The 115343-nt window shown below is 41.7% G+C and carries 87 protein-coding genes (2 of these 87 cut by a window edge); 35 read left to right on the plus strand and 52 right to left on the minus strand.

The features are described from left to right. The 3 genes from DBT_RS00265 to DBT_RS00275 form a co-directional block, all read right to left on the minus strand. Positions 1–584, minus strand: partial view of a LysM peptidoglycan-binding domain-containing protein gene (locus DBT_RS00265; protein WP_067615286.1) — the beginning only. Its footprint begins 1084 nt before the window's first position; 584 of the gene's 1668 nt are visible here — the first part of the coding sequence; the start codon lies at positions 582–584; the stop codon falls past the left edge of the window. 27 nt (positions 585–611) lie between these two features. After that, positions 612–875 (minus strand): hypothetical protein, encoded by a 264-nt coding sequence (locus DBT_RS00270; RefSeq protein ID WP_067615288.1) that lies wholly within the window; start codon positions 873–875, stop codon positions 612–614. A gap of 131 nt (positions 876–1006) precedes the next feature. Further along, positions 1007–1855 carry an HDOD domain-containing protein gene (locus DBT_RS00275; RefSeq protein WP_067615290.1) on the minus strand — a complete coding sequence of 283 codons (849 nt, stop codon included), beginning with the start codon at positions 1853–1855 and terminating at the stop codon, positions 1007–1009. A 328-nt stretch (positions 1856–2183) separates the two neighbouring features. On the opposite strand from DBT_RS00275, the gene DBT_RS00280 reads away from it, so the two are divergent. From DBT_RS00280 to DBT_RS00290, 3 genes are read left to right on the plus strand one after another with little or no spacing between them, the layout of a single operon-like run. Further along, positions 2184–2798 (plus strand): GTP-binding protein, encoded by a 615-nt coding sequence (locus DBT_RS00280; protein ID WP_067615292.1) that lies wholly within the window; start codon positions 2184–2186, stop codon positions 2796–2798. A 13-nt stretch (positions 2799–2811) separates the two neighbouring features. Further along, a complete protein-coding gene (locus tag DBT_RS00285) occupies positions 2812–4335 on the plus strand; it encodes a hypothetical protein (protein ID WP_067615293.1) in 1524 nt (507 codons plus the stop codon). Continuing rightward, a complete protein-coding gene (locus tag DBT_RS00290; protein ID WP_067615295.1) occupies positions 4328–6652 on the plus strand; it encodes a GspE/PulE family protein in 2325 nt (774 codons plus the stop codon). Before DBT_RS00285 ends, DBT_RS00290 begins: the two co-directional genes overlap by 8 nt. Here the strand turns inward: DBT_RS00290 and DBT_RS00295 are convergent. Further along, complete coding sequence (locus DBT_RS00295; protein ID WP_067615298.1) at positions 6645–7295, minus strand: polysaccharide deacetylase family protein; 651 nt, start codon at positions 7293–7295, stop codon at positions 6645–6647. The two genes, DBT_RS00290 and DBT_RS00295, sit on opposite strands and share 8 nt — an antisense overlap. Further along, on the minus strand, positions 7292–8263 hold the full coding sequence (locus DBT_RS00300) for a polyprenyl synthetase family protein (protein ID WP_067615300.1): 972 nt from the start codon (positions 8261–8263) through the stop codon (positions 7292–7294). The genes DBT_RS00295 and DBT_RS00300 overlap by 4 nt, the downstream gene beginning before the upstream one ends. Between DBT_RS00300 and mutS the strand changes: the two genes are divergently transcribed. From mutS to DBT_RS00325, 5 genes are all read left to right on the plus strand, one after another. Next, entirely contained in the window at positions 8262–10976 is a 2715-nt protein-coding gene (gene mutS, locus DBT_RS00305; protein ID WP_083186512.1) for a DNA mismatch repair protein MutS, read from the plus strand. The genes DBT_RS00300 and mutS overlap by 2 nt on opposite strands. Further along, on the plus strand, positions 10973–12769 hold the full coding sequence (locus DBT_RS00310; protein WP_083186513.1) for an N-acetylmuramoyl-L-alanine amidase: 1797 nt from the start codon (positions 10973–10975) through the stop codon (positions 12767–12769). Before mutS ends, DBT_RS00310 begins: the two co-directional genes overlap by 4 nt. Positions 12770–12870: 101 nt before the next feature. Next, the gene (locus tag DBT_RS00315; RefSeq protein WP_067615304.1) at positions 12871–14292 is read left to right on the plus strand and encodes a mannose-1-phosphate guanylyltransferase/mannose-6-phosphate isomerase; all 1422 of its coding nucleotides are present in this window, start codon (positions 12871–12873) and stop codon (positions 14290–14292) included. Further along, a complete protein-coding gene (locus DBT_RS00320; protein ID WP_244155267.1) occupies positions 14279–15469 on the plus strand; it encodes a class I SAM-dependent rRNA methyltransferase in 1191 nt (396 codons plus the stop codon). Before DBT_RS00315 ends, DBT_RS00320 begins: the two co-directional genes overlap by 14 nt. A gap of 3 nt (positions 15470–15472) precedes the next feature. Next, positions 15473–16735 (plus strand): nucleoside recognition domain-containing protein, encoded by a 1263-nt coding sequence (locus tag DBT_RS00325; RefSeq protein WP_067615307.1) that lies wholly within the window; start codon positions 15473–15475, stop codon positions 16733–16735. Positions 16736–16800: 65 nt separating this feature from the next. Here DBT_RS00325 and moaA read toward each other — a convergent pair whose 3' ends face one another. The 22 genes from moaA to rpoZ form a co-directional block, all read right to left on the minus strand. Further along, entirely contained in the window at positions 16801–17784 is a 984-nt protein-coding gene (gene moaA, locus DBT_RS00330) for a GTP 3',8-cyclase MoaA (protein ID WP_067615309.1), read from the minus strand. Next, on the minus strand, positions 17781–19064 hold the full coding sequence (murA, locus tag DBT_RS00335; protein WP_067615311.1) for a UDP-N-acetylglucosamine 1-carboxyvinyltransferase: 1284 nt from the start codon (positions 19062–19064) through the stop codon (positions 17781–17783). Before murA ends, moaA begins: the two co-directional genes overlap by 4 nt. A gap of 826 nt (positions 19065–19890) precedes the next feature. Next, positions 19891–22464, minus strand: coding sequence for a protein translocase subunit SecDF (locus tag DBT_RS00340; RefSeq protein ID WP_067615313.1), 2574 nt, complete (start codon positions 22462–22464; stop codon positions 19891–19893). 132 nt (positions 22465–22596) lie between these two features. Continuing rightward, positions 22597–23820, minus strand: coding sequence for an MFS transporter (locus DBT_RS00345; protein WP_067615315.1), 1224 nt, complete (start codon positions 23818–23820; stop codon positions 22597–22599). A gap of 61 nt (positions 23821–23881) precedes the next feature. After that, positions 23882–25579 (minus strand): IPT/TIG domain-containing protein, encoded by a 1698-nt coding sequence (locus DBT_RS00350; protein ID WP_161939871.1) that lies wholly within the window; start codon positions 25577–25579, stop codon positions 23882–23884. 11 nt (positions 25580–25590) lie between these two features. Then, on the minus strand, positions 25591–26967 hold the full coding sequence (locus DBT_RS00355) for an IPT/TIG domain-containing protein (RefSeq protein ID WP_067615319.1): 1377 nt from the start codon (positions 26965–26967) through the stop codon (positions 25591–25593). Then, positions 26964–30293, minus strand: coding sequence for a cohesin domain-containing protein (locus DBT_RS00360; protein ID WP_161939872.1), 3330 nt, complete (start codon positions 30291–30293; stop codon positions 26964–26966). Before DBT_RS00360 ends, DBT_RS00355 begins: the two co-directional genes overlap by 4 nt. A 30-nt stretch (positions 30294–30323) precedes the next feature. Further along, positions 30324–33752 carry a cohesin domain-containing protein gene (locus DBT_RS00365; RefSeq protein ID WP_067615323.1) on the minus strand — a complete coding sequence of 1143 codons (3429 nt, stop codon included), beginning with the start codon at positions 33750–33752 and terminating at the stop codon, positions 30324–30326. 23 nt (positions 33753–33775) lie between these two features. Then, a complete protein-coding gene (locus tag DBT_RS00370; protein WP_067615325.1) occupies positions 33776–34531 on the minus strand; it encodes a hypothetical protein in 756 nt (251 codons plus the stop codon). A gap of 43 nt (positions 34532–34574) precedes the next feature. Further along, positions 34575–38849: a carboxypeptidase regulatory-like domain-containing protein gene (locus DBT_RS00375; RefSeq protein ID WP_067615327.1), complete on the minus strand. Its 4275-nt coding sequence runs from the start codon at positions 38847–38849 to the stop codon at positions 34575–34577. A gap of 19 nt (positions 38850–38868) precedes the next feature. Next, positions 38869–40368, minus strand: a complete 1500-nt coding sequence (locus tag DBT_RS00380) for a flagellar hook protein FlgE (protein WP_067615329.1) — start codon at positions 40366–40368, stop codon at positions 38869–38871. A 2-nt stretch (positions 40369–40370) separates the two neighbouring features. Then, positions 40371–41060, minus strand: a complete 690-nt coding sequence (locus DBT_RS00385; RefSeq protein WP_067615331.1) for a flagellar hook assembly protein FlgD — start codon at positions 41058–41060, stop codon at positions 40371–40373. Between the two features lie 15 nt (positions 41061–41075). Further along, a complete protein-coding gene (locus tag DBT_RS00390) occupies positions 41076–43016 on the minus strand; it encodes a flagellar hook-length control protein FliK (protein WP_067615333.1) in 1941 nt (646 codons plus the stop codon). Positions 43017–43197: 181 nt separating this feature from the next. After that, positions 43198–44151, minus strand: a complete 954-nt coding sequence (locus DBT_RS00395) for a GGDEF domain-containing response regulator (RefSeq protein WP_244155268.1) — start codon at positions 44149–44151, stop codon at positions 43198–43200. 104 nt (positions 44152–44255) lie between these two features. Continuing rightward, on the minus strand, positions 44256–44615 hold the full coding sequence (locus DBT_RS00400; protein ID WP_067615335.1) for a response regulator: 360 nt from the start codon (positions 44613–44615) through the stop codon (positions 44256–44258). 200 nt (positions 44616–44815) lie between these two features. After that, on the minus strand, positions 44816–45835 hold the full coding sequence (gene galT, locus DBT_RS00405) for a galactose-1-phosphate uridylyltransferase (RefSeq protein WP_067615337.1): 1020 nt from the start codon (positions 45833–45835) through the stop codon (positions 44816–44818). Positions 45836–45845: 10 nt separating this feature from the next. After that, complete coding sequence (locus DBT_RS00410) at positions 45846–47243, minus strand: glycoside hydrolase family 57 protein (protein ID WP_067615339.1); 1398 nt, start codon at positions 47241–47243, stop codon at positions 45846–45848. A gap of 5 nt (positions 47244–47248) precedes the next feature. Beyond that, a complete protein-coding gene (locus tag DBT_RS12585) occupies positions 47249–48007 on the minus strand; it encodes a hypothetical protein (protein WP_067615341.1) in 759 nt (252 codons plus the stop codon). 1 nt (position 48008) lies between these two features. Beyond that, positions 48009–48371 carry an RNA polymerase-binding protein DksA gene (dksA, locus tag DBT_RS00420; RefSeq protein ID WP_067615343.1) on the minus strand — a complete coding sequence of 121 codons (363 nt, stop codon included), beginning with the start codon at positions 48369–48371 and terminating at the stop codon, positions 48009–48011. Positions 48372–48386: 15 nt separating this feature from the next. After that, on the minus strand, positions 48387–48869 hold the full coding sequence (gene moaC, locus DBT_RS00425; protein ID WP_067615345.1) for a cyclic pyranopterin monophosphate synthase MoaC: 483 nt from the start codon (positions 48867–48869) through the stop codon (positions 48387–48389). A gap of 15 nt (positions 48870–48884) precedes the next feature. Next, on the minus strand, positions 48885–50018 hold the full coding sequence (gene dnaJ / locus DBT_RS00430; protein ID WP_067615347.1) for a molecular chaperone DnaJ: 1134 nt from the start codon (positions 50016–50018) through the stop codon (positions 48885–48887). A 3-nt stretch (positions 50019–50021) separates the two neighbouring features. Then, positions 50022–50288: a DNA-directed RNA polymerase subunit omega gene (gene rpoZ / locus DBT_RS00435; RefSeq protein WP_067615349.1), complete on the minus strand. Its 267-nt coding sequence runs from the start codon at positions 50286–50288 to the stop codon at positions 50022–50024. Positions 50289–50616: 328 nt separating this feature from the next. On the opposite strand from rpoZ, the gene DBT_RS00445 reads away from it, so the two are divergent. The 3 genes from DBT_RS00445 to DBT_RS00455 all read left to right on the plus strand — a co-directional run bounded on the left by DBT_RS00445 (position 50617) and on the right by DBT_RS00455 (position 55215). Further along, entirely contained in the window at positions 50617–51585 is a 969-nt protein-coding gene (locus DBT_RS00445) for a GDP-mannose 4,6-dehydratase (RefSeq protein WP_067615353.1), read from the plus strand. Positions 51586–51752: 167 nt separating this feature from the next. Next, positions 51753–53651, plus strand: a complete 1899-nt coding sequence (locus DBT_RS00450) for a hypothetical protein (protein ID WP_067615355.1) — start codon at positions 51753–51755, stop codon at positions 53649–53651. A gap of 169 nt (positions 53652–53820) precedes the next feature. After that, positions 53821–55215, plus strand: coding sequence for an aminopeptidase (locus tag DBT_RS00455; RefSeq protein WP_067615357.1), 1395 nt, complete (start codon positions 53821–53823; stop codon positions 55213–55215). A 299-nt stretch (positions 55216–55514) separates the two neighbouring features. Here the strand turns inward: DBT_RS00455 and DBT_RS00460 are convergent, their stop codons facing one another. From DBT_RS00460 to DBT_RS00490, 7 genes are all read right to left on the minus strand, one after another. Next, on the minus strand, positions 55515–56657 hold the full coding sequence (locus DBT_RS00460; protein WP_067615359.1) for a serine hydrolase domain-containing protein: 1143 nt from the start codon (positions 56655–56657) through the stop codon (positions 55515–55517). A gap of 19 nt (positions 56658–56676) precedes the next feature. Then, positions 56677–57075, minus strand: a complete 399-nt coding sequence (locus DBT_RS00465; protein ID WP_067615361.1) for a single-stranded DNA-binding protein — start codon at positions 57073–57075, stop codon at positions 56677–56679. A 255-nt stretch (positions 57076–57330) separates the two neighbouring features. Further along, positions 57331–58335 (minus strand): KpsF/GutQ family sugar-phosphate isomerase, encoded by a 1005-nt coding sequence (locus DBT_RS00470; protein WP_279614724.1) that lies wholly within the window; start codon positions 58333–58335, stop codon positions 57331–57333. Between the two features lie 18 nt (positions 58336–58353). Further along, positions 58354–59742 carry an amidophosphoribosyltransferase gene (gene purF / locus DBT_RS00475; protein ID WP_067615365.1) on the minus strand — a complete coding sequence of 463 codons (1389 nt, stop codon included), beginning with the start codon at positions 59740–59742 and terminating at the stop codon, positions 58354–58356. A gap of 11 nt (positions 59743–59753) precedes the next feature. Continuing rightward, positions 59754–62993, minus strand: a complete 3240-nt coding sequence (gene carB, locus DBT_RS00480; protein WP_067615367.1) for a carbamoyl-phosphate synthase large subunit — start codon at positions 62991–62993, stop codon at positions 59754–59756. 3 nt (positions 62994–62996) lie between these two features. Next, positions 62997–64133 (minus strand): glutamine-hydrolyzing carbamoyl-phosphate synthase small subunit, encoded by a 1137-nt coding sequence (gene carA, locus DBT_RS00485; RefSeq protein ID WP_067615369.1) that lies wholly within the window; start codon positions 64131–64133, stop codon positions 62997–62999. A gap of 5 nt (positions 64134–64138) precedes the next feature. After that, a complete protein-coding gene (locus DBT_RS00490; RefSeq protein ID WP_067615371.1) occupies positions 64139–66859 on the minus strand; it encodes a valine--tRNA ligase in 2721 nt (906 codons plus the stop codon). Positions 66860–67384: 525 nt separating this feature from the next. Here DBT_RS00490 and serS point away from each other — a divergent pair. After that, positions 67385–68668 (plus strand): serine--tRNA ligase, encoded by a 1284-nt coding sequence (serS, locus tag DBT_RS00500; RefSeq protein ID WP_067615375.1) that lies wholly within the window; start codon positions 67385–67387, stop codon positions 68666–68668. Positions 68669–68857: 189 nt separating this feature from the next. On the opposite strand, the gene DBT_RS00505 is transcribed toward serS, so the two are convergent. Beyond that, on the minus strand, positions 68858–69499 hold the full coding sequence (locus tag DBT_RS00505) for an HAD family hydrolase (RefSeq protein WP_067615377.1): 642 nt from the start codon (positions 69497–69499) through the stop codon (positions 68858–68860). After that, positions 69496–70656, minus strand: coding sequence for a class I SAM-dependent methyltransferase (locus DBT_RS00510; RefSeq protein WP_083186514.1), 1161 nt, complete (start codon positions 70654–70656; stop codon positions 69496–69498). Before DBT_RS00510 ends, DBT_RS00505 begins: the two co-directional genes overlap by 4 nt. 209 nt (positions 70657–70865) lie before the next feature. On the opposite strand from DBT_RS00510, the gene dnaN reads away from it, so the two are divergent. Further along, positions 70866–71987 (plus strand): DNA polymerase III subunit beta, encoded by a 1122-nt coding sequence (dnaN, locus tag DBT_RS00515; RefSeq protein WP_067615379.1) that lies wholly within the window; start codon positions 70866–70868, stop codon positions 71985–71987. Positions 71988–72157: 170 nt separating this feature from the next. Next, positions 72158–74560 carry a DNA topoisomerase (ATP-hydrolyzing) subunit B gene (gene gyrB / locus DBT_RS00520; RefSeq protein ID WP_067615381.1) on the plus strand — a complete coding sequence of 801 codons (2403 nt, stop codon included), beginning with the start codon at positions 72158–72160 and terminating at the stop codon, positions 74558–74560. Between the two features lie 178 nt (positions 74561–74738). Here the strand turns inward: gyrB and DBT_RS00525 are convergent, their stop codons facing one another. Genes DBT_RS00525 through DBT_RS00535 form a run of 3 tightly spaced genes read right to left on the minus strand, consistent with a single transcriptional unit; the run spans position 74739 to position 79033 of the window. Continuing rightward, complete coding sequence (locus DBT_RS00525) at positions 74739–75518, minus strand: biotin--[acetyl-CoA-carboxylase] ligase (protein WP_067615383.1); 780 nt, start codon at positions 75516–75518, stop codon at positions 74739–74741. A 6-nt stretch (positions 75519–75524) separates the two neighbouring features. Then, positions 75525–77561: a biotin/lipoyl-containing protein gene (locus tag DBT_RS00530; protein WP_067615385.1), complete on the minus strand. Its 2037-nt coding sequence runs from the start codon at positions 77559–77561 to the stop codon at positions 75525–75527. Positions 77562–77563: 2 nt separating this feature from the next. Beyond that, positions 77564–79033 carry an acetyl-CoA carboxylase biotin carboxylase subunit gene (locus tag DBT_RS00535; protein ID WP_067615386.1) on the minus strand — a complete coding sequence of 490 codons (1470 nt, stop codon included), beginning with the start codon at positions 79031–79033 and terminating at the stop codon, positions 77564–77566. 224 nt (positions 79034–79257) lie between these two features. Between DBT_RS00535 and DBT_RS12805 the strand changes: the two genes are divergently transcribed. Then, positions 79258–79461 (plus strand): DUF6485 family protein, encoded by a 204-nt coding sequence (locus DBT_RS12805; protein ID WP_083186515.1) that lies wholly within the window; start codon positions 79258–79260, stop codon positions 79459–79461. Here DBT_RS12805 and rimO read toward each other — a convergent pair. Genes rimO through DBT_RS00570 form a run of 7 tightly spaced genes read right to left on the minus strand, consistent with a single transcriptional unit; the run spans position 79403 to position 84572 of the window. Beyond that, complete coding sequence (gene rimO / locus DBT_RS00540; protein WP_067615390.1) at positions 79403–80758, minus strand: 30S ribosomal protein S12 methylthiotransferase RimO; 1356 nt, start codon at positions 80756–80758, stop codon at positions 79403–79405. The genes DBT_RS12805 and rimO overlap by 59 nt on opposite strands. Further along, complete coding sequence (panD, locus tag DBT_RS00545; RefSeq protein ID WP_067615392.1) at positions 80759–81133, minus strand: aspartate 1-decarboxylase; 375 nt, start codon at positions 81131–81133, stop codon at positions 80759–80761. It lies immediately after the preceding gene. A 10-nt stretch (positions 81134–81143) separates the two neighbouring features. Continuing rightward, entirely contained in the window at positions 81144–81983 is an 840-nt protein-coding gene (gene panC / locus DBT_RS00550) for a pantoate--beta-alanine ligase (RefSeq protein WP_067615857.1), read from the minus strand. Between the two features lie 4 nt (positions 81984–81987). Further along, positions 81988–82914: a vitamin K epoxide reductase family protein gene (locus DBT_RS00555; RefSeq protein WP_067615394.1), complete on the minus strand. Its 927-nt coding sequence runs from the start codon at positions 82912–82914 to the stop codon at positions 81988–81990. 44 nt (positions 82915–82958) lie between these two features. Then, a complete protein-coding gene (locus DBT_RS00560; RefSeq protein ID WP_161939873.1) occupies positions 82959–83684 on the minus strand; it encodes a prepilin-type N-terminal cleavage/methylation domain-containing protein in 726 nt (241 codons plus the stop codon). A gap of 11 nt (positions 83685–83695) precedes the next feature. Continuing rightward, a complete protein-coding gene (locus DBT_RS00565) occupies positions 83696–84109 on the minus strand; it encodes a type II secretion system protein (RefSeq protein ID WP_161939874.1) in 414 nt (137 codons plus the stop codon). A gap of 19 nt (positions 84110–84128) precedes the next feature. Further along, the gene (locus tag DBT_RS00570; RefSeq protein ID WP_161939875.1) at positions 84129–84572 is read right to left on the minus strand and encodes a prepilin-type N-terminal cleavage/methylation domain-containing protein; all 444 of its coding nucleotides are present in this window, start codon (positions 84570–84572) and stop codon (positions 84129–84131) included. Positions 84573–84942: 370 nt separating this feature from the next. On the opposite strand from DBT_RS00570, the gene ade reads away from it, so the two are divergent. Beyond that, positions 84943–86676, plus strand: coding sequence for an adenine deaminase (gene ade, locus DBT_RS00580; protein WP_067615404.1), 1734 nt, complete (start codon positions 84943–84945; stop codon positions 86674–86676). Positions 86677–86698: 22 nt separating this feature from the next. Here the strand turns inward: ade and DBT_RS00585 are convergent, their stop codons facing one another. Genes DBT_RS00585 through gspG form a run of 3 tightly spaced genes read right to left on the minus strand, consistent with a single transcriptional unit; the run spans position 86699 to position 89867 of the window. Further along, complete coding sequence (locus tag DBT_RS00585; protein ID WP_067615406.1) at positions 86699–87904, minus strand: type II secretion system F family protein; 1206 nt, start codon at positions 87902–87904, stop codon at positions 86699–86701. 2 nt (positions 87905–87906) lie between these two features. After that, positions 87907–89424 carry a type II secretion system ATPase GspE gene (gspE, locus tag DBT_RS00590; RefSeq protein WP_067615859.1) on the minus strand — a complete coding sequence of 506 codons (1518 nt, stop codon included), beginning with the start codon at positions 89422–89424 and terminating at the stop codon, positions 87907–87909. 14 nt (positions 89425–89438) lie between these two features. Continuing rightward, on the minus strand, positions 89439–89867 hold the full coding sequence (gspG, locus tag DBT_RS00595; RefSeq protein WP_067615408.1) for a type II secretion system major pseudopilin GspG: 429 nt from the start codon (positions 89865–89867) through the stop codon (positions 89439–89441). A gap of 75 nt (positions 89868–89942) precedes the next feature. Here gspG and pgeF point away from each other — a divergent pair, with 75 nt between their 5' ends. From pgeF to DBT_RS00610, 3 genes are all read left to right on the plus strand, one after another. Continuing rightward, the gene (pgeF, locus tag DBT_RS00600; RefSeq protein WP_161939876.1) at positions 89943–90707 is read left to right on the plus strand and encodes a peptidoglycan editing factor PgeF; all 765 of its coding nucleotides are present in this window, start codon (positions 89943–89945) and stop codon (positions 90705–90707) included. A 155-nt stretch (positions 90708–90862) separates the two neighbouring features. Beyond that, positions 90863–91045: a hypothetical protein gene (locus DBT_RS00605; protein WP_067615411.1), complete on the plus strand. Its 183-nt coding sequence runs from the start codon at positions 90863–90865 to the stop codon at positions 91043–91045. A 71-nt stretch (positions 91046–91116) separates the two neighbouring features. Then, a complete protein-coding gene (locus tag DBT_RS00610; protein ID WP_067615413.1) occupies positions 91117–91308 on the plus strand; it encodes a hypothetical protein in 192 nt (63 codons plus the stop codon). 153 nt (positions 91309–91461) lie between these two features. On the opposite strand, the gene DBT_RS00615 is transcribed toward DBT_RS00610, so the two are convergent. From DBT_RS00615 to DBT_RS00625, 3 genes are all read right to left on the minus strand, one after another. Beyond that, positions 91462–92658, minus strand: a complete 1197-nt coding sequence (locus DBT_RS00615) for a 4Fe-4S dicluster domain-containing protein (protein WP_067615415.1) — start codon at positions 92656–92658, stop codon at positions 91462–91464. Between the two features lie 11 nt (positions 92659–92669). Continuing rightward, positions 92670–96386, minus strand: coding sequence for an FAD-dependent oxidoreductase (locus tag DBT_RS00620; RefSeq protein WP_067615417.1), 3717 nt, complete (start codon positions 96384–96386; stop codon positions 92670–92672). Positions 96387–96601: 215 nt separating this feature from the next. Then, on the minus strand, positions 96602–97597 hold the full coding sequence (locus tag DBT_RS00625; protein WP_067615419.1) for a sigma-54 interaction domain-containing protein: 996 nt from the start codon (positions 97595–97597) through the stop codon (positions 96602–96604). 172 nt (positions 97598–97769) lie between these two features. Here DBT_RS00625 and DBT_RS00630 point away from each other — a divergent pair, with 172 nt between their 5' ends. The 16 genes from DBT_RS00630 to rpoD form a co-directional block, all read left to right on the plus strand. Next, a complete protein-coding gene (locus DBT_RS00630) occupies positions 97770–98852 on the plus strand; it encodes a hydrogenase small subunit (protein WP_067615421.1) in 1083 nt (360 codons plus the stop codon). Positions 98853–98878: 26 nt separating this feature from the next. After that, a complete protein-coding gene (locus tag DBT_RS00635; protein WP_067615423.1) occupies positions 98879–100582 on the plus strand; it encodes a nickel-dependent hydrogenase large subunit in 1704 nt (567 codons plus the stop codon). A 38-nt stretch (positions 100583–100620) separates the two neighbouring features. Continuing rightward, the gene (cybH, locus tag DBT_RS00640; protein ID WP_067615425.1) at positions 100621–101268 is read left to right on the plus strand and encodes a Ni/Fe-hydrogenase, b-type cytochrome subunit; all 648 of its coding nucleotides are present in this window, start codon (positions 100621–100623) and stop codon (positions 101266–101268) included. Continuing rightward, positions 101258–103690, plus strand: a complete 2433-nt coding sequence (gene hypF / locus DBT_RS00645) for a carbamoyltransferase HypF (protein WP_083186518.1) — start codon at positions 101258–101260, stop codon at positions 103688–103690. The genes cybH and hypF overlap by 11 nt, the downstream gene beginning before the upstream one ends. Then, entirely contained in the window at positions 103671–103874 is a 204-nt protein-coding gene (locus DBT_RS00650; RefSeq protein WP_279614726.1) for a HypC/HybG/HupF family hydrogenase formation chaperone, read from the plus strand. Before hypF ends, DBT_RS00650 begins: the two co-directional genes overlap by 20 nt. Further along, positions 103852–104964: a hydrogenase formation protein HypD gene (hypD, locus tag DBT_RS00655; protein ID WP_067615429.1), complete on the plus strand. Its 1113-nt coding sequence runs from the start codon at positions 103852–103854 to the stop codon at positions 104962–104964. Before DBT_RS00650 ends, hypD begins: the two co-directional genes overlap by 23 nt. A gap of 8 nt (positions 104965–104972) precedes the next feature. Next, on the plus strand, positions 104973–105995 hold the full coding sequence (hypE, locus tag DBT_RS00660) for a hydrogenase expression/formation protein HypE (RefSeq protein ID WP_067615865.1): 1023 nt from the start codon (positions 104973–104975) through the stop codon (positions 105993–105995). Position 105996: 1 nt separating this feature from the next. After that, complete coding sequence (locus DBT_RS00665) at positions 105997–106464, plus strand: HyaD/HybD family hydrogenase maturation endopeptidase (protein WP_067615863.1); 468 nt, start codon at positions 105997–105999, stop codon at positions 106462–106464. Continuing rightward, positions 106457–106828 (plus strand): hydrogenase maturation nickel metallochaperone HypA/HybF, encoded by a 372-nt coding sequence (locus DBT_RS00670; RefSeq protein ID WP_067615431.1) that lies wholly within the window; start codon positions 106457–106459, stop codon positions 106826–106828. The genes DBT_RS00665 and DBT_RS00670 overlap by 8 nt, the downstream gene beginning before the upstream one ends. 3 nt (positions 106829–106831) lie before the next feature. Further along, the gene (gene hypB, locus DBT_RS00675) at positions 106832–107503 is read left to right on the plus strand and encodes a hydrogenase nickel incorporation protein HypB (protein WP_067615433.1); all 672 of its coding nucleotides are present in this window, start codon (positions 106832–106834) and stop codon (positions 107501–107503) included. A 1173-nt stretch (positions 107504–108676) separates the two neighbouring features. Next, positions 108677–109735: a transporter family protein gene (locus DBT_RS00685; protein WP_141674174.1), complete on the plus strand. Its 1059-nt coding sequence runs from the start codon at positions 108677–108679 to the stop codon at positions 109733–109735. Between the two features lie 281 nt (positions 109736–110016). After that, positions 110017–111318 carry a homoserine dehydrogenase gene (locus DBT_RS00690; protein ID WP_067615439.1) on the plus strand — a complete coding sequence of 434 codons (1302 nt, stop codon included), beginning with the start codon at positions 110017–110019 and terminating at the stop codon, positions 111316–111318. A gap of 44 nt (positions 111319–111362) precedes the next feature. Then, positions 111363–112628 carry a cofactor-independent phosphoglycerate mutase gene (locus DBT_RS00695; protein WP_141674175.1) on the plus strand — a complete coding sequence of 422 codons (1266 nt, stop codon included), beginning with the start codon at positions 111363–111365 and terminating at the stop codon, positions 112626–112628. 2 nt (positions 112629–112630) lie between these two features. Continuing rightward, complete coding sequence (locus DBT_RS00700) at positions 112631–113071, plus strand: acyl-CoA thioesterase (RefSeq protein WP_067615443.1); 441 nt, start codon at positions 112631–112633, stop codon at positions 113069–113071. Between the two features lie 10 nt (positions 113072–113081). Continuing rightward, on the plus strand, positions 113082–114821 hold the full coding sequence (dnaG, locus tag DBT_RS00705) for a DNA primase (protein ID WP_067615445.1): 1740 nt from the start codon (positions 113082–113084) through the stop codon (positions 114819–114821). A gap of 271 nt (positions 114822–115092) precedes the next feature. Next, positions 115093–115343 carry the 5' portion of an RNA polymerase sigma factor RpoD gene (gene rpoD / locus DBT_RS00710; RefSeq protein ID WP_067615447.1) on the plus strand. The gene runs 1138 nt beyond the window's last position, so the window shows 251 of its 1389 coding nt (coding positions 1–251); it begins with the start codon at positions 115093–115095; its stop codon lies beyond the right edge, outside the window.

The raw sequence follows: 115343 nt of genomic DNA on the forward strand, positions 1-115343 counted from the left end.
CTCTTAATCTCCTCCATCACTTCCTTGTTTAAGATAAGGGGGATCTCGCCATGGAGTCCATTTGCCACTGTAAACCTGGAGGCATGGATCTCCATAACTCGCTTGGCAATGAGAAATCGCAGATCCTCTTTTTGTTGAAGTAGTTCAGGCTTGCTATCTGGGTCAACTTTTAAAATCAGGGCGTAGGCTTCATCTAGGGCATTTAATGCATCGTTGAGTTTACCTTTTCCCCAGAGCTCCTGAGCTGTTTTACAGAGCTCCAAGGCAGTATCCAACATCCTTTGATAACGCTCAAGGTCATATTTTCTAGAAAAATCATAGTCATTCTCTAAATATTCTACAGCCTCTTTCCCACGGATCTTTTCAAAAAACGGGACTTCGGCCCCTTTATTTTCCGAGCAAGTCGCCTCATTGGCATGAAGAGGCAAATCATCACCTAGAATAACGCTTGAGCCATTTACATCTTTGTCAATTTCCTTTGGTGTTGTTGATACCAAGGCATGATTCAGGTTTTGCTTATGAGAAACCGGCGCACACGCCGACACTAACAAAAATACACTGATCAATAATGATATTAGTTTCACGGAAAATCTGTCTCCTAACATTTTTTTCTAAATCCTGTAATCAACAATCTTTCCAATGATGCACGATGGGATGAATCCAGCCGAAGTTAAACAATTAAATCGTAAATAGCCACGGAGTGGCTCGCAAATGGCCACCTTAACACCACTGACTGCATTATAAATTCGCCCAAATTGATAATTCTCAAGGATGGGAAATAAAAAGATGGTGATGAATTGAAATTTTCTAGAACATGGAATTAACTTCTTTGTAATTTTTAAAAATACAGTGTTGATCTTATTAAAATAAGACATTTTTCCTCACTTCAACCATGCGGAATTTAGCTTCAAAGTGTTTTGCCAATTTTCCGCAAGAGAGATTAGTTAACATGCAAACTTCGTTGTTTCAACTGTGACTTACGAGGAATAAAGGAAAATCTCCAATGCTAGTCCAGTATGGTACTCCAGCTATCCTTAATTGACTTCATATTTTTCTTCAATTCTCGCGCTATCGCCTTGATATCAGTTGCATGCAATCCCAAAAGCTTTGGGACAAAGAGCTTTGTATTCTTGTAATCCAGATTCCATCCTTGGCCTATCTTTTGCACCAACTGATCAGCTACATAAATGACTGAAGCTGTTCGACTATGTTGACCTGCTCCCTTTGGATGGTGATGATATCGGATTGTACTCACAACTAGGTCACTTAATTGCCACAATATAGCCAAAAATGCCCCTATCTCGGCATGAGAAATTCCAAGCCTTTCCTCCGCCTCAATCAGACCTATACCCATTTGTTCAGACATGGAGACTGCCTGCTCGAGTTCTTTGACAAAATAAAAAGGCATCAAAAAACGACCTAAATCATGGATCAATCCAATTGTGAACAATTCATCTGGGTCCATTCCATCGCACCGTTCTCCTAGCATCTTGGAGCAATATGCAACGCCAATGGAATGAAGCCAGAGGTCATTGGTAGAAAAATTTTTTATTTTAAACTGTCTTGAAAAGGTGGCAGTTACCGTAAGGCCTATTACCAGATTGCGGATTTCATCAAACCCTAGTAGGACTATCGCCTTACTTATAGAATTTATCTCTCCGTGGACCCCATAGTAAGGCGAATTTGCCATTTTTAAGACCTTGGCAGTTAATACCGGATCTTTTTTTATTATTTCCTCAAGTGTTTTTGCAGAAGTAGTAATAGAATCAAAGCTATGAAATACTTCTTGAAGGGTCCTTGGTACTGGTGGTAAGTCCTCAATTTCCTTCAACCTCTTAGAGATATGGGATTCCATCCTTAAACCTTTCCTAATTCTTTCAACTCGTTATCCCAAATTATGCAATTGGCGAGTTTGCCCTTTGATATCGAGGCGCGCCGGAAGAAGACGTACTTTTGTCCCCTTTCGCAGTGCATAATTTAGGGTTATCGTCCCCAAAACAATATACATTAAAATTCTTTAATGAATTCCGTTTTTTAGTCGATAAAAGCCTAAAAAGACTGTTTAGAGACAAGTTTATATTTGTTACAATACACGATTATATTGTCTCCTTGAACTTAGTAAGTTTTTTGAATCCGAACTTTACAAAAAGAATCAAAAAATTAATGGGCATACATATAGAATAATGGCTCTTATTGATTTAACCAGAAAAGAAATTCACTGCAAAATTGTATATTATGGCCCTGGAAGGTGCGGAAAAACCACTAATCTCATTTACATTTACAACGCACTGGACCACAAGATCAAAGGTAAAATGCTCACAATTGAGACCAAAGGGGACAGGACCCTATTTTTCGACCTGCTGCCATTGAGTCTAGGCAAAGTCAACGGCTTTGACATCAGAATCCAACTCTACACAGTACCAGGACAGGCCATATACGAGGCCACAAGAAAGCTTGTATTAAAGGGAGTAGATGGGGTTGTCTTTGTAGCTGATTCCCTCAAAATTAGACAAAACAAGAACAAAGAGAGTCTGGATGATCTAAAAACAAACCTAGAGTCACACTCCCGTGACATTATGGAGATCCCCATTGTACTACAGTACAACAAAAGGGACCTTGTCAATACTCCCATTCCCACACTCACAATCGATGAACTGCAGGCAGATCTCAATAAAGAACTAAAAACCGTTTATTTCGAAGCAGCTGCAGTCAAAGGGATCGGGGTCTTCGAGACGTTAAAAGAGATCAGCAAAAGAACCATACGCAATGTCATCACCAAGCACCTATCAGACAGATGAGAGGAATCTTATTATGCCACAAAAAGAAAACATTCCTGATCTCGAAAAATTCATAAAAGAGATCGAAGACACCATTGATTCCCTATTTACCCCAACAAAAGAGATCGAGATCGACCCTTTGACCAATGAAATTAAAGAGGTTCAGAGATCTAGAGAGGAAAAGCCAAGCACAAAAAAAGAGGATAAAACTGACCTTGACGAAGAAATTACTCTGGAACTAGACGAAGACGATAGTGTGCCTCTCGAAACAGCCCCCCCCACCATGCCAGTGATAGAGCCCACCATTGAGGATATCAGACTTGAAGAGGAAGAAGAGGAAAAAGAGACATCAACCCAATTTGAATCAATGGTTCACCAATTTAACCAACTGTATCAGTCGTTATTAACCTTAGAATGGGAAATAACAAAAGAAGACCTTACGTCTGCCTATGAAATCCTGAAGAATATTGCCCAAAAGATAGAGGACTTGGCATCTGAGGATGCTAGCTTCCTTGTGCATTCAATGCTTGACATTATGAGAGCCGTCAAAGAGGATCCAGATCATGCCTGCCCTAATGCTCCCAAGGCGTTGGAGAAGGGCCTTGAAGCACTAATGGCCATAGTGAAAGATTCTCATCCCATATCGCATGAAACAGAGGAGTTGATAAGAGAAGCCAAGGAATATATGGCTTTTGTTCGCCTTGAGGATAAGCCCCCAAAAGAAAGGCTTAGTACTGATTCATGGGATGACAAAAGGGTTGTCGAAGAAATCTGTGATGTCCCTATCTTGGAAGAGATAAAAGAAAAACCCTTTAATCAAGAACGGTTACAAGCAGTACTTAACGATCTCGCTGTATGTATAGAAAAGATTATACCGGTTCAGGAAGTTCTTTCTCATCATAAAAAGAGCCAAAAACTTTACAAATTCTTGGCCAACATAAGATCAAGATTAGAAGGTGCCATACAGGTCCTAACCGATGAACTTGGACTGGACTTTCCAGAGATCAGGCTCTCACATACACCTCCAGAAGAAGTAATTATTGGAGAAGACACAGAGATTGAACCCCCAAAAAACATTTTTCCCCCTTTTAAAGAAATCCAATTAGTAACATGGCAAGGGAGAACAATTGGCCTAATACCAGAAGAAGTATGTTATATTGGACATTCCAGATCCATTGGACAGAAAATTTCTGGTCAGGAGAGCATTTTTAACCTTAGCTCACTGAAGAAATGGCCATGGTCAAAGATTAGACCAATGCTTACAGGAGAACTAAGCCGTTTGGACGAATCCGTTCTAGAAGCCATAACACTGCCTGTCATCAAAAATCCAGATGCAAAAGAGGCTCCTGAATCAGATACTCCTAACTTATCATTGGCATTATTATACAAAGATGGCAAGGGTTGTGCTTTAATTATTGAAGGTGTACCACAAAACCTGAATACAGATGATTGGCAATGGCATGATGAAACCGAAAACTCACTGCCATGGATAGGCTATCTTGAAAAAGAAGGCAAAAAAATTCCTGTAATAACAGTTGAAAAGATATTCAATGAATAATACTAAAAACAACCAAGACATAGAAACCAAATTATTAGAGGCTGAACTTTATGCCAATCAAGGCCTTATAGAGGATGCAAAGAGCATCTACGATGCCATCTTAGCCGAGGCTGGAGACGATATACCAGAATCCCTAAAAGAAGACATAGAGACCAAGATACATGAACTTTCTAGCTCAAATAAATCTGATGAAACTACTTTAGGTGAAGTTATCGAAGATGAATTTGAGAAATCGTACTTAAACTGCCTGGGACTCTTTGAAGCTGGATTTTATAAAGAGGCAATTGAGGAACTAAACTCTCTACTAAATACAGGAAAAAAGACTGACCTCATCCATGGCATGATAGGAGAGGCCTATCTCCGACTAGATATGCCATTTGATGCAATAGAACACCTTGAGAAGGCCATAGCGTCGAATGATCTCACACAGGAAAAAAGACTTGAATACCTTTATCTCCTGAGCCTCACATATGAAAAAACAGGATCTGTGGCAATGGCCATTGAGTGCTTAGAAGAAATCATGCGTATTGACCCAAATTTTAGAAATGCCTCACAGCGCCTTGAGGACCTTACTCAGACAGCTAGAAAATTTGGCCGATTCTACTACTTGATTAAAGAGGGCATTTTAACAGAAGAACAACTGGAAAAAGCAAAGGAAATAGCACGTTCTTCTAAGAAATCTATTGAAGACGTACTATTGAATCAATTTGGCATAGACAAGGCAGAGCTTGGAAAATCTCTTTCCGAATATTTTCGGACTGATTTTGTAGAATTCAATGAACTGGAAGTAGGTACTGCTCCATCGTGCATAAAAGGAATAAAAGAACAGTTCTTTAGGAGCAACTCCTGTATCCCAATAAAAGAAGAACGGGGATTACTTATTGTAGCAGTTGACAACCCCCACGATCTTGTAAAGCTTGACAACATAAGACGGGCAATACAGGCAACGGATTTTAAATTTGTCGTAGCCCTAAAAGAGGATATCGACAAATTCATTGACTATTTCTTTGGTAAATACTCTCTAGCAGGCCTTGAAGAAGACGTCTTTGATCAGTTGGAGATCATAGAAGAGGACTTTGAAACTATTGAGGAAGAAGAGGAGCCGATTATAGACGATGCAGACAGCGTCGTAGTACAACTTGCCAACAAAATCATAGAAGATGCCTATGCTAGAAATGCCTCTGACATACACATAGAAAGCCTCACAGGGAAAAGGGGTGCCTTGATACGCCTCAGGATCGATGGAGACCTGGTCAGATATCAAAATATTCCATACAATTATAAACGGGCCCTAGTCTCTCGTATAAAAATAATGGCAAATTTGGATATTGCTGAAAAAAGGCTTCCTCAAGACGGGAAAATAAAATTTAAGTCCCGATCTGGTAAAACTATTGAGCTTCGCGTAGCTACACTTCCCACCACCGAAAACAACGAAGATATCGTACTGAGAATACTTGCCTCCACAGAGGCCATGCCTCTGGACAAGATTGGCCTGTCTGAAGAAAACCTCGAGAATCTCAAAAAGATGATTGAAATGCCCTACGGATTAATACTAGTAGTTGGCCCCACTGGCTCTGGTAAGACCACCACCCTTCATGCTGCCTTGGGATATATCAATAGGCCAGAAAAAAAGATATGGACTGCAGAAGACCCTGTGGAAATTGTACAAGAAGGATTGAGACAGGTCCAGGTTCATCCAGCTATTGGACTTACCTTTGCAAGGGTGTTAAGGGCATTCTTGAGGGCTGATCCAGACATTATAATGGTTGGGGAGACAAGGGATGAAGAAACGGCAACCACCGTTATAGAGGCCTCTCTTACAGGTCATTTGGTATTCTCTACACTGCATACCAATTCTGCCCCAGAGACGGTTACGAGGCTTCTTGGTATGGGAATGGATCCTTTTAATTTTGCTGATGCCCTACTGTGCGTACTCGCTCAAAGGCTTGTCAAAAGACTTTGTCCCAGATGTAAAGAGCCATATGAGGCCAAGGAAGAAGACATCAAAGAGCTCATGTTTGAATACGGATTCCATCCCACGAAACCACTAGTGATAGAAAAGAAGGGCCTTTTACTATACAGGGCCAAAGGATGCGGCTATTGCCATAACACCGGCTACAAAGGCCGCCTTGCCATACACGAACTACTCTTATCTACAGACGAACTAAAAAAGCTCATTCAAGACAAAAGGCCTGTCTTTGAAATACAGGAAGAGGCCATGAAGTCTGGCATGCTGACCCTTAAACAAGACGGCATTCTTAAGGTCATTGATGGAATTACAGATCTAAAACAGGTAAGAGCAGCCTGTATTAGATAAGGCCACTAAGTCCCCAACACCCAAGGCCAAGACTCCGAAGCCCAATAATCAATTGCTCTAAGTCTCTAGGGGCGGTATTTTCAGGGATCAAAATAAAATCTCCTGGAAGCACTTTCTCCAAGACATTATCTACTGGGTCCTTAAGTCTTTGGCCTCCTTTTAATCTGAGCCTCGGGAGTATAACTGTAAGGCCTAAGCTTGCAGCCTCCTTTAAAAGAGTGATGTCCTTAAGACCCCTGGGAGGCATTAAAAACCTTGGTTGCCTTCCAGCAAGATCGTGGGCAGTGGCCATTGCTCCCCTAAGTCTCTTTCTGATCTCGAATCTAGATTTGAAAATAAGAGGGCTATTATCCATCCCATGCACACCAAGCTCGAATAATTTCATGAGCCTCAAAGTCTCTGGATAATCTCGCGCCCTGAGCTCTTCTATAAACATCGTCCCTGGAACATTCTGATCCAACAGGACCTCAACATGGAATATGGTATTTTTATTGGGACATCTTTCAAATAAAAGGCCTACTGCATCAACTTCTCTGGGAGCATGGGTCTTTACCCTGCCAAAAAAAGTAGATCTGGGACAAAAAAATTCATACGCCCAAAAACTCAAAAATCCTGCAGCCCCAAATACTAATCCCCTTCTCATCGCCTCCTCTCAAGAATATATCTAGAAAGGTTTACGAGATGCCCAACAGTCTCACTCTCTGGCATCTTGTTTAGCTCTTTAATGGCATTGTCTATATGGCCTTTGGCCTCATTGAAGGAGGCTTCTAGCGCTCCAGTAGACAAAATTACTGATCTCACCCAATTGACTTCATCATCGGAAATGTTTTCCTGACTAAGGATCTTTTTTATCTTTTCCCTTACTTGGGGATCGGACATTTTAAATGCATAAATTAGAGGGACAGTTACCTTACCTTCCTTTAAATCTGTGCCAATGCCCTTTCCAAGCTCATTCTCATCTCCCGTGTAATCCAGGAGGTCATCTACAATTTGAAAGGCCTTTCCAATTAGATCCCCAAATACATACAGACTCTTACAAAGGGCCTTTGGGGCCCCTGCAAACAGCCCTCCTATCATGGCTGATGCGGCAATCAGGGCCCCCGTCTTTCTCTCTATTATGGAATAGTAAACCTCAAGAGTGAGTTCAGGATCTTTTGATTGAACAAGTTGAATAATCTCACCTTCTGACATTTTTTGGACGGTCTTTGCAATTACAGCATCGATTTCTGCATTCCCAAATGAACTTGCTATCTCAATGGCCCTAGCATAGAGATAATCCCCTGAAAGAATAGTTATGCGGTTTCCCCAGACCTTATATGCTGGTAGCTTTCCCCGTCTAAGCTCTCCCTCGTCTACAACATCGTCGTGTAATAGACTTGCTGCGTGAAGATACTCAGGGACCACAGACAATCTATAACAGTCATCATTTTCTATACCAAAGAGTCTTGCGCAGGCCACTGTAAGTACGGGCCTTATACGCTTTCCCCCTGAAAATACTATATACCTAGAGACTTCCTGGACTAGTGGATGTTCACATCCCAGACAGTTTTCAAGATGACGCTCAATTTCTACAAGATCTTTCTTAAATGGCTCTAGTGGACTTTTCTTCATGGGGCAAAATTACACTATCAGAGAAAAATTCCAACTGGAAATTGGTCTTGAAATCATAGGCATTTTATCTCATGTTTCTTATATGACTCCAATGTTCAAACAATATATGGCAATTAAAGAGGAATACCCCGACGCCATCTTACTCTTCAGAATGGGGGACTTCTATGAAATGTTTTTTGAAGATGCAGAGGAGGCATCTCGTATCCTTGACATCACCCTTACCAGTAGAAACAGAGAAAAAGATCAGAAAGTGCCCATGTGTGGGGTACCAGCCCATTCTGCAGATCCATATATATCTAAATTAGTAAAAGCAGGCAAAAAGGTCGCCATTTGCGAGCAAGTAGAAGATCCCAAAAAGGCAAAGGGGCTTGTCAAAAGGGAAGTCATCAGGGTCCTTACTCCAGGACTCATCACAGAAGAAGAAGGGCTCACCCCCAATGCAAATAATTACCTTCTCGCCATAAACCCCGGGAAAAAGAGGACTGAACCATGGGGTCTATCATATATGGATCTTTCAACAGGAGAATTTAGATTAACCGATCTAAAAGACAAAGAAGAATGCCTGGAGGAAATATTCAGGCTAGAACCAGCAGAACTACTACTTCCTGAAGAAATTGAAGCTGAACCAATATTTGAGCCATTTCTTAATGACCTACACCGAATATTCCCCAAACTTTTCACCACTCGACGCCCTTTTCAACTATTTAAAAAAGAACGGGCTGAAAGGACACTTGTAGAACACTTCAAGGTAAAAGGTCTTGAAGGATTTGGTATAAATACACTCAATAAGGCTATTGGTGCAGCAGGGGCCCTCCTACTATATGCCAAGGAGACTCAAAAGGCTGGACTCAGCCACATTGAACCCCCAAGAGCCTACCACCTCCATGAGTTTCTCATCATTGACGAAGCAAGCAAAAGGAACCTAGAACTAGTCTCAAACAACATAGATGGTGGTAGAACTAATACCCTGCTCTCGATATTAGACCAGACACTGACCCCTATGGGAGGAAGGCTCCTTAAAAGGTGGATACTTTATCCCCTAATCGACCCCCTAAAAATAAACCGTCGATTGGATGCTGTTGAATTTCTTTGCACCGAGCATAAAGTCTTTGACCTCATTCGCTCCTCATTAAAAAGGGTACATGATTTAGAAAGGCTGCTTTCACGTGCAGTTATTGGGACTATTAACCCAAGGGAACTACTGGCACTTAGGGAATCCCTTAGCGCCATTCCCGAGATCAAGGAAGTGCTCTCAAACCTGAAGGACCCAAAGGCCCATACCCTAGTAGCTATTGAAAAAGGACTCAACTCCTTAAAGTCATTAAGAGATCTACTCTCTAATGCCATAAGAGAGGATGCGCCACAACTTATCAGGGATGGACGTATAATTAAGAAAGGATTCAACCAAGAATTAGATGAAATCATAGAGCTTCAAGAGAATGCAAAGGGCTTCATAGCTGAAATCGAGGCTAGGGAACGGGAAAGGACCCAAATTCCTAATCTCAAAATAGGCTTCAACAAGGTCTTTGGCTATTACCTAGAGGTCACCAAGACTCATAAGGACAAGGTGCCCCAGGACTACATTCGAAAACAGACCCTGGTCAATGCCGAACGCTATATAACTCAGGAACTAAAGGAACTAGAAGAAAAAATTCTCTCTGCCCAAGAACGACGTATCACACTAGAACAAAAACTCTTTGATGAAATCAAACAAAGCGTCGTAGACCAGAGAGAAAAATTGCAGGAGAACGCAAGACTCTTAGCAAAACTTGATTGTCTCCAGTCCTTATCTGCTGTTGCCCAAAAACATTCATATAAAAGGCCCATTGTCTCTGATGGCGATGAAATAACCTTGAAAAAAATGCGGCACCCGGTGATCGAAAATGTAATAGGAAAAGACACCTTTGTGCCAAATGACATCCACCTAGATGACGACAAAGAACAATTCATAATTATCACTGGGCCAAACATGGCAGGAAAATCCACTGTCCTTAGATCCACTGCGCTAAATGTTCTAATGGCGCAAATGGGGAGCTTCGTGCCCTGTGAATACGCAGCAATAGGGATTGTAGACAGGATATTTACGAGAGTTGGAGCAACGGATTACCTCTCCAGAGGACAGAGCACATTTATGGTGGAGATGAGCGAAACCGCAAATATCCTCCACAATGCCACGCCTAAGAGCCTAGTGATCCTTGATGAAATAGGTAGAGGAACCAGCACCTATGATGGACTTGCCATTGCATGGGCTGTTTCAGAAGAACTATTGAAGATCGGTGGAAAGGGAGTTAAGACCCTTTTTGCAACTCACTATCATGAACTTACCCGTCTGGAAAATGATTTCGATAGGGTAAAAAACCTGTCTGTGGCAGTTAAGGAATGGGGGGAGGAAATCATCTTTCTTTATACACTAAAAAAGGGGCCTGCCAATAAGAGTTATGGAATACATGTGGCGGCTCTTGCTGGAATCCCGGGATCAGTGGTTGAAAGAGCACAGGAATTCCTTGAAAAAATTGAAAATTCTAATTCAGCAGAAATAAAATCAAAAAAGAAAAGACCCATACAAATGAGCTTGCCTTTTGAATGCCCCGAAAGGTGTCTTAAGCTCAAAAAGGTTGGAGAACGTATTCAAACCATAGACATCAATAATACAACTCCCCTTGAGGCCTTGAACTTTCTTGCTATGTTGAAGGGGGAACTGAAGTCAGAATGATGTTTAAATTAAACCCAAATCCTGCATGGCGAATGCGAGAAACTGAATCTGGACTACGCATTCACCCCCTCCACATTAACTCAATGTCACACCTACAATTTGCGGGATTCAGGTTCCGACTATTGTGCATCATATCGCTGATCATATTTGCATCGTTATCCTTCAATTCCAATGAAATTTTTGCTAAATCCACCAGCCCAAGGCCCCAATATTCCGCTGCATGGAAGGCATACAAGCGACTAACTAAAAGCCCCAGACTCAGAAAAGACAGAAGGGCCTGGCTCAAAGTTATAAGAGCCTTTAGAAAAGTATATCTAAGCTGGCCTGAAAACGAGGTATATGCGCCCAAAAGCCTCTACATGATGGCAAGACTCTATAAAGAGCTCTATGGCTACTCTGGAAGGAAAAAAGACCTAAGAGAGGCCATAGAACGATATGAGGTCCTCTTTGAAAGGTTTCCTCAAAGCCCCTATGCAGACGATGCCCTATACCATGCAGGGGTTTTATATTTGCGCATGGGGCAAAAAGAGAAGGCATTAAGCTATTGGAAGAGGATTATCTTAGACTACGAAGGATCCGACTATTACAGGAAGGCCGCAAGACGTCTTGGCAAAAAAAAGGTATCTAAACTGAAGGCTCAGAAGAGAACCTATGGTACTCGGACTTCAGGAGATGTCCTGGCAAATCCCTATGCTGTTGTGAAAGATATTAGACACTGGTCAGAAAAAGACTATACACGAGTAGTCATAGATGTCTCCAAAAATACCCACTACCATGCAGGCTTTCTCTCCGAAAACAGAAAAAAAGGCCTTCCCAAAAGACTCTATATAGACATTACCCCTGCAAGGGTCGCAAAGGACCTGGAAAAAAAGATCGTTATTAGTGGCGGGCTATTAAAAAGGGTTAGGATTGCCCAATACGATCGGGATACTGCAAGGGTGGTATTTGACCTGGGCAAGACCTCAAAGACTAAGGTCTTTAATCTCGAAGATCCCTTCAGGATCGTGGTAGATGCCTTTGGAGAAAAGTATCCCCAAAGACCTCTTTGTCTCCCCCCCAAGGGAAAACTAACCCTTGCACAACAACTAGGACTATGTGTAAGAAGGATAGTAGTGGATGCTGGCCACGGAGGAAAGGATCCTGGCGCCATAGGACCTACAGGCCTTAGAGAAAAGGATGTAACCCTTAAAATCGCTCATTTTTTAAAAAAAGAACTGGAAAAACGCCTTAATGCAGAGGTTATTCTCACCCGTTCTACTGACAAATATTTGCCATTAGAACAGAGAACAGCTATTGCAAATGCAAAAAAGGCTGATCTATTCATTTCCATACATTGTAATGCAGCACCCAATAGGAGACTCAAGGGAGTAGAGACCTATTTTCTAAACTTTGCCCTTGACGAAGAGGCCATGAGGGTAGCCGCACTCGAAAATGCCACAAGCAGAAGGCGCATTGGAGATATTAAAGGAATTCTAACCAAAATCATGAAAAATTCTAAAGTAGAGGAGTCAAAACGTCTCAGCAAGTTTATACAAAATGGTCTGGTAACCACCTTGAAAAAGAGATATTCAGGAATAAGTGATCTGGGAGTAAAACAGGCCCCATTTTTTGTACTGATTGGAGCCAGAATGCCTGCTGTCCTTACAGAAGTATCGTTTATCTCTAATAAAAGAGAGGAAAGGAGACTAAGAAGCCCAAAATACCTTGAGGCAATTGCAAAGGGTATTGCAGCTGGCATTGAAGAATATGTAAAGAATACTGAACTCATAGCAAATTTGGGGATGGGAAATTAAAAAGACATGTAAGTATTCAACCGTTGAAAACTAACATCTTTTATTTAAAAAAATAGTTCATTATTAATTTTACAATCATATCGGGATGGAGGCATTTTTTTATGAATTTTGCAAAAAAAACAATTGATATTCAACCAGTAATACTTGCAGGAGGAGTGGGGTCAAGGCTTTGGCCCTTATCAAGGGCTCTTTACCCAAAGCAGATAATGAATTTGACTGGTGATAAGAGTCTTTTTCAGCTCACCTGGGAAAGGTGCGTTGACACCTCTGACGGAATTTCTCCCTGGATTATAACAGGAATGGAACATAGATTCCTCATAAAAGAACAACTAGAAGGGACAATCAGTGAAGATCCTACTATAATCGTCGAACCATGTGGGAAAAACACTGCCCCTGCAGTAGCTGCAGCTGCCTTTTATGCCCAAAAACTTGGAAGAGACCCAGTACTCCTCGTATGTCCCTCTGATCACGTCATAAAAAGACCTTCTGTCTTTAAACAAATCGTACAAAACAAGGCCTTGGAGCTTGCTCAAGATGGGCTTTTAGTAACCATAGGCATAAAACCAACATCCCCTGAAACAGGCTATGGCTATATAAAAAAGGGAAGAGATTTTAAGGCAATAGAATTTATTGAAAAGCCAGACACCATAAACGCAGAAAAAATGGTATCTTCTGGAGACTACTTCTGGAACGCTGGAATTTTCGTCATGAAGGTCTCAACATTTTTAGACGAGCTTAAGCGACTTTCACCTCAAGTCTTCAAAGAAGTTGGCCAGTCTGTGGAAAGGGCAAAAAAGGACGGGGCTTTCCTATATCTAGATGAAGAAACCTTCACACGCTCTCCAGAAGATTCGATCGATTATGCTGTCATGGAAAAGACCGACAAAGTGGCTGTTGTGCCAGGAGATATGGGCTGGAGTGATGTAGGATCATGGAAGGCACTTTGGGAGATAGGCGAAAAGGATGAACATGGAAATGTAATCTTTGGTGACGTGATGGAAAATGGGTGCAAGGACTGTTATATTCTCTCTACTGGTAGGCTGATTTCAGCCATTGGACTCGAGGATATAATTATAGTTGAAACCAAAGATGCTGTATTGGTCGCCCCCAAAAAGAGGGCTCAGGACGTAAAGGCCATCGTAAGAGACCTAAAGGACAATGGCCGAAATGAAGCGATTATTCACAAAAAGGTCCATAGGCCATGGGGGACCTATGAGACAGTAGACATTGCGCCAAGATTTCAGGTTAAGAGGATTACTGTTAAGCCTGGGGCATCATTATCACTACAGATGCACCACCACAGGGCAGAACACTGGATTGTAGTCAAGGGAACTGCCAAAATTCAAAGGGGAAATGAAGTAATCCTACTCACAGAAAATCAGTCAACATACATACCAATTGGTGAAAAACACAGATTGGAAAATCCAGGCATTATCCCCCTAGAACTTGTTGAGGTCCAATCTGGTAGTTATTTAGGAGAAGACGACATTGTGCGATTTGATGACGACTATGGACGGACATAAACTCATACTAAAAAAAGGACGTGAGCGTTCTGTCAAAAAAAGACATCCATGGATCTTTTCCGGGGCAATTAAAGACCTAGAAGGTGGCCCTGGACTTGGTGATACCGTAAATGTGTTTGACTCATATGGAAACTTTTTGGCAAAGGCATTCTATTCCCCCAAGAGCGAAATAAGGGCGAGAATATGGACCTTTAAAGATGAACCAATTGATGAGCTTTTCTTCCAAAGGCGACTTGAATGCGCAATAAAAAGAAGAAAGGGCTTAATTGAGTCAACCAATGCTGTTAGACTTATCTACTCTGAATCTGATGGTCTGCCTGGCCTTATAGTTGACCAGTTTAATGATGTACTGGTCTGTCAATTTTTGAGTGCAGGCGTAGAGAAGTGGAAAGGGGAAATAGTTAAGGCATTAGTGGAGCTTGTCCATCCAAAATCCATTTTTGAACGCTCTGATGCAGGCCCACGCAAAAAGGAAGGCCTCCAGCTAAAAAAAGGATTACTCTATGGCGAGACTCCTCCAGACCTGATAGAAATCCACGAAAATGGCGCACGCTTCTTTGTAGATGTCAAACAAGGGCAAAAGACTGGATTTTACCTGGATCAAAGGGATAATAGATGGCTATTGTCAAAATTCTCCTTTGAGAAGGATGTCCTAAATTGTTTTTCTTACACGGGTGGTTTTTCTGTATTCTCACTTATAGGCGGGGCAAATTCGATTACAGATATTGAGATATCCAGAAACTCCTTGGATCTACTAAAAAAGAATCTTCAATTAAATGCCACTAATGTACCACTTCCTCCTCATGAAGCCATTAAAGGAGATGCGTTTAAGATCCTTAGGACATTCAGGGATAGTGCTAGGACATTTGATTGTATCGTCCTTGATCCCCCAAAATTCGCTGAATCCAAGGAAAATGTAAAGAGGGCATGCCGAGGTTACAAAGATATAAACCTTCTTGCCATGAAACTCTTAAGGCCCGGAGGAATACTTTTTACCTTCTCATGTTCTGGTCTTATAGATCATGATCTTTTTCAAAAGGTTATTGCCGGGGCTGCCATAGATTCAGGTAGAGATGTAAGGATAATCAAACGGCTTCAGCAGGGACCTGATCATCCAGTGCTCATGACTTTCCCTGAGGCATCTTACTTAAAGGGATTTGTTCTCAAGGTTGAATAACAAATGAATGGGATATTCCTATTCCTTATTGTCTCGTCAACCATCTTTGCGGCGTGGACGGGGAAGATGGAGGCCTTGACTCACGCCTCCTTTGAGGCAGCAAAGGGAGCAGTAGAACTTGCCATAGGCCTTGTTGGCGTCATGGCCTTGTGGCTTGGACTCATTAAGGTAGCAGAAGAGGCTGGACTCTTACATTCCATTTCGAGAAGGCTCTATCCAATTCTCAAAAGACTCTTTCCTGATGTCCCCAAGGACCATCCTGCCATGAGTGCCATGGTCATGAATATTGCGGCAAATATGCTGGGCCTTGGAAATGCAGCCACCCCTCTTGGAATTAAGGCCATGCAGGAACTCGAAAAACTCAATCCCCAAAAAGGGGTAGCAACTGATGCAATGTGCCTTTTTTTGGCTATAAATACCTCAAACGTTACACTCCTCCCATTGGGAATCATAGCAATAAGGGCCTCTGCAGGGGCCACAGATCCAGCAGGCGTTATCCTTCCAACGCTGTTTGCAACTAGTATTTCCACTCTTACCGCCATAACTGTTGCCAGTTTCATGAGAAAATTAAAGAGAAACGTTGTCAACACCGATTTTTCATCAAACAATTCAAAATCCCTTCTCTTGCCTGAAGCGGATCCGCTCCCCCCTATATCTTCTGGCCACAAGTTGATTGTATTCAGTGTTGTTACTGTCTTATTAGCATTAATAGTCCACAGGGTAATACAGGGACCAGTATTGCCGGCCCTAAAAGAGATATCGAGCTTCTGGCTAATACCTCTTCTAATGACAGGTATTTTGCTATTGGGATTTTCCCGTGGGATAAAAGTCTATGAGACCGCATGTGAAGGGGCAAAAGAAGGATTTAATGTGGCAATCAAGATCATCCCATTTCTAGTAATGATCCTGGTTGCCGTATCTATGTTCAGGAGTTCAGGGGCATTTGATGTCTTCGTAGCAACCATATCTCCACTAACAGACCTAATAGGATTTCCTCCTGAGGTACTCCCTGTTGCTCTTATAAGGCCGCTTTCTGGCTCAGGGGCCTTTGGACTCGCAAGCGAAATCATCGCCTCTTCCCCTAATAGCTTTGCGTCTTACCTCGCTTCAACTCTTCAGGGTTCAACAGAGACCACCTTTTATGTGCTCGCAGTCTATTTTGGCTCTGTGGGGATAAGAAAATATAGATATGCCCTGATACCGGCCCTGGCAGCAGACGTTGCTGGTGCCCTTGCCGCATTATTTATTTGCAAATTAACCTACTAGCCCCAATTATGAACTTCGCAATTCTACCGAATGGGCACATGAACATTTGGGATTAGAACATGCCATTAGCCACCGATTGCCCTCATAGCTCGCTCACAACCTGGTTCTTTATTTTGAGCAACAGGACCGAGTGGCTTATCGTAGACCACCTCTTTAAGAAATTTCGAAAGGGCCTCGATACTCATCCCCTCTCTGATCTTGGTCTTTAGGTCAACCTCATTGTCTGAAAAAAGGCACAATCTCAGCTTTCCGTCAGGAGTGAGACGAAGTCTATTGCAGGTATCACAGAAATGATGGCTCATAGGGCTAATAAAACCAATCAGCCCCTTTGCCCCCTTTATTCTAAAAAGCTTGGCAGGCCCATGCCATTTACCATTGGGAAACACCTCTTCTAAAGGGCCAAACTGTTCTTCAAGTCGCTTCTTTGCCGTATCAGTGGTTATAACCTCTCCTTCTTGCCATGAACACTTTGACCCAATAGGCATATACTCAATAAATCTCCACTCTAACACGTTTTCCATGGTGAGGCGGGCAAAATCAAACAGTTCATGGTCATTTATTCCCTTAATCAGGACGGTATTAATCTTTATGGGGAAAAAACCAAGTTCAATCACCCGTTCAATCCCGGCCAACACCCTGTGGAGCGCATCCTTACCAGAGACCTCTTTGAACCGTTCAGGCCGTAGGGTATCAAGGCTTATGTTTATATGGCGTACCCCTACATCATATAGACTATCGGCGTAATCAAGAAGTAGGACTCCGTTTGTAGTAATACACACTTCTTCAATACCTTGAATGCTATAGAGCTTTTTCGCGAGATCCACTATCCCTTTTCTCAAAAGGGGTTCTCCACCTGTAAGTCTAATCTTTTTCAACCCTAATCTAGAAAAGGCCCTGGCAACAAATTCAATCTCTTCCAAGGTCAAAAGCTCATTTGATGGGATCCATGAAAAATTTCTCTCTGGATTACAATATGTGCAAGCAAGATTACACCTGTCAGTAACGGAAATCCTTAAATACCTTATCTCTCTACCGTATCTGTCTTTCATATCCGTTTTATTTCAGCCCCCACTGACCTTAATTTTTCATCGAGTCCTTCATATCCCCTGTCCAGATGATGGATATCAAATACTGTTGTAGTTCCCTTTGCACCTAAGCCGGCGATCACAAGCGAGGCACTGGCCCTAAGATCAGTTGCAGTCAACGGGGCACCTGTAAGCTCATCTTTTCCTCGAATTATAGCACTCCTTTGTTCAACCCTTATATCCGCACCAAGTCGCCTCAGCTCATCTACGTGCCTAAATCTATTCTCAAATATTTGTTCTGTAATCACACTCAGTCCGCTAGAAAAGGCCATCATGGCTGTCATCTGTGCCTGAAGGTCAGTTGGGAATCCAGGATAGGGCATTGTGGTGACATCAACACTCTTGATACGTGTCCTTCTTCTCACCTCAATTGCATCCTTCTTCTGGTGTATTTCCAGCCCCGAGGCCGCCAGTTTTGATATTACGGCATCTAGGTGCGCAGGATTTGCATTTTTTAACTCAAGTCTTCCCCCTGCAATCCCTACTGCCATCATAAAGGTGCCAGCCTCTATCCGGTCAGGGATGATAGTCCAGGGTACAGGCCTAAGACTTTTAACTCCTTCCACCACTATAGTAGATGTGCCGAGGCCCTCTATTTTTGCCCCCATATTTTTTAGCATGGAGCCTAGGTCTACTACCTCTGGCTCCATGGCAGCGTTTTCGATAATTGTTTTCCCATGAGCCAGAGTGGCTGCCATGAGGATATTTTCAGTACCAGTAACAGAGGGAAAGTCTAAAAGTATTCGCGCACCCTTGAGCTTATGTACACTAACATCCACAAAACCTGATTCAATCTTCCATTGAGCCCCCAAGGCCTCAAGGCCAGCAAGGTGAAAGTTTACAGGACGAGCTCCGATCTCACAGCCTCCAGGAAGCGGCACCTTTGCCCTACCAAAACGAGCAAGAAGTGGTCCAAGGACCAAAAAAGAAGCGCGCATCTTTTGGACTAATTCAAAAGGGGCCTCAAATGAATTGATATGTGACGTATCGATATTTAGAGGTGGTGGTGGCTCAAGGACGCTTCCGTCAGTATCCCACTCCCATCTTGCCCCAAGGCTTTTTAGGAGTTCCAGCAATGTGAACACATCAGTAAGCCTTGGGCAATTACTGACTTCAAATTTTCCACTAGACAAAATGGTGGCACAAAGTACTGGAAGAGCGGCATTTTTGGCGCCACTTATCCTCAGACTTCCTTCTAGAGGATTTCCTCCTCTTATTTTTAGCCCGGAATATTCATTTTCCATCAAATTTACCGTGAAAATACCCCTTGGGATAATTCGCCTTAGCATTATGTACCAGGTGAATTATCCCACAAAGAATAACGCCCAGATGCGGGTAGCACCTCTTCTGTGAGACATGGTCTCACTTTTCGGACATGCTCCGCTTGGCCGACCTAGTCGGCATCCATGCCGACAAGGTCGGGGCATGCGTCCATACATGCCCCCTCACTCCCTGCGGGAGTTCGGGCCTTTTTCGCTCTGCATGTCCTGTTCGACCAAACCGTCCTACACAGGGAGGCGCTGCCCGCCTGGCTGGACACTACTCTCTGCTTTTTAAGCACTGCTTTTCATTATTTCGCTCCCTGTAAACACTCAACCCAAACTGTCATGACGAATGGCGAATAGCCATACTACAAGACACCACATTCTGCCAATTTATGATATAGTTTTAAGGAAGAAAGTAGAAGCCTGGCATTGCTGATACTGTTGCCTGCAGGCCTACGGGTAGAGCCTGGCATCAGGTCTACCCAACTAACCAGGAAACGGCAAATGCCGGCGCTCTACCGGCCAGATGGACTAAAGCGTTGCTACTGCATGGCTTCTCCCTTCTTCCTTCTACCTGTTACACCATTCGCCATGACAGTTTAAGTTTAAAATATAAAGTTTCAAGTTCCGGGTTCAACATCCTCGATCCCCGGAAGAGGCTTTTTCGTTTTCTCATTCCCAAGCAGGAGCTTGAGAGCGAATTGAGCTTTAAAACTTTTAAAAAGGTTTCCTTCAACTCAAAACTCAACACTCAACCCTCAAAACTTTTAAACAGGCATGGAAGTTGCCATACAGGATTTAGTTTCTATCTGGGTGCCTTACCCTTATGCCAAATGTACACAATAGGACTTGCTACAAACACAGAAGAATAGGTTCCCACAATCACACCGAGTAACAAGGCCAGGGCGAAGTCGTGGATTACTACCCCGCCAAAGAAGTATAGAGTACAGACTACAAGCAATGTGGTAATAGAAGTTATTATTGTTCGGGCCAACATCTCATTGACACTCTTATTTATTATTTGGGCAAAGTTAGCCTTACCCATTCGTTTTAAATTCTCTCTAATCCTATCAAACACTACTACTGTATCGGTGAGAGAGTAACCGGCAATGGTTAGGAGTGCTGTTACAATGAGAAGGGTAATCTCTTTGTCTAATATGTAGAATATACCAAGGACCGCCAGTACATCGTGAAATGTAGCCACAGCCGCTGCCACGCCAAAACTAACATTAAATCTAAATGCCAGATATCCTATGATACCAGCCAAAGATATGGCAATTGCAATTAGTGCCTTGCGCCTCAACTCATGGCTAACCTGCGATCCAATCTCTGTCTTGGATTCCATCTGAAAATGAATCTCTGGCATGGCCTTATTTAGGGCCTCAGTAACCCTTGTCTCAATATCGCCAACAGTGGAAACTGATCTCTTTACCCTAACAATCAAGATATTCTCCTTGGGGACTTCCTGAAGTGTGTATCCTTCAATGCCCGATTGCCCCAAGGCCTGCCTGATCTTATCCAGAGAAAAAGGTGCATCAGATCTATATTGGATCATACTTCCACCTGAGAAATCCACACCAAGATTGGCCATCCCCCTATTGATCTGAACAAAGGCAATGATACCAGCCAACACCAATACACCAGAAATGACAAATGCAATATTCCTTCTCTCTATAAAACGAATAGATGTGTCCTTCACAATCTGGAGGAATGTGAGATCCTTTAAAGCACCCTTTGCAAGCATCCAGTCATAGACAATACGAGTACCAAATATGGCGGTGAAAAGGTTTATTATAATACCTGCAGAAAGGGTTACGGCGAAACCCTTGATCGGGCCTGTACCGAATAAAAACAGGGCAAGGGCCGTAATAAGTGTTGTTACGTGGGCGTCCACTATTGTCCAAAAGGCCTTATCATACCCCCCGTCAATAAAGGCCTTTAAAGGCTTTCCAAGCGCCTTTTCCTCCCGCATTCTCTCAAATATAAGGACATTTGAGTCAACACCCATTCCTATAGTCAGGATGATACCTGCTATACCAGGAAGTGTGAGAGTGGCATGGAAAAGACTCAAGACAGCGAGGAGGAACAAAATGTTTAGGACCACTGCCACATCGGCTATGAACCCAGAGAGCCTATAGTAAATTATCATGAATATGAGGACTAGTGCGCCTCCTATAAGGCCTGCCATTAGGCCTTTTTGAATGGAATCGCGCCCAAGAGACGGCCCTACTGTGATATTTTGGATGATCTCAACAGGTGCGGGAAGCGCTCCTGCCCTCAACACTATGGCGAGATCTGCCGCCTCCTCATGGGTAAACGAGCCTGTTATCTGAGCATGTCCTCCAGCTATCTTCTCTCGAATGACTGGTGCTGACCGCACCACACCGTCAAGCACTATGGCAAGGCGTTTGCCCACATTTTCGCTAGTAATCTTTTCAAAAATCCTCGCCCCCCTGTCTGTCAACTCAAGGGCTACATAGGGTTCATTAAATGTGCCTCCAATCCTCACATGAGCTGTCTTAACAGCATCACCGCTCATGAGAGTCTTGTCCTTGAGGAGGATCGGCGCAGTCTTAGTGCGTCCGGTCCTGGAATCATATTCCTTCTTTATATATATCCTGTCCCCCCTGGGTATCAGACCCTTAAGGGCCTGATTAAGTGCCTTTGCATCATAATCTGCCTTCAACCTACCGTCTTCTATGGCACGCTTAATGAGGGTACCAAGGTCGACAGCAGCATCTTCGTCAACTAACTTAAATTCGAGCTGCGCGGTCTGTCCAATGAGTTTTATCGCCCTCTTGGGGTCCTTGATCCCTGGTAGCTGAACAACTATCTCCTGGGCCCCCTGTCTAACTATTACTGGTTCAGCAACTCCGAACTGATCGATCCTGTTTCTTATGATCTCGAGAGACTGTTCTACTGCGTGTTCCCTTATAAAGTCGGCCTCATCTTTGCGGAGTCTTATTTTTACTAAAGGAAATCTTTGAGTGGTATCTGTAGAGACGACTTCAAGATTTGGAAATTCTTCCTCAACAATGGACTTAATCTTTTCCAACGCGCTTTTATTTGGAACAGCAAAGACTACCTGATCTGGGTCTTTGCTCTCACGCTGAACAAGATTTATATGGCGCCTTTGTAGGGATTCCTTGAGGTCTCTGGCAGATATATTAAGGGCATTTCTCACTGCCTGGTCTACATCCACCCTTAAAACTAGATGCATACCCCCCTGGAGATCCAGTCCTAGCTTAAGACCCTGGGCATAGATATATTTTTTGAACCAATCAGGTGTATCTTTATAAAAAGACGGTATTACTAAAATCAAAGACAAGGCAAAGAGTGCTATCATGAGGACGAATTTCCAACGCAGGCTCTTTGGCATAAGCTCCTATCTCCTTTCCAAATCATGCCTTAGGGCATATTCTTGTGAATAGGCATTTTTAGTAGATAATCTAAAATGATGCAAGGAAATTCCAATAATTATATCAAAGTAACCTAGCAAAACAAATTGTATTTATATTTTTAATGTTGAGGAGAGTAAAAGTCCAGAAAGCGCGATACCCGACGCCAGGAAAAAGGCAGTGGAAAAGCTATTTGTAAAGTCTGAAAGTGCCCCGCCCACTGCAGGTCCAATTACCTGTCCAACTGCCATTATTAGTGTAACTATGGCAAAAAGACGGGCAGTATATGCTGGACCTGCAAAATCAGCTACAATGGCAGTCATAATACCTGGTATGCCCCATGCCGCAATACCATAACACAACACCGAAGCCCAAGGTAATATACCATGCCCATAGGGAAGTCCAGCGAATAAATATGCAAGCGACTGCATGCCAAACACAACAAGTAGAGCAATCTTTCTTCCAGCCCAATCTGCAATCCATCCAGGTATTGGGCCAGAAAACAGGCTCACTCCCCCTATCAAGGCCCACAAGCCTCCGGCAAAGGCCTCTGAGAGACCTCGTTCTCCAGTAAAGGACACCACAATAAAAGTGACATATATTGTATAACTTGCGCCAAAGCAAAAATATATGCTTGAAAGATGGATTATCGTCCTAAGGGATACCCCACCACTAAAGCCTGTTTTTGCCCTCCCCTCCTTTTCAGGATTTCCTGGACCATGGCCGCTACCTTCTGGGGTAAGTCCCATATCCTCAGGCCCATTTCTAATAATCAAAAAACATACTATTGAACTCAATATTACGATGCCGCTTAGTATGAGCCAAGAAATCCGCCAACCATCAATTAGATACTTTTGATTTAAGATTGGGACCATAAAACCAGACAACAATATACCAAATCCGCTCCCCATAACGATAAATCCTGCGGCCCGTCCTCTTAAGTTTGGCCTAAACCAATTGGATACCAGGGCCATAGTGGGAATATTTGCAAGCCCACTTCCGATACCTGTCAAAAAATAAAAAAAAGAGGCACTCTTATAACCATTTATAAATGACATGAGCCCCATAGATAAACCAGAGGCAAGCAGGGCTAGACTAATAGTATGTCTAGCACTAAGTACTTGACCCCAAACCAGACATATTAATACAGCAAAAAGGTATCCGGCAAAATTGGAGGTACTTATAAACCCCATCTCCGATGCAGAGAGTTTAAGGACTGTCCCCATAGAGGGAAGGATCATTCCAAGAGCAAATCTACCTAGACCAAGGGCGGCAAAGATGCAAAGGGTGCCAGCAGCTACAATATACCAACCATAATAAATTTCCCTTACTTTCAAGTGTAGCCTCTATCTTTTTCATTAAAACATGGCGTTAGAGATTATTTAACCTAATCGATTATTAATTAACAAGGAGCTTTAGAGCATTACTAATTAGTTGTCTCCCAGAAATGCTCCTATTAATGAGGACATCATAGGTTCCAGGCGTAATCCCCCTTGGAAGAGAAAAGGAAAGCGAAGTGTAACTGACAACGCTGGGATTTGCAGGAATCGAAGTCCCATCTCTTTTTAGCTGAAGCGTCAATCCCTTTACAAATCCGACACCTGTAACAGTAATCTTTGTCCTCGTATCTGTAGCATTTATTTCTGCAGGGACAATAGATCTCAAAAGTGGAGCTGGTATGACTATGACAAACGGGCCACCTTCACTCTCCATTCCATTTACAACCACCTTGATCTCACCTGAAACCCCTCCCAATGGTATTCTTGCCTTAATGGAATGGGGTATAGCTGATTGAATAGTAAGCATCTCACCGCCAATAGTGACAGCATTTTTTTGCTCTACATCATCAAAATTTCTTCCCTGAATTAAAATCTCATCTCCGGCCACTACTTCAATAGGGTCAACTGAATCTATCTCTGGAGGATAGGTAAAGGAAATATCTCCTGAGGCAACAGCACCGCTCGTATATACCCTTACAGTACCTGTCTCAGCCTCTGGCACCTTTACAATAAGCTGACTGGTCGATGCCTCCAATATGGTTGCAGCAAATGCATCACTGCTATCGGCATTGAATAAGACATAATTATTAGTGATAGTTGGACTAAAATTCCTTCCAAATATGGTAACTACATCGCCAGCACTTCCCCGTGGGGGATCTATAGATTCGATCACTGGAGTTATAGTGACTTCCACTGGAGAACTAGTCATATCATTTGCTGTGACTGTAAGGGGGCCTGTGTTGCCTTCTGGAACCAATACAGAAAGCTGAGTCTCTTTAGCTGATGTCACAGTTCCCCTCACTCCATTAAATACAACTATGTTTTTATTTTTATCAGGGTCAAAATTAAAACCCTTTATAGTGAGACTATCTCCTGGAGACAGGATTGTTGACGAAAGAGATTCTATATATGGCCCAACCTGGAAAGGAACCTGATTTGAAGCAATTCCGTCAACTGTCACCTGCACTACACCTGTTGTTGCCCCATACGGAACCCAGGTCTTAATACTGGAATCAGTTATTTCTATTATGGTGGCCTCTCTACCACCAATAAATACCTTTACTAGATCTTGGTCAGTTCCAAAGCCCTGTCCTGATATAAAAACCACATCGCCTGTAATCCCTTTAGAAGGAGACACATGATCCACATATGGCGCGTCTACGAGGGTAAAACTTGACTCGCTCTTATCAATCAGTACCTTTGACTGGGCATCATATATAAAGGTCCTAATAACATAAACACCAGGTATGAAGTTAAGATCAGGGGGTAACATTATAGACCACGATCCAGAGTCTATCTTCACAGAGGAAAAGGGCCAATTCTCTACAATAAACAGAGGATTATTCTTTGAAAACTGGGCGTCTGGACCGAGATAGGCAAGTGTCCCATCTGGAAATTCAAGGCTAATTGACACATCTACTGGGTAACCGTTTTCAAGCCCAGTTAGATCAAGGAGCAGGTAAATCGGTTCAGGATTTACATAAACTGCCTTTTCCGGGGTTATACTGACTATATTTCCACAATTCCCATTGGGTACTATGGTCAATAACGATGTCAGGGCCGTAAAAAAAATTGAAGCTATGATCTTTTTTACCATATTAGGCTCCCTCACCATGAAGGCACTATTTCCACCTTTTGTCTAGCAACAACCTTGATCCCTGCAATATCAACTATAAGGTCATAAAGACCATGAACTAGCCCCCTAGGAGTCTTTACTGTCAATCTGGTGTTAGTTGCATCAATAATTGTAAGGGGTATCTGTCCTAAAGACACTGATATTGACCTATTAGAATCACCAAATCCTGCACCTAAGACAACAATATTTTCTCCTGGGACAATCTTTCTGGGGAAAAAACCGTAGATCTGGGGTCGATTATATCCTATTAGATATCCTTCGCTCTCAACTCCATAACTAATGACCTTTACCTCAATGGCCGTTGCCCCGCCTATATTCAGGGGAGGCACCCCTACTGTCAAGGTAGTGTTTGTAGCATCCAAAATGGTGCCAGGAACCCCTGAAAATAGCACACTGTTAAGGTTCTTTTCAGGAGCAAAATTTTTGCCTGTAATATCAATAGAATCTCCGGATCTAAAATCTAACGGAGAAATGCTTGAGATTGTAGGTGCTATAAAAAATGGAAAGGCATTACTAATTACCTCTACAACTTTAGGAATCCGACTATGATCTATAATCGATTGATTTTCTGCCCAATATGGAAGTATCAGGTGTTCTACTAGATCTCCTGTAATGGCTGTGGAAAGTAGACGAAACTTTAGTATGGTACCATTTGATGCCAGGTAAGTCACTGGTTGTTCCTCACCACCAACAGTAATCCTGACGTTCATCAGATCAATCAATTGGGGATCTACAAGAGCTGGATCTCCTCGAAGATTTCGCCCTTTTACTGAAATGATCTCTCCTGGCTTTCCAAAAGGTGGGGCCACCTCCTCTATTATCGGCCTAGAGGCATTGGCAATGTTAGGAAGGATTTCTTCGCTCACCAACCAAAAGTAACTCATGGAGGTGTCCTTAAATCCAGGACCTGTGATCTTGGCTGAAAGGGTATATCGCCCTGCTGGCAGGTCTCCAATCGCTGTGTCATTTCCCCCTGTAGGTGAACGTTTGAAAACCTTTGTCCCGTCTAAGGTAAACAAATCTGAGATAGGGATATCTACAAATGGAAATTTTTCCAGGACCAACGTGGCATTTGGATGAAATTCAATCCTCGGATCGAGATACGTAACATTTCCTCCAGGTAACTCTAGGGAGATGCTGATGTCTACTGGGGTCCCAGGCTTAATACCACGAAGATACCCCAAGACTTTTATAGGATTGCTTAGAGGATACGGATAAACATACTTTTCTGTGGTCACATAAATATATTGATCTGCTGAGGCCTCAGGGGGTACAAAAATACTCTCCCCCAAAAGCAAGATCCACAACAAATAAATAACGAGATACGCAATTCCTCTATTTTCCATCATCTAAGATACCTATCCAATATCATGACGGCATCTTCAGGGGATATCTGCCCATCACCATCTACATCGCCCACTGCCTTTTGATCTTCTCTAAGGTCCAACACCCCTAAAAATCCCAAAAAGGAATTAAGGGCGTCTTGAGGCGTCACACACAAGTCACCGTCAATGTCACCTGGCAATACGATTTTTACCTTGCCTCCATGCATCTCCACTCCCTGAAGGTCTCCCATTAACTGAGAGGGGTTAAGGGGGTTTACATTTATATTGGCTGAAATCTCCTGTTGTAGACACGTTCCTGTCCCGTAGCCACCTACATCCTTTACAGAAAAGACCAGATTACAAAGTTGGGCAGATACACCTTGAGCAATGGGTAAATGGCCATTGGAGAGCCCCCCTATTCTCAAGGTCCCCCTGGATTCATCTTCCACAGCTATACTCCATCCAAGAGTATCGTCAGTACTCTCAGCCCTCAAAAAATCCAAATAAGTCGAATCATATTGAATCTCCATACCCCATGCATCAATAGAATTTCCAACTCCGCTTACTTTGACTGGAACCTTCACAGTTGAATTAGGGGTGGCTATCCTCTCATCAATGGTCAATCCAGCGTATTCCACAGTACATGTCCTAGTGGAAACACCCCTGTTACCATCTGAATCAGTCACTTCGAGCTTGATCTCGTATGATCCAGGCCCTTGCGGAGCTGTCCAAGACCATATGCCTGTGCCCTCATCTTTGATGTCAACTGGACTCCAGTTGTATGTATATGGTGTATACCCACCACTTACCACTGGAGTAATAAAAACCGTTTCTCCTGGTGAGGCTGGGCAGGAATCAAGGCTCAATGAAACCTGAATCTGCTGTACTCCTGTTAGAACTGTGGAGAATTTTCCTAGAAGTCCTAGTGGGCCTGTTCCATTTTGCCCTGCACCTACGATCCCTATGAGCGAATATGGTCCAGTTTTGACAGCACCAATGGAAATTGGATAAAAGATAGGACTCGTTGGATCTACGGCCAGTCTGCTACCCATGAGTATATTTGAAGGATCTGTGACGTTTAGAGTAAATAAAAGACGCCTGGAATCAGACTGAGAACTCTGACTCTGTGATGCGCAAAGACAGTAGTATTTTTCGTTTTCACTATCTTCTATAAGGTAAATGTCCTGAATATACCCGGGATCCTCTGTATTATTTGCCGGATATATACCAAGAAAGGAAAGAGAAGAAGGGTTGGTAACGTCCAAGGAATAAAGCCTTCCGTCATTACCAACTACATAGGCGTAGTAACGACTCCCCTGTTTCATTACCTTGACCTTTGTGGCTATAGCCCCACCCATAGCCTCTGAAGAAAGAGAGCCAACGAGCTCTGGATTCGTCAAAAAATCCTGGGAACCCGAGATGCCAGGCGTGATCTTGAATACGTAAAGTCCAAGGGCTCCATAGGCCACATAAGCATAGTCCTCGCCTCCCTGGTCATGTATTAGAAATACATCCCTAGCACTGCCGCCGAGAACAACTGTGCTCTTGACCTCAAATGTAGCTGTAGAGGGATCAAACCCCAAAAACTTCACTCCCTGACTCCCCAAAGCTATAGATAGGGTGAAGTCTCCTGAAGTGTTTTGAAACCCGTGTATTCCAAGGGCTTCCCCAACTACATCAAAATGAGAAAAGTCATCAAACCGGAAGTTAGGGGTACCTATACCCTTTAATGCCCTATAGCTTATTCCACCCTGTCCAAGGGAAATAAAAGAATGAATAGTGGTATCATTAGATGAATCTATAGCGGAGAAAAGGTCCATTGGTTGGCCTGAGGACTGAGAAGAATCCAAGATGACTGCCCCACTCGTGCTGTTTGAGTCACTTTCACGGATCAACCTCGGAATACTTGCATCTATGTCATAAAGTCTGAGGCCGCCCTCTAAATCCATTATGAGGGCATAGTGACTACCACCAATCTTGTATGCATCTATGCGTAATGGAGTGGCACCTGGATCCCATTCGTGGAGCAATCTGAGAGAAGCCTGTCCTGGACTATCCAGATTCTCTCCTGTGATTACCTTTAGACCGCCTCCTGCTTCAGCCACATAAATTCTCGGTATCTTACTCGCATTTACAGTCCCTCCAGTGCCGACAACCTCAAGTGCCTGAGAGGTGGTACCAAATGTAGTCACATATTGGATATAAAATGAATCTGATAGGCTAGTCCCAGGATTCGCATCTCCAGATGTCTTAAAAAGGACAGTGCCCCTGGAGCCTGCTGCTACTATAAGAAAACCGTCTCTCATGGATTCATAGCCAGCGCTCTCTGCATGTATGTCCCTAACGTCAATGTCAATATCAAGCCATCCTGTTAGGTCTCCCTTATCCTCAAAGACCTCCTTGAATGGATTCGAACCATTGTCATCCAACTCAAAGAGATGAATCCCCTTTTCTGTTCCAACAAATATCAAGGCCTCTGACGATGTATCATTACTGTCTACTTGTTCTGACTGAAAAACGTGTATAACCCTTGGAGTTCCATCTACAAATCCAGTTAATCCCAGATCAACAAAACCGTTTGTAACATTTGCATCCCCTATTTTATCCCTTTTTACCTCATAAACGTCTACTTCCCCTCCTTGCCAGCCTACAACCAGATAATCCTTACTGGTCCCTGTGGCATTCAGATCATCTATAAAGGAAATGGCTGTAGGAGAAACAGTTGATGTAAGGGTGTCGTTATTCGTGAATGAAGCATTCCACCCAAACACTCCCTGTTCAAGGGCCACGAATACCACCTTTGGTGCTGTGGCAGTGACCTTTCTACTACAGGTAAGATCCAATGGACTAGAAGGCAGCGAAATGAAATTTTCAGGACTGAGCCCCGTCCCATTGGATGAAAATTCATAGATATAGTAAGAGGGAGTGGCATTGCCGTCTGTGGCAGTTAAAAAAAGGGTATCTATATAGGATGAACCAGTGGAATTAGCTCCACGCACCTCAAGGGCATATATGGGCTTGTTGCCATAGGAGTACTCTCGGTCAATAATTCTATTATCTCCATAAGAAGGACTATAACGAAGGGCAACTAGTCCTCCTCCGTAGGTACTTATGAATGCCGTTGCATTGCCAGGGTCATCATCAATGTTCAATACTCCAGAAATCACCTCTCCAGGGGCCCTAAACTCATCGGAAAAAGGGTCAGATACCTGATCCACCGGAGTTTCGTGTCCACTAAGGCCGCTTAAAAGTGCTGCACTATGGACCGTGGTCACATCTGCCATTAAAAGGGTTGTCACCCACAAGGCAGTCGCCCAAAAATAAGCTCTCAAGCCCATTTGCCTAGGCATGGTCCTCATTGCGCCCACACTAAATTTATCCTATGAGCCAGAAACATAGGTATCGAGGATCAAAATTGCATCGTTCGGGGTCACCATTCCATCATTGTCCACATCTGCCACTTTGGCCTCGTCATCCCTGAGATCAGTAAGCCCCAAGTAGTACAAAAATGCACTGAGGGCATCTTGAGGGCTAAGTGAACAACTACCGTCAAGATCCCCTGGAACCACTATGTTTACAGTCCCTGGAGTTAAGTTAACCCCTGCAATGTCATCCACTCCATTACTCAGAGATATTGTCACTGAAGTACACGTTGAGGCAATTGGAGAGGCCGTAAAAATGAGATAGGCAAGGTCTGCAGATGCCCCGCTCGATATTGCCGAATTTCCATTTGCCTGGCCACCAATCTTCAGGGTCCCTGCCGGATTCTCATTTACTGAAAAGGTCCATCCTGCTGTATCTGATGTCCCTTCAATGCCATAATATGAGAAATTGGTGGTGTCATAAGTGGCGACAATACCAAAGGCATCTATGTCTGCTGCAACTCCAGTGACGTGTATTGGGACCCTTACAAACCCTCCAGGTTTTACTATTCGGTCGCTTATGGAGAGCCCAAGGGGCTGAACCTGAATGGTTGCAGTACCAATACCTGTATTCCCATCTCTGTCAGTAACCCTTACAGAGACATTGTATATTCCAGCCACATCAGGGGCTGTCCATGTAGGTGAAGCGCTTGTTGCATTATCAATAGAACCAGCGGTACTTCCAGATTTGTCAGTCACGCTCCATTGATAAAAGTACGGCTGACTTCCCCCTCCTGGAGTCGCAGTAAGCAAACTTGTCCCCTGGGGCTCAACAGTACGAGGTGAAGCACTGACATTTACAGTGATGTTCGACGCCTGGGAGATCTGAACTAGCATCCTCCCCAAAAGCCCCCTATAGCCCGTATCTGACAGTTGCCCACCAAGTTCTCCTACGATTATAATATTATCAGTCCCGGATTCAGTAACGGCTACAGACCTAGCTTCATACGTTACAGCAAGTGCGTTGCTATAGAGCATCTCAGAGGGATTGGTAATATTAATGGTAAACACCTGGGAGGCACCTACTGAGCCTGTCTTCTTTTCCGTGCTCGCTACCACTAAATAATAGCGATTGTTTCCAGATATAGCTGTAAAATCCACAATCCCTGCTGGACTTGGATTAAGGGAATTGTTCCCAGGATAAGAGACAGAGTTCGTGCCATCGGTTACAACTGCTGCTGCAGAGGGATTTGTTATATCTACAGGTACTATCTTTCTAACAGACGGGTCATTCGGATCAAAGACAAGGCAGTAGGCCATGTATTTAGTTGATCCATTTATAGTCTGCTGAACCACCTCGACCTTTGATACGCTCCCCCCAAGGTCAACTGTTGTAACAAGCTCAGGATTTGAAAGATAATCGGCATTATTGCCAGAATCACTGGTAATCTTCAGGATCACAAGTCCGGCTGTACCATATGCAACTACTGCATAAGAATCTGAACCAATATTCTGTAAAAGGTAAATGTCCTGGGCCGTACCATTTATGTGAACTTTACTCTTTTTAGCAAATTCATTTTTACTAGAATCATAGGTGAGAAACATGACCCCTGCGTCACCATCAGCCACCCCCAGGACAAACCCGGATGTGGTCTTATATCCGTCGATCCCCAGGGCTTCTCCGTCTGTTTTAAAGGCAGTTCCGTTAACTGGGTAATCGATAGTGGCACTTGTGGCATTCACGCTACCTAATTTGAGATATTTTATCCCTCCACTACCTGCGGCAACGAATACGTTGGCATCTGTCTCGTTTCCATCTACGTATAATGCCCTTGGTTCACCGGCAAGATTGGATCCTGTCCCAAACTTAGTTCTTCTGCTAGTCCAACCAAGATCAATTCCCAGCATGCCCCCGTCACTCTTCTTTTCCACCATAGGAACTGGGGCATTGTTAGAATCTCCTATTGTGTATGCGGAGATGCCGCCTGACTGATCAAGTACCACCACGTAGTCTTTGACAGCTTTTACATCTATAGGGGCAACAGATTCATCCCACTGGTAAATGAGATCAAGACTTCGACTGGTGTCGTCATTAAGATTGGAACCTTTTAGTACCTTTATCCCCCCACCGCCATCGGCAACAAAAATTTTGGGAATATCAGTTGAATTAGCCCCCTTAACCCCCATGATTTCATAGGCCTCACCTGAAGTATCCAGGTTTGCAATGTATTGTAAGGCCAGTGTGTCAGTCTTTAAGGTAGCATTTCCCGATGTCTTGAATATGTATATCCCCTTTTCGCCACAGGCTGCCAAAAGCCAATCATCTCGAAAATCTGCTGTCACATTTGCAGCATAAATACCCTTTACGTTCAATGTACCTATGTCAGAGGAAATATTCCCAAATTCCCTTAAATCAAGAGTACTGTTGTCTTCACTATCGAGCTCAAAGGCATATATTCCTGAGTCTGTCCCAACAAAAATGAGGGTCTCATTGGCGTCAGGATTTGGATAGTCATGGATAGCTGAGTTGGTATAGGTAGAGATACTTTGTCCTGTTGCGCTAAAGCTTTTCCCCAATGAATAGGATATGGCATCTTGACTGTCGTCACCACCAATATTCGAAGGGGCTAAGGTAAAAACATCTAGTATATTCGGACCAGTAACTGCCAGGTAATCTGTCTGAGATGAACCCTTTATTTTTGCACTAAAGTGCTCTATGGAATATGCAGGATAGGCCAACTGGAACACGTCAAAGTCTGGTTCTCCTCCGTAACGTGCCCATTGGCCTGAGGATTCATCAAATTTTATGGCAAAAAGGATTCCCCCTGTACCTGAAAGTTGTCGTGCTCCAATTATGACGTAATCGTCAGAACCGGACGAAAAGGCCTCTATAGACTGGCCTTCGTAGGTAACGGACTGGTTATTTGGGTCTTTCAACACCACCCTGTCTTTGAAGGTTATGGCACCAGTTGTCCCATCTACGGAAAAGGCTAGGCAGTATGGGCCACTTATTGCAAATAGATACTCAAGATGCCCATCGCCATCTTGATCCACTCCACTTACCCCAACCGGACTTATTGGGATCTCCTCGCCAATCCACTCTATGGAAATGGTTCTATCTGCCCATCCATATGGTTTAGACGTAGAATTTGTATCATAGTTCAATACCGCAACTCCACCATCTCCAAGGGCAACATATACCTGATCCCCTGAAAGCCCTGAAGGATCATTTAAAATTCCTCCAAATACAAACGACTGATTCTTGTAGGAAGGTGCTGTGGGATCCGAAGTCCTATCCTTTGGAGATTCCAAGAGATTAGAAATATTTGCAGCAGAATAAACTTGCTTGGGATTAAAGACTAAGGCCCATAAGATTGTTAGAATCGCAAATACTTTTAATAGTCTTACCTTTTTATAGATAGATTTCATCTTTTCTTTTTGCATCATGACAGTATCCTCCTATGCTGGGCCTACAGTTTTTTACTGACCTGTACAACTACGGCCTGTTTCATCTGACCTTGCCCATAATCCCATTTGGCCTCAATTGGATATTGTCCACTAGGAAGGTCTATGCCAGGGAGAATAAAAAAGAGCATATCCTTTAATGGATCGTAAAAATACGAGCCAGCTCCAACCAGAGCACCTGTTATGTCGATTCCTTCATATAAAATTGAAGCTGTTTTGAGCTTGGAGACTTTGGGGACGACCATAAATAGGTTTGCAACATCTGCTGGCATACTCCATAAGCTCACATCATCTGGCATGTCAGGACAAAATCCCCTAACTGGAGAAACAATTGCCCCTCGTATATCTCCTTCGAGAGAATCCTCTTTTATGGTAATAGGAATACATCTTTGACCTTGATGGGCCTCTATTATAAATCGAGGTGATAGCTCTACTCTCTCTATTCCTTTTGCATTGACATACCCAATTCTTAAGATACACCCGTTGACACTGGCATTAACGATATCCCCTTCCAGTCTATCAACCCCAAGAAATCTAAGTTTATCAGGAGGATATACCAATTCTAACCCCACAGACTGAATCTTTTTACCCGGATCAGCTACAAGAACGATCTTTGAAACCAGTTGCCCCTTCTCTTCTTTTAGCTCTAGACCCACTGTTGGGGCACATAAAGCCTCTTTGTTCAAGATCAGAAATGCTATTAACGCAGACAAAACTGCCAATGTATTCTTCCATTTTGGGTAAAAACTCTTTTCATTCATGGCACTCTCCTCCCATGGTCCCTACACTGCCAATTATTTAGATTTAATTTATCCTAAAATCTAAGATATCCTCTCCAATAACCGCCTCTGGCGTTTTCTCGGGATCGGCTCCAGGCCTCGTCAACAAAAATTTCAGTTTGCCCGAAAGGGCAGAAACATCTTCAGGTATATGTGAAAGAAATGTTTGAGCAGTGACGTTTCTGTCAAAAAATATGCTTCTTATTACTGGCTCTGGAGACGATGGAAAAGGACCATCACCGTAGGGCTTTGCTTCAAGAGATCCATCTTTTCCCACTATCCAGTAATACGTTGATGTTGAATCCCCTGCAGTGATTTCAGTAAGTAGGTACAAGTCCACCAACTTTGGTTCACTTGGCCGAATTGTTATCAGTATCCCCATGTCATCGCCTGGATGAAAGACCCTCTGGATGGCTCCAGGATAAAGGGTAGTCTCAATATCCACAGGAATTAAACTTGAAAAATCAACAGATTGGGCTCCAAATGAGCTAATCCCCGTCCTCGCCTTGGCACGACCATCAGAGTCGACAAAATAGACGTCATAGGAACCGGGATCTGGAGAAAAAGATAATGAAGTGGCATTGTATGTGGCACCAAGCTTCAACAGATATCCCTTATTCGTAAAGACGAAGGAATTCCCTAGGCTAGAATTATCTATGCCATGGATGTCCAAACGGCTCTCTGTACCTAGATAGGTGGGGACAGGAATTGCCCCAATACCTTCAGGAGACAGGTAATAGACCGCACCCTCATATCGGTCTTGACCAATTGAGTAATGAACCCATAACTTTCCTGTAAAAATGTCCTTTGCTCCGGTGACCGGATACCTTCTTAGGAGCCAGGGATTGAGATCTGTCAATTCAAGGATATCAATCCATGAATCCTCTATCAGCACAGCAAATGCCATGTGTTTTCCTTTATAATTGGCCAATGGATGATCTATGGTAAAGACCAGGGCCTTTTTAAAGCGGTTAAAGTCGTAGGCCCTTCCATTTAAAAAGAGCCCCCTTTGTACCCCCTCTTTTATTGGAAGTATTTTCCCTGATGCATCACAGAATATTCCGAAGCCTCCACTGAGGGCCCCATGAATAGGTCTTATTTCGAGACTCCATGAATCCCTCAAAACTGGTACATATGGATTAATTGTCTCCACAAAAGTGCATTTGCCCGATTGATCCACAGAGACAATCCCATTGTCATGGGAAAAAAGGAGCTTTGGCCTTATTGTCGAAATATTCCATATAAGCGGAAGAGAAGTACTTTGGCCTTGACCATCAAAGGCCTCGAGACTCAAAATTCCTCTTTCAGTTCCAATGAAAAGATTTGGATATCTAAAAACCGAATCAGTAGGATGAAAAGGAAGATATATTTTGTCTGAGGCCAGGGAAATACCTTCAAAACCGCGATCAAGCCTAAAGACCTCGAGAGTATTATTTGAAAATGCAAGGAGTTCATATTGGCCATTTCCCTTATTTCCTGGACCAAAGATGAAATCAGTCTCGTCCACCTTCTTTGACAAGCCAAAGGATCCTATGTGGCGTAGAGACTGCGAAACAGGATCAAGCGAAACGACATCTAGGTAATATCCACCATTTAAAACCAGTTTTTCTTCTTCTGGGAAATAAAGCGCTGAATCTGCCCCAGATTCTACACCAGATGTCTTAAACTTTTTGATTAGGCCCTGTGGCACTAGGAAAATAGGATGGAAAATAGGCTTGGTACCGATTAGTTGAAAAGGACCAAGGACTTGGGACTCAAAACCTGATGCCGACACCTCTAACCAAAATAATGCATCATTGTCTATTCCATCTACCTCAAAGTTACCAGCTCCGTCAGTAGATATATCAAAGAGTACTGAACCGTCCTTTGTGTTCAGTCCCCTGACCTTTGCCCCCTGTATTGGATGAGGGCTAAAATCTATAATGGATGACAAAACCGTCCCAAAAAATGTTGGATTTGGTTCTGATTCAGTAACCTCAGATAGTTTTCCAGTGGTTTGAGGAAAAAGTTTTAAAGCCCCAGTGTACTCAGTCCCTGGTGGGACATACAACTCCTCTAAAACCTCCTGATATCCATTTGCTTTTAGTTCGAGTATGTACGTACCTGGGGTTATGTCACGCTTTTCAAAACGACCTGAGGCATCGGTCCGCGCTGTGAACACCTCGGTTCCATCTTTTAGGGTAAAAATGAGCTGGGCATTCCATATTGGGGAAAGATCAGTTTTTGCCAGAACAATCCCGGAAATACTACTTTTACCTATAGCTTCTATGTTATCTACTGTTGTTATGGGCTGTTGGTCTTTAAACATATGAACCACTATTCCACTTTTTTGTTCTGACGATACTTGAATTCTGTATCCCTCAAGAGGTTGGTATCCTGGAGGATTAACCCAAAGGGTATAGTTTCCACTTAGAAGCTCTGATGTCTCATAGTGGTCCTTCACAAAATAGAAATTCAATTTTTTATTATTAAAATCAATTAGATATAGAGTTTGAGTTGAAAGGCTAATAGGAGTGAAGCTGGTCCCGTCAACTACCTGTAATAGGATCTTTCCGCCATTCAGGCTAGAGGCACTCAGTTTTCCCGGGTCAAACTTATGAAGGTACAGATTATAAACATTGCTACCCTTTTCAACAGAAACTGTCTGTTTTACTAAATGGGTCTTTCCCGAATCGGTTAATGTCGCACTTAACACATAGGAATTACCTGGTTCCAGGCCGTGGAAAGTCACGACACCAGTTGTGGTTGTTGGTCCCTCAACCTTTATGGTCCTACCTATCCGATCGTCATAAAGGCTGACCTGGACGCCTTTAACCCCAACTAGTGAAATCGGATCTATGACCCTTACTTCTAAAGTTGTTTTGAGGGCTTTTTTAACAAAGAGATTTATTGGATCTGTTTCAGAGATGGACTGAGGACTTGTGACCAGAGAATATGCCCCCTCTCCCTCTGCGAGCCACATATATTTGAAGTCGTCACCCTTTCTAAGCCAGTCTATCTCACAACAGCCATCTTCTCTTGTAATGCAAGAATATAGGCCAGTTACATCCCTTATCCTCAATCCCTGGGCTGGAATCCGTGAATCTTCAAAAAAAGCGCAGAACTTACCATTGATGTAGGAATAAACATCACCTGTAGGCCGCCCCAGGGGCAGAAGTTCAATGATTACGTTTTTTATAGTAGAATTGTCATCTTTGAGAGTAACAGTAACTGAGCCCTCCTGATATCCCTCCCTATGGACAAGGAGAGTGTAAGTTCCAGCCCCAATACCATCTATCAGAAATTCGCCACCGCCTCCTGTAACCACAGAGACTAGACGACGCAAATCACTGCCTTCTCCTTCATAGGCAACAACTTCAGCAGCAGCAATTGGGTCCAACGTGGTTGAGCTTCTGACAATTCCCTCTATTGAACCGAAAAATTCTACAACTACGTCTTCACCAATTCCAAACACTGTAAAGGCAGACGCCCCGTTAAATCTGTCATCCATGCCCACAAGATAAAGGGCCTGCAATCCTGGTGAAGAACTGGTGAAATCAATTTTAACATTACTGCCTGTCTTGATAATAAAATCACTACCTAATGGATAATGAATCTTAAAGGGATCTACCCAGTAATAAATTGATAAAGGATTCCCGTACTCATCAGTTCCACTTCCTGATGCTGTTATGTTGGCATCCTCGTATCTTGCCTCAAAGGCTGGTTCAGAGATTGAGACCTTCGGCTCCTTTTCACCGACTGCCTTGAACAGAAGTAGCCCTCCACCCTGCCTATAGGTCTTAAAATCGTTTACTGTGCCACTTGGAACAATGGGGATTGTCAGGTATTTTTCTGGCGGTATTTGAAAATCATCAACTAGTTTTAGTTTGAATGTCGCCAAAGCCATTATCCCATGCTTCACCTGACCGTCGTTCCAGGTAGACGAAACAGGGTTAAGGGCTGAACCACCAATTATAAGCTCCTTTAAATATGGCCTATTTTCATCAAAGACCTGGTTTTCGACGAGATTTGCACCTAGAAAATCAAAATTTTCCGTCAGTCCGGTCCTAGACAGACTATTCGGCACATAAGTGACATATCTTGTGTCCAACAACACTGAAAAACCAAAGGCCCTCAATTTTTCTGCCTTGACATAAACAGTGAATGTGACCTCAGCTCCCGGCACTGCTTCTACGGTTTGAGGGCCGATAAAAAACAGGTTTGTCCTGGCCTGGCCATTTCCAGCAAGTATTAACAGAAGCCAGAAAAAGGCCAGGCAAACCACTTTGATTCTTTCATTCAAACCAATGGACCACTTCAATTGGTTTAGCCCCTATTTTTTACCTCTTCATATTGAGGAGCTCGCTCATCATGTCGTCTGTAGTAGTTATAAGCCTAGAGTTCGCCTGAAAGGCCCTTTGGGTAGTTATCAACTTTACGAATTCAGTTCCAAGATCCACTGTAGACTGCTCTAGGGCATTAGATGCTATGGATCCTAATCCATTAGTCCTGGGTTGACCTGTAATTGCCGGCCCTGAGGCAGTAGTTTGACGAAAGAGATTACCGCCTTCTTTGCCAAGGGCCTGAGGTGCGTTAAAACGTGCCAACGCCACCTGTGCTAGTGCTACAATCCGACCGTTTGAATAATGGCCAGATATAACCCCCTCTGAATCTACGTTAATGCTTTCGAGAAAACCTGGCCCAAATCCATCCTGGTCATAGAAGATAGTACTTGAACGATTGGCATACTGGGTTGAACTGATGGCATCTGTATTCCACTTTAAAACCGTAGGTGGAGATGTGGTACGATCTAGAGTTGCCTGTGCGCCAAAATTGAATTCTATAATCTGTGCAGACTGATCCTGACCCGTTGATGGATTTACAGTTCCTGTTGGCGGTATAAAAAATGCCACTAGTTGCGGATAATTATGATCTCCATAGGTTACTGGCTCCCAGGTACCACCATTAAAACGTTCAATGGGACTGGTTGGATCTCCGGCCTGTCCGTAGATCGCCTCAATTTGTCCCTGAGGAGTGAATTTGATGTGTCCCCTCATTAACATCCCAGCCTGTGGTGTACCAGCAGCAGCGCTCTTATCCTCATTGGGATTCATAGTCACTAAAAACTCCCACTCCCTCTCATTTGCAGTCCTGTCGAAATAGATCGTAAGGTCATGGGTATTTCCAAGGCTATCATATATATTTAGGGAGGTCCTATATTCATAATGAACATTTGCAGTAAGGGTCCCTGCATCTTTACCATCTGTGGAAACCCAGTCATCCCAAAGAGTAGCTGGGCTCACAGGTCCAGGAGTCCTGCTGTCCAGATTGACAGTTAATGTTGTTTGAGTTGTTGCTACTGGTGGTGAAGAATTTGATATTTGAATGCTCTGTATCCCACCAATTATTTCAGCGGAACCATCTGGTTGAGTCTCCATCTTCCAACCCTGCACCCTTAACCCGGCAGGATTCACCAAGTATCCAAATTGATCCAAGTGGAATTGACCATCACGGGTGTAATACAAGCTGTTTTCCACCTTTGGATCAGTGACGATAAAAAATCCATTTCCCGCAATGGCAAGGTCTGTAGGAGATGATGTGCTCTCAAAAGATCCTTGAATAAATAATGGAGAAACGTCTGCCATAGATGAACCGCGTCCTATCTGAGATGTGCCACTGGCGGTGTTAATGTTTAGGGCCATAATATCTTGGAATGTAGCCCTTGCCCCTTTAAAGGCTGTAGTATTGATATTTGAAATATTGTCGCCGATGACCTGCATGGCCGTCCCCATGTTTGAGAGCCCACTAACTCCTGAGTAAAGCGAACTTGTTAGACCCATATTTACCTCCCTAGGTTTTGTTTTACGCTTTGAATATCTTTAAGATTTGTTGTCTCTCCAGTATCTAAAGACAGTGCTATATTTCCATTTACCTCTGTCTTTAGGCCAACCACTGTGCCTTGAGTCCACAAGGTGGTATCCAGATTGTTGCCCTCTTGATCAAGAGCTGTAACTGTCATGAAATATGTACCAGGATTCACTGTCTCTCCTGCATCATCTTTCCCGTCCCAGACAAATTCGGTTTTTTCACCCTGAATCCCTCCAATATCTATATTTCTTACTATTCTTCCCTGTTCATCGGTTATAGTGACAAGGGTTGAGGCAGACGGTTTGTCCAGTTGAATCTTTACTGGGTCAGCTCCACCTTCTGTTAACCTTACGGCACTCCCTTTGTAGGTAACATCCTTTCCTAAAAAGCTTACGGATTCCGTCAAACTACTGGCTTCAGTAGCATCTACGAGCTTTGTAATTGCCTCATTGTTTTTATACATGAGATCAACCATATTGAACTGGGCCACCTGCGTAGCCATCTCAGCACTTTGCATTGGATTCATGGGATCTTGATACTGAAGTTGCGTAACAAAAAGTTTCATAAAATCTTCCCGGTCTAGCTGGGCTCTCTGATTATTGGAGGCCGCTTTTAGTTCTTCTATTCCGTTATTGCTCACAGTATTTATTGTTGGTACTGCCATTTCTTCTCTGCCTCCTTAAACCCTAATGCTAAGTGCTTGCCCTTGTGTCCAAGAGATAAAATGAGATCTGTTAATTTGATCCTCAGTTATATTTTTTGATTTAGCTGTTTTCCAAGACAGTCCTTTGGTGCTACCATCAGAGTTTCCCCTGTAACGATCGTGAAAACTCCACTGTGTTTGTGCATTTGATCCTGATTCATGACCTGATACATCCACACTAAATTCTTGGAGATGAAAACCACTATGTGCCAATGTCTCTTTCAAAATATTGTGGTGTTGAAGGAGTAGGCCCTTAACGTCTTTAACTTCTGTTACAAAAGCCGCCTTTACAGTGTTATCTGTCTGGTCTACCTTCAAATCCACCTTTATTCGCCCAAGTTCAGGGGGATGAAGCCTTAGATACAATCGATTCTCTCCCCTTTTTATGGATTGAACTATGCCCTTACCAATTGTATTAACGAGCTCAACGGCCTCTTGATCCAACACATGCGGTTTTACCGTATCTGTTGCCTGAGCATAGGACGTATTTCCAAGACCGGGTTTAACAGAATGATCTTGAATAGAGCCAGTTACATGCCCTATTTCTTTAAAATTGCTATTTTTTGCATTATTTTTCGCCAAATTAGGCTCATCAATATTATTACGATTAGCTTTTTCTTGTTTAAAAGGACTAATCTCTCTCAAGTCTTCGATTGCTTTGCCATCAGCCAAGACTTTACCATTACTCTCTTTTAACTCTCCTTGGTCATAGAGAGATATATTCTGATTGTTTTCATCTTTTAAAATAATTTTATTTGGCGATATGTTTTTCTTTGAATTTCCCTTTTCTTGATTTTTATAAAACTTATCAAGCTCCAAGCTTTCATTTCCAAACTTAGCTATTTTGACTGATTCTTGCTGTAACACAGGAGAATCATGTACTTTTCCTCGTATTACATTGAAACCATCTTGAAAAAAATCTCCTTTGGATGGACCAAAGGAGGGCTCCTCTTGATTTTCAAAACTATCCAGAATCTTGGAGTGATCTTTCTCTACAGTTATATTCGCAATCCCACGATATTTAGCGCCAGAGGCTAGATCTTCCGAGACTGCGGAATAAGGCATACCTTTTACATCCTTACCCCCTGCTGTTGACTGTGATTCAACCATAGGGGCTTTATTAGAAACATCTATTTGACGAAGAGTCTGTTGAACTATTTCCTTTGTTTGAAACTCCTCAAACTCGCTTGGACTAGACTTCAGAAAATCAATTATCCTTTTTAAGCTCTCGGTAAGCTCAGATATTTTTTTATTGTGAGGTGAAAGATCAGATTGCAAAAAGTGATTCTCAGATGGGATCTTTTTTCCATCTTCTTTAAAGAATTCTAGTTTTATTTGATCATCAGCATTAATTTCCTTATTAAGGCCAATAGGACCTGTTTTAATGTAATATTCATTAGGTTTTAATTGTGATTCTTTTAAAAAAACTACTTTATTCAGAGGATCAGTGAAATTTTTTTCTATAAGATCAATAATCCCAAATAAAAATCCTTGCCCATCCTCCCTTCCTTTAGATTCCGCCGTATTATCTTTAATTTTTGCCTCTTTTTCTAGACTTTGTAACGAATCCATCTGAGGTTCAGGGCTACTGCCTTCAACAGGCTCATCTAAAGGATTCGAAAAACTATTAAGGGCCTTAAAAAGTTCATTTAAATAGCCTTCTAAAGTCAAATCTCCATTAGACTGCTCCTTGGAAAGGTTCGTTAAAAATTCCTTAAGCTCTCCTAAGACCTGAGTCTTCAACCCCTGAACGCCATTTTCTCCAGCATCTTTGCACAATCCAGCCAAGGCCTCGTTGAACATTTCCACAAATTGATGATCTTCTGCAAAGACTTCTCCTGCGACAAAACCTTCCGTGGATCCTTTGATCAAAGATCCTGGAGTCATCAATCCCAATATTTCACTTAACAGGATCATCTAATAGTCTTCCTCTGCAAAGCATGCGTATGGTCTTGAAACATGAATTGCAAAAGACGTGCCTGGTATGAGATAGCTCTAAACTCTTTTTAAGATAGCTTTAAAAAGTTACTTTTTATTATGGGATTGAAAAAAGCTGTGGGGATATTTGAAAATTCTCAAGAATTGATTGAGGAACATTTTACCCATCATACTGGGCACTTGCTTCCATGGCGCTTTTGTGTACGATCACACGATCACCCCCAAGCTCTTTTGCTTTATACATGGCCTCGTCTGCCTGATGGATGAGCGTGTATAGGTCATCTCTCAACTTTCTATTAGTCCTTTTAAATCTTGAAATCCCTATACTAAGGGTTGTTCCCTTGCGGTCTGTCTCAAGGTAATTTTGTCTAATGCGTTCAGCAATGATCTGGACTTGTCTTAAATTTGCCTGTGGAATGATCAAGGTAAATTCATCTCCACCAAATCGAAACGCTGAATCAACATATTTTCTAGTGGAATTTATAAGGATTTTTGCAAGATTTCTGAGTATCTTGTCACCTTCTTGGTGTCCGTAGGTATCATTTACAGGTTTAAATTTGTCTAAATCTACTAAGATCAAAAAAAGGGGATAGCCCTGTCTATAGGCCCGCTCTGCCTCTTCCTCTAGCTTTTGTTCAAAGTATCTTCTATTGAATAAGTCCGTTAATCCATCTCTAATAGACAGTCTCTTTAATGTGGCCCTGAGGTTACGTTCTCTAATGACGCGCCTCAATTTTGCCTCGAGTTCATTAAAATTAAATGGCTTTTGAATAAAATCACTTGCTCCAGCACTAATTACATCAGTATAACTGAAGTCTTTCCCATAGCCCGTCATTACTATTATATCTGTATCTGGCCATCTTTTTTTTATTTCGCGGATGAGACGCATTCCATCCATCCTGGGCATTAAAAGATCAGTAATTACTATCGTCGCATGCTCTTGTTCCATTAACTCCAGGGCTTCAACCCCATCTTTTGCTATTTTAAAGGGAATGTTTATAGAGTCTATAAAATGACCTACGATCCCTAAAATTGCGGGATCATCATCAACTACTATAATGGATTGCTTTTCTTCATAGGCAAAACGTTCTGAGTCCTCTCGGAGGTCAACCAATTTTCCTAACCCACTCTCCCACGAAAAATGTCACTGGTAATCTATTGAATATGGTTAAAGACAAGTTGTCCTTCTATCTTGCATTTTTTAAAAAAGCTCTTAAATTATTTTATATGTCTCTTGACTGAATCCTTGAGTTCATCCAAATTAAAGGATTTAACTATATAATCGTCTGAGGCCCACGACGCAAGATCTTGTTTGTACTCAGGATAAGCACTACTCAATATCACTGGCACATCAGGTCTCTTTTGTTTCATCTGCCTCAAAACTTCGATGCCATCCATACCAGGCATGTTTATATCCAGAATTACAAGATCTGGGCAAATCTCATCAAAGAGAGCTAAAGCCTCTTCTCCGTCCATGGCAGAAATCACTTCATATCCTTCATCCTCGAGTTCTTCTCTATAAAGAAGGTGTATACTTTCTTCGTCATCTACCACTAAAATCTTCTTTTTTGATCCCATTATAAATATCCTCCTTTTTGGATTAGGCCTCAGTGGAGGTACAGCAATAAGTTATTGCTGCAAATTCCTAGTCTGTAAGCCCTCACTTGGTTCAATAGATTCGAAACAGCGTAGTGTTTAATGAACCTACTTCCCATAAATCAATGGTTCCTCAACAACGGACAGTGGACACCTTATGAGCACTTATCATTTATCAATACTTAGGTCTTTTTAAACTCTTTCCTAATATCTATCTCCCTGAGAAAGCGCGCAGCCTCTTCAGGAGGTGTAGGATTAATATAGAAACCTGTACCCCATTCAAATCCTGCCACCATAGTTAATTTGGGCATTATTTCAATGTGCCAATGATAGTGTTCAAGAGAGCCATTTCTTAGAGGTGCACTATGAAGCATATAATTATATGGGACTCGGGGTAGGGCCTTATTTAACCTTCTCATTACTTCACTAAAGAGATTAGTAAGGCCTAAAAGCTGATCTTCGTCCATATCAGTATATGAAGATTGATGCCTTTTGGGCATAATCCATATTTCAAAAGGTGACCGTGGAGCAAAAGGGCAAACTGCCACAAATTCCCTGTTTTCCGCTACAATTCTTATATTCTGAGAACGTTCTTGCCTTATAATGTCACAAAAGACGCATCTATCCTTATAATCAAAATATCTTAGGCATCCCTTAATTTCTTCTTCAATCCTGTGTGGCACAATAGGTAAGGCAATGAGTTGAGAATGAGAATGCTCAAGAGACGCCCCGGCTGCCCTCCCAAAATTTTTAAATATTATAATATACTTAAATCGTGAATCTTTTTTCAGATCTAGGATCCTATCTCTATATGCTCTAAATATCTGGATGAGCTGCTCTCTTGGCATATCAGAGATTGTCTCATTGTGATTAGGGGTCTCTATAATGACCTCATGTGCCCCTATTCCATTCATTTTGTCATAAATGCCCTCGCCTCTCTTATCTAAATCGCCTTCAATCACGAGGGCCGGGAACTTATTGGGAACTACCCTAAGTGTCCATCCAGGGGTATTGGGGGCAAAAACAGGTCTGCCATATGCAAGCACTTCAGGAGGAGTAGTATTTTCATTGCCTGGACAAAGGGGACAAAAGCCTCCTTTTGTCCGCTCTTCTTCAATTATAAAATCAGAGGGACGCTTTCCCCTTTCCTTTGAAATTATTACCCAACGACCAATAATTGGATCACGTCTTAACTCAGGCATGCTCTTTATCTCAAATTAGCCAAAGTCGATTCTCAAAATCCTTATCTGGGACCCTTACCCCAACAGCACCCACTTCAGGCCAACGCTCTACAGCGACCCCATCTCTAAATACCTCCACAAAAAAATCTAACTCCTCTCCTTCTCCCCTTCCCAATAGAGCAAACGGTAAACCGAGCTCGAGAATATCGTGGAATCCATACCTAACACCTACATCCTCGCAGTTCTTTTTTTGTCCGTCAACAAAAATCTCGTAACGCTGATGTGGTTCTCCCTCTTTTGCTGAAAACTTTAGGGCAAATTTGACTACCCTCTCGCCTCGAATGTTTACAACTATCTTTAGGGATTCCCTATGCCAACGGTCCGGATTTTCATAGGGGCTGACCTTTAAAAATAGAGAGTTTAAATTAAATCCGTAAAGGACTTCCTTGATATAATAAACAGGTTTATACATGCTAGTGAGAGTACTTGCCTCAAGGGAACCAGCTCCAGACCATTCCCAGTAAAAGCTTAGCCTTCCATCTATCTCTGGATCTATAAATCCCATGGGTTCTTTAACAAGACTTACAGCCTTTTCCCTCTTTATGGGTGTATCCAATGAAGAGGGCCATGGTTGTCCTATAGTCTCATAGACCCTCTTGAGATATGACCTAAAAAGAGAATCAAATAATAAGGCAAAATCAGAATGAAACTGGTCTCCGTACCACCAAAACCAGTCACTCCCTTCTGCAGCATATATCCACTCTCTTGCCTCTGCCAAAATACTCGGGTCTTTTGTGTGTGTCCCTTCTTCATTTGAAAGGGCCGATCTTGCAGAAAGGAGTTCCTCCCAAGCAGTATTTTCCTCTTTGCCTCCTATCCAAATAGAAAAATCACTGTTTATCCATGAACCAGTGTAAAGCTGCTTTATAGTTTTTGTCGGTGGATATTCTTCCAGATACTCTGTTATTGTTACAAACTGAATCTCTGGATCCTTTGAAATCTCATTATAAATTCCTGTTAGAAGATGTTGACCTCCGTCCTGATAATACTCCCATGGATTTTCGCCATCTAAAATGATGGCACATAATGGTGGACGTGAATGTCTTTTGCAATGTTCCAATATTTCCTTTAGCCTACTATGAAAGTCCCTAATGGCAATTTCTGTATCTGTTTTATGGTAAACAAAGCCAATGAGGTCACTGAGTTCATGGTGTCTAAAGACAATTGGTATAGAATAGTCCTTGTATTCAGCATAGTATGGCTCAAAAAGATTGGGATCTGAGACATGGCCAATGCTTCTCTTGAGAATCCCTTCGTCCGTTGCCATCCATTTAAAACCGGCCTCTCTGACCAATGGAATGAGTTCAGGGCATACTGAACCCTCTGAAGGCCAAAGCCCATTAGGTGACTTTCCGAAAAGCCTTTTCATATATTCTACAGACTTAGACAACTGGGCCAAGGCACCTCAGGATATGAAAAACAAGATGGAAGCATTGCATCTGGCATGGCCCTCCGGGCACTATCTGAATTAATCAATAATGGTAATATTGGATGATAAAAGGGAGTTGTAGTAATATCTATTTTCCCGCTTTTCCAAAGCTCTCTATATCTACTTATTAATGCCTCAAGGACCGATAAATGAAAGTCCAGAAGCCCATTTTTTTCATCTTCGGTAAATAGTCTCCCCTTTTTAAGCAGTCCCTGGATAAAAGGATCTTTCCTATGAGAAAATCCAACCCATGTAAGGTTGAACCAGACCTGTAGATCTCTTATGTCGTCGTCAGAGAACCTCCTCGATATTTCTTCTAAATTCAGTTTATTAATTTCTCTTCCGCGACACTCAAGTAATTGCCTGTATCTTTCATAAGGCTCCACCATTGTGGGCCAATGACAAGAAAAAAAATGTCTTAAAATAAAGACCCTTTCCTGGAAATTTAGATCTTGAGGTAGACGTCGGCTTAACTCAAGAAACCTGTCTTTTTTTTTAGAATACTGTTCTAATTGATATAGAAGGGAGGGCACCAGATTGAAGGTAACTCTTACATGGTCGTCAGCCCCTTCAAGGGCACTTATCATATCGCTATAGGCCTTTACTCCATGCAGTCTTACCCATGGCATCAAAAACTCTTGATTTTCAGGATCTATGTATAAGGGCTGATGCATGTGCCATAGGAAGGCAACATTTAAAGTCATCTCATAAGCCCCTTAATTTTTCCTCCTTTTCTTGACGCGCCTTACATTCAATACATAAGGTTGCAACAGGTCGTGCCTCTAGGCGTTTTACCCCTATTTCTTCACCACATTCCTCACATATCCCGTAAGTACCGTCTTCGATCCTTTCTAGGGCCTTTTTTATCTTCTTAATAAGCTTACGTTCTCTGTCTCGAATCCTTAACTCAAAACTCCTATCGGATTCCACTGTAGCCCTATCAGTAATATCGGGATAATGACCATTCATGTCTGTCATTTCTTCTAGAGTCTGCTCTGCCTCTCCAAGAAGCTCATTAAGCTTGTCCTCGAGAATCTTTTTAAAGTGGTCAAGCTGTTTCTGATCCATGAAATCCTCCGTAAGCTATGCTTCTTTTTTCCAGGTACCACTTTTTCCCCCGGATTTATATTCAAGTTGAATATTGGTTATTACAATACCTTTTTCCAATGCCTTTAACATATCATAGACAGTGAGGGCTGCGACTGTTGCAGCAGTCATGGCCTCCATCTCCACCCCGGTTTTAGCTGTAGTACGAGCTGTTGCCGTAATTTTTACGGCCCTTTCTTCAGGGATCAAATCAAAATCAATCCCCACAAAATTAAGAGGCAGAGGATGACATAAGGGAACAAGCTCGTCAACCCTTTTAGCAGCAAGAATCCCTGCAATTCTAGCCGTGGAAAAGACATCCCCCTTTGGAACCGACTTATCCAACAAGGCAGAGAAGGCATCTTCTCCCATCTTAACTACACAGGATGCGATAGCCTCGCGAGACGTCTGGACTTTTCCCGAGACATCCACCATCCTTGCCTTGCCCTGATCATCTAAATGGGAAAGTACCTTTACCATTTTCAAGAACCTTTTTTAACCTTCTTTCTCAAAAAAATCGAACTTTTTTAGGAATTTCTTTAAAAATCCCCCTTCTTTTTGGAGAGTCTCCTCTTTAGTAGATTCTATCTTCTGAAATTCCTCTAGTAATTCCTTCTGGCGTTCTGTGAGGTTTTGAGGTGTTTTCACAAAAAATTGAATAACAAAATCTCCTGAACCGAGACCCCGTAAATCAGGTATACCTTCTCCCTTGAGGCGAATGCTCTCCCCTGTTTGAAGTCCAGGAGGAATCTCTATTTCTTTAGTTCCATCCAGAGTTGGAACCTCTACCTTGGCCCCAAGGGCTGCCTGTGAAATAGAGATAGGCATGGTAAAATATACATCATTGCCCCTACGTTCAAAAAATTCATGGGGCTCTACGTGCAATACTATGTATAAATCTCCTCTTGGCCCACCTCTTAAGCCCGCTTCACCTTCTTCACGCAATCTCAGCCTAGAACCTGTATCCACTCCAGCAGGTATACGTATTGTAACTTTTTGACGTTGAGGCCTTCGACCCTTTCCACCACATGAAGGACAGGGATTTTCTATAACTTGCCCAGAGCCATTACAATTTGGACATGTTGTAGCAATTCTAAAGAAACCCTCAGCCCTCACTACCTGGCCTCGACCACCGCACATCCTACATATTGAAGGATGGGTTCCCTCTTTAAGACCTGTTCCACTACACGAACTACAGGTCTCAAGCCTCTCTATCTCGATCTCTTTTTCTACGCCTTTGACTGCCTCAATAAAGGTAATACTGAGATCATACCTCAAATCCCTGCCGGGCTGAGGGCCTCTTCGACTATGCACGTCACGAGACGAAAAGCCAAAGAATTCACCAAAAATATCATTAAAGGCACCAAAAATGTCATCAAAACCAGAAAAACCTTGGAATCCTGATTGCTTAAGACCTTCATGGCCATATGCATCATACAATCTCCTCTTTTCAGGATCCCTTAAAACTTCATAGGCCTCTGCTGCCTCTTTAAAGCGTTCTTCAGCCTCTTTGTCCCCGGGATTTCTGTCAGGATGATATTTTAATGCTAGCTTCCTATAGGCCTTTTTTATCTCTTCTTGAGTAGAGGAACGAGAAATTCCTAGGATTTCGTAGTAGTCCCTTTTCATAATCTACTTTGCTATGACACCAGAAGCATCTTCTTCTAGGGCCTTAAAAATACGCTGTTCTTCTGCCTCTTTTCCTAACTCTTCAATATTATCAAAGGTCACCTTTCCTGCAGCAATTTCCCTCAAAGCAACAACGATTTCTTTGTTTTTACACTTAATTAAGGGTTGGGCCCCCTTTCTAAGCTGTTTCACCCTCTCTACAGCAAGATGTACCAATTCAAACCTACTTCCAACTTTTTTCAGACAGTCTTCAACTGTTACTCGTGCCATTTTTTCCTCCAGAATTACAATGGAATTCTAATACAGGACTTAAAGCTTGATTATTATAATGTTACAATCTTTCCATGCAACCAAAATCCTGCATGACCCATATTCATAGCATGCTTTTGACATTGGCTAAATTGGTAAATCTGTTGGGTGATCCTGGAACATACGTACAGGAAGCATCCTACCTCAATGGCAAACTTGCCAATTCGAAAATTAAGGTGCAATGTATTAAAGGTGAGAAAAACAAAAAATTCATTATGAATCCCTTGCCTTTTAAAAGAAAAACGAATAAAAACACTGAAGTTCCCCTACGGTATGGAGGAGATTTTTAATGAATATCTTGGTAACTGGAGGAGCGGGGTTCATCGGTTCCAACCTTACGGACCACCTCGTCTCCAGAGGTGACAATGTAACTGTAATTGATAATTTAAGCACAGGATCACTAGATAATATTGCGCACCTGCAAAGACTATCTAATTTCAAATATGTAAATGATACCATTTTGAATGAAGAGGTAATGGATGAACTCACCAAAGAGGCAGACTGCGTAATACATCTCGCTGCTGCCGTTGGTGTAAAGTACGTACTAGAAAATCCCCTTACCTCTATTGAAACCAATATTAAGGGTACAGAAATAGTTTTGAATTGTGCAAACCGTCACAAAAAAAGGGTGCTCATAGCCTCTACCTCAGAGGTCTATGGTAAGCACATGCATGCGCCGTTAAAAGAGGATGACAATCTCATTTATGGCCCTCCCAGCACTATGCGTTGGAGTTATGCAGCGGCAAAACTCGTAGATGAATTCACTGCACTTGCCTATCATAGGACAAAGAAACTCGAAGTAATTATCTTTAGATGTTTTAATACCATTGGTCCAAGACAAACCGGTCTCTACGGAATGGTGGTACCGAGATTTATAAAACAGGCCCTCAGAGATGAACCAATTACAGTGTATGGAGATGGCACCCAAACCAGGACTTTCACCTATGTTGGAGATGTTGTTGAGTCTTTAACGCGACTCATGGAATGTGACGCAGCCATTGGAGAAATAATAAATATTGGCGGAAAAGAAGAAGTATCTATTAAAGAGTTGGCAGAAAGAATTAAAAAGCTTGCCAATAGCAACTCAGAAATAATATTGGTCCCATATAATCAAGCCTATGGAAAAGACTTTGAAGATATGATGAGAAGAGTCCCATCCCTTGAAAAACTTGAGGCCCTAATCGGTTATTCTCCAAACACTCCCCTTGATGAAATTCTCAAGAAGACTATTGAATACTTTAGGACAAAGGCAGATTAAGGCCATGTCATGGTAGGAGGTCTTAGAAGAGCCTTTACTGTACATTATCCTATAACATCACAAATCATACACTTTTTGGTGTTTTGCAATACATTTGAGGTGTGTACGCTACTCTTAGCTCACCACCTTTTTAATGCCTCTAGCTACTGGCGGAGAAGTCTCATTTCATGAAACAGATCTTTATGGACAGCGGCATATTATTTTTGATGGCCTTTAGTCTCTCTGCCCTTCTCACTCCTGGTATAATATGGGCATCTCGAACTTTAAACCTGGTGGCTCAACCAAGAGAAGATAGGTGGCATAGCAAACCTACTGCACTATTTGGAGGAATTGGAATTTTTTTGGCCTTTACAGTCCCTTTTGCCTTCACTCAATTACACTCATGGCAAGAAATTTTATTTCTGATATGCGCTTCCTCAATGTTCCTAGTAGGCCTCATAGATGATGTTGTAGAACTAACTCCCCAGGGCAAATTCTTGGCCCAAATCGCTATAAGTGCATTCATAGTGGCTGGTGGCTTCAGACTCAATATAGGTCTTCCTGCCATCTCCATTGTGATGAGCATATTTTGGGTCCTAGCTATAGTAAATGCCTTTAATCTTTTAGACAATATGGATGGGCTTGCAGCTGGCATAGCCGTTGTTTCATCTCTTTCATTTTTTGTTTTTGGTTATATTAGTCTAAAATGTCCCATTTTACTAAATGGTTCAGTACTGCTAGCTGGTGCTACTCTCGGATTTCTCATTTACAATTTTCATCCTGCTCGCATATTCATGGGAGACTGTGGTAGTCTATTTATCGGCTCTGTCCTAGCAATGCTCTCTATCATTGGTACTTGGCACTGTAATAGTGAACTGCCCTCTTCTGGTATAGCAGGACTCACAAACCTCGTACTTGTCCTCACGGTCCCTGTAGCTATACTCATAGTACCTATATTTGATACAGCCCTAGTCTCCTTTACCAGAACACAAAACGGGCGATCCATATTCAAAGGGGGTAGGGATCACACTTCACACAGGCTTGTATTGTTAGGATTGTCTGAAACTAAGACAGTACTCCTATTAATGCTCTGGGCCGCATGTGTTTCAGGACTTACTATTGTCCTGTCAAGACATAGTAAAGAAGGACTTTTTGTCGCCTTGGCTCTTATATCAATCATTGCCTTACTCTTTGGTATATTCCTTTCTCATCAAACAAGGTTTGTTTATCAGGAATCTTCGCCACAAAAAACTCTGACAGCAAACCCTGTCTTCCGGGAAATTCTTAATAAAAAACAAATGCTTCAGGCCACTCTCGACACCGTACTCATATGTCTTGCCTATATTGCCTCGTATCTATTGAGATTCGAGGGAAAGATTGATCCTGTAAATATGAAGTTAATCGAACAGACCCTTCCACTCATCGTCGCAATAAAAATCACATCGTTCTGGGCAGTTGGCCTATACAGGGGACAATGGAGATTTGTGGGTATATGGGACCTGTTTCAACTAATTAAGGCCGTTTTTGCCAGTTCACTCATTTCTATGACAATTTTACTGTTTCTTTATAGATTCCAAGGTTTTTCTAGAATTGTCTTTGTAAACGATGCAATTTTGACATTTCTATTTATAGGTGGAGTCAGACTCCTTTTGCGACTCTTCAAGGAATATTTTGACATGGAAAGGGAACGCAAACACACGATCCCCATCCTCATAATAGGAGCTGGTGATGGAGGAGATCTCTTTTTAAGAGAGCTTAGGAAAAATCCCTATCACGACTACCTACCTGTGGGCTTCATAGATGACGATCCTGCTAAAAAGGGACAAATAATCCACGGTGTAAAGGTTATTGGTGGGAGAAATGACATTCCCAGGCTGGTAAAACAATTTGGAATAAAAAAGATCTTTGTGGCAATAATGTCTATTTCCCCTAAGGTCTTAGATGAATTTTACTGTATCGCTCAAAAAGTAGGGGTTCCCTGCATAAAAGTTCCCAGTCTTATCCCACCAAAACCAGTTACCCATGAAGCGTATGGCCCAAAAGGGAAAAAGATTGTAAGTATTCGTAATAGAAAAATTAGGACCTAAATCCTGCACGGCAAAAGGGGGCAAAAATGAATTATTTACGATTTTATAGAGTATTAGCTAACATCTGGCTTCTCACTAAATTCACTTTTTGGGTGAATCCATATTTAGTGTTTTTTTACCCCCTTGCCGTGCAGGATTTAGGTAGGACTAGAAGCTAAAGGAGGGACAAGTGGCACAAAAAAAATTAACCAAAAAAGATATTGAGAAACTGACTAAAGACTTAACCTTGATAAAAAGACATGGATGGTTCTCTTTAAAGGGAACAGAGAAGAAAGAGTGCCTCTCTTACGCAGATGAATACAAACAATTCATCTCTACTGCCAAGACCGAACGCGAAGTTGCAAGCCATATCACAGACATTTTAAAAGAAAGGCCAGAAATAAAGTTTTGGACTTTCAGGAACAAGGCGGTCTGTGTTTACAAACCTGGAAAGAGACCTGCGGCCCAAGGACTTCGTATTATTGTCTCCCATATAGATGCTCCGAGACTGGATCTCAAGTTGAATCCTCTCTATGAAGACCAGGAAATGGCCTATCTCAAAACACATTACTACGGTGGTATAAAGAAGTTCCACTGGGTCACAAGGCCCTTGGCCCTTCACGGCGTGGTATTTTTAAAAGATGGAAGATGTGTAAAAATTTCCATTGGTGAGGATAAGAATGACCCAGTACTGACCATCAATGACCTGCTTCCACACCTTGCATCAAAGGTTCAAGGTGAAAAGAAGCTAAGAGAGGCCATTCCCGCAGAAAAGTTAAACGTGCTTCTAGGCGGATTTCCCATAGAGGGGCCAGATGATACAAAAGAGGCTGTAAAATTGAACTGCCTACATATTTTAAATACAACCTATGGAATTACAGAAAGGGATCTCATTAGTGCAGAATTAGAGATCGTGCCCCAGGGTGAAGCTCGGGATGTAGGTATAGATAGGGCATTTATAGGGGGTTATGGCCAAGATGATAGGGCATGTGCCTATGCAAGTCTCAAGGCAATAATGGATTCAAAGGATGTTGAATATGCAAATCTCGCCCTCTTTCTAGACAAGGAAGAAATAGGTAGTGATGGAAACACTGGAGCAAAATCAAAATGTCTTGAACTTGCGCTCTATGATATCTTCAGACTTGAAGGGACGGTTATTGAACCTGACACGATTTATAAGGCTCTCAATGCCTCAAAGGCCATTTCAGGTGATGTTACTGCAGGAGTTGATCCAGACTATATGGAGGTATATGAGAAGAGAAACGATGCCCTCATGGGCTATGGCATCAATCTCACCAAGTATACTGGATCAAGAGGAAAATACTCAGCAAATGATGCCCACGCCGAATTCGTAGACTGGGTTACGAGACTCTGGGATAAAGAGGGAATCATCTGGCAAGCAGGAGAGCTTGGAAGAGTCGATGAAGGAGGGGGAGGTACTGTTGCAAAATATATTGCCTCATTGGGAATCGATACAGTAGATGCAGGCCCTCCACTTCTCAGTATGCATTCTCCATTCGAAGTTGCGCATAAATTGGATTTATATATGACCTACAGGGCTTATAAGGCATTTTTTGAGGCATAGAATGAGGCACCCATGACTGGTTATTTTATAAGTGTTGAGTTTTGAGTTAAAAGAAGCAGCCTTTAATAGCCCTTTTGCTTCAACTCAAAACTCAACACTCAAGTCTCTGACTTGAGGTAACCATTTAAAATAAACCAAAATTATCCCCCAACACCAATGCTCGCAAAACTCAAAACTTCCATAGGTTTTCTTCCTTCAACTCAAAACTCAACACTCAAAACTCAAAACTTCTATACGGGGGTGACGAATTCGTTCGTCATGAAAGTTTGGGTTAAAAAGTACTTATGACATTGACCTAATCAAATTGTCTCCATGACCTTCATCACTGCATCATGTAGTCTTGGCCTAAGTTTTTTTAGGCCGTTACGACTCTCTAGTGAATCCAAGGGAAACGTCCTATTAGTAAGGAATACCACTATTATCCCTCTATCTAGGTCTATCCAAAACGAAGTGCCTGTATAGCCAAGGTGGCCAACAGTCTTTTTTGAAAAATGTGTACCGGCCTGAGAACCTGATTCTGAAGGAGTATCAAATCCAAGACAAAATGAGGGCTTGGTACCTGAGCTTGAAGAGTTTGAAGTAGATATCTTGGTCTCTAAAAATTTCCGGAGAATAGCACCAGAAAGACCTTCAATAGCCAATTCGTCCTTATATAAAAGATAGAGCTCTGAAAGAAAGCGTATCAATTCCTTTGCACTACCAAAAAGACCGGCATGCCCAGCACTCCTCCCAAGTGCCCAGGCATTGAGGTCATGGACTTCACCTCTTACCAATTTTTTTCTTCTATTACACTGGAGAGTGGGAGCAATTAATTCTGTTTGCACTTTGAATCCAAGTGCATCTCCGCAAAGCTTAAAGGGCCTTGCCACAAACTCATTAAAGGCTCTAGCCAAATCCATTTGGAGAGTGTCTTCGACTATAAATCCCAAAAGAATAAAGCCAAGGTCGCTATACAGTTCACGTCTGCCAGGTTTATCCACAAGCTCTATGGACAAGATTGCCCTTTTAAATCCTTCTTTTCCCCTTGCCTTCTCATAAAGTGGTGCCCATGCAGGCAGTCCTGACCTATGGCTTAAAAGGTCTCTAATTCGAATAGACTGTTTATTTTCTGGACATGGGCTTAAAAAGGCAAACTCTCTTAGGGTTGTATCAAGGCTTAGTCTTCCTGCATTTACGAGTCTTGTTACAAGTAGAGTGGTGGAGAGAGGCTTTGTAAGTGAGGCAAGATCAAATACTGTGTCTGGCCTGATCTCAGGGCTCTTTATTGAGTACGTCTCTCTTCCCCATGAAAAGACTATGGGTTCGTGTTCCCTCTTCCACACCGCAAGGGAGCAACCTGGGAATATTTTATCAGTTATGGCCCTTAGAATAAGTGGCTCAACAGCCCTTTTCAGGCTATGCCTTAAAGACTCCTCACCCCTTGCCTTCAACTCAAAACTCAAAAATCAAAACTCATAACTTCTAAAAAGGCACATCATCTTCATCAATTGGAGGAGGCTCAAGCTCGCTTTCTTCCATTGATCCTGAGCCCTTGGATTCAAGCATCTGCATTTCTCTTGCGTGTACCTCAGTTGTCCATCGCCTATTACCATCCTGATCTTCCCAGGCCCTTGTACGAAGCTGTCCCTCAATATAGACAAGCATCCCCTTTTTGAGATACTGGCTGCAGATCTCTGCAAGCTTGTCCCAAGCAACTATCCTATGCCATTCAGGCTCCTCTACCCATTCTTCCCCTCTCTTTACACGGTTGTTAGTTGCTATTCTAAAGCTTGCTACAGCCATTCCGGTCTGGGTATAACGTATCTCTGGATCTGCCCCAAGTCTACCTATAAGTATTACCTTATTTACACCCCTTGCCATGACCTCAGATCTCCTTTCAAATAACTTTCTACCCCTTAGCCCTCTAGGGCTTAGATCAAATTATAATCAATAAAACTGAAGAATGATAATTTATTTATTTTAATCCTCTTATAATAAATTATTCATATTTTGTTTAATCAATATCATATAGCATATTTTAGGATTTTTATAGTCAGCAAGTAGTCTAGTTTCATACAAGACAGGATTGATTTTACCTGATTTGAAAGAGGAACTAATTCAATAGACATATAGAAATTATACCAAAAACTTGAATTCACCCTTGCCGAGAAGATCATGGAGGTGCACTATGCCACAAAGCCTTCCAGTCTCTTCAATAACCGGAAGAACTGTAATTAGGTGTTCTTCCATTATGGCAAGGGCATCTGCTGCAAGAACATCTGGAGAGATGAACTTTGGTTGCTGTGTCATAATGTCGTCAATTGGTATATTTCCTAAGTCATGGCTATCTTGGAAATTAGTGTGGGAAAGCCCTCGTCTCAAAAGAGTTCTTCTCACATCACCATCAGTAAATATTCCAATGAGCGCACCGTCTCCATCTACTACCAGGACTGTACCAAGTCCCTTTTTATCCATCTCAGCTACTGCCTTTTTCACTGGAGTCCCTGTTAACACAAGGGGGATTTTGTCTCCGGTTATCATCACCTCTCGAACTTGAATCTTTAATCTTTCCCCCAAGGTTCCAGAGGGATGATTTCTTCTAAAGTCTTGTTCACTAAAATTCCTTAGACTCAGGAGAACTACTGCCAGGGCGTCGCCCACAGCAAGTGTCGCTGTGGTACTCGCTGTTGGGGCAAGCCCAAGACTGCATGCCTCCTTTTCCACGCCAGTATCGATAATGCAGTCGCTGAGTTTCGCGAGCCTCGATAAGGGATTGCCAGTAAAGGCAATTATTGGCACTCCACGTTCTTTTAAGACCGGAATAAGCCTTAAAAGTTCCTGTGTATTTCCACTGTTGGATATGGCAATAACTACATCACCTTTTTGTACTACCCCCAGATCACCATGAAGTGCTTCAACAGGGTGAAGAAATACAGAGGGAGTACCAGTACTTGAAAATGTTGCTGAGATCTTTCTGCCTATTAGACCACTTTTACCAATGCCGCATACAACGACTCTACCTTTAGAGTCAAGAATAAGCTCTACCGCCCGCTTAAATCCCTGCCCTAGTTGGGCTCTAACGCGTTTAAGGCCTTCGATTTCAATATCAATTACCTCTTTTGCCCTATTCAGTATATCCACTTCTCGCAACACCACCATTTATCTTTCAAGCTGAAACTTGCCTCTATAGCCAGTAACTTCCAAAGGATAATCTCCATTAAAACACGCAAGGCAAAAATCTTCTTTTCTCCTACCAGAGGCCTCTATCATTGACTCGATACTTAGATAATGCAATGCATCTAGACCAAGAAATTTTCGAATCTCCTCAACAGAATTATTAGATGCAATTAACTCGCCCTTATTTGAGAAGTCTATCCCATAGAAACAAGGATACTTTATTGGAGGACAGCTTACTAACATCGTCACCTCTTTTGCCCCGGCCTCTCTAATCGCCTTTATCCTGGTCCTACTTGTAGTACCCCTTACAATTGAGTCCTCCACTATTACTACTCTTTTGCCTCGAATTATTTCTTTGACAGGATTAAGTTTCACTCTGACCCCAAAATCTCGCATGGACTGGCTCGGCTGAATAAAAGTCCTACCCACATAGTGATTCCTTATTACGGCAAATTCAAAGGGTATATTAGAGGCTTGGGAGTAGCCAATAGCAGCATAGTTTCCTGAATCGGGAAAGGGCATTACAAAATCTGCTTCAATTGATACCTCTCGTGCAAGGGCCTCACCAAGATTTTTTCTAAAGGAGTAGACATTCTTTCCGAAGATATTGCTATCTGGACGAGCAAAATATATAAATTCAAAGATACAATTTGCCCGTCTCTTAGACTCAAGGGCCTTGAAACTTCTCAGCCCGTGTTTGTCAATTACAACGACCTCTCCCGGCTCAACATCTCTGATGTACTCTGCCTGAATAAGATCAAGGGCACAGGTTTCTGAGCTAAGGATATATGCCCCATTCAACTTCCCTATACAAAGGGGCCTAAGGCCAAGAGGATCTCTAAAGCCAACTAGAGTATCCTCAGTTGCAAGTACAATTGAATAGGCCCCTTTTATTAGGCTCATCGTATGACGCACACTCTCTTCAAGCCCCTGAGCCTTGGATTTGGCAATAAGATGAACCACTACCTCGCTGTCCATCGTTGTCTGAAATATTGAACCTTCTTCCTCAAGGCTCTTTCTTATATCGTTTGCATTGACGAGATTACCATTGTGTGCCACAGCTATGGAACATCCTGCATGGCACACTCTAAAGGGCTGGGCATTTTGAAGTATAGATGATCCTGTAGTAGAATATCTCACATGGCCAACGGCCAGATGCCCTTTAAGGGTCTTTAATCTCTCTTCATTAAAGACCTCGCTCACCAGGCCCATGGCCTTGTATTCAGTTACATTTCTTCCATCAGAGGATACAATGCCGGCACTTTCCTGGCCTCTGTGCTGGAGTGCATAGAGACCAAAATATGTTAACTTCGATGCATCCTCATGCCCATATACACCAAACACCCCACATTCTTCTTTTGGACAAGCCATCTTTTTTCACCTTATGAGCTTTTGTAATAATCCTGAAGTGGTTTTACCCCCATTTCACCCCCTATGAGTGCGCTTATGGCCTCTGCAGCTGCTCTCGCCCCAGCAACCGTTGTAAAATATGGAATTTCATATTCAAGCGCTGTCCGCCTGAGATAATATGCATCTGATCTCGTTTTTTTCCTTCCACTGGGGGTATTTATAACTAAATCTATTTCTCCGTTCATCATAAGATCTACGATATTTGGCCTTCCCTCTGATACCTTAAATACGGGTCTAACCTCAATCCCCTTTTCTTTGAAGAACTGAGCCGTCCCTTCAGTGGCAAGGATCTTGAATCCTAGCTCAATGAGCCTTTTGGCTACAGGGAGAATTGCCTCTTTGTCTTTTGGTCTAATGCTGAAAAGGGCATTTCCCCCAGTAGGTAGCTCCATGCCTGCTGCAAGCTGGCTTTTATAAAACGCCACTCCAAAGGAGTGGTCTATCCCCATTACTTCCCCTGTTGACTTCATCTCAGGGCCAAGCACAGGATCGACTCCTGGAAATCTCCTAAAGGGAAATACAGACTCTTTTACAGAGACGTGTTCAGGAAATACCTCTTTTGTAAAGCCGAGCTCTTTGAGTGAACGGCCTAGCATGACTTTGGTGGCAAGTTTTGCCAGCGGGACTCCTGTGGCCTTACTAACAAAAGGTACAGTACGTGATGCCCTGGGGTTCACCTCTAATACGTAAAGTTCATTATCCTTTATTGCATATTGAACATTCATGAGGCCAATAACCCCAAGCTCGGCACTCATGCTCTTTGTAGCAGCCATTATTTCTTGGATCATCTCTTTGGAGAGCGTCCTTGGCGGAAGTACGCAGGCAGAATCTCCAGAGTGTATTCCCGCCTCTTCAATATGTTCCATGATACCGCCTACTACAGTAATCTCTCCATCTGATATGGCATCAACGTCCACCTCAATGGCATCTTCAAGGAACTTATCTATGAGGACTGGGTGTCCTTCTGAGACCTCAACTGCCTCTTGCATAAAATCTCTGAGGTCATCTTCATCGAATACAATTCGCATTGCTCTTCCGCCAAGCACGTACGATGGCCTCACCACCACGGGATATCCTATTTCGTTACATATACTCAAGGCCTCTTCAAGGGTAAATGCAGTACCATTTGCAGGCTGCTTTAACCCAAGCTTCTTTAACATCATCTGGAAGCTCTTTCTGTCCTCTGCCCTGTCTATACTCTCTGGCGGAGTGCCTAATATGGGTACTCCGGCCTTGGCAAGTTCTCCGGACAGATTGAGTGGGGTCTGCCCCCCAAACTGGAGTATCACTCCATCTGGCCTCTCTTTTTCCACTATATGCATAACATCTTCAAAGGTGAGAGGCTCAAAATAGAGCTTATCAGATGTATCGTAGTCAGTAGATACGGTCTCTGGATTGGAGTTTACCATTATGCTCTCTATTCCCTCTTCTCTAAGGGCAAAAGAGGCATGGCAACAACAATAATCAAACTCTATACCCTGACCAATCCTGTTTGGACCACCACCAAGAATCATGACCTTCTTACCAGTGGTCTTTCTTGCCTCGTCTTCTACCTCATATGTCGAATAATAGTATGGAGTATAGGCCTCAAACTCTGCTGCACATGTATCTACGAGCTTGTAGACAGGTGTAATGCCATGGTCTTTTCGAATCTTTTTTACTTCATTGACGTCCTTTCCAGACAATCTTGCAATCTGTCGGTCTGAGAATCCATTTCTTTTTAACTCATATAATTCATCCTTTTTGAGGCATTCATCCTGTTTATCTCTTGCCTTTTTTCCAACATCCAAAATTTTCTTTATCTGATACAGAAACCATGGATCTATCTTGGTAAGGGAGTGTATCTCGTCAATTGAAAACCCAAGATCCATAGCTATTGGGATGTAGAAAATGCGCTTTGAATTGGGTGTCCTAAGCCTTCGTATAACCTCTTCCCTATCAAGGCCTGAGTCTTCTGAACCAAAATCTGGGGCCTTTCCATCAAAACACAGTCCATGTCGCCCTATCTCAAGAGACCTCAGTCCCTTTTGAAGGGCCTCTCTAAAGGTCCGCCCAATGGCCATAGTTTCACCCACACTCTTCATAGAGGTGGTCAAAAGATCTTCTGTCTCTGGGAATTTCTCAAACGTCCACCGTGGAATCTTGACCACACAGTAGTCAATTGTTGGCTCAAAAGACGCCATTGTCTCCTTTGTTATGTCGTTAGGTATCTCGTCAAGCGTATATCCCACGGCGAGCTTAGCAGCTATCTTTGCAATGGGGAAACCAGTTGCCTTTGATGCGAGAGCAGAGGAACGGGACACCCTTGGATTCATCTCAATTACAACCATGTCCCCGTTTTTAGGATTTATTGCAAATTGAACATTAGAACCTCCAGTATCTACACCGATCTCCCGCATGATAGCAATAGCTGCGTCTCGCATAGTTTGATATTCACGATCTGTAAGGGTCTGAGCAGGGGCAACTGTTATAGAATCTCCTGTATGTACCCCCATTGGATCAATATTCTCAATGCTACAGATGATAACGCAATTGTCTTTTGAATCTCGCATTACCTCGAGCTCAAATTCTTTCCAGCCTATCACAGACTCTTCTAACATCACCTCGTGAATTAGACTGAGCTCAAGGCCTTGGGAACAGATCTCCTCAAGTTCCTGAGAATTATAGGCAATTCCTCCTCCTGTACCACCAAGGGTAAAACTTGGACGGACAATTACCGGAAATCCAAGACGCTCCACTGCCTCTCTAGCCTCATCCATAGACCTTACAATAACACTGTCAGGGACCCTTAAGCCAATTCGTCTCATGGCCTCCCGAAACCGGTCCCTATCTTCTGCCTTGTGGATGACATCAGGAGAGGCACCTATCATGGTTACACCAAATTGGGCAAGAACTCCCTGGTCTGCTAGCTGAATTGCAGTATTGAGTCCGGTCTGCCCTCCAAGAGTTGGGAGAATTGCAGAAGGCCGTTCCTTTTCTATGACCTTTGCCACCGCCTCTGGGGTAATGGGCTCCACATAGGTGCGGTCTGCAGTCTCAGGGTCTGTCATTATAGTTGCAGGATTTGAGTTTACGAGTATAACCTTGTATCCCTCTTCTTTAAGAGCCTTACAGGCCTGGGTTCCAGAGTAGTCAAACTCACATGCCTGACCTATTACTATTGGTCCAGAGCCAATAATAAGTATGCTTTCAAGATCTGTTCTCTTCGGCATTGATTACTCCCAAAATGTGCGGATCTTTTGAAGAAATCTGTCAAATAAATATTCTGAATCATGAGGACCTGGGGCGTTTTCAGGGTGATACTGTACAGAAAATGCACAAAGGTCCTTGGCCTCGATACCTTCCACTGTGTTGTCATTTAAGTTGACATGGGTCACCTTTACTCCATCTTGGAGAGTTCTTTCGTCGACTGCAAAGCCGTGATTCTGGCTTGTAATCTCAATCTTTCCAGTCTCAAGGTCTTTCACTGGTTGATTGGCCCCATGGTGTCCGAATTTTAGTTTATATGTATTTGCTCCAAGGGCCTGGCCTAGAATCTGGTGGCCCAGACAAATTCCAAATATGGGAACCTTTCCCAAAAGAGACCTCACAGTATCCACTATATATTGCAATGCTGCTGGATCTCCTGGCCCATTCGATACAAAACAACCATGAGGCGATATAGAGAGAATCTCTTCTGGTGAAGCAGTGCATGGAAAGACTATTGGTTCCACTCCCCTTTTCACAAACAATCTCAATTGGTTGAATTTCAATCCACAGTCAATACAAGCTATTCTCCATTTGTTATTGATGCTCTGATTAGGAGAAGAAGGTTTAGTTGGAAGAATTATTTCAACAGGTCTGTCTTCTATCCAGCTGTAGTGATTTTTCGTGGTCACTTCCTTCACAAGATCCCTACCCTCGAGACCTGGTGCCTCTTTGGCTCTCCTTACGAGTTCTTCTGGATCGCTGATCTCAGTGGAAATGACAGCCTTCATGGCTCCCTTTAGCCTTATATGGCGTGTAATAGCCCTTGTATCCACCTGATGGATTCCAAGCTTTCCATTTTCAATGAGATAATCTTTTAGAGACTTTTCAGCTCGCCAGTTGCTGTATTCAGCCTCATATTCCCTCATCACAAAGGCCTCAAGGTGTATACCTGAGGACTCAATGTCCTGGCTATTTACCCCATAATTACCAATGAGTGGATAGGTCATGGTAACTATCTGGCCCTTATATGATGGATCCGTAAGGACCTCCTGATAACCTGTCATGGCAGTGTTGAAGACCACCTCCCCCACTGCCTCTCCAGGGCCAGTAAAAGATTTTCCCTCAAAGACTTTTCCATCTTCAAATGCAATCAGGGCCTTCATATTTTTTATGACTCCTTCTTACAAAGCTCCTCGAGAGTACGCTTGTGGTGCTCGATCTTTTCCAGGCGTTTTAAAAACTGCTCCACCTTTTCTTTTTCTTTTGCCACCACATCTTCTGGAGCTTTGTTAACAAAATTTGGATTTTCTAGTTTCTTTTTAGACCTTTCAAGGTCATTTCTTAGCTTTTTCTCCTGCTTGCTTAGCTTATTCAGCTCTTCTTCCACATCAAGTAATCCAGAAAGACTGATGAATATTTCTACATTATCAAGGATTATTGTTGCAGATCCTTTTGGCCTCTCATCATCAGCACTTAAAAATTCAATTTTTTCTACTCGAGCCAACTGTTTAATATATATTGAGCTGTCTTGGATCAAATTTTTGATTTTTTCCGTATGAGGCAATACTTTAATGCTCAATTGCGCCCCTGGATGGATACCGAGCTCTGCCCTCGAATTTCTAATTCCTCCTATAATGGACATGAGAATTTGAATTGCATCCTCTGCCTCACGATCTAGGACAGTGGAATCCACCTTTGGGAAGGGCGCAGTCATAATATATGAATCACTCTTACCAGGAAGATAATGCCAGAGTTCCTCGGTGACAAATGGAATAAATGGGTGTAACAGCCTTAGGCTTGAATCAAGAACAAATAGGGATACCGCTATAGATCGGTTTCGCTCAGCCTCACTTTCTGAGTTGAGATGAGGCTTAGCCATTTCAAGGTACCAATCACAGAATTCATGCCAGAAAAAGCTGTAAAGTGCCCTTGCTGCCACATCAAAATCAAAGGCATCTAGGGCAGTTCTCACATTCTCAGTAGTGTGCATGAGTCGGGATAGAATCCACTTTTCCGGGAGGTTTGGTTTGAGATCTTTTAGTTCCTCTATATCTTGAGTTATAACCAAGCCTCCTTGATCCTTCTCATCCAAATTCATGAGGATTAAACGGCTTGCATTCCAAATCTTATTTATAAAATGTTTATATCCTTCTATCCTCTCCTCTGAGAGCTTTATGTCTCTGCCCTGAGCGGCAAAAGCGGCCAGAGTAAATCTAACTGCATCTGTTCCATACTTTTCCATAATGACCAGGGGATCTATCACATTCCCCTTAGACTTACTCATCTTTTTGCCATCTTTATCTCTAACAAGTGCGTGCAGGTACACATACTTAAACGGGACATCACCCATAAAATGGAGCCCCATCATCATCATTCGCGCTACCCAGAAAAATAGTATGTCAAAACTAGTTATAAGTACACTTGTGGGATAAAAACGCCTTAAGTCCTCTGTCTCATCTGGCCAACCCAGAGTAGAAAAGGGCCAAAGTGCTGAGCTGAACCATGTGTCTAAGACATCCTGTTCCCTTTTTAGACTTGTTGATCCACACTTCGGACACGATACAGGATCATCTCTCTTTACAATTAACTCGCCACAATTCTCACACTCCCAGGCAGGAATCCTATGACCCCACCAAATCTGACGAGAGATGCACCAGTCCCGAATATTAGTCATCCACTCTTCATATGTCCTGAACCAGGATTCTGGAACTATATTTGTCCGACCCTCCTTTACAGCATTTAGTGCCACCTCTGCCAGGGGTTTTACCTTTACAAACCACTGCTTGGAGAGCCTTGGCTCGACTACGGTCTTACACCTGTAGCAATGCCCTACTGCATGTAAATGCTCATCTACCTTCTCGAGTAGCCCATTAGCCTCAAGATCCTCTATAATACGAGATCGCGCTTCATACCGGTCTAGCCCCTTATATGGCCCACCATTTTCATTAATACGGGCATTTTCATCGAATATATTAACGGATGGGAGTTTATGACGTAGCCCCATTTCAAAATCGTTAAAATCATGGGCAGGAGTGACCTTGACTGCACCTGTTCCAAATTCAGGATCTACATGGTCATCAGCAATCACTGGAATCTTTCTATTAACGAGAGGCAGCTCGATCTCTTTTCCCACAAGGTCCTTATATCGATCATCTTCCGGATGTACTGCTACAGCCGTATCACCTAGCATTGTCTCTGGTCGTGTAGTGGCAACTATTATGTATGAACCTGTGGTGTTAGCGTCGGCATCAACTACTGGATATTTTATGTGCCAGAGTTTCCCCTCTTTCTCTTCGTGTTCAACTTCAATATCTGCAAGGGCTGTATGACACCTTGGACACCAATTTATAATATAATCTCCTTTATATATTAGGCCTTCTTCAAACAGCCTTACAAAGACCTCACGAACAGCCCTACTTAGGCCTTCGTCCATAGTAAAACGTTCTCTTGACCAGTCACAGGAACATCCAAGCCGCTTTAACTGTTCTATTATCCTTCCACCGCTCTTTTTCTTCCACTCCCAGACTCGATCTATAAATTTTTCTCTTCCAAGGTCGTGTCGTGTCAGACCCTCTTGTGCCAGCATCCTTTCCACCACGTTCTGGGTTGCAATTCCTGCATGGTCTGTACCTGGCACCCATAGGGTGGCGTAGCCATCCATTCGTTTGTATCTCGCAAGTATGTCTTGCAGGGTGTTGTTCAGTGCATGGCCAATGTGGAGTACCCCTGTTACATTTGGTGGAGGAATTACCATTGAAAATGCGGGTCTCGATGGATCCTCAATTGGCTTAAAAAGTCCTTTTTCTACCCACTCCCTGTACCATTTTTGCTCTACAGGGGCAAAATCGTAGGCCTTGGGTAGGCCCTGATTGGATCTGGCTTCTGACATCTCAAGTCCACTCCTGATTAATTTTCTATATATGAAGGCTTCATGTTTTTACCCTATTTGATGTAAAAAACAAGTTTTATCATAAGAGTTCAGAATGTTCAGCAAATGCTTTTTGTCTCACTGGAATACTGGAAATACCCAAACATGGCCTCGGAAGTTCGTATTCGAAATAGCGTTGGGATATGCCATTAAAATTTGTTTCATCTGCTCTAGGCTTATTTCCTTTTATGATTTTCTTTTGCCGCCCAGATAAATCGTTTATTATATATGAATTTCTTATCCCCAAAGCTTATACCCCAATAATCGATAATAATAAATCCCCTATCCAACACTAAAGCCCAGGTCCCAGACCTAATATTAAGATGTAGTTGAGTTGATCATTTCTCCACGAAAAAAGAGGGGCCTTTCCTGTGAAAACAATCAAAATATCTGGTTGCAATACGTTCAAACTTTTAGTTTCATTGTGATAGATTCCTTCTGTCATTTCAGTGACCAATTTAAATTTTGATAAAAGGGGTGTCCATCATGCTAGACATAAAACTCATTAGATCCAACCCTGATATCGTTAGGGATGCATTAAGAAAAAGAAACTACGAGTTCGATCTCGATGGATTTCTTAGGCTCGATGAAGAATATAGGCGTCTACTGCATAGGGGAGAAGAACTTAGAAGCCAGCGTAATAGCATTAGTACGCAGATTGGCAAATTAAAAAAAGAAGGAAAATCAGCAGACGAATATCTGGAAAAAATGCAGGAGATAAATAGCGAGCTCAAGGATAATGAAAAGGCTCTTGGATCCTTAAAAGAAAAAATTCAGGCCCTTGTCTTGAGTATTCCCAACATACCGCACGACTCCGTACCTATTGGACAGGACGACTCAGAAAACGTAGTGGTAAAGAGATGGGGTGATATTGTTGAAAAGCCGTTTGATGCCCTACCCCATTGGGACCTTGGTACTAAATTAGGAATATTGGACTTTGAAAGGGCGGCAAAGATTACTGGTTCAAGGTTTTGTGTATATGTTGGTCTTGGGGCCAGGCTTGAAAGGGCACTTATCAGCTTCATGTTGGACCTACACACCAAGGAACACGGTTACACTGAAGTCTTGCCACCTTTTATCGTCAATTCCAGTTCGCTTAGGGGAACAGGACAACTTCCCAAATTTGAGGAGGATCTATTTAAATTAAACTTCAGAGACTATTATCTCATTCCAACTGCAGAAGTTCCTGTAACCAATTTATATAGAGATGAGATCCTTCAGGAGTCTGATCTTCCAAAATATTATTGTGCCTATACCCCTTGTTTTAGATCAGAGGCAGGTAGTCACGGAAAAGACGTTCGTGGCATAGTAAGACAACATCAATTTAACAAGGTAGAGTTAGTCAAATTTGTTCACCCTGACACCTCTTATGATGAATTGGAATCTCTCCTTTTGGATGCAGAAGAAGTACTTCAACACCTTAATCTACCGTACAGGGTGGTTAATCTCTGTTCAGGGGATCTTGGTTTTTCTGCAGCTAAAACTTACGATATTGAAGTTTGGCTCCCTGGGCAGAAGAGATTCCTTGAGATTTCTTCATGCAGTAACTTTGAGGACTTTCAGGCCAGGAGGGCAAATATTAGATTCAAGGACAAAAAGAATAAGAAAAATCGTTTTGTTCACACTCTAAATGGTTCTGGACTAGCTGTAGGGCGTACTGTAGTGGCCATTATGGAAAATTACCAAAGAGAGGATGGAGGAATAGATATTCCAGAGGCCCTGGTACCATATATGGGAGGTATCACTGAAATCGCTCCGCCTTCCAAATAAAGTGTTGAGTTTTGAGTGATGAGTTTTGAGTTAAAGGAAGAAAATCTTTTAAAGTTCTTTTCCTTCAATTCAACACTCAAAACTCTAAAAATACAGATACCCACGGTGTCGTGTATTGGTAACTCTTTTATCCCAAATTATGCATGGCAAAAGGAGTTAAAAATTTTTTTCTATTCACTTAATTTGGATTTATCGGTTTTCAGGTAATATATTTAATATCTGATTAAAGTGTTTCACGTGAAACATAGCATTAAGGGCAGGGTTTTTATAGGCAATAAGAGGAATACCTGCCCTTTTTGCAACTTTTTCATCAACCTCTGAATCTCCAATATACATGGCTAATTCATTAGATACTCCAAAGTGATCTAAAATTTTTTGTACTCCTTCTGGATGAGGCTTAGGCTTTGATACATCGAGGGCACATACAATAAGATCAAACCATTTCTTAAGATCAAACATTTTAACCAATAGAGGCATTGTGGTACTTCTATTGGTAGATATTGCCGTAAAAAATCTCTTCTTTTTTATTTCAGACAAAACGTCTGGTACTCCCGGCTCAAACTCCATATACTGTATAAAATCATCATAGGAGAGATTTCTTGCAATATCCAGGGCCTGATCCATCAATTCCGGAAAATTTCTAAAGAGAAATTTTACTGATTCTTCAGCTGTGTGCATGTGAACGAAGTGGAATTCCTCCTCAGTAATAGGAGGCCTACCTGCAAGACTACATATGCGATTATAGTATTCAAAATTTGCTTTTCTAGAATCAAAAAGCACTCCGTCACAATCAAATATTAGAAGCTTTATCTGATCGAGTTTTCTATTCATAATAGTTTATCAATCTTATTTTGAAATTTAAATCCTGAAAGACAAACATTTGAATTAATCCCTTTTGCCTGAATAAAAAATTTGTGTGAATCCCCCATCCCCTGAGGTAATAAAAGCATTTTTATACCGGCAAGAGCTGGAGAAAAAGGATCCAACCCCTTGGGATAAAGAGTTTCTATAACCTTTTCTATCCCCAATGAAGCTAGAAAACTCCATTGATTACAAAAACCAATAGGTTGAAGATTTAATTCAGATCCCCACTCTAACATATCAGTAAAATTAACATGATGAGTAATATCACGTTCCCCAGGATTTGAATACAAATCATCACTTAAAGTGTGCTGATAAAAAGCCCTGAGCGTCCCTCTTTTTCTTAAAGGACTGTAGTAGTCTCTCCTAGAAAAACCATAATCAATGGTAAATAAAAAGCCTTTTTTAAGGACATTTGCCACCTCAGATAGCCAGTCCTTTAAGATTAAATTAATTTCTGTACGATATCCCAAATCAACATTACCTAAATATTGATGAATATAGGACTGAAGCCTTTCATCAGAAAGGCTACCATAGGTTTCTGTAAGATGTTTTCTATCTTCATGAGATATATATACTTCGAAAAAACCCTCTTCCCTCTTTTCAATCATATGAACTGGAAAGGCATCGATAAGTTCATTTGAGACAATACAACCATTGATAGACCCAATTTCCTCTAGACTATTAAACCAGGTACATGGAAATTCTTTTAATAAATCCCTTTGAACCGCCTCCAAAGACCCTATTGGTTCCACAATAAAAACTTTTAAATGAGAATAAAAGTCAGGTAAATTGGTCCTAATATAGTTGAGAATGTCATGCATAAAAAGGCCAGACCCAGCACCTATTTCACATAGGTTAAACTCATCTTTTCCTAAAAGATTCCACATTTCATAAAGTTGAAGGGCGATAACGCCTCCAAAGACAGGACTGGCATGAGGAGATGTAACAAAATCGCCGGACCTACCAATAGGAACATGCCCTCTGGCATAATAACCATGATGAGGATAATAAAGGGCCATTTCCATAAATTCGGCAAAGGTAATTGGTCCAGAATTGTCGATTTTTTCAAAAATAATCTGCTCTAATTTTATGGAATTCCCCTTAATGTTGTGGTACATATTCATTTGTTGTTTATAACCTGTTTAAACCGATTTTGAAAGACTGTCAAAAAAATGTTGAAAAATGTTAAAGTTAATTTTACAAAAAAACTATACAATTTTTTTCAACAAACTTTAGAAAAAATTAAATAATAATTTCAGTTAGTTACGATTAATTAACAAAATAACCAACCCTTATTCTTACTTTTTTAATAAATTAAAGAAAAGAGGAAGATATGTTACGGGCAGTTGTAAAAAAAAGTCTAATTCTTGATCCACTTTCAAAGATTCAAACTGTCGTAGACAAAAAAACCACAATGCATCTCTTGAATAACGTGCTTATATATTCAGAAGGTGGAAAACTCTCCCTAGAAGCCACTGACCTTGAAATTAGTTACAAAGGGACTTTTGACGTTGAAATACAGGATGAAGGCGAATTAACTGTAAATGCTAGAAAACTATATGATATTATAAGGGAACTTCCTACTGAAGAATTTCTACTGGAACAGCTACCTGACAATTGGCTACGAATAAATATTGGTGATAAGGGAGAGTATAAAATAGGAGGCCTACCAGTAGAAAATTTCCCTCGTTTTACATTTTTAAATAATGGAAAAGGCTTTGAATTAGAACAATCACATTTAAAAAAGATGATATTGAAAACGGTCTTGGCTGTAGCTACTGATGAATCGAAATATGCCCTTACAGGGCTCCTAATCGAAAGTGATAGGGAAAATAAAGTTCTAAGAGCGGTAGGTTCAGATAGTCACCGGTTAAATCTTATGGAAGTTCCTATGCCTGAAGGTCTAGATTCTGACATCTCATTAATAATTCCTAGGAAAGGGGCCTTAGAAATAATAAAATTATTGGATAAAGAGTTGACAGTCAAAATTGAAACAGATGAAAAGTTTCTTCACCTAGACTGCGGTAACGAGCATTTGAATATAAGATTGGTAGATGGATCCTATCCAGATTATAGGGCAATTCTCCCAGAGGAAAGGATAAGAAGCGTAATTTTTGATAGAGTAGAAATGATTAATATCTTAAAAAGAATTTCCATTGTTTCACCGGATCCTGAGGTAAAGGGCGTAAAAATGCTTTTTACACCAGGAGAGGTGCTTGTAGAATCAATGAGCAAAGAATCCAGTGATGCAAAAGAAAAAACAACAATAAATTACGATGGCGAGCCTTTTGTAACAGCATTGAATGCCCGTTATATGATAGAAACATTAAATGTTATGGATTCAACTGAGATAAAACTCACAATTAATGATGATGAATCCCCATGTATTTTAGAAGGTGATGAGGACAAAGGATTTTTAGCCTTAATAATGCCAATGACCCTGGAAGAAGAATAAAACAATCCTCAGGGGAAAAAAAACAGCATTTCGCTAAACGCTTCCGAATAGAGGCTTAGGGACTAAGCAATAGATATTAGATAGGCATTCTCCCTGCATGTTAAATACCTAATAGCAAAATAGACGGGGTATTTTCCAAACACTAGAATAAAAAAGAGGAGTGGAGTTAAATGACCCAAAATAGTTCTGATTACGAGGCTAAACAATTAAAGGTATTAAGTGGCCTAACAGCAGTACGAAAAAGACCTGCAATGTATATAGGAAATACAGGAGAAGAAGGACTTCATCATTTAGTATATGAAGTGGTTGATAATAGTATAGATGAAGCCCTAGCAGGCTATTGCACAAAAATACTCATAACAATACATGAAGATAATTCAATTACAATTGAAGACAACGGGAGAGGTATTCCTGTAGACATTCATCCAACTGAAAAAATACCAGGTCTTGAACTTGTAATGACCAGACTCCATGCAGGGGGAAAATTTGATCATCAGACATACAAGGTTTCAGGAGGACTTCACGGAGTTGGTGTTTCAGTGGTCAATGCCCTATCACTATGGCTGAAGGCAGAAGTTTACAGAGATGGTTACATATGGACACAGTCGTATAAAAGAGGTGAACCAGAAGGTCCGCTACAACAACTAGGCCGAACAAAAAAAACTGGAACAAAAATAACTTTTAAACCCGATCCAGAGATTTTCCAAGAGACTACAATATTCAAATACCCAATATTACAAGCACGTATGCGCGAACTCGCCTATCTTAATCCTGCAGTAAAAATCATTCTACATGACGAAAGAAGTGGGGAGAAAAACGAATTTCACTACAAGGGTGGAATATCAAGTTTTGTAGAATATTTGAATCGAAACAAGGACTTGGTAAATGAAAAACCAATCTATATCGAAGGTGCTAAAGATAATGTCGAAGTAGAGGTGGCATTTCAATACAATCGCGGCTACCAGGAAAAGGTCCTCAGCTATGTAAATAATATTAGGACAAAGGAAGGCGGAACTCATGTAGCTGGTTTCAGAATAGCATTGACAAAATGTCTTAATAAATATGCAAGTGACGACGTGGTACCCAAAAAATTACGGGAAAAGATGGAAGGAGAAGACGTTCGAGAGGGCCTAACCTGTGTAATATCGGTTAGAGTGCCAAATCCTCAGTTTGAAGGGCAAACAAAGACCAAATTGGGTAATAGTGAGGTAAGATCAATAGTAGCTTCAATAGTAAGCGAAGGACTTACCACATATCTTGAGGAAAATCCATCTGTTGCAAAAAAGATCCTTCAAAAAGCAGTTGAAGCAGCTAGGGCACGGGAGGCTGCAAGGAGAGCAAAGGAACTGGCTAGGAAAAAGGGTTCTGGAAATGAACTGTTAATGGCTGGAAAATTAGCCGAATGTCAGGAGAAAGACCCAGAAAAAAGAGAAATATTTATTGTAGAGGGAGATTCAGCTGGAGGTAGTGCAAAACAGGGAAGAGATAGACGTTTTCAAGCAATACTACCCTTACGCGGAAAGATAATGAACGTCGAAAAGGCCAGATTCGATAAAATGCTTGCAAGTGAAGAGATAAAACAGCTGATAGCAGCGCTAGGTACGGGAATAGGACCAGAAGATTTTGATCCTGATAAGGTCAGATATCATAAAATCATTATTATGACAGATGCTGACGTTGACGGAGCTCATATTAGGACCTTACTTCTAACCTTTTTCTACAGACAGATGATTGATTTAATAGATAGAGGATATATTTATGTTGCTCAGCCCCCACTTTATAGAGTTTCAACAGGCAAAAAAAATGAACGTTTTTTAAAGGATGATGATGAATTAGATTCCTTTTTGTTTGAAAGGGTGACCAAAGATTTAAAAATCCGTATTCAAGGTTTTGATAAAACCTTTGAGGGAAATGAAGTAAAAAAATTATTTAATAAATTATCTAATTATGAAAAAGCCGTAACCGAACTCTGTAAAAAAGGCTTATGGAAAGAAGTAATTCAGGATATTTTTGAATTGAATATTTCCTCACAAGATCAATTTGATGACTATGAATATACCGTAAATTTAACAAAGAAGTTCAAAGATAAAGGATATATAGTAGGACCAATAAATCCATCATCAGGAGAACATGGAGGATATGAATTCAATATAGCAAAAAGAGATTTAGCGTATTTAAATACTACGATTGGTCCAGAATTATTGGTATTACCTGAATTTCATAGAGCAATAAAAGCATATCAAAAAATATCTGATTTTTTTGGAAAAGAATTCTTTGTGATATCCGGCAATGAAGAAAAGAAATTTGAAGAAATTGAAGTTATGCTGGATTACATAAGAAATCTTGGAAGACGAGGCCTAAATATTCAAAGATATAAAGGTCTTGGAGAAATGAATCCAGATCAACTCTGGGAAACCACCATGAATCCAGAAAAGAGAAGACTCTTAAGGGTAACAATAAGTGATGCAAATGAAGCAGAAAATTTATTTACAACTCTAATGGGAGATAAGGTTGAACCAAGAAAAGAATTTATACAGCAACATGCTCTAGAAGTAGAGGAGCTGGATATATAGTAGTAACTAGCAAAAGGAGGCAAAAAGGATTTTTCTTTTTCATATCAGGTCATTGCCCATACTACACGACACCAGGATAATATGCTTTAATCATTCTTCCTTCTACTGTTTTACAGGAAAACAACGACTGAATCACTATATCATAAATTGGCAGAATGTGGTGTCGTGTAGTATGTGTTTATACGAATTTTACATCACCATCAACTATTTCAATTACATTTCCATTATCAGCTTTTATCAATAAAAATCCCTTACGAGAAAGACCAACTATATCACCCGATATTGCTGAGTCATTACATGTAACAATGACTTTTTTTCCAATTGAGGAAGAAAGGCTTTCCCATTTTGAATATATATATGATGATCCCTTGACAATATAATCAGAAATTTGTCGATCTAAATGATCAAGAATTAATGACAATAGATACATTTTATCTACATTATTAATACCTTCTCTTTCAAGAGTAGTGATTTTTTCTTGAAGATCATTAGGGTAGTCCTCTAGCGTACCCCTAATATTTAACCCAATACCCACAACTATCGTTGTTAGCCTTTTCTCTGATTTTGCTTCAACAAGAATTCCAGCTACTTTTCTGCCTTTAATTAAAATGTCATTAGGCCATTTAATGGACACACATGGGACACCAATTTCAGTTAATGCATGATGTAAAGATATACCTGCAATAAGAGGAATTGTGGAAATGATTGGAGAAGCAGTGTTGTCATGAATAGTGCAAGAAAAATAAAGGTTTCCAGGAATATGTGAAATCCAGTTTCGAGCCTTTCTACCACGGCCTTTGGTCTGGATGTCTGCTAGGATGACTAGTCCATCCTTTTTTAAGAGTTCTGGATCATTTAATGCAAGAGAATTAGTTGATTCGACTTTATTTAAATGTAAAAGCCAGCGTCCAACATGGACCCTGGCTTTATTAAAGGGGATTATTTTTATTTGGTTCATATTTCTTTAAATTGGCTGTAAGACAAAGAGCAGCTGTTTCTCCACCACTGATTCATTTAATTTAACGCATATTTCTTTTACTTGAGCATCAAAAGGCGCTGTTATTGCATTTTCCATCTTCATAGCTTCGAGATTTGCAATCTCTTCTCCTTTGTGTACTATGTCTCCTACCTTTATCTGGCCACGTTTTGGATTTCCAATTCTCCAAACATTTCCATTAATTGGAGCACCAATTTCATTTGGAGCCTTGGCCATCCTAATCTCTTTCTTTTTGGCCCTAGGGGTCTTTACAGTGTAAACCCTGGTCTTGTTATTTACCTTCATTACCACGTGAATCTCACCTTCGTGTTCAGCACCAACAGAGACAAGTTCAATACAGTAGGGTTTACCCATCAGTTCAAACTCTACCTTATCACCAGGACGCCTGAGACCATTTCTCCAAACATCGGTAGGAAGTACCAGAGGAGCGTCTCCATATTCTTCTACGAACTCGAAGAGTCCAAGGGCATCCTTTGGATGCATCAAATAAAGGATAAATTCCTCTTCAGTAGGTGTTCTGCCCAATTGTTCAGCAAGATTTTTTCGTATAGTTTCAAGATCGTCTGGTTCTAATGAATCCAGTGGAGATAGCTCTTTTCTCTCCTTAATTTTTTCTTCCCATTCATCACCAAATGCACTTTTATAAACCCATTCATCAGGCCACCCCATGGGAAGCTTACCATATCCACCTAGGAGCAAGTTTTTGAAATCCCCAGGGGCGTTCTTAAATAGACCAAGGAGTTCATTTTGCTCTTCCTCAGTCATGGCATCAAAGTCTTGATTCTTTTCTTCTACAAATTTAGTGAGAAGCTCTATGACGTGCTCAACCCCAGCCTCACCCTGTTCCTTTGCATATCTGTTAACAATACCAGAACAGGTGACCCATGTTATTTGAGATCCTGGAGTAACGTCAAAATACCGTACTATCCTGTTATAAAGGCTCATGACCTTCAAAATAGCAGGCATGAGGTGTAGGAAACCACCTTTTTCAGCCTGTTCAAAAGAACTTGGAAAAGCGCCTCCTGGCATCTTATGAAAGGTAACATTGTGATCAAATCCCTTGAAAGGAGATTCTGCCCAGTCATATTGGCCTATCCATTCCCTTACCTTTTGAACTGCTGCTTCTGCCGCCTCCCTGTTTAAATGAACCTTTATACCTGATTCCTCGAAATACGCCTGTACAGCAAGGATTGGTGGTTGTCCGTAAAAACGGGTAAGAGAATCTTCTTCTGCATCAACTATTTTTGCTCCAGCCTGTGCTGCAGCGAGCAGAGCTGGAAGCGCGAGGCCATCTGTGGCATGTCTGTGGTATTGGATGACCATATCTGGATATGCATCAAGGATGGCGGAAACAAGACTCCTTATGCGTTCAGGACTTCCAACACCAGCCATGTCTTTTATACACAGAACTATTTCATCAGTACCACCACAAAGATCTACTATCTCTCGTACACATCCTAGATAATATTCATTGGAGGTCCAATCTGCCTGGGTAAATGAGATGGCCGGTTGGAATAGCCGACCTCTCTTCATAACAACCTCTGCAACGGACCTCATGTTTCTAATATCATTCAAGAAGGAAAAGCAACGCCAGACGTCTATATCAACATTTGCCACAACGTATTCTATGACGTTTTTTGGATAGGGTCTGTATCCCCAAAGATTGGTCTCTCTAATTAGGGTCTGTAGCAAGACGCTGGGCATCTTTTCCCTGAATATTCTGAGTTCCTCAAAGGGGCTCTCTTTCCTGTTCATAACCCCTACGTGCCACCTTGCTCCACCGTGGCATTCTGCACTAAAGAGATTCATCTCTTCATAAAACGGAGCAAGTGTTGCTAGGTCAAATATTCGATGACGATTTTTATAGTCTGATTGACCAGCATCTCTCATTCCCGTAGAGGTTATCATAACCCCGTCTAGGGACCTCAATGTATTGACTATCTCCCTTGGGGTCATCCCCGGCCTAACATAATTCTTTTTTGTGGTGTTGTTTTGTTTCTTCATGGCTACATCCAATCCTGTGGTCCTAATGCTGAAATTCTGGCTACATATTTGGCTATTTTTAGGGCCTCATCTTCACTGTCCCGTTCTTTAAACATGGAAACTAGTTCATCCATGTGTTCTTCTATAAAACGAGTTGAAAATTCTCCCCTACGAAATGCCTCATGGCGAATAATGCTTAAAAGTAGAGGAGCTAGAGTTTTTACTCCCTCAATTCTTAGATTTCTGCTCAAAGTCCTGTCCATCACGGCAATTGCACCGTCTCTGTCAGGGCCAGAGGTCATTATGAGCATGAATAGGGAATCATAATAAGGTGGAATATCAGCACCTTCGTACACCCCCTGAGCGATCCTAACTCCAGGACCTTGTGGAACTTGAAGCCTTGTAATAGATCCAAAGGATGGGCTGAACGTGCGAGGATCTTCAGCGTTAATTCTGACCTCTAGGGCCCACCTGTTAGGGCTGATTGAACTCTGTCTGAAGGTAAACTCCTTGCCTTCTGCTGCATCGAGCATAAGGCCCACAATATCCATTCCAGTTATCAGTTCTGTGACTCCGTGTTCTACCTGTAGCCTGGTATTAACTTCCAAGAAATAAAATTTTTTGGTAGCTGAATCAAAGATAAATTCCACAGTACCAGCGGTTTCATATCCAATTTCGCGCATAAGTCTTGTGGCTGTGTAGCAGATCTCATGTCTCAAATCGTCGTTTAGACTTGGCGATGGGGCCTCTTCTATAATTTTCTGATTTCTCCTCTGGATAGTACATTCTCGCTCGTATAGGTGGTAGACATTTCCAAACTTGTCTGCCACCACTTGGACCTCGATGTGACGGCCTTTTTCAATGTATTTTTCAACTAAAAGCTTATCGTCACCAAAGGCCTTTTTTGCCTCACTCTTTGCCTGGTTGAGGGCTGAAGGAAGTTCTTCTTCGGATTCTACCTTAACCATACCTTTACCACCGCCACCTGCAGCGGCCTTGATCATTATGGGAAATTCAACAGCTTCTTCCTTCATCCAGTCCTTGATTTGTTGTACATCTTTTACATCTGTGATTCCAGGTATTGTGGGGACATTAGCTCTCATTGCTAGCCTTTTGGCCTCAATTTTGTCCCCCATAGCCTTTAATACACGTGGAGGAGGTCCTATCCATATTAGCCCACAATCTTTTACCATTTGAGCAAATTCGGCGTTTTCTGCCAAAAAGCCCCACCCTGGATGAATTGCATTTGCACCTACCTTTTTAGCCGCATCTATTATCTTCTCCATGTTTAAGTATGATTCTGCAGGAGGTGCATCACCGATGTGCACGGCCTCATCGCTCATTAATACGTGATAGGATAATCTATCTGGTGTACTGTAAACCGCTGTTGTTGGAATCCTTCTGTCCCTGCATGTATGCATCACCCTTACAGCAGGGACCCCCCTGTTTGCAATAAGCACCTTTTTTATTTGTGTTTCGTGTTTTTTTGTCATTTGACTGCTCCTTAGGCTAAAAAAGAGGGTTTAAATTCTATGACATGAATTTGAAAATTTTTCAAGTTCTCCATTAATGAATGGAAATTTTAGATATATATATATTCTTCTAATTCCATTAAGTTGGCTAAGGGAATCAGTGACTAATTTTTAATATTGTGGTAGTATTTTTAATAAAAAAGTGAGGTTTACTAAAGATATCATATAGATGATAGGAGATGAAAATGGAGTGTCAAAAAGAAAAAAACAAAGAACGTTGTAATTGCACATACGAACCATGTCCAAGGAAGGGAATCTGCTGTGAGTGTTTGAGGTATCATTTAAAAATGAGACAGCTTCCTGGATGTTGCTTTCCAAAAGATGCAGAGGCTACATATGACAGGAGCTTTGAACACTTTGCAAGGCTTGTCCAGTCAGGGGTCTTATGATTCGGCCTACTAAATCATAGTCAAAGGTTTCTGTAATCTCTACCTCATAAAAGGCCCCGGATTCACCAATGCCTTCATTAATATATACTATTCCATCAATTTCCGGGGCCTGATATTCAGTTCGTGCCGAAAGTAAAAGGTCTGTTTCCTTGCTATGTCCTTCTATTAGGACAGGAATACGTTTTCCTAAAAATTTTTTTAAGCGATTTTTTGAGATTTCCTTTTGAACCTCAAGCACCCTTTCCTTTCGTTCAATTGCGATCTCTTTTGGAATTTTATTTGGAAGCTTTGAACTCTTTATCTCATCCTCATCCGAATAAGCAAAACATCCAAGATGATCAAACTGAACTTCTTCTATAAAATTTAAAAGGTTCTCAAAGTCCTCTTCTGTCTCTCCTGGAAATCCTACCATAACAGTGGTTCTTAGTGCAAAAGCAGGAAATCTTTCCCTAAGCATTGTAAACAGCATTTTGAGTTTTGAACTGTCATAGGACCTTCCCATTCTTTTTAAGATCTTGTCTGAGGCATGTTGGATGGGAATGTCAAGGTATTTACAAACATTTTCCTTATCTGCCATTGTCTCAAGGAGTTTCAAGTCCACGCCCTGGGGATGAAAGTACAAAAATCTGAGCCAATTAATATTCGTTCTGTCAGATACTTCTCTAACTAGGTCACAAAGATCTTTCGAGTCCCAGTCCCATGAGGTAAGGTCTTGGCCTACAAAGGTTACTTCTTTTATGCCTTGTTCTTCTAAAAGTTCCAATTCTTGAACAATATCAGTAAGAGGCCTAGAACGTTTAGGACCTCGAATTTGCGGAATAAGGCAAAAGGTACATCTATTGGAACAGCCTTCAAGCACCTTTAAATAGGCCCTCCAAGGAGGGGTCGTTATGAGCCTTGCAGGTCCGTTGAGGCCTATTTCAGGATAGGCAACGGGTTCTTCCTTGGGAAGAGAAGCTATAATTTTGGCTATAACTTGACGATCAAGTCTGTGTCCGAAAAAAATGTCAACTTCAGGAAGCTCCTTAATCAATTCATCTCTATATCTTTTAAAGAGACATCCCATAACCACCAATACCTGGCCTTTTCGTTTTGTGTGTGCGAGTTCAAGAATAGTTTCTATGGATTCTTCAACAGCCTCTTGTATGAAGGCACACGTATTTACGATAATCAGATCGGCATCATGATGGTCTTGGGTAATACTACCCCTTGGAAATATCTCAAGGATAGCACTTAAGGCCTCTTCTGTATCAATACGATTTTTGGGGCATCCGAGACTGACTACGAAGATCTTCATTTAAGAATTCCAGGAAATATTCCTTATCTCAGTGATTTCGTTTTCAGGCCCCATAATAAGCACGGTGCTTTTTCCCTGATGAATTTCTGGTTCTGAATAAAGGGCATAAGAAACCACGATTATAAGATCGCCTACTGCCCCTTTTCTAGCGGCAGCGCCGTTTAGGCAGACCTCTTTTGATCCCCTTTTTCCTTCAATTACATAGGTGTCAAAACGCTCTCCGTTTGAGATATTGTAAATTTTTATCTTTTCAAAGGGACGCAGATCTGCCAGCTCCATAAAGTCTTTGTCAAGAGTGAGGCTACCTTCATAGTTGAGGTCGGCCTTTGTTACAGTAGCACGATGAATTTTTGATTTAAGCATATATCTAAACATGGTACTTCTTCTATAAAATTGTATTATCAATTAATCTGGTATTTCCAACCCATACTGCCAAGGCAATCAAAGTGCCAGATGGACAGTCTTCGGTTTCCTTTAAGGTGGTTGAATCACCAATAAAGATGTAATCGATCCGGGTGTTAGGAGTTGAATGTATAAGTTTTTCCATTTCTTTTTTTATTTCTTTTGCATTTTTAATTCCTGTCTGATGCAATTTTTTTGCAAGTTCTAATGCCTTGAATAGGCAAAGAGCACTTTTTCTTTCGTCGCTAGAAAGATACGTATTTCTTGAACTCATGGCAAGACCATCTTTTTCTCTAACAACTGGATGGCTCTTAATTTTTACCGGCAGATTGAGGTCCTGTACCATCCTTTCGATTACCTTGAGTTGTTGAAAATCTTTTTGTCCAAAAACTGCTACATGAGGTTGGACGATGTTGAATAATTTCAATACGACTGTTGCAACTCCCCTAAAATGTCCTGGTCTTTTATCACCACAGAGCCCTTTGCTGACTCCTTCGACTTCGATCCATGTTTGAAATCCTTCAGGATACATGTATTTAGAGTTTGGAAAGAATATGCAATCCACACCCACAGATTTTGCAAGGTCAATATCTCTTTTGAGGTCTCTGGGATATTTATCAAGGTCTTCATTTGGACCAAATTGGGTAGGATTTACAAATATGCTCACCACGACCTTGTCTCCAAGGTGGCTAGCCATTTCCATGAGAGCTAAATGCCCCCTGTGAAAATATCCCATAGTTGGGACAAAAGCTATTTTATTTCCCTTTGTCCTTTCGTTTTGGGACCATTCAATCATTTTATCTATGGATTCAATGACTACAATCGAACTATTCACATTCCTCTTCAAGGCTACATACTCCATCATTAAGTTGAAATTCGTTATTAAGACCCTCTTTTAAAGTAGGAAATGGGCCAAAACAATGCTGTTCTATGTAGGAAATGATGTTTTTTTCACCTTTTATAAAAAGCATACCTCCTTCACTCTTGTCAATGAGGACGGGGATTTCGTTTATACCTAAAAGCTTTAGAGTCATAATATTTATGTGTGGATCATAGTATTTTTCAGGCGTTATTCCTGGTAGGATTATTTCGTCTATCTTTTCTATTGGATTAAAGTGAAATTCACACTGATTGCATCCTGTTAGGGCATTCAAGACCTTTTTACAATGAGAGCAATCTTTTGAAAAAATTAGATAAAGAGTTTTTGAGGGATCGGAACAGGTTTTAACCGCATATGTTCCTGAATCAAGATTCTGATCTGTTGGTAACATTCCAGCTTCATAATTTAATAAAGAGGATGCGATAATCCCAGCCATCACAATTCCAGTCCCTGTAATGAACTGTTTAAAATCCAATAACATATTGATTATAAAGATAGATGAAAAGATCGTAAGACAATATGAACAAAAGGTCTTTGCAACAAAGAGCTGATAGCTGATAAAGACGGATTCAGCAGCTAGAGATGAAAGTAAAATACATTTTAAAATGAATAAAAATATTTTTCTTCCTTTAGTCTGACGTTTTATGACAAACAATAGGGTAGCTAATACAATAAAAAAGCTTAGACCAATGGCGTTAAATGCATTTGATGGAATATTTGTTAGTTTTTCTACAACCTTGCATCCTTGATTTAAACAATAAATTTCGCCTGTCTTTGATATGGAAAATAATTGAAATCCTATTAGAAGGATACTTAAAATTGATATGATAAATGCAAATTTAATAGCTAGATTACTATTAGATTTCAGAGTCATTTTTAACAATCCTTTTTTATTGTCTTAAATTCAGAAATTAGGTATTAGTTGGTTGCATTATTAAGGTAAAAGGGTGTCCAGTTATTTTTGATACCAATTGCAATGGCAACTGGAAGAGCTCTTTTTGCATTCCATTCTTCATTCCAAGATTCGATCTCTATCTCGTGTTTTTTGCTGGTATACTTAAATGCCAAGTCTTCAAATTGATCTACAATAGCGCAGTCCCAACCTTCTTTTTTAATTTCTGAAAGATTATCTTCTGATAATTCTTCAGGTGGATCTTCTTTAATATCTATAGGCCTTGTAACTATTTTTTGACAGTATGTAAGTACCTTTTTTTCTTGGTTAAAATTATATGACACCAATAATAGCCCCCCTCCCCTTGCACCTAAGGGGCCTGAGGTCGTAGTAAAGACAATGGAGTGAGCATCTCCATTTAGACGAAAAAAGGCCTTTGTATTAGGGTTTTTCATAGATACTATCATTCTAAGCTGTCTATCAAGAAGATTGGTTATTGAGGTCTTTAAAATAACATCATCACTTAGACCTTTGGCACGTTCATATGCTCTAAGTCCAGATCTCATAGCCATGGAAAGTATGAGCACTAGAAAGGAAGTAAGCGTTATTGATACGATTAGTTCAAGGAGGGTGAATCCAGCGCAGTCTCTGCCTCGCATATGGACTGAGGTTTGATATTGAGGAGTTAGCGGAGTTGAGCGCTTTTTGTCCTTTTGATAGGTTGGCATGTAGCTTTCCTGTAAAAAATCCATCCTTTGGGGCATTACCTCCATGACACAATAGTAAAGATTCGCCCTTTAGGAGAAAAAATCTTGATGGTCATTTTTTTTAACTCATCAATTTCAAATACCTTTTCTTCCTCTTCCTGGTCAACAGAGCTGGTGTCTTTTATTCTTACATTTAGATCGTCATAGTTTACTGAATAGCTCCAACCTTCCATGCCCTCTATTTCTCCCTCCATTTCTTCTTTGGAAGATTCTTGATTCAAGCTGGAGGTTTTATGCATTACTAACCTTGCAGCTCTCCCTGCCTCCTCCATTAAAACTGCTCTCATGTTAGATTGGTGGCCCTGACTTAGGCCAGACAATGCAATTCCTAGGGCTATACCACAGATGGCAGTTGCCACCAGTACTTCCATGAGCGTAAATCCTTTTTGGGATAAGCCTTCAGATGGCATTTGTTTTTCGATTTTATTTCTAACCTTCATCCTTCTCCAATTTAAAAGAACCAAAAAATTTATTGATTTGAAATCGATATAGAGTTCCATCTGGCATTGAGAAGATAATAGTTCCCCCGGTGGAACTCCCATCGGGATAAAATGTTATTGAATAAATTCCTTCATCAAATTCTTCTACCCCCTCTCCTCTAATCTCTACATCTTCTGGGATGGTAATCTTATCTTCTCCTTCAATTCCAAAGGCCCTTTCTTCGCCGTAAATCAGCAAATTGACAGCTCTTCCCTGACCAATGCTCTTGGACCTTGCAAGGCTAAGTGTCTGACCAAATTTGTTCAAAAGGCCCTTGTCCTTGGTGCCAAGAAGGCCGCGTCCTACAGAAAGGAAGACCAGTGAAGAGGCAATGCCAATTATAAATAGCACTACAAGTAATTCTATTAGAGTAAATCCCTTAAAATTTAACATAGCCATAAAATATAATTTATTTTTTGAAATTTGCATTCAAAACACTAGAATATAAAAATATGTCTTTTATTTTTATACTTGCTGAATTTATGATGTTCCGTTTGGGTACACACCAAATCGTCCCCTCGCAGATGAATATAAGGGTTGTGCGCTACTAGGTAGAAGGAAGAAGGGAGAAGGTAGAAGTAAAAGAAAGGAATTTTGAATCTTGAATTTTGTATTTTGAATCATAAACTTTTTATCTGCCTCTGGCTTTTATACAGGCAGGCCTACCTGTTGGCAGGCAGGGCTTGCTTCTACCTTCTTCCTTCTACCTGTAATTATGACTATTTTCACGGTATCATTTATTTTGATCCAAGGATTATAGGATATGGACATAAAAGAACTTAAAAGACTTATTGATGTGGCTTCAGGGAGAACTGAGGCAGATATCCTTTTAAAAGGCTGTCGGCTTTTAAATGTATTTACGGGAGAAATTTATACTACCAATATTGCCATTTCAGGCAAATGGGTTGCTGGCATCAGTGAGAACTATTCAAAGGCCAAAATTGTAAAAGATTGCAAATCTAAATTTGCCATACCAGGGCTAATAGATTCACATATCCACATTGAAAGCACAATGTTGAGCCCCAGGGAATTTACAAGGGCGGTTATACCTCATGGGACCACCACAGTGGTTATAGATCCTCATGAAATAGCCAATGTATGCGGTATTGCCGGTATTGAGTACATGCTAGAGGCAGGCAAGGCCTTACCTTTAAATTTTTACGTCATGGCCCCATCTTGTGTACCTGCCACGGATCTTGAGACCTCGGGTGCAGAAATTAGAAGTGATGATCTTGTAGAGTTGTTAAAAGATACAAATATCCATGGACTTGGGGAATTGATGAATTTCCCAGGGGTTGTCTTTAATGTTGATGACGTTATTGAAAAAATAACAGCGGCCCATCAAAGAGGGGTTTTAATTGATGGTCATGCTCCTGGTCTAAATGGTCTTCCACTAAATGCCTATATATGTGCAGGAATATATTCTGATCATGAATGTAGCTCCCCAGAAGAAGCATTGAAAAAGATTAGGCGGGGAATGAATATCTTTATAAGAGAAGGCTCTGGAGCAAGGAATTTAAATGAACTTTTAAAGGCAATAACAATAGAAAATTACAGTAATTTTTCGTTTGCAACCGATGATCGCCATCCCGATGATCTAAAGGACAATGGGCATATAGACGATATTTTGAGACGTGCTGTATCCTTGGGACTACCGCCTATTTGGGCAGTAAAAATGGCTACTGTTAACGCTGCAAGAAATTTGGGCTTAAAGATGAGAGGTGCTATAGCACCGGGTTATTTTGCAGACATTGTCCTTGTTGAAGATTTGAGAAATTTTGAAGTGTGTGAAGTCATTATAAATGGGAAATTGGTCTACTCTGATGGAACTATACAGTGTGATCTTAAAGAGATAGATAGTTCAAGCGTGAACCATACTATCAATATAGGGAATTTTTCCCAAGATTTATTAAAATTAGAGGCCGTTCCTGATCATAAAGTAAATATAATAAAGGTAATAGAACACCAAATAGTAACAGAATGGATGATAGATAAACCCAAAGTAGAAAATGAGCTTGTGGTCTCTGATCCAGAAAGAGACATAATAAAAATAGCTGTCATAGAACGTCACAAGGCTACTGGAAATATCGGTATTGGTCTAATCCACGGCCTGTCAATAAAGGATGGAGCTATAGCGAGTTCAGTGGCACATGACTCCCATAATATAATAACAGCAGGTACGTCAGATAGGGAAATGGCACTGGCAATAGAACATTTGAGATCAATAGGTGGAGGCTTTACTGTAGTAAAAGGAGACACGGTCCTTGCCTCCTGTCCGCTACCTATAGCTGGTCTCATGTCTGAAGATTCTTACGAAGATGTTGCAGACAGACTAGAAGAGGTGATTAATGCATCTAAAGAGATCGGGATCAAGCTTTCAAATCCATTTATGACTCTTTCTTTTATGGCTCTCCCTGTAATACCAAAATTGAAGATAACTGATAGAGGGCTTGTAGATGTGGAAAGATTTAAGTTAATAGGTCTTTGGACAAAATGAACTCAAGAGAAGATTTTTTCTTTTAAAACTGAACTTCATTTATACCAAATATGGCCATGAGCATTGATAGGATGATTCCGCCTATAATGAGCCCCATGACCACAATTGTTACAGGTTCTATGAGGGACAGGAGCATTTTTGTACGAGACTGGATCTTTTCATCAAAGTCGTCTGCCACCTTTAAAAGCATGGTACCAAGATCGCCGGTTTCTTCTCCCACTGCCACTAAGTGGACTAATAAAGAAGGGAATACAGGATCTCTTCTCATAAGAAGGCTCATACTCTTACCCTGACGGACCCCTTTGTATAATTCATCAAGAGAGTCTTTTAGACGAGAATTTGAGATCACTTCTTTGGATAGAGATATTCCCTTTAAAATAGGTATCCCACTTTCTATTAGTGTGCCAAGGGTCCTTGCCATCCTGCCAAATTCAACAAATTGCACTATAGACCCAGCTATAGGAGCCTTTAATATATATGTATCAAAGATACGCCTTCCCTCAGGGGTCTTGAGTTTCCATTTCAGAAAAACGCCTATGGCAAAGATAATTCCTGCGATAATCCACCACCAGTTCTTCAGAAAAGTACTAAATTTTACGATCATCATGGTCATCAGGGGCATTGGCTGGTTTAAATCTTCAAATATTTCCCCGAATTTTGGTACAACGTAAGTGACCAAGATAAAGACTGAAAACATGCCCACTAACAATAGTACTGAAGGGTATATTGAGGAACTTATAATGAATTTTTTTATCTCTCTGCTTCTTTCAAGAAATTCTTCCAAGCGTTTTAACACTTCTGGGAGCACCCCTCCCATTTCACCGACTCTCACCATATTTATATAGAGGGGACTAAATATCTCAGGATATTCTGACAGTGCCTCTGATAGATTTTGCCCTGACTGAATGGCCTGCCTAATAGATGTGACAATTTTTTTTACGATTTCATTGTCTGAGGCATCTGCAACAATCTTTAGGGCCCTTTCCATCTGGACCCCTGCTTGAAGTAGATCTGAAAGCTCTTTTGTAAAATATATTAGATCCTCATGGGAAAAACGTATTCGTTTTTTAAATAGAATTGCCTCTAGGGTCTGAACACGTTTTATCTTTATAGGCTGAAGCCCTCTCCTCGTGAGGTCTTTGATCAGTTCCTGTGCGCTTTTGGCCTCTTCTATAGAATTTTTTCTCTGACCATTTTGATCAAGGTATTCGCATGAAAATCTGGCCATAATTAGTTAGATACCCTGAGTACTTCTTCAAATGTAGTCTGACCAAGGAGTACCTTTTGGAGTCCATCCTCTCTAAGGGTCCTCATGCCATTTGCCTTTGCGGCCTTAAGAATAGATGCGCTGTCTTCACCTCGAACAATTAGGCGGCGTATGGTTTCATCCACCTTTAAGAGTTCATAGATGCCAGTTCTACCAGAATATCCTGTAGTAGCGCAGTTAGGACATCCTTTACCACGCCATACCTCTTTGGGTACGACTGGCTGGTCCGTCCCTTCAATTCCATTCAGTAGTTCTTGATATAATTCTTCATCGATAGGATGAGACTCTTTACAATGGGGGCATATTACTCTCACTAGTCTCTGGGCCATGACCCCTAGGAGACATGAGGCCAAAAGATACGATTCAACGCCCATTTCCTGTAATCTTGTTATGGCACTTGGGGCGTCGTTGGTATGGAGAGTTGAAAAGACTAGGTGCCCTGTTAATGCAGACTGTATAGCAATTTCTGCTGTCTCTGCATCCCTGATCTCTCCAATTAGGATGATGTCTGGATCTTGTCTCAATATTGTGCGAAGGGCATTGGCAAAGGTTAATCCAATTTTTGGTTTTACCTGGATTTGGTTTATTCCATCTAACTGGTATTCAACAGGGTCCTCTACAGTTACTATCTTTTTGTCTGGAGAATTTATGAGGTTCATTACCGCATACAGAGTTGTGGTCTTACCGCTACCTGTAGGGCCTGTTACTAAGATGAGTCCATAAGGTCGTCTTATAATGGACTCGAAATCCATTAATGTATCTGGTGGAAATCCAAGACTTTCAAGTTCTAGTTTGACCTCTCCTCTATTTAGGAGTCTGAGTACAATACTTTCGCCAAAAAGGGTTGGGAGTGTTGAAACACGGATATCAATGTCTCGTTCGCGATCTTTCACCTTTATGCGGCCGTCTTGAGGAAGCCGCATCTCCGCTATGTTCATTTTACCCATGAGCTTTATTCTGGAAGTTATGGCCGGTTGAAGTCTCTTGGCTATTGTCTCAACTTCGTGGAGTACCCCATCTATCCTGAATCTCACTACAAACTTATCGCGGTAAGGTTCAAAATGGATATCAGAGGCCTTAACCTCCAGGGCCTGACTAATTAGATGATTCACCAGGCGGATTACAGGGGCCTCAGAGGCCATGTCCTTTAATTGTTCAGGGTCTTCCCAGAGTTCGTCAATAGCCCTTGCCTCTTCATCTTCTTGACTTTCACCAGATATATCCATATCTGCTTCGTACCACCTATAGATAGTGGCAAGGATATCGTCTTCATTTGCCTTGAAAATTTTAAGGGGTCTGTTGTAAATGTTTTCCAAGACTTCGATAAGATAGAGATCATTTGGCCTTGCCATTGCGATTTTGACCGCATCATCATCAACAGCCACTGGAAGGACCTTCCAGTGGCGCATCTGTTGAGGCGTAAGGCCATTTAAAAGTGGAGGTTTTTCCGGAAAGTCTGCTGGTTGAATTTCCTGAAACATATCAAATAGTTTTCCTATTTCCAACTTACAATGTCTGCATCTTCTCCCTCTCCTCCAGGCTCTCCATCTCTTCCGTAACTCATTAGGTCATAATCTCCATGCTCCCCAGGAGATTTATAGACATAGTCATGCCCCCAGGGATCTTTTGGGATGTCCTTTGGAAGATAGGGTCCAGCCCAATTCTCAAGGCCTTCAGGCTTTTTTCTTAGGGCTTCAAGCCCTTCTTCTGTGGTGGGATACCTACCATTGTCTAGTCTAAATTCATCAAGAGCAGCACCCAATAATTCGATCTGTGCCTTAGCGGCCTTAATCCTGCTTTGAGAGAGTTTTCCAAAAAATTTTGGGGCAACAAGACTTGCAAGAAGACCTATTATTATGACTACCACTAGGAGTTCTATTAAGGTAAATCCCTTTTGATTTGTAGTGATTTTGCGATGTTTCATGATAGAATGCTCCTTATAAATGTGATCAAAATTCGTATCTTCAAAACTTCACATTTTTCAAATATATCCATATCTATGAAAAAGGCAAATACCTTATCCTATGTAGAGATTATGCCCCATCTTCCCCCTTATTTTAGGGACAAGTTGAAGGCCCTCACGTATAAACGAAGGGGTGGAGTCAGTCTTCCTCCTTATGACACTTTGAATCTGGGTCTTTTTGTTGGAGATACCCCAGAGAATTTAGAGAGAAATCTCAGGATAATCTGTAATCACTTTGGAGTGGATCTTGAGAGACTGGTGGCACTAAAACAAGTACATAGTAATAAAGTGTTGGTGATATCAGAGGTACCTGATTCATTAGTTGTTGGAGAGGCAGATGGGTTGGTGACAGATGTCAAGGGACTGGCACTCATGATTCACCACGCAGATTGCCAGGCCATAGTCTTTTTTGATCCCAGGAAACAGATAATTGGGAACTGTCATGCTGGCTGGAGAGGTCTCTCAAATGGAATTGTCGAGAACATGGTTTCAACCATGGTTAGATTTTTTGATTCGAGACCTAAGGATCTTTGGGTTGGCATAAGTCCAGCCCTCGGCCCATGCTGTGGAGAGTTTAAAGGATGGAGGGAGTTATTGCCAGTTTGGATGAGGGACTTCATATTCAATGGAGATCATCTTGATCTAAAGAGAGCAACCCTTAGCAAACTTCATGAGGTTGGAATTCACCCCAATCACATATTCTCATCTAATATATGTACCAGATGCTCCAAAGACTTTTTTTCTTATAGGAGAGATAAAAAAACAGGAAGACTTGGAACGTTGGGAATGTTGACTCCATAGAGGGCAATTTTTTTAAGGTTTACGTTATATTTTGACGATATAAATCTCAGTATAGTTTAAACTCCAAGAGGGTAGCATGTCCATTAATAGGACAATGTTGGTCGTATTGTCTTATTGGATCTAAAAAAATTTTTTTCACCAAGAGAAGGGTTTTCATGTCTGATTTTTGTGGGCTGGATAGAGTTAAATACGACTTTTCCATTAATAAGACCACTATCCTTAATCGAGAGATGTCCCATGCCGCACTAAATCACACTCCCGATCAATTTGAGCGCAGAATTCCAAATGCTTTTTCATTCCTAGAACAAAATGAATTTGTAGCCACTACTGGAAACTAGCTGCTTGGATAGACCCTTTTAATAAGATTTTGGTTAGGAGGAAAGGCGTCAAAATTTGAAAAGGGGGGCTTATGAAGTTTAAATGCGATACTTCTATGTCTATTCGGATCCTTTTGCCAGTAGTGGGCGTAATTATTGTGCTCACAGGTATTCGAATTTGGTGGGCCTGGTTTAACGCAAATAATGAAAAGAATCGCCTTATTGAGTCAGATTTAGATGATCATGTTCGTCTAATGAATCAAGCAGCTATAATAGATAGCTAGGGAAAATCTCCAATTGGCCTTGGTGCTTTCCTCTATAGATGGAGTGAAAGAGGCAATAGGTCTTGAAGACCGATTCTCAGGCATTTGAAGTGCATAATTTGGGATAAACCTGGAATGCTCCCAATGGATTTATGGTAAGGGTTTTAGAATTGTTCATAGATAAACTTCAAAAAGAAGTTCCTGGAAACTGAGAAATTTTAAGTTGATATTTGTGTCTATTATAATCTCCCTTAATTGTTCAGCACACTGATGGCAATAGGTAGTTAATATTCCTGTCTCTTTTAATTTTAAAAGTTGTTTTCTTTTGAGTAAGGTCAACTGCCTTCTATCCTCTAGTCCTAAAAGTCCAGCTCCTGCCCCTCCACCACAGCAGATGCAGTTAGGTGGTGCTGGTTCCAGAGTTTTGACTGAAAAACCATAGGCAGAGAGTATATTTCGTACTGATTTGTAAATCTCTGAGTCAGGTTCTACATTACAAGGATCATTTACTATCACCAATGGATAAGAGTCCATGGCCTGCTTTTGGTTGTTTTTTTTAGGAGGTGAAAGGCGCCCTTTTTTTAAATAACGCCAAATGAGTACAGGGGTAGATAAAATTTCAATATCTGGGAATTGGATCTTTGTAGGCAAAGGGCCAAAGCCTGCCTTTAAAAAGGCATGTTCGCATGAATCCATCAATATTATTCTAGACCCTAGGTTTCTACATGTCTGGATTTTTTGTAAGGAAATGTTTTTTTGGGCATCAATATTACCAGCCATGGCTGCAAAATTTGATTCTTCAAATCCATAGCTTGGGATAGTCCAGTCTGCCTTGGCCATATTGAGGAGAAATGATAGGGCAAGGATCGTCTTAGGATTGAACTTTAAATCTCTTGAACTAACAAAGACTAGGATCTCTGCTCCGGTCTTATCTATAGGAATAGAGAAATCTGGCCTATTTGAAATACGTCTAAGTTCTTGTTCTAGCCACTGGAGTGTTTTTATTACCTCGAATGGTGTAAGAGAGAGCACATTTCCAGTAGTTAAGGTGCGGACATAAAATTCTTTTAAAATTTTTGGTGCAAAGGATTCACCTTGGCATTGTCGCAGGTAGTAAATTATGCCTGGTATATCGATATCAACTGGGCAGTGTCGTCTACACCTGCCACAAAGGGAGCATCTCCAAATCCAGGTAGTATTTAATGCCTCTTCATCAAGCCCTAATAATATCAGCCTCAAAAGTCGTTCTGGATCCATATTCTGAATGCCTGATGCATGACAAACAGATGCACAAGATCCACAGTGAAGACAAGAAAGGAGGTTATTGCCGCATACTTTTAAGATCCTGTCTCTCAAAACATAATTCTTCAAATTATTTGCTCCTAGTTTAGGTGGTCATTTATTTCTTTTCTTGTATAGATGAGAAAAACATTTTCTTCTGGTATGAGTTTAACCTCGAATCCTTTATCTAGGTGTTTCTTGAGAGACCGTTGAGCACTCTTTGATGATCTGTATCTATGTCCATCCCAATAATATAAGACTCCATCAAAGCACCTGGTCATTGGTGGATATCTTCTTTCATCTTTCAAGTTATTGGCAGTAGGGGGCTGGAATGTTGTTATCGTATGAGTATTAGGGCCTAGGTCCTTAATTTTTTCAACGAACTCTGTCACTATATTGACAAATCTCTCTGCTTGCCCGGATGAACACCAATCAAGGAGATATCTCTCTGGAGAGATTCCATATTCTTCCAGTATTAACTCGATGGTCTCTTTTCTTTCTAGGGCCACTAAATTTCCCTTGTGGTAATGACATTCCCCTGGATGACATCCAAGGACTATGACCCCGTCTATACCCCTAGACAGAGCATACACTATTATATTTGGGTTTACTGTACCGGTACACATCACTCTAATAAAACGCACATTTGCTGGGTATTCTATCTTGTGGGCCCCTGCCAAATCAGCGCTGGCGTAGGCACACCAATGGCATAAAAAACCCAGGATATAGGGTTCAAAATCGCCATTGTTGCGTTCTTTTATTATAGCGTCTATTTGTGAGAGAATTGTTGAGGGCTCAAACCCCGATACCTCTATTCCTTCTTTTGGACAGGTTGCCACACAGATACCACAACCTGTGCAATTGGCTTCCTCTATTTCAATAGTTCTTTTGACTTCTTTCTTGAATATATATTCAATGATCTTGATAGCCCTGAATGGACATGGGTCAACACATAGGCCACAGCCATCACATTTGTCCTTAATGACTCGGGCAATAGGTGTGTCAAGTAGGAGAGTATCCTTTGATAGGATTGAGGCTGTTGCACGTGAAACAACTGCTGAACATTGGCTAAATGTCTCATCGAGTTCCTTTGGAAACTGTGCCAACCCTGTAATAAATATCCCTTTTTGAATGGTCTCTACAGGCCTTAGTTTCAAGTGGGCCTCTTTAAAAAATCCCTCTTCATCCAGAGGTATTCCAAGGATATCGGAAAGTTCCTTATTGTCTCTTAAGTCAGGAACTATGGCAGATGCGAGTATAACCAGATCAGGATAGAGTTTGAGAATTTGATTGGTATATGGATCCTGATAGGAGAGTTTCAGCTTAGTAGAGACCTGACCTGTTTCATCCATAGCCAAAATCTTTTTAACTATAGGCTTGTGGTCAGTAGAAAATGGGATCATATGGACCCCTTTTTTCTTTGCCTCCAAGAAAAATTTTTCTCGAAGTCCATAGGTCCTCATCTGCCTGTAAAAAATGAAAATATCAAGGGCAGGGTTTATTTCTTTTAATAAAAGGGCCGTCATGATGGTGTGAGTACAACAGACTCTGCTACAATAAGGCCTGTTTTCCTCTCTGGATCCCACACATTGAATAAAAGCGATCTCTTTAGCCTTTGAAATTATTTTTGTGGCATCTTCTTTGGAATTGAGTATCCTATCCAGTTCAAGATGTGTCAAAATTCGTTTGGAGTCTCCATAGAGATATTCGTCTGGTCTAAATTCTTTTGCTCCTGTTGCTACAACTGTAACGCCGTGGTTTATGACGATAGTGCCCTTTTCTTTTGTCTCTATTTTTGAGGTGAAAGATCCTGCTCTCCCTGTATGAGTCAGTAATTTTGCCTCGGTCAAGACTGTGATTTTGGGATGGTTCTGCACGCGTTCTGTTAAGTCTTTAAGCAATTGTTTAAAAAATGTTCCCCGCCATGTTTTGTGCACAAAGCGGGCATTTCCCCCCAATTCCTTTTCTTTTTCTAAAAGGGTTACAGGAAAGCCCAGGCGTGCGAAGTCAATTGCACACTTCATCCCACTGATCCCACCCCCGATAATCAAAACCTCCTTTATAACTGGATATTGTTTTGGGGCTATAGGCTTTAGTTTTCGTACACGCTCGATTTCGATTCGAATTTGATCCTTGGCCTTTTCCTCTGCAAGGATTGGTTGGGATTTATGTACCCAGGCATTATGATTTCGGATATTTGCCATGGAAATTGCCCACGGCCCAAGTCCTAATGGCTTTATTGCCTCTTGAAAGGTGGCTTCGTGAGTGTGGGGGCTACAAGCGGCAACAACAATTCGGTTGAGTCCTTTATTTTTTATTTGTTCTTTGATGATCGAAAGTGCGTCTTTGCTGCATGCAAACTCTACAATTTCACAGTGCTCAACTCCATCCAAGAGTAGACTTGCCTGCTTTAAAGATTCTACTGGCAAATGATCGCTGATGTTTCCCCCACATTTACAAATAAAAACTCCAATTTTAGCAGGAGATTTCTGGGAACAATTTAAAGTGGACGGATGTTCATATTTTGAATTGTCACTTTTATGTGACATGTTTATTATTACGGCCCCAGCAGCTGCGCTACCTTCTATAACCGAGTGAGGTATTGATTTGGGAGAAGTAGAAGAGCCGCATGCATAGATACCCCCTATTGGGGTTTTGAAGGTCTCCTCGCCTTTTGTGGCAATAAATCCAAAATCATCATATAGTTTTTGGGGTTGTTCGAGAAACTGTTTTAAGGTCTGAGATGGTGATCTTCCAGTTGCTAAGACTACGAGATCATAAGTCCTGGACTCTACTGTGCCGCCAATTCGTCTGGCCCTTAGTTCTATTTTGTCTCCTGGAGCCCAATCTAGACTACATATCCTGCTTCTAATGAAGTTGACCCCTAGGGCCTTTGCCTTTTGATAATATATCTCACTACCCTTTTGATGGGCACGGAGGTCAAGAAAATAAATATCTGTAACAATTTTATGACAAACCTCTTTTGTGTTTAAGGCCTCTTTGACAGAAGACATGCAGCATGTATCTGAACAAAAAGGTCGAGTTAAAGGTGCGATCATCCTTGAACCAACACATTGAATCCAGGCAACTGATTGGGGTTCTTTTCTGTCTGAAGGACGTAGCACCTTTCCTCCAGTTGGGCCAGTGGCCTTAAGCATCAATTCCATTTCGAGGTTAGTGATTACGTTTGGAAGGGTTTTGTATCCTAGAGCCTTGAGTGGTGTAGGGTCAAAAAGACCTGCGCCAGTTGCTATAACTAAAGCCTGGGCCTTTATCCTGGTTCCGACCTTGGTTTCTTCGAGGTTTATGGCTTTTGTGGGGCAAATAGCTTCACATTTTTTGCAAGATCCATAAAGGAAGTAAAGACAGGCCTTGGGATTTAAGACAAAACTGTTTGGTATGGCCTGGGGAAATGGTATTGAGATGGCCTTTTTCCTAAGTGTATGTGTAGCGCCTTGTGGTGTCACAAAAACAGGACATACATCTTCACAACGTCCGCATGATATACATTTTTTTTCATCCACAAAGCGAGGATTTAAGGTTACAGCTATGGTGAACTCCCCTTCTTCTGCATGAATGCCATTAATTTCTGCCCGAGTCAGGATTTCCACGTTGGGTCTTTGGGATAGATCAACAAGCTTAGGGGCAAGGGTGCACATTGAGCAGTCATTTGTTGGAAAGGTCTTGTCAAGTAGGGCAGATATGCCACCTAAGGCATCACCAGATTCAACAATTATGACATTTAGGCCTGCCTCCGACAGGTCCAGAGCGCATTGAATGCCTGCAATGCCACCTCCTATTATGCAAATCTTACTCATGCTATTTCCTCATGATGAGTAGTATTCATGTAATCTTATTTGATCTATGCACGGATAATACCTAAATTCCTAGTTGAAGAATTTATCATGGATAAAAGGCGAAATGGACTCCGCTTATTCGAATATCTGTAATTTTTCCATATCAACCAATGGAATTAAGGTATTATTTTAATGCATAGATCCTATCAGTATTGGTGTCTTAATTTTATGACATGTCATTTCTTTTTTCTAAATTGATCAAGGTCTATCTCATATTGTTGAATTTTCAAGTAAAGATTTTGGCGTCTAAGGCCTGAGAGGTTTGCGGCCATAGATACATTGCCATTTACCCGCCTCAATAGCCCTTCTAAATATTTCTTTTCAAATTCTCTTTTTGCATTTTTGAGTGGTTTATCAAATAAGGGTAAATGAAACTGCATGGAATCTTCATTTTGGTTATCAATTTCTTGGTTTATTTCAAGGAGTTGTGGAGGTAAAGATGCAGGTGTAATAAGTGAAGATTGTTCTACGATTACTGCCCGTTCAACAACATGAATTAATTCTCTCACATTGCCGGGCCAGTGATATTGCATAAAGATTTTTTTTACTTCCTTTGATAGGCCCGTTAGTTTTTTTTTGTATTTTTGGTTGAAAAAATGCAGAAAATGCTCTGCTATCAACATACAGTCGTCATCTCTGTCCCTTAGTGGAGGCATCTTTATTTCCACAACATTAAGCCTAAAAAAAAGGTCTTGCCTAAATGTGCCAAGAGATACTCCTTTTCTGAGGTCTTTATTGGTGGCTGCAACTATTCTAACGTCAACTTTAGTGGGACGGGTCGAACCAATCTTGCAAAATTCTTCTTCTTGAAGTACGTGGAGAAGGGCTGTCTGGAAGGCCATTGAGCTATCACCTATTTCATCGAGTAAGAGTGTCCCCTTGTGTGCTTCTTCAAAGAAACCTTTTGAACGTGTAGATGCCCCGGTGAATGCGCCTTTTTCATGTCCGAAAAGGGCACTTTCTATAAGGGTATCCGGAATTGCACCGCATTGTACAGTAACAAAGGGTTTGTCCTTTCGTGGACTTAGTTGATGAATAATCCTTGCGGCAAGACCCTTTCCAGTACCTGTTTCTCCGCTAATTAATACTTGGACTCCTAGGGGTGCAACTCTAGATATTAGGCGTAATACCTCTCTGATTTTCGGCGACTTCCCAATTAGTTTAATGTCCATTCCAGTTCAAGGATAACATGAAGAAAATGAGGGTAAAGTGGACCTTGTTAAAAAGCTCAAATATTGTGAAAAAAATCTTGGAATGTATTTTGCATAAAATATTTTGAGTATTCATTGAAGATTCCATAGGAAGGGACATGCATATGAGATTTTTAAAAGGAGGTAAATAACGATGTCTCGAACTTTTTGGGATTTTGATACAAAGGTGAACAGGCGTAGTTTTTTGAAAGGATGCGCCATGGTCTGTGCGGCAATGGGGCTTTCGGATGAGCTAGTTCCCAAAATGGCCGAGGCTGCTTCGAAAAAGAAACGTCCTCCAACGGTGTGGCTTCATTTCCAGGAGTGCACTGGATGTACAGAGAGTCTATTGAGGGCATCACATCCAGATGTGGCACGACTCATCCTCGATCTCATCTCAGTAGATTATCACGAGACCCTCTTAGCTGCAGCAGGAACCCAGGCAGAAGAGCTGTTGACCTCTACGATTGAGGAGAACAAGGGAAAATTTATTTGTATAGTGGAAGGTGGAATTCCCACTAAAGATGGAGGCATATATTGTAAAATTGGAGGAAAAACAGCCCTTGAAATAATAAATGAAGTTGCTCCTAAGTCTGCTGCTGTTATTGCCATTGGTTCCTGTGCAGCATTTGGAGGCATTCAGGCTGCAAATCCAAATCCTACAGGAGCCAAAGGAGTTTCCGACATCATAAATTCTGTCCCTATAATAAATTGCCCGGGTTGTCCTCCCAATCCAATCGCCTTTTTGGGGACCGTACTACACTATCTCACATTTGGGCGACTGCCTGCAACGGATAAGCTCGGACGGCCACTATTTGCATACGGACGCAGAATTCATGATCACTGTGAGAGGCGGCCCCACTTTGATGATGGAAGATTTGTCGAAGAATTTGGTGATTGTGCTCATAAGAATGGATACTGCCTCTATAAAGTCGGATGCAAAGGCCCAGAGACCTTTTCTCACTGCCCCTCTGTGAGATTTAATGATGTTGGAGTCTGGCCAGTATCTGTAGGTCATGGTTGTGTGGGATGCACAGAGCCAAATTTCTGGGACACCATGACTCCATTTTATGAAAGGTTGCCAGGTGTCCCAATTCCAGGGGATAGGGGCTCAATATCAAGTTCTGAATCCTTTGGGAAAAAGGTGCTCGGGATTACAGGTGCTGCAGTGGCGTTGCATGCCTTAGCAGGCGTTGGAAAGAAGATGGTCCAGAAAAAGGACAATAAGGAAGAATAAGCTTTCTGGAAGAGGAGGTCATTATTATGGCAACACGAATAACAGTAGATCCCATTACAAGGATAGAGGGACATTTGAGAATAGATGCTGAGATAGAAAATGGAAAAATACAAAAGGCCTGGTCTTCAGGTTCGATGTGGCGTGGTATTGAAGTGATTTTAAAGGGGAGAGACCCAAGGGATGCCTGGATCTTTACCCAGAGAATCTGTGGCGTCTGCACAACAGTACACGCTATAGCATCGGTTAGGGCAGTGGAAAATGCCCTCAATTTGGAGATACCTATAAATGCCCAGTATATAAGAAATCTTGTCCTTGCAATTCATGCCCTTCACGATCACATAGTACATTTTTATATCCTTTCTGCCCTAGATTGGGTGGACGTGGTATCGGCCTTAAAGGCAGATCCTAAAAAGACTGCTACTCTTGCCCAGAGCTTGTCTGAGTGGCCTGGAAATAGCGTTAAACGATTCAAGGCAGTACAAGAAAAGGTCAAGGCATTGGTGGATAGCGGCCAGCTTGGGCCTTTTGCCAACGGCTATTGGGGCCATCCAGCAATGAAATTACCTCCTGAGGTAAACTTAATGGCTGTTTCCCACTATCTTGAGGCACTTGATTATCAGAGAAAGGCAACTCAGGCACTGGGAATAATTGGAGGAAAAAATCCTCACATACAAAATCTGTGTGTGGGAGGCGTTGCAACTGCAATAAATCCTGATAGCGATTCCGCCCTTAATATGGAGCGTCTTTATTGGATAAAGCAACTTGTGGATGAAGTAAGAGGGTTCATCATGAACGTCTACCTCCCAGATGTCTGTGCAGTTGGTGCCATGTATGCGGACTGGTTGAGCTTCGGTAGTGGTGTGGTCAATTATCTTGCCGTCCCAGACCTGCCTTTAGATACGAAGGGTGAGCAATTTGACTTACCTGGAGGCACTATTTTTGACGGCGATCTGTCAACTGTTAGGGAGATTAAGAGTTTTAATGATCCCTATTTTAGAGACAATATTTCAGAGTGTATAGCACATTCATGGTATGACGGTCACTGGACCAAACATCCGTTTGAAGAAGAGACAGTTCCTGAATACACTGACTTCCAAGATGATGGAAAATATTCCTGGGTAAAGGCCCCTCGCTTCAAGGGTAAACCAATGCAGGTAGGCCCTCTTGCCCAGGTACTTGTAGGCTATGCAACAGGGCATGAATTAACGAAAAAGTACGTAGATCATGCTCTTAAAACTATATCGTCTTTGGCCGGGACTAAGGTTTCGGTCCAAGCCCTTTACTCAACCCCTGGTAGACATGTAGCTCGTGCCGTGCGTGCTGCCATGTTAGCGGATCTCGCTCAAAAACACTGGGAACTCTTGGTCAACAATGTTTCAAGAGGTGATCTAGAGATATTTTCCAAACCTGAGTTTGGAAAAGGAAAACAAATGGGCTTTGGGTTCCATGAAGCCCCTCGCGGCACACTCTCTCATTGGATAGTGATAGAAGATGGAACAATTGCCAACTATCAGTGTGTAGTTCCTTCTACATGGAATGCAGGTCCAAGGGATGACAAAGGACAGCCAGGACCATATGAAGCCTCTCTTGTTGGTAATCCAGTGGCTGATCCCCATAAACCCCTCGAACTACTGCGCACAATCCATTCATTTGACCCATGTCTTGCCTGCGCTATCCACATTATAGACCCGGTTGGCAGAGAGTTATCGAGGGTTAAGGTAAATGTTTAATAATCTCTTGTAGGCTGGAGCCACTAAAGGAGGTAATTATGGAATACAAGATAGAAAAGGTATGGAGTCCTTTATTGAGACTCTATCACTGGACTTTTGCCCTATCTATCGTTGTCCTGGTTGTGACGGGGTTTTACATACATGACCCCTGGACCAATACCAGTTTGGAGGGGGTAGATAGCTTTCCTATGGCCTTTGCGAGGGAACTACATTTTTCTGCAGGATATGCTCTCTTGGCGGCCTTTATTGCAAGGGTCTATCTCCTGTTTTTTGGGAATAAATATGAGAGGATATTATCATTTGCTCCTGTTACAGGCGCCAACATCAAGAACTTTTTTGGCACAATAGGCCATTATCTGTATTTTGGAAAAAAATGTCATAGGACGGGACATAACGTATTTGCAGGGACCTTTTACTTGTTGACCCTGTTTTTTGCTCTGGGACAAGTCCTTTCGGGTCTGTACTTGATGTATCCAGAGACCCTCTCTATTCAAGGTATGGGACTAGCCTTTTTTGGCAGCCAACAAGAGGCCAGATTCATACATAACCTGCTCATGTGGTATTTCCTGTTCTTTGTGATGGCGCATGTCTATATCGTGATTTGGAATGATATCATGACACCAGAAGGCCTAATTTCCTCTATATTTAGCGGAAGAAAGTTTGTGGAAAAGAAAGATGGTGTATGAGAGGTTAAACTCAATACATCAGATAGAGGGATTGAATGGGGTACCAAGTGGTACCCCATTAGGAGGAAGAAAAACTATTAAGGTTAGTGTCTTTGTAAGGGGGGTGGTTCAGGGAGTAGGCTTTAGACCTTTTTGTTATCGTCTTGCTGTATCACTGGGATTGGATGGAACTGTTAGAAATACTGGAAAGGGCGTGGTAATAGAGCTCCAGGGAGAAAGAGATGTGGTAGAGGCCTTTTTAAAAGGTCTTAGAGAGGCTCATCCGCCTCTAGCTTCAATAAAGTCCATAGATATTAAATGTGCTGATTTTCCAGATACTAATGGATTTAAGATTGTAGAGAGCGAGGATGAACACGGTAATAAGACCCTTATTCCTCCTGATATATCCATTTGTGATGACTGTTTAAGAGAGCTCCTTGATCCAGAGGACCCAAGATATCTTTATCCGTTTATAAACTGCACTAATTGTGGCCCAAGATACACTATAATCAAGAATCTCCCTTATGATCGTGCAAAGACAACTATGGCCCAATTCGAGATGTGTAGCCATTGTGAAAGCGAATACTTAGACCCATCCTGCAGACGATTTCATGCTGAGCCCACAGCGTGTCCTGAATGCGGACCCAAGGTCCATTTAGAGGATCACAATGGAGTAATTTTTAATGATGAAGATGCGTTAGCCAAGGCCTCTACCCTATTGAGACAGGGGAAGGTTATAGCTATCAAGGGACTTGGTGGATTTCATATAGCGGGAGACGCATTTAATCCAGACACTGTAAAGAGGATAAGGGAGGTAAAGAATCGTCCAGCAAAACCCTTGGCCCTAATGATGAGGGATCTAAAAGTTGTTAAAAGATATTTGAAGGTGACTTCAGAAGAAGAGGCCCTTCTCTTGAGTCCTAAAAGACCAATAGTACTGTTGGAAAAGAAGGCAGATTATTATGGGCTATTTGAGTTAGTGTCTCCGAATATTTCCCATGTTGGGGTGATGCTACCCTACACCCCGCTTCATTATCTTTTGATGTCATATTATGAGGCCCCCTCATGCCTTGTGATGACCAGTGGTAATCCCAAAGGAGACATAATAGCGATTTCAAATGACGAGGCTTTTAACAAATTGAAGGGGATGGTCCAGGCATATTTAGTCCACAACAGACCTATACTCAGGCCGGTGGATGACTCAGTAGTAATGATTGTAGAAAAAAAAGAGAAAGTGATTCGGCGAGCAAGGGGCTATGCCCCAATGCCTTTAAGGATTAGAGAAAATCTCCCACCAATATTAGCCTTTGGGGCAGATTTGAAAAATACTATTTGTATTGGGTGTGGAGATGAACTTTTTCTTTCGCAGCATATTGGAGATCTCGATAACGTAAATATTCAGGACCATCTTGAACATACAGTGCAAGATATTACCACTCTACTTGGTGTCAGGCCCCAAGCAGTGGTGGTAGATATGCATCCAGATTATCACTCTACGCGGCTTGGACGAAAGTATGCCAAGCAACATGGGGTGCCAGTTTATGAAGTACAACATCACCACGCCCATTTTTGGGCAACAGTTGCAGAACACGATCTTAGCGGGAAGGTACTCGGATGCATCCTCGATGGTACAGGTTTTGGTTTAGATGGTACTGTTTGGGGTGGAGAAATCTTTTTTGGAAATATAACATCGAGTTATTCAACTTTACCTACCTTTGTTCGTCTTGCCCATCTTGAACATCTCTTCTTACCTGGAGGGGATAAAGCTTCGAGGGAACCATGGAGAATGGCCATTTCAGCTCTTTATTCTGTTTTTGGAGATGATGTTTTGGATGATTGCGATGTATTGAAAGATTTCGTAGGTGCCTCTGTTGAGAATAAGAGACTTATTTTGAACATGATGAAAAAAGGCGTAAACAGTCCAAAGACCTCGAGCGCAGGAAGATTATTCGATGCAGTTTCAGCCATTCTAGGACTACGATATTTTAATGATTATGAAGGCCAGGCAGCAATGGAATTGGAGGCCCTAGCAAAAGGCGTTGATGATCCTAATGTCTATCCCGTTGCTATTAAAAATCGTATTTCTCACCCATGGGTGATTTCCTCTAAAGAGGCCTTGAAGGAGATTTTAACCGACCTTTCCAATGGAGTCCCAAAGGAGATTATATCTTTTAGGTTTCATGCATGGTTGGCATCTTCAATGTTTATTACGCTTACGAACTTTGCCAGGATCTACGATGTTAACCAGATAGTCCTGTCAGGAGGAGTATTTCAAAATAGACTCCTATTCACGCTACTGTTCAATAAATTAAGAGAGTTTGGCCTACAGGTTTATTCTGGAGAAAATATACCTATAAATGATGGAGGTATTGCATTAGGTCAGGCATTTGGCGGAGGATTGATACATGTGTTTAGCAATTCCAATGGAAGTAATAGAGGTTGAAGGAGAAATTGCAAAGGTAGATTCCCGCGGCATGAAAAAGGAAGTTCGTTTAGATATTGTAGACAGGATACCGAAAGTCGGGGATTTTGTCATAGTCCATGCGGGATTTGCAATTCACACTATGGAAAAAGAAGAAGCAAAAAGGAGCCTAGAGCTATTTTATGAAATGGCAAAATACGTTTGATCCTTTTAGGTCTCGCGAGACTGTTAAGGGACTTCATAAGGTCCTTTTGAGGGAAGTTGAAAGACCTGTACGGATCATGGAGGTCTGTGGGACCCATACTATGAGCATTTTTCAGCATGGGCTCAGAGAGCTTTTCCCTGAAAAGCTTAAAATGATTTCAGGGCCAGGGTGTCCTGTTTGCGTTACTTCTCAAGGGGATATCGACACCATGATAGGCCTTAGCCGTGAGCCCAATTGTCGCCTAGTTTCTTTTGGAGATATGCTGAGAGTTCCAGGATCGAATGGCAGTTTAAGGGATGCTATGGCCCAGGGGGCCAAGGTCCATATAGTTTATAGTCCCATGGATGCTCTGGAGATAGCGAAAAAATTTTCAGATGATGAAGTAGTATTTTTAGGAATAGGTTTCGAGACTACAGCGCCAAGCATTGCCGCAACTATAATCCGTGCAAAAAAAGAGAAAATAAAGAATTTTTCTGTACTTTCTACAATGAAACTTATGCCCCCGGCACTCCATTCTTTGTTTTCCCAAGAGGATGTGGAGGTGGACGGATTACTGTGCCCTGGTCATGTCAGCGCCATAATAGGTGCTAGGGCATATGTACCTATTTCAGAGGAGTTTAAGATTCCTTGTGTTATAGCAGGATTTGAGCCAGCTGACATCTTAGCAGCTTTAATCTTGCTTATAAGACAGATAAAGAACGGAGAAAGCAAAGTTGAAAATGCATATGAGCGAGCAGTTTCCTGGGATGGGAATGAAAGGGCTTTAGAGATTGTAAAAAAGGTATTTTATCCAGTAGATGTGACTTGGAGGGGTATTGGCGTTATTCCTCAAAGCGGACTTAGTATTCGTAAGGAATTTGAAGAGTTCTGTGCCAGAAAGAAATTAGGCCTGAAGATAAAGGAATTACCTGAACCAAAGGGGTGCAGATGTGGAGAAGTGTTAAAGGGAGCTATAACTCCACCAATGTGTCCATTATTTAAAAAGGCCTGTACCCCAGCTACTCCTGTAGGGCCTTGTATGGTCTCAAGTGAAGGGATTTGTCATGCTTATTATAGATACGGATTTGCGGATAACGACTCTGGAGGTTGAAAATAGAAATGGGGGGCGAGATTAAACGGCAGATTACGCTTGATCACGGTAGTGGAGGATTAAAGACTAGGGAACTTATTGAGGGGCTTTTTTTAAAGAGGCTCAACAATCCCTTTTTGTCTAATCTTGAAGACAGTGCCACTTTAGAGCTAAACCAGGGGCGAATTGCATTTACTACAGATTCATATGTGGTAGATCCCATAAGTTTTCCAGGAGGTGATATTGGAAGCCTATCAGTCCACGGGACCATAAATGACCTTGCCATGAAGGGAGCATGGCCTGTGGCCTTGAGTCTTTCCTTTGTACTGGAGGAAGGATTTTTCTTTGATGAGTTAGATCAAATATTGGCTTCCATTGAATTAGCCTCTAAAAAGGCGGGAGTTCCCATCGTTACTGGGGATACCAAGGTAGTTCCCAGGGGTAAAGGCGATAAGATTTTTATAAATACGTCAGGTATTGGGATTATTCCAGACGGCGTGGATGTTGGATACCACAGAATTCAATCAGGAGATGTAATAATTGTATCAGGATCTGTAGGAGATCATGGTGTCACCATCCTAACTCGACGAGAGGGGCTTGGATTTTCTGGTGACCTAAAAAGTGACACCATGGCGCTTCATGGTCTAGTCAAGACATTAATTGAGGAGTTAGGCCCTGACCTACACTGTCTGAGGGACCCTACAAGAGGAGGGGTCGCAACCGTATTGGTAGAACTTGCTGAAAGAACCGGTCTTTCCATGGAAGTAGATGAAGAGAGTATTCCCATTCGTGACGAGGTCAAAGGGGCCACGGAGATCCTAGGGCTTGATCCCCTTTATATCGCAAATGAGGGGAAATTGATTGCGTGGGTGTCAGAAGGTTCTGCAAAAAGGGCTGTAGAGATAATGAGACAGAGAATTGAGGGAAAAGAGGCAAATATCATTGGTAGAGTCTTAGATGGAAAGGATGCTAGAGTGACTTTGAACACTATCGTTGGAGGAAAGAGGGCAATCTATGCCCTTACTGGAAATCCTCTGCCTAGGATATGTTGATATGAAAAGTCCCAAAAAAGGAATACTTGGAATAGGCAATATCCTATTAAAGGATGAGGGCTTTGGAGTCCAGGTGGTTAGGTATCTTGAAGAAAATTTCGAGATTCCAGAAGAAGTAGAGGTCATGGACGGCGGGACCTCTGGTATGGCTCTATCCGATTTTATTAAAGGGCTGAATCGTCTTCTAATAATCGACGTAGTGCGCCTGGAAGATAGCCCTGGGACCTTGAAAGAATTTTCATTGAAGGACTTGATGCTTTTGTCTGATTCCTTTCGCATGAGTCCACATCAGGTAGGCATTTTGGACGTGTTAAGTCTTCTAAGTTTTGAAGGTACCTTGCCTGAAAAGGTGGATTTTCTTTGTGTGGTTCCAAGGGATCTTGGCACTGGGCTTGGACTTTCCAAGGAGTTGGAGCCCCTTGTACCTGAGGTGGCAAAAAGGGCATATGAGTGGTTAATAAATGCATGAGTTAACGCTTGCAGAGGGCCTGGCCCGAGAGCTAAGGGAGATAGCAATAAGACATCGCGCAAGTGCGATTAGGGATGTTTTTGTTAGCATTGGTGCACTTTCTGGAATTGTCCAGGAAAGCTTTGAATTTGGATTTGAGATCATAAAAGAGCAAGAGCCATTATTAAAAGAGGCAAATCTACACGTGGAAGTCGATTATCCCAGTTACCGGTGTAAAGGCTGTGGTTCTATCATAGAGAAATCGAGTGTGGTGCCTTCTCAGTGCCCAAAGTGTAAGGGACTTCAATTTTTTCCAATAGGTGGGGATGACCTCAGGCTTTTGAGGGTCGAATTGGATTTAGAAGAAGAAATGGAGGATATTTAGGCCATGTGTGATACATGTGGATGCGAAAAAAAGAGGACTGTTGATCTTGAAAGGAGTCTTTTTTCTAAGAACAGGGAGATAGGAGAAGCTAATCGTAAATTTGTCGAAAAATATGGCACAAAGTTAATTAACTTAATAAGTGCTCCTGGTTCTGGTAAGACTACTCTTTTAGAGGCTACTATTGAGAGACTGTTACCCTCCTATTCCATTGGGGTCATAGAGGGTGATATTGAAACAGAGCGCGATGCGGAAAGGATAAGAAGAAAGGGAGCAGAGGCAGTACAGATAACCACTGGAGGCGCTTGTCACCTTGATGCAAATCTCGTTCATAAGGCCCTACATAGGCTTTTTGAGAAACGTGATAAGTATGATTTGATATTTATAGAAAATGTCGGCAATCTTGTGTGTCCTGCAAGCTTTTATCTCGGAGAACATATAAGATGCGTACTTGTCTCTGTGCCAGAGGGTTCTGACAAGCCAGCAAAATATCCCACTACTTTTAAAGAAGCAGACATATTTGCAATTACCAAGGTGGATCTCCTGTCTTTTTTTGATTTCTCTATAGAAGAGGCTCGAAAGGAGGCCAAAAGAATAAATCCCCAGGTCTCCGTGATAGAGATATCGGCAAAGACTGGTGATGGCATCGAGGAGTGGATTAAGGCTTTGGGGTTTTAAAAATACAGTAATTGACTCTATTCCCTCTAAGAGAACTCTCTCTTCTTATCTAAGTTTCATTTATTTAACATATCAGTATATATGGGTATCTTACCCAAACTTTCATGACGAACGAATTCGTCAGCCCCGTATAGAAGTTTTGAGTTTTGAGTGTTGAGTTTTGAGTTGAAGGAAGAAAGACCTTTATAGAAGTTTTGAGTGTTGAGTTTAGAGTTGAAGAAAGAGAAGTTTGGACCTTAAACTTTTTATAACGTCTTCGCCCTTCAGCCTCTGGCTTTTGTCCATGCAGGGCTTGCTTCTACCTTCTGCCTTCTACCTGTTATTGCATTATGTACCAGACGAATTATCCCAATGGGTATTTTCACTGTAAACTTTAATGACGAAGAAAAATCGATCCTCCCGTGGATGAAAATGTAACATTTGTTTGAGAGGGGACTTGCCTCAACGAATAACAAAACCCGTTTTGGCCCCTACCCTTTCTCCCCAAGAGGGCTACGTCTGCCATTCTTTTGACTTTATTCATTAAGCTGTGTTTGAGAACCGTCGTAAGAGGTCAACTATTTCTCCGAGAAAGAACGTTGATATCACTGTGTAGGAAAAAATATTAGATGTCAGATATATGACAGACTAAATGATAGTACCAGAATAAGATCTACACCAATTGATAAAGGGAATCAAATAAAGGCAGAATTTCGGTCTTGTTTGTATGGAGCTGTTTATTGAGCAGGGTCAATTGAATCATATAGGCGGAACGAGTGTTCATATGTGCCCATATCTTAGGCTCTGATTCAGTAGCGTGGTTTGGGATGTTGGCCGAAACTGCCTCAAGTTAGGTGAGAAGTTGACTTCCCTTTCTGGGAAAGGATAAGTCTGCTCCCTTTCAATTTTGGGATCATAAAGTGGATACAGGGAAACGACGGCGATCTCCAGTGGGGGCGCCGTCGTGGCATGGCCCTGTGCGAACTCATAAATGCAATCATAGGAAACAGTTTTGGGCAATTGGGAGAATGAGCCCGATTTGTGTGAAGTGCTGCTCACAGGCTTTGGTTCCTCAGAAAACTCAAGGTGGTTTTGAGGAGAGGGTCTTTCTAAGAGAGGAGGGTTTCAGCAAGTAAGGCATCAATGGCTGTTCTTTTTGGGACAGCTATAAATTGAACATTTAGGAGGTTTCTTATGAGATTTGGGAATTTTTCAAAGGTGTTTTTGGTGTGTTTTGTTCTGATCTTGTCGAGCATGGGTTTAGCATTTGCGGAGGGGTTTGAGAGGTTTCACATGCCTGTGAGTAATCCAGTTTACAATGGGGACCCACGCAATGTGACAATGGTGCGACCGATCTATCTCTATCAGAGACTTCCCAACAAGATTGAGCCATCACCAGCAGTAAAGGCACTTTTAAAACAAAAGCTTGGGGTCGATAAGATTCCTTTAGATGGTCATGTTAATGGATTTGCTGTTCAATTTAGCTATGCTTTTAATGAGAGATTTTCTTTTGTCGCTGTCAAGGACGGTTATGCTGATATCAATGCTGACGGTGGCGTCCTGGACTGGGAAGATCACAGTGGCTGGTTAGACCTTGCAGCAGGATTTCAGTATTCCTTTTTGTACGATCCAGAAAATGATTTCATTGTCAGTGGTCGTCTAGTTGCTGAATTGCCAACAGGTTCTGATGATGTATTCCAGGGCAATGGGGATGGCAATATCGCTCCATCAGTCTTGTTTTTGAAAGGAATTGGAAACCTTCAAATTAACGGTGTGCTCGGTTTTGTTATTTCCATGGATAATGATGATGAAAATACACTGTTTTATGATTCTTGGCACATTAGCTACGCAGTGACCAACTGGTTTAGGCCCCTTGTTGAACTGAATCATTTTCACGTGTTGAGCGCAGGAGATAGAGATCTTAAAGATGCCTTGGGACAGAGCACTGTAGATGCACTTCCAGAACTTGATGGATCAACTATTGCATCAGCACTCCATGATACTTCAAACACTAATAAATGGGATGAGCTTGTGGCTGGCGCTACATCTTTTAATGGTTGTGATATCATTAATCTTGGTGGCACGGCCAATGATGAAAATCGCGACCTTGTTACCCTTGCGATTGGGGCCAGATTCAGAGTAACTGATTGGCTGGATTTTGGTGCCGTTTATGAATTTCCGCTTACAGATGAAGAAGAGAGCTTAATGGAAGACAGATTCCTCCTTGATGCAATGATTACCCTCCGGTTTTAAGTGTCAAATTTAAAGGAATTTTTAATTAACAATAGCCCCCGTCGAATAAAATGGGGGCTATTGTTAAATATTCCTAGGATCTTCTTAACGGCCAAAGAAAACAAGATAATTTCATTAAAACCCCCCCTTTCCCATCTTTAAAATGGTGTGTTACTATAAGATGCTGTTTTGGCATCCTAGAATTATTTTTTATCGGGCCTATTTTAGAATTCAACTTCTTGCTCAAAGTGCCTCGAGTGTTTACAGTAAATATTTGAATAATTTTTGTTGGGTAATGGAAGATGTTGAACTGTGCAATTCTTGGTTATGGAACAGTAGGAACTGGTGTATATAAGCTCTTAACAGATAAGGAAAAAGACATTTTTCAGAAGTCAGGTTCAAATATAAGGGTAAAATGGGTCTATGATAGGAGCTTTAGGCGTATAAAAGACTACCCTTTGCCTTCGGAGGTCTGTACTAAAGACCCCGATGTCATCTTTAATGATCCAGATGTCCATTGCGTAATAGAGTTGATTGGTGGAATAGAACCAGCCAGGACTTTCATCTTTAATGCCATCCGAAAAGGGAAACACGTGGTTACTGCTAATAAGGCAGTACTTTCAGCCTCTGGGCCTGAAATTTGGAAAGAAGCCGAGTCCAATGGAGTATTGTTAGGCTATGAGGCAAGTGTTGGCGGAGGCGTGCCCGTTATAAAAACAGTGAAGGAATCGCTTGTTGGAAACAGAATTTCTACGATTGTAGGGATAATGAACGGGACCGCAAACTACATCCTGTCTAGGATGACAAAAGAAAGAAAAGATTATCACGAAATTCTTAAAGATGCTCAGAGGCTTGGCTATGCTGAGGCAGACCCAACATTTGATGTTGAGGGCTATGATACTGCCCATAAGCTGGCAATTTTATCGATGTTGACCTTTGGGCAAAAGTTTACTCAAGACGATATTTATACTGAGGGAATAACTCGTATTGCCCCCTTAGATATAGATTTTGCTAAAGAATTGGGATATCGAGTTAAGTTACTTGCCATAGGAAGGCTTAACGATGATGGTGTAATGTTAAGGGTTCATCCAACTATGATTCCTGATACCCACCTCTTGGCCCAGGTGGATGGTGCCTTTAATGCATTTTATTTTGTTGGCGACGAAATAGGAAAGATGCTTCTCTACGGAATGGGGGCAGGACAGGGACCTACAGCAAGCGCAGTTGTTTCAGATTTAGTGGATATAGCGCGTTTAAAAGGACACTGCAGCATGAAACCCTTGCAGACCAAGGTGTTGTCCAAAGCATCTCTAAAAAAAGTCCCTGTGGCTTCCCTGAATTCTAGGTATTATTTTAGATTTTCGGCCGTAGATAGACCAGGAGTACTTGCCAAAATTAGCGGCATTTTAGGAGAGTATGGAATTAGTATACAATCTGTAGTGCAAAAGGGACGAAAGGAGAAAGGTGCTGTTCCTATAGTGATGTTAACTCATGAGGCATGTGAAGAAAACGTATGTCAGGCGTTGAAAAAGATAGATTCTCTAGATGTTACAATGGAAAAAACTGTACTCATTAGGATAGAGGACCTTTCTGCTCTTGAATAGATAGAGCGTAATTTACACAATTTTTTGAAAAAGGAGTGAAAAACGTGAGTGAGCAACAGCAACCGCCAGTTGAGCGTTACTGTATACTAATAGGGGACGGCATGGGAGATTTCCCAATGGAAGAGCTTGGGGGAAAAACTGCCCTTGAAGCTGCAAGGACCCCTGCTATGGACAGAATGAGCCGCCTTGGTGAAATTGGCACTGTCCAGACTATCCCAGAAGGTTTTTCTCCTGGAAGCGATGTAGCCAATATGAGCTTGCTTGGATATGATCCAAGGCAGTTCTATACGGGACGTGGTCCACTGGAGGCAGCAGCAATGGGGATTTCAATGAATCCCGAGGATGTTGCCTTTAGATGTAATTTGGTTACCCTTGGTTTTAAAGAAGGGCGCGTTTTTATGGTGGATTATAGCGCCGGACATATTTCAGATGAAGAGGCTCATCAGCTCATTGAAGATTTTGCACCGACCATTGCAGGCCGTTCTTTCCATTTGTATCCAGGGGTGAGTTACAGGAATCTTCTGATGTGGCATGGTGGTCCTGAAGGGCTTGCTACCGTCCCTCCCCACGACTTTACTGGAATGGATGTGACTGATGCCTGGCATGTCTATGAAGAAGAACCCCTACTCTATGAGATGCTTACCAAGGCGATTCAATTTTTTCACAAACACCCTGTTAACGAAAAGAGGCGTCAAGAGGGAAAACGTCCTGCAAATGCACTTTGGCCATGGGGCCAGGGTAGAAAGCCCCTAATGCCCAAAATTAGTGAACGTTTTGGCCTAAATGGCGCAGTTATTGCTGCTGTAGACCTGATTAGGGGACTGGGAGTATGGGCAGGATTGGATGTTCTAAAAGTTGAAGGGGCAACTGGTTACCTTGACACAGATTACGGTGCCAAGGCAAACGCCGCTATTGAGGCGCTTAAGGATAATCAACTTGTAGTGTTACATCTTGAGGCCCCAGATGAGGCCTCACATATGGGGAATGTTAAAGAAAAGATAAAGGCTATTGAAAGATTCGATAAAGAAATAGTGGCCGTTGTTTGGGACGCCTTAAAAGATATGGGGTGTACCTACAGATTAATGGTGGTAACAGACCACTTTACCCCAATTAGACTCAGGACCCATGGGCCATTTCCTGTGCCCTATTGCATTTACGACAGTACTGATATTCAGGATAATCCAAATGCTTCTTTTTCCGAAAAAGTAGCAGAAAATATTAAAGACGAGCCTCTTGAAGGCCACGAATTATTTGAGCGGTTTATAGGGATAGAGCCTGTTTATGTAGAACTTGATCCAAAGAAGAAATAAAGATGGTTCACACAAAATTGTATAGAGTCATATATGGAGATACTGATAAGGCAGGAGTTGTCTATTATGGTAATTACCTCCGTTTTTTTGAAATTGGAAGAACCGAATTCTTTAGAGATTTAGCAAACTTAAGTTATAAGGATCTAGAAGAAGAAGGAATAATGATGCCTGTTGTTGAGGCATATGTCAGGTATAAATCTCCTGCCTTTTATGACGATCTATTGAGTATTGAAACAGCGATTTCTGGTCTTGATGATTATAGCGTCACCTTCTTTTATCGCATTACTCGTCATGGAGAGGACAAGGTTATTGTTCAAGGAAGTACTAAACTCACTGTAGTAGATAAGGAGAAAGGAAGTATTAGAAAGATGCCTTCAAAACTTCTTAACCTCCTTGATCCACTTGTCATAAGACCAGAACCACAAAAAGCTAATTTAAATTAGGTCTACACTTATGGTATCCTTCATACCAGAGGATATCATACAAAGAATACAGGATCTTGCAGATATCCGTCAAATTGTCTCTGAATACGTCCCTTTAAAAAAACGTGGCAACAACTGGGTTGGACTATGCCCTTTTCACCATGATCGTGATCCTTCTTTCACTGTCAACGAAGACAAACAGATCTTTCATTGCTTTGGTTGCGGGGTCGGAGGCGGTGTCTTTAAGTTTTTGATGCTCATTGAGGGAATGAGTTTTGTAGACGCTGTTAAAGCCTTGGCAGATCGCTATGGAGTCACCATTCCAGAAAAGGCACCTTCAGCTGTTCATTCCGCTAGGAAGATAAAAAGGGAACTTCTTCTAGAGTGTATGAATAAGGCCATGGAATTTTTTCATCAAAATCTCGTGGGGTCTCGACTTGGAGTGGTGGCAAGAGAGTACCTAGAGGATAGAGGCATTAGTGATGCTACTATTAATCATTTTAAATTAGGTTGGGCACCGCATGGATGGGAAAATCTTGTAAAATTTTTAAAAAAAGCATCTTTAGATCTTGACGTAGCCAGAGAAGCTGGTCTTATAATAAGACGAGATGGTGGAGGTGGATACTATGACCGTTTTAGAGCCAGAGTAGTATTCCCAATTCATGATAGGCGCGGGCATATTGTTGCCTTTGGCGGACGAGTTATTGGAGATGGAGATCCCAAGTACATTAACTCTCCTGAAAGTCCCATTTACCAAAAAAAAGAGTGTTTATATGGGTATTTTCTAAATAAGTCCTATATACGAAAAGAAGGTGTTGGTATTGTAGTCGAAGGCTACATGGATCTTGTGGCATTGTTTGAACATGGGATCACAAATGTGGTAGCAACTCTTGGTACTGCTTTGACCGAGCAGCATGCAAGACTAATGAAGGGGCTTACAAAGGACTGGATACTAGTGTTTGATGCTGATGAAGCAGGCTTTAAAGCAGCGAGTAGGGCTCTTCCAATCCTTTATTCACTAGGATTAAGGCCAAAGGTGCTCAGTTTGCCAGAAGGACATGATCCTGATACCTTTATACGCTCTGAAGGCCGTGTGGCATGGAATAGGCTCCTTGACAGTGCTGATCAGGGGATAGATTTTGTGTTGAAAATGGCGTCAGAGACTTACGGAAGTGGTCCAGAAGCCAGGATGGAGGCTACTGAAGAGATTCTCAAAATGATAAATGGGATAGAGGATCCAGTAAGAAAGTCCCTCTTAATCAGTCATGCTAGCCAGAAGCTTGGCATAAAAGAATCCATCTTGATGGATCGTGTATTTTCCTCAAGAACGCCAACTACAAAAAAGAAAACACAGGTGAGAGATATAGGGACCCGTAGTTTAGAATCTGCTCCTGCTCAACTTGTTTCGTTTATCTTAAATAATCCCCATAGAATTGAAGAATTTCTCGACGTAGGGTTCGATTATTGGCTTGAGGACGGCACCTTAAGAGATCTTTGGTTGAGTATGGTGCATGCCCATGAAATTTATGGTGCACTGGAAATTGAACGATTTGTAGAATATATTTCCTCTTGTGAGGAGGTTCGCAAGTTGGCAAAAAAACTAATAGAGGCCTCGCCTCCCTTGGAAGATAGTGATGAAACAATTAGGCGGTTAAAAACTTATTGTCTATCAATGAAGAATCGCGAACTTAGAAGGCGGTTAATTGAACAACTCAGGGACGACGAGGCCAATGCAGAAATGATTTTAAGAAGGATCGAAGAATTACATTAAACCTAAATCCTGCACGGCAAAAGGAGGCAAAAATGATTTATTTACGATTTTATGGAAGGTTAGCTAACATTCGGCTATTCACTAAATTCACTTTTTGGGTGAATCAACATTTTGTGTTTTTTGCCCCCTTTTGCTGCCCTTCGGGATTGGCGATTTTGCCCAATCTACTTTGTCGCTCAGGGCTCGAAGTACCTAAGTACGTCTTCGCCCCTCGCTCCTTGTATCTTGGGCAAACTCGCCAATTGCAGGATTTAGGTTAAAGGATTTTCCCATGAGTGATTTTGAGAAAGGCTTAGGTGACAACCTTCATCCAGTCTTAGATGATGAGATTGAAGAAGAGGGATTGTCTAGTCTCGATTTTTCAAGTCCCTCCATTGATCCAGTTAAGGTCTACCTTAAAGAAATGGAGGCAAGTTCCCCTTTAACCAAGGAACAAGAGCAGGAAGTCTCTCAGAAGATGGAAGAGGGGGAATTAAAGATATTGCTTTCAGGGCTCAAGCTACCTGAGGTAATGCATGTTTT

This window comes from Dissulfuribacter thermophilus, assembly GCF_001687335.1.
In the GTDB taxonomy this organism is placed as follows: Bacteria; Desulfobacterota; Dissulfuribacteria; order Dissulfuribacterales; family Dissulfuribacteraceae; genus Dissulfuribacter; species Dissulfuribacter thermophilus.

What these genes read in the sequence shown, in the direction of transcription:
- DBT_RS00560 (WP_161939873.1), bottom strand. Translation starts at nt 83,684, where the DNA reads ATGGATTTTTTACAGGAAAGCTACATGCCAACCTATCAAAAGGACAAA.
- DBT_RS00630 (WP_067615421.1), top strand. Translation starts at nt 97,770, where the DNA reads ATGTCTCGAACTTTTTGGGATTTTGATACAAAGGTGAACAGGCGTAGT.
- DBT_RS00315 (WP_067615304.1), top strand. Translation starts at nt 12,871, where the DNA reads ATGAATTTTGCAAAAAAAACAATTGATATTCAACCAGTAATACTTGCA.
- rimO (WP_067615390.1), bottom strand. Translation starts at nt 80,758, where the DNA reads ATGAAGATCTTCGTAGTCAGTCTCGGATGCCCCAAAAATCGTATTGAT.
- DBT_RS00380 (WP_067615329.1), bottom strand. Translation starts at nt 40,368, where the DNA reads ATGGGTCTAACAAGTTCGCTTTACTCAGGAGTTAGTGGGCTCTCAAAC.
- gyrB (WP_067615381.1), top strand. Translation starts at nt 72,158, where the DNA reads ATGACCCAAAATAGTTCTGATTACGAGGCTAAACAATTAAAGGTATTA.
- DBT_RS00340 (WP_067615313.1), bottom strand. Translation starts at nt 22,464, where the DNA reads ATGCCAAAGAGCCTGCGTTGGAAATTCGTCCTCATGATAGCACTCTTT.
- cybH (WP_067615425.1), top strand. Translation starts at nt 100,621, where the DNA reads ATGGAATACAAGATAGAAAAGGTATGGAGTCCTTTATTGAGACTCTAT.
- pgeF (WP_161939876.1), top strand. Translation starts at nt 89,943, where the DNA reads ATGAAAAAGGCAAATACCTTATCCTATGTAGAGATTATGCCCCATCTT.
- DBT_RS00280 (WP_067615292.1), top strand. Translation starts at nt 2,184, where the DNA reads ATGGCTCTTATTGATTTAACCAGAAAAGAAATTCACTGCAAAATTGTA.
- dnaG (WP_067615445.1), top strand. Translation starts at nt 113,082, where the DNA reads ATGGTATCCTTCATACCAGAGGATATCATACAAAGAATACAGGATCTT.
- DBT_RS00525 (WP_067615383.1), bottom strand. Translation starts at nt 75,518, where the DNA reads ATGAACCAAATAAAAATAATCCCCTTTAATAAAGCCAGGGTCCATGTT.
- moaA (WP_067615309.1), bottom strand. Translation starts at nt 17,784, where the DNA reads ATGAAAGACAGATACGGTAGAGAGATAAGGTATTTAAGGATTTCCGTT.
- DBT_RS00605 (WP_067615411.1), top strand. Translation starts at nt 90,863, where the DNA reads ATGTCTGATTTTTGTGGGCTGGATAGAGTTAAATACGACTTTTCCATT.
- DBT_RS00565 (WP_161939874.1), bottom strand. Translation starts at nt 84,109, where the DNA reads ATGCCATCTGAAGGCTTATCCCAAAAAGGATTTACGCTCATGGAAGTA.
- hypE (WP_067615865.1), top strand. Translation starts at nt 104,973, where the DNA reads ATGGGGGGCGAGATTAAACGGCAGATTACGCTTGATCACGGTAGTGGA.
- moaC (WP_067615345.1), bottom strand. Translation starts at nt 48,869, where the DNA reads ATGGTAAAGGTACTTTCCCATTTAGATGATCAGGGCAAGGCAAGGATG.
- gspE (WP_067615859.1), bottom strand. Translation starts at nt 89,424, where the DNA reads ATGTTTCAGGAAATTCAACCAGCAGACTTTCCGGAAAAACCTCCACTT.
- hypF (WP_083186518.1), top strand. Translation starts at nt 101,258, where the DNA reads ATGGTGTATGAGAGGTTAAACTCAATACATCAGATAGAGGGATTGAAT.
- carB (WP_067615367.1), bottom strand. Translation starts at nt 62,993, where the DNA reads ATGCCGAAGAGAACAGATCTTGAAAGCATACTTATTATTGGCTCTGGA.
- DBT_RS12805 (WP_083186515.1), top strand. Translation starts at nt 79,258, where the DNA reads ATGGAGTGTCAAAAAGAAAAAAACAAAGAACGTTGTAATTGCACATAC.
- DBT_RS00570 (WP_161939875.1), bottom strand. Translation starts at nt 84,572, where the DNA reads ATGTTAAATTTTAAGGGATTTACTCTAATAGAATTACTTGTAGTGCTA.
- DBT_RS00290 (WP_067615295.1), top strand. Translation starts at nt 4,328, where the DNA reads ATGAATAATACTAAAAACAACCAAGACATAGAAACCAAATTATTAGAG.
- serS (WP_067615375.1), top strand. Translation starts at nt 67,385, where the DNA reads ATGCTAGACATAAAACTCATTAGATCCAACCCTGATATCGTTAGGGAT.
- DBT_RS00445 (WP_067615353.1), top strand. Translation starts at nt 50,617, where the DNA reads ATGAATATCTTGGTAACTGGAGGAGCGGGGTTCATCGGTTCCAACCTT.
- DBT_RS00325 (WP_067615307.1), top strand. Translation starts at nt 15,473, where the DNA reads ATGAATGGGATATTCCTATTCCTTATTGTCTCGTCAACCATCTTTGCG.
- DBT_RS00650 (WP_279614726.1), top strand. Translation starts at nt 103,671, where the DNA reads ATGGAAGTAATAGAGGTTGAAGGAGAAATTGCAAAGGTAGATTCCCGC.
- murA (WP_067615311.1), bottom strand. Translation starts at nt 19,064, where the DNA reads ATGGAAAATGAATATTCCGGGCTAAAAATAAGAGGAGGAAATCCTCTA.
- dnaJ (WP_067615347.1), bottom strand. Translation starts at nt 50,018, where the DNA reads ATGAAAAGGGACTACTACGAAATCCTAGGAATTTCTCGTTCCTCTACT.
- DBT_RS00450 (WP_067615355.1), top strand. Translation starts at nt 51,753, where the DNA reads ATGAAACAGATCTTTATGGACAGCGGCATATTATTTTTGATGGCCTTT.
- rpoZ (WP_067615349.1), bottom strand. Translation starts at nt 50,288, where the DNA reads ATGGCACGAGTAACAGTTGAAGACTGTCTGAAAAAAGTTGGAAGTAGG.
- DBT_RS00310 (WP_083186513.1), top strand. Translation starts at nt 10,973, where the DNA reads ATGATGTTTAAATTAAACCCAAATCCTGCATGGCGAATGCGAGAAACT.
- DBT_RS00690 (WP_067615439.1), top strand. Translation starts at nt 110,017, where the DNA reads ATGTTGAACTGTGCAATTCTTGGTTATGGAACAGTAGGAACTGGTGTA.
- DBT_RS00350 (WP_161939871.1), bottom strand. Translation starts at nt 25,579, where the DNA reads ATGGTAAAAAAGATCATAGCTTCAATTTTTTTTACGGCCCTGACATCG.
- DBT_RS00400 (WP_067615335.1), bottom strand. Translation starts at nt 44,615, where the DNA reads ATGGGATCAAAAAAGAAGATTTTAGTGGTAGATGACGAAGAAAGTATA.
- dnaN (WP_067615379.1), top strand. Translation starts at nt 70,866, where the DNA reads ATGTTACGGGCAGTTGTAAAAAAAAGTCTAATTCTTGATCCACTTTCA.
- gspG (WP_067615408.1), bottom strand. Translation starts at nt 89,867, where the DNA reads ATGAAACATCGCAAAATCACTACAAATCAAAAGGGATTTACCTTAATA.
- DBT_RS00295 (WP_067615298.1), bottom strand. Translation starts at nt 7,295, where the DNA reads ATGAGAAGGGGATTAGTATTTGGGGCTGCAGGATTTTTGAGTTTTTGG.
- DBT_RS00320 (WP_244155267.1), top strand. Translation starts at nt 14,279, where the DNA reads ATGGACGGACATAAACTCATACTAAAAAAAGGACGTGAGCGTTCTGTC.
- DBT_RS00700 (WP_067615443.1), top strand. Translation starts at nt 112,631, where the DNA reads ATGGTTCACACAAAATTGTATAGAGTCATATATGGAGATACTGATAAG.
- mutS (WP_083186512.1), top strand. Translation starts at nt 8,262, where the DNA reads ATGGGGCAAAATTACACTATCAGAGAAAAATTCCAACTGGAAATTGGT.
- DBT_RS00465 (WP_067615361.1), bottom strand. Translation starts at nt 57,075, where the DNA reads ATGGCAAGGGGTGTAAATAAGGTAATACTTATAGGTAGACTTGGGGCA.
- hypB (WP_067615433.1), top strand. Translation starts at nt 106,832, where the DNA reads ATGTGTGATACATGTGGATGCGAAAAAAAGAGGACTGTTGATCTTGAA.
- DBT_RS00490 (WP_067615371.1), bottom strand. Translation starts at nt 66,859, where the DNA reads ATGTCAGAAGCCAGATCCAATCAGGGCCTACCCAAGGCCTACGATTTT.
- DBT_RS00685 (WP_141674174.1), top strand. Translation starts at nt 108,677, where the DNA reads ATGAGATTTGGGAATTTTTCAAAGGTGTTTTTGGTGTGTTTTGTTCTG.
- purF (WP_067615365.1), bottom strand. Translation starts at nt 59,742, where the DNA reads ATGGCTTGTCCAAAAGAAGAATGTGGGGTGTTTGGTGTATATGGGCAT.
- DBT_RS00665 (WP_067615863.1), top strand. Translation starts at nt 105,997, where the DNA reads ATGAAAAGTCCCAAAAAAGGAATACTTGGAATAGGCAATATCCTATTA.
- DBT_RS12585 (WP_067615341.1), bottom strand. Translation starts at nt 48,007, where the DNA reads ATGACTTTAAATGTTGCCTTCCTATGGCACATGCATCAGCCCTTATAC.
- DBT_RS00585 (WP_067615406.1), bottom strand. Translation starts at nt 87,904, where the DNA reads ATGGCCAGATTTTCATGCGAATACCTTGATCAAAATGGTCAGAGAAAA.
- ade (WP_067615404.1), top strand. Translation starts at nt 84,943, where the DNA reads ATGGACATAAAAGAACTTAAAAGACTTATTGATGTGGCTTCAGGGAGA.
- DBT_RS00360 (WP_161939872.1), bottom strand. Translation starts at nt 30,293, where the DNA reads ATGCCTAGGCAAATGGGCTTGAGAGCTTATTTTTGGGCGACTGCCTTG.
- DBT_RS00300 (WP_067615300.1), bottom strand. Translation starts at nt 8,263, where the DNA reads ATGAAGAAAAGTCCACTAGAGCCATTTAAGAAAGATCTTGTAGAAATT.
- DBT_RS00390 (WP_067615333.1), bottom strand. Translation starts at nt 43,016, where the DNA reads ATGATCCTGTTAAGTGAAATATTGGGATTGATGACTCCAGGATCTTTG.
- DBT_RS00530 (WP_067615385.1), bottom strand. Translation starts at nt 77,561, where the DNA reads ATGAAGAAACAAAACAACACCACAAAAAAGAATTATGTTAGGCCGGGG.
- DBT_RS00275 (WP_067615290.1), bottom strand. Translation starts at nt 1,855, where the DNA reads ATGGAATCCCATATCTCTAAGAGGTTGAAGGAAATTGAGGACTTACCA.
- DBT_RS00610 (WP_067615413.1), top strand. Translation starts at nt 91,117, where the DNA reads ATGAAGTTTAAATGCGATACTTCTATGTCTATTCGGATCCTTTTGCCA.
- DBT_RS00555 (WP_067615394.1), bottom strand. Translation starts at nt 82,914, where the DNA reads ATGACTCTGAAATCTAATAGTAATCTAGCTATTAAATTTGCATTTATC.
- DBT_RS00365 (WP_067615323.1), bottom strand. Translation starts at nt 33,752, where the DNA reads ATGATGCAAAAAGAAAAGATGAAATCTATCTATAAAAAGGTAAGACTA.
- DBT_RS00620 (WP_067615417.1), bottom strand. Translation starts at nt 96,386, where the DNA reads ATGAGTAAGATTTGCATAATAGGAGGTGGCATTGCAGGCATTCAATGC.
- DBT_RS00410 (WP_067615339.1), bottom strand. Translation starts at nt 47,243, where the DNA reads ATGAAAAGGCTTTTCGGAAAGTCACCTAATGGGCTTTGGCCTTCAGAG.
- DBT_RS00370 (WP_067615325.1), bottom strand. Translation starts at nt 34,531, where the DNA reads ATGAATGAAAAGAGTTTTTACCCAAAATGGAAGAATACATTGGCAGTT.
- DBT_RS00505 (WP_067615377.1), bottom strand. Translation starts at nt 69,499, where the DNA reads ATGAATAGAAAACTCGATCAGATAAAGCTTCTAATATTTGATTGTGAC.
- DBT_RS00625 (WP_067615419.1), bottom strand. Translation starts at nt 97,597, where the DNA reads ATGGACATTAAACTAATTGGGAAGTCGCCGAAAATCAGAGAGGTATTA.
- DBT_RS00635 (WP_067615423.1), top strand. Translation starts at nt 98,879, where the DNA reads ATGGCAACACGAATAACAGTAGATCCCATTACAAGGATAGAGGGACAT.
- DBT_RS00355 (WP_067615319.1), bottom strand. Translation starts at nt 26,967, where the DNA reads ATGATGGAAAATAGAGGAATTGCGTATCTCGTTATTTATTTGTTGTGG.
- DBT_RS00535 (WP_067615386.1), bottom strand. Translation starts at nt 79,033, where the DNA reads ATGACAAAAAAACACGAAACACAAATAAAAAAGGTGCTTATTGCAAAC.
- hypD (WP_067615429.1), top strand. Translation starts at nt 103,852, where the DNA reads ATGAAATGGCAAAATACGTTTGATCCTTTTAGGTCTCGCGAGACTGTT.
- DBT_RS00670 (WP_067615431.1), top strand. Translation starts at nt 106,457, where the DNA reads ATGCATGAGTTAACGCTTGCAGAGGGCCTGGCCCGAGAGCTAAGGGAG.
- carA (WP_067615369.1), bottom strand. Translation starts at nt 64,133, where the DNA reads ATGAAGGCCCTGATTGCATTTGAAGATGGAAAAGTCTTTGAGGGAAAA.
- DBT_RS00285 (WP_067615293.1), top strand. Translation starts at nt 2,812, where the DNA reads ATGCCACAAAAAGAAAACATTCCTGATCTCGAAAAATTCATAAAAGAG.
- DBT_RS00510 (WP_083186514.1), bottom strand. Translation starts at nt 70,656, where the DNA reads ATGAATATGTACCACAACATTAAGGGGAATTCCATAAAATTAGAGCAG.
- DBT_RS00385 (WP_067615331.1), bottom strand. Translation starts at nt 41,060, where the DNA reads ATGGCAGTACCAACAATAAATACTGTGAGCAATAACGGAATAGAAGAA.
- panD (WP_067615392.1), bottom strand. Translation starts at nt 81,133, where the DNA reads ATGTTTAGATATATGCTTAAATCAAAAATTCATCGTGCTACTGTAACA.
- dksA (WP_067615343.1), bottom strand. Translation starts at nt 48,371, where the DNA reads ATGGATCAGAAACAGCTTGACCACTTTAAAAAGATTCTCGAGGACAAG.
- galT (WP_067615337.1), bottom strand. Translation starts at nt 45,835, where the DNA reads ATGCCTGAGTTAAGACGTGATCCAATTATTGGTCGTTGGGTAATAATT.
- DBT_RS00270 (WP_067615288.1), bottom strand. Translation starts at nt 875, where the DNA reads ATGTCTTATTTTAATAAGATCAACACTGTATTTTTAAAAATTACAAAG.